We start from the raw sequence: 115343 nt of genomic DNA, 5'->3' as shown, positions 1-115343 counted from the left end.
TGCCAGCGGTGCAAAAATCTCCAGTGTCTCATCGGAAATTTCCCGCTGTTTCTCCTCCGACATATGCCGCAACGTCCGCATATTGTGCAGACGGTCTGCAAGCTTGATCATAATGACCCGGATATCCTGAGCCATAGCAATTAGCATCTTGCGGTGGTTTTCCGCGAGCTGCTCTTCTTTGGATTTGTATTTAATTTTTTCCAGCTTGGTAACGCCATCTACCAGAAGCGCCACATCCGGTCCGAACTGCTCCCGGAGGTAATCAAGCGTGATCTCCGTGTCTTCCACCACATCGTGCAAGAAGCCTGCTGCAATCGTAACCGCATCCATGTGCAAGTTTGCCAGGATGCCTGCGACCGCAATCGGGTGCATGATGTAAGGAACACCTGATTTTCGCACCTGACCTTCATGGGCTTTCTCGGCCAGCTGATAGGCTCTGGTTATCAGATCTAAATCCGCTTGAGATAAATATGTGCTCGCTTTTTTTACTACCTCATCAATGCCGGTAATCATAGTTCCCTTCCCTTATCCTCTCATTAGAAAACTTGGCTATGCCAAGCCTCCGGCGTAGCCTTAGTTGCACTTATACTGGATAGGAAACTTATCCATCCCTATCTATACAAGAAATCCTCTAGTAAGGCCTCCACAAGGATGAATGACCACGTTGTAGAGGAAGGATATACCGCAGCCATGCCTGAAGCGAATGCTGAGGTACGAAAATCAGGCAGTTGGTACCACTACTAGTATTAGCCTGCCAGACAAGCATCGCCAGGAAACGATAGTATAAAAAAAAAGTCCTGCGAAGCCGGTTCACAAAATCGGTCATGCGTTAGGATGGAAAATGAGAATCATGTCTATTTCATACTATTATCTTGTAAGTCGTTCGTATTGTAAAGCCGTATTCCCCTGTAAAGTATGAACAGTATTAGAAAATTAGAAAACTTGGCTGTGCGAGGCTTTTTTGGCACAGGCTTAGTTGCACGTATACTGGATAAGAAACCCTTCCTTCTTAGGCACGCTTTCCTTTTGAGGATATTCTAAATCCTTCTCTATAAAACAAAAAACGGGCAATTTGCCCGTTCTTGCTTGCTCCTCCTTAGTATTGCACCAAGGATTTCACAGGGATATCTCCGATTTTTTTGCGTCCATCCAAGTAGGACAGCTCGATAAAGAATGCAGCACCTACGACTTTTCCGCCCAGCTGTTCCACCAGCTTGATAGTCGATTCGATCGTACCGCCAGTCGCCAAAAGGTCGTCAGCGATCAGCACGCGTTGGCCAGGCTGGATGGCATCCACGTGAACAGCCAATGCGTCTTTCCCGTATTCCAGGTCATACTCTGCCTTGATGGACTCGTATGGCAGCTTGCCGGATTTGCGGATCGGCACAAAACCGATGCTCATTTCATAGGAGAGCGGTGCACCCACGACGAAGCCACGCGCTTCCGGTCCTGCAATGACCTCAGCATCCACTTCACGAGCAAATTCCGCCAGATCCTGGATGGCAGAGCGATAAGCCGGGCCGTCTTTCAGCAAGGTAGTAATATCTTTAAAACGGATCCCGGGCTGGGGAAAATCGGGAATAACGCGAATGTACTGTTTATAATCCATGAAAAATTCCTCCTAAACGGTGGCTGTTTCCACCAACTGATGAAACGTTCGAATCAAATCCTCGGAAGAAGAGAGCAGCAGCTCAGTTGCCAGCTCCGCTTCTTCCTTCCAAGCCTGATAAAGCAAAGAGCTTTCCAGCGGTCGTTTTTCTCCCGGGTTTTGCAGCCTGTACTGTCCGGGCTCTTCTGCCAAGAAACCGAGCTCCATAAAAATGGCGACCATACCGTCCAGCAAGCTGCGCTTCCATTTCAGTCTTTTCGCCAGGGCATCCAGATGAATGTGAGGGACGACAGGCACTTGGACCAAAAACTGGTACAGCTGTTTAAAATGCTCCCTCCCCGGGCAGGAAAGCCTTTCCATTCCGAGATCAGGATCACCAAACAAGCAGTAAATGCGCTCCGCATCTCTCACCTGAGCCAATATGGCGGTAAGCTCGGAACGTCGTTTGGGCAAATCGTAAAGGATGACGGTTTGCAGGGCGGGGAATGGATCCTTCATGCCTCCTGCTCCCACATAGAACACGGAATGAGAATGCTCCGGTAATGCCTTTGTCGTGAAGCTCGCATAGCTTTCTTCTCGAAAGACAACGGTCCAGGAAGCAGGTTCCTCCACCAGCTGGAGCCATTTCTCCCACTTGTCCCGGCTTCCCCGCCAATCGAATACTTGCTGATGGGGTACGGACATGTCTCGAATGGTCAGCTGCGGCTTGCGATTCCCATTCCATTCGTTTACCGAGAGCTCGCCTAGCACACGGAATTTCGCTTTTGGCGTTACCTTTTTCGTGACATGCGCCCAGTTGAAGCCGATCGCATCCACCGTCGTTCCCTGCTTTTGCAAGGAACATTTCAGATGATTGTCATCGCGGCCAATCGTCCGCATGCCCACGCTCTCCACGTCCTCTAGCATAATGAGCGGCGTCGGGTTTCCCATTCCGTACGGTGCTAGCTGTTCCAGCTGCTCTGCCGCGTCGAGACTGACTTCCTGTATGTCCATGGCGACATCCACCTTGGTCAGCGGAGTAAAGTCATCGGCCGTCAACCACTCCTTTGCCAGCTCATTTAAGCGCTGGCGCAAAGGGTCGAGATTCTCCGTAGGCAGCGTCATGCCTGCTGCCATCGTGTGGCCCCCGTAATGCGGCAGCCACTCTTTGCATTCGGTCAGTGCCTCGTACAGATCAAAGCCAGCGATGCTGCGGGCAGAGCCTTTTGCCGTGCCTTTGACCGGATCGATTCCTAAAACAATCGTCGGTCGGTAGAACTGTTCGACCAACCGCGATGCGACAATCCCGACGACACCGACATTCCAGCCTTCTTTTGCTACGACAAGAACAGAATGCTCATCGGGCGGGTAATGCTCGCGGACCATCTGGATGGCTTCCTCCGTCATCGTCTGAACCAGTTCCTGACGCTCACGGTTGAGATCATCCAATGCCTGTGCACACTGTTCTGCCTCGTCCAGATCCTCGGTAGTCAAGAGCTTCACAGCAGATTCTGCGGTCTCCAAACGTCCACTCGCATTTAATCGCGGTCCCAGAGCGAATCCTACATGCCCTGCTGACAGCTCACTGTCTGCAAGCCCGCATACGCGGATCAATGCCTGAAGTCCGACATTGCGCGTCTGATTCAGCCTCTTCAGACCGGCTCGCGCCAAAATGCGGTTCTCGTCAACCAGCGGAACGAGGTCTGCAATCGTTCCTACTGCCGCTAGATCCGCCAAGTGAAGCGGAGCCTCTCCGAGCAGGGCATGACCCAGCTTGAAAGCTACGCCCACACCCGCTAGCATATCAAATGGATAGGAGCAGCTCGGCTTTTTCGGATTAATCACAGCAAATGCCTCCGGAATCACAGCCGGAGGTTCATGGTGGTCGGTTACAATGATCTCAAGACCCAGCTGGTTGGCGTATTCCACCTGCTCTACCGCACTAATCCCGGTATCGACTGTCACGACCAGCTTGTAACCCTTCTCGTGCAAGTGAGCCAACGCGTCTTTATGTAACCCATATCCTTCCGTAAAACGGTTAGGGATGTAGTAATCAAATACCGCGCCCATTTGGCGCAACAGATGTACCATGAACGATGTCGAGCTGACACCATCCGCATCGTAGTCTCCGTATATACAGATCGGTTCCTTCTTCTCGATGGCTTGCCGGATTCGGTGCACACTCTGTTCCATACCGTCCAGCAGGAACGGGTCGTAAAACAGCTCCGGGCCAGCCTGAAGAAAATCACGAGCCTTCTGTGGTGAGTCAATGCCGCGAATCACCAGCAGCTTGGAAACGAGCGGAGTCAACCCACACTCGACAGCAAGGGCTGCCGCCAATTGTTCGTCGTAAGCAGCCAGTTGCCAGCGTGTTTTCGCTTTCAACAATGGGCACACCTCCAATCCTCATTCATTATAGAGGATGGAGCAGGAGACTGACAACTGCGTAAAAAGCCATCCGCAGTAGCTGTTCCATGGATGGGGGGCACCTGTTTCCTACGCTTGCCGATCCGAGCCTTTGTCAAAGGGATTGATGTGGACAAATACGTCACGCACCTGTGAAAACATTTCCAGCAGCGCATGCTTGACCTGCTTGCCTATACGATGGCCTTCTTCCACCGTCATATGCGGATCTACCCCGATCTTCACATCAATAATGAGATAATGGCCGTGTTCCCTGGCTCGCAGCGAATCGACTCGCAAAACACCCGTCACGCCCTCTATGCACTCGCGAAAAGGCAATGCATCATCCTCGTGAAGCACATGGTCCAGTGTACTGTGAATGGATTCCATCAAGATATTGTACGACATTTTTAGGACAAGAGCGGAGACGAAAATGCCAGCAGCCGGATCCAAGTACAGCATCCACGATACGCCTGCCCGATCCCCTAAGATGGCTCCCCCAATCCCTACGAGCGCCGCAAAAGACGAATACACATCCGAGCGATGCTCCCATGCATTCGCGATCAAAGATTGGCTGTTCAGCTTTTTACCGAGGTTGTACTTGTAACGAAACATCCACTCTTTGACGATCATGGAACCGATCGCAGCCCATACAGCCAAAAAGCCAGGAGCTTCTACAGGAGCAAAGAACGACTTGATCGACGACATCCCAATCTCAAATCCGACGATGGCCAGCAGCACAGACACGATGATCGCAGAGACAGACTCTGCCTTCCCGTGTCCATAGGGATGATCTTCATCCGGAGGACGTTCCGCTGCACGCAAGCCAATCAAGACAGCCACCGATCCAACCACATCTGAAGCCGAATGAACAGAATCCGCAATGAGCGCTTGTGACTTGGCAGCGAGTCCAATGACGAGCTTTACGGCCGCCAATGCGAGATTCCCCACGATCCCGACCCACGCCCCAAACTGCGCTTTCGCCAACCGATCATCCACGATCGCGATGCCCCCTTTGTCGAAAACCCTCATGAGAGTAGAAAACCGCGGGGAGATTCCCCGCGGCACTTCGGTTACGCTGATAGAAAGCTGTTCTCTTACGAGTTTGCTTTCTTCTTTAGCATATTCCGTTCTTTTAAGTTTACCCAAATTTGCGCTGCAATAAAGATCGAAGAATAGGTACCGCTCACCAGACCGAACAACAGAGCCAGGGAGAAGTTGCGAATGCTTTCGCTACCCAATACTGCAATCGCCAAAACGGTAAAGAATACTGTCGCTACCGTGTAAACGGAACGACGCATGGTTTGCCAAAGGGAAACGTTGACCAGATGCTCCAGATCTTCGACGCTTTTGGACTTCATGGTTCTCAGATTTTCCCGAATCCGGTCAAAAATAACGATTTTATCGTTGATCGAGTAACCGAGAATGGTCAGCAATGCTGCGATAAAGGTCAAGTCGACCTCAAGTCCCAATACCGAGAAGATGGCAATCGGAATGAACACGTCATGCAGGAGCCCGGCAACCGTTGCGATCCCGAACAGCCACTGGAATCGGATCGCGATGTAAATGACAATCCCGATGGCAGCAATCGCAACGGCAATCGCTGCCTTTTTCACCATTTCCTGTGCAATACTCGGGTCAACCGTGGAAACCTGCTTGTTGACCTGATCCCCGTACTTTGTCTTCAACGCCTGCTCTACCGTACTCATCGTATCGGAGGAAACGGTTTGATCAAACCGCGTGAAGGCTTGGTACGTACCGTAAGTCGTCACCGGAGAGAATGCCACATTCGGGATTTTCTCCTTGATAACCGCCTCTACATCAGCCGTCTTGAACTCTTTCCCGATGTACAGGTCAAGACGTGTACCTGCCTTGAAATCTACGCCCAAGTGAAGTCCTTGGATCAAGATGAATAGCAAGCCTAAAATGATAATCGCGGAAGATCCGATAAAAAACTTCCGTCGGTTTTTTACGATGTCAAATCGGACAACCGTGTCTTGATTATTAAAGCTCACCGATCTCACTCTCCTTTACTCCGAACCAGAACGGCTTTTTAAACATGTTGGAGCGGACTACCAGCCAGAGGAGGAATCGAGACCCGAACACGTTGGTGATGATACTCACAACAATCGTCATGGCAAGAACAACCGCGAAGCCTTGGATGGAGCTTGTCCCGAAGTAGAACAGCACCCCAGTCGCAATCAAGGTCGTGATATGCGCGTCCAAAATCGTAATCAAGGAGCGGCGTTCACCTGCACGGAAAGCCGACAGGATTGTTTTGCCAGAACGGATTTCTTCTTGAATACGCTCGTACGTAATGATGTTCGCGTCCACTGCGATACCGATCGAGAGAATGAAACCAGCGATACCTGGCAGCGTCAATGTAGCATCCATCCAGTCCAGAACAACCAAACAGAAGTACGTGAAGCCCGCCAAAGTAATGTTCGCGATCATACCTGGCATACGGTACACGAGCACCATAAACAGGAAGATCAAAGCGGCACCGATATAACCGGCATAAATCGTTTTTTGCAGAGCAAGAGCACCCAAGGAAGCTCCCACAGAGGTTACCTGCTTCTCAACCAGCTTGGCAGGCATCGCCCCGGAGTTCAGCAGGTCAGCCAGCTCTTGTGCGGATTCCTGTGTGTAGTCCCCCGTGATTTGTGCACTGCCACCCGTGATGACCGACTGAATGGTCGGGTTGGTTTGCAGATTTTCATCCAGGAAGATCGCCATGCGTTTATGCAAATTTGCGCGCGTAACATCTTCCAGTTTTTTCGAATCAGAGAATTTCACTGTTACCAATGGGCGTTTCAAATCATCGTAGCCGACAGCCGCACCATTTGGAGCCAGATCGCTACCGCGGAGAATGACTTTACCCGATTCGTCACGGAAAGTCAGTACAGCAGGTTTACCGATCAGCTCGCGAAGCTTGTCCTGGTCGGCGGATTGTGAAGCGATCTTCACACGGATACGGTTCGGCAATTCTGTATCGATAACAGGCTCCACCACGCCGCCAATGTTAATCCGTTTCTCAATCATGTGTGCGGTTGATTTGAGCAATTCAATATCAACCTGGTGTCCAGCTTCTAGCGGCTCTACTTCATACAGAATTTCAAAACCGCCTTGAAGGTCCAGACCGAGTGTGATCTTGCCTGCCACCTGCGTGGTCGTCGTTGCTACCAATGTACCTAGCAAGGCTACAACAACCAGGAACAGGAGGAATCTTCCCCATTTTATCATCGCAGTAATACCCCTCTTTCGTAACAGGGTCCCGTCCCTTGACGAGAAACCAGTATGCCCATTATAGCGAAGTATGAAAAAACGTGTCAATTATTGCTGGAAAAGCGAACCATGGTAACCAACCCCTTGCCGTTGCATGCACATTTCCTTTCATACGAATGTGCGACAAAGAAGTTTCACTATGAGTTTTTATACATTTGAATCATGAGGTAATTCATGTACTTGTTGGGTTTTAGGGACAGAACATCGTTGACCAGACGGTGCATCGGCGGGATCTCCTTGTACGCATGGCTGACGCACTCCCATATGTCTTTTGCTGTCACATTTTCATAGCCAAGAAAGGAAAATTCTTCTGCTTTACTCTGGCAAATCTCTGAAACATGCCGAAACCAACCATCTTTTTCCGCTTGGTCCATCTTTTGTTTCCCTCCCCAAAGTAGTCATGCCGACTGTGGCACGTCCATATTCTTTAATAAGTGAATTTCCTTTGCAAAGGAGCCCTCCATGAGACAGTCATTCTTTTACGGGACGGTTATCCTCATCATCGCTGGCGGCATCACGAAAGTATTTGGCTTTGCTCACCGTATCGTTCTCTCCCGCATCATTGGTGCAGAAGGAATGGGGCTCTATCAGATGGTCGTGCCCCTCTTGTACTTTCTGATCACATTGACCACATTTGGACTGCCGGTTGCAATCGCCAAGCAAGTCGCAGAAACGGAAGCGGCCAACAACCCCCGACTGACGCGCCGCTTTCTCCTGCTGGCGTTGTCCGTCGCAGGTGGCATCAGTCTCGTCATCTGCTCCGTTTTGCTGCTGTTTTCCACGTGGATCGCGGGCGGCCTGTTTGCCGACCCTCGGGCTCACATCGTGATGCTGGCCGCCATCCCAGTGATCCCTATCTCCAGCATTTCCCTGGTTCTTCGCGGCTACTTCCAAGGCAAACAGAACATGATACCTACCGCGGTTTCACAGCTGATCGAGCAAATCGTTCGAATGGCGCTCGTCGTCGTGATGACGATCTCCTTTATGTCGCATGGCGTCGAGTATGCAACAGCAGGGGCGGTAGCCAGTATCATTTTCGGGGAAGCAGCTGGCCTGCTCTACATCCTGTGGCAATACCGAAAAGGCAGCAAGAAGACGGCTGCGCTGCTCCTGAGAAAGCCTTTCCTACAAGGAGTCTCCGCACATAGTGCCAGCCTGCGCCAACTGATTCATGTCGCACTTCCTGTAACGATGAGCCGGATTATTGGCTCGATTGCCTACGTCCTAGAGCCAATGCTTGTACCTCTCGCTCTGGTCATGGCCGGTTTTACGACTGCAAATGCCACCGGCCTGTACGGGCAGTTTGCAGGAATGGCCGTACCACTCTTGACGTTCCCGACTTTTCTTACGTATTCCTTATCCGTTTCCCTCGTTCCTGCCGTTGCGGAAGCCGCCTTTCAAAATAATGCTCCCCTCGTGCATCGACGCATCTATCAATCAATGCGGATTACACTCGTGATAGGAGCTCCGTGCACGGTATTGCTGACCGTTTTTGCGGAGCCGCTCTGCGGCCTGATTTACGGTGAACAGTTTCATGAAGTCGGATATTTGCTAAAACAGATGGCGCCTTTTTCTGTCTTCCTCTTTTTTCAAGCACCGCTGGCTGCCGCTCTGCAAGGCCTTGATTACGCCCAGGTCGTCTTTCGCAACACCCTGATCGGCGCCATCGTCAAAACGGCTGCCATGTTTCTCTTTACCGCCCAGCCGAGCTTTGGAATTTACGGTACGGTCATCGCGCTGAACATCGGGATCACCCTCGTGACCCTACTCCACTTTGCGAGTCTGATCAAAAAAATTGGATTTACGATCGATGTCAAAGAGTTTGGAAAAATCGGTGCAGCCATGCTCGCCATGGGTTACTCCGGATCCTACATGGCGAAGCACTGGTTTACGGATGTTACGGTGGGACAGCTTCTGCTTGCCTGCACAATGGCAAGCACGGTGCTCTACGTCGTACTCCTCGTTGCGATGAAAGTTCTGGGAAAACAAGACGTTCGCCGAATCCCCTGGATTGGCGAGCAGCTGTCCATCTTTTTCCCCCGCCGCTAGAGCTATTGCAGCGGCGGTTTGTCTTTTTTGTCGAGATAGATGATCCCGCGTTCATCGATACTGCAGAAAGACACTTCCCGGATATCCCGAATGCCGTACTTCCGTATCTCCCGTTTGAGCCACAGCTCGTTCTGTCCGATTTTGTTCAGAGCTTCCGCGCGAATCCGGCCGTCGAGGATCAAGGGAATGGGCAGTCCTTTATAAGACATGGGCCCATTCGGATCCCGTTCAAATAATCCCAGATCCTCTCGAGTGACGGGATCCTTGCGCTCTTTTAAAAAGACGCTCATTTGGCCGGTTGGTTCCAGCAAGGCAAATTCGACGTCTGCAATGTTCTTGACGTTTTTTTGGCGCAGATGGACCATGAGATCGTCCATGTTCAGCCGATTACGCTTCATCGCTGCTTCCCGAATTTCCCCATTCTCGATGATGAGATCCGCCGATCCGTCTACCACATCCCGGACTTTTTTGCTTTTCAGCGAGATGTACGCCATGAGAATCTCCAGAAGTCCAATCAGCAGCATCGGTATGTAGAACAGTATCGCTGGCTTCTCGATTTCCTCGATAGCCAGAACTGCCATTTCCGCTAGCATAATGGAAATGACAACATCAAATACAGACAGCTTCCCCAGCTCCCGTTTTCCCATCACGCGCAGCATCAACAGGAGAAAAAAGTACGAAAACAGGGTGCGTAGTAATGCTGTTGTCATGTCTTCCATGCGAAACGCCCCCCACAGAACATTTGATACTATTCTTTAGCAGGGGGCGCACAACTATTACCGCCAATTACAGCCACTTGCGCTTGCGGAAAATATGGAGCATGGCAAAGGTCATCCCTAGCATGATGACTAGGGCAACGACTAACATGTAAGGCTCTGCTTCTTCACCCAGCCACGCGAACGTATTCATCCCGAACAAGCCGGTAATAAACGTCAACGGGAGGATAATCGTGGAGATAATGGTGAGGACGCGCATCGTCTCCGTCGTCTTTGCGCTAATGATGGTGTAATACGTGTCAAGTGCACCGTTCACCAAATCCCGGAAGGTCTCCGTCGAATCGGAAATCCTCTCCAAGTGGTCTGTCAGGTCACTGTAGAACGGAACGTTTTCCTCGGATATGTCGAAGGAATAGCGGCCATTTACGTTTGCGAAGATCCTTTTTTGCGGCATAATCACGCGACGAATCAAAATAATCGTTCGCTTCAATGCCAGGAACTCTTCCGTAATTTCCTCCATTTGGTGCTCGTAAATCTCGTCCTCCAGCTCGTCAATCCGCACACTGATTCGGTCAATGATCGGAAAGTATTCATCCGTGATGCCGTCTACAATGGCATAGAGCAGATAATCCGGGCCCCGATTCAAGTACGAGATGTTGCGGTGACACATCGCTGCGATCCTGCCGATGGTGTTCATCGGGGACTTGTGGATGGTCACGATGTAGTTCGGACCGAGAAACACGTTCAGTTCTACCGTAGTAATTTCATCGTCGCTCTCCTCGTTGTAGCGCAGGGCGTGGAAGACGAAGAAGTAGTAGTCGTCGTATTTGTCTACCTTGGCACGTGGACTGACGTGCAGACAGTCCTCAATTGCCAGCGGGTGGAAGTCGAATATCTTGGCAATATAGGGAAGTTCGTTATTTCCCACATCATACAGATCGATCCAGAGCAGATCCTCCGGAGACTTCAGCCATTGATCTTTGGTGGCCAGATCTACATCATGGAACATCTTCTGTTCTGAGTGGTTGTAAAAGTACGTTTTAATCATTCTTCTTCACCCCCGTCTCATTCCCCATCCATCATACGAAAATTCCTTTCAATGTTCAACGCGAAGATGAATACGTAAGCCAAGCTTCTCATATAGATGGTACAAACAGTTGACCAGTGAGGGGGTAATACCGTGCGGAGTGCTTCCACCTCTGTACTAACAGGTCTTTTGTATACGCTCGGTCTCGTCTTGATCGGAGCGCTGCTCGCTACCTTTCTCCTTAGCTTCACCAATCTGCGCGAAAGCTCACTCCCCTACTTTACGTACTTCATCAATGCGATCGGACTTCTGATCGGCGGCTATGTCACCGGACGTCGCTGCGGGGGAAAAGGCTGGTACTACGGCGGATTGACTGGACTCACTTATTTCATCGTCGTTCTGCTCATCGGCTTCCTCGGCTTTGATGCACCCATGCAATGGGGAACCATTCTTTATTTGGCTGCTGCTTTTGTCCTTGCGGGGCTCGGCGGTATCCTGGGGGTAAACTCCATCAATTCCGGCCATAAGCCAAAAGGAATCAAGACCAGACGCTGATACTCTCCCTTCTCAAACAGATGCAAAAAAGCAGGCGGGCTACCCCACCTGCTTTTTTCATTCTTATTTTGCTTCTTCTGTTGCTTCTTCCGCTTTCGCAGGCTCAGCTTTCGCTGGTTCTGTTTTTGCAGGAGCAGCTGCACTTGCAGACGTCACGCTGTTGATTGCACCACGGTCAAACGTGATGTTTACATTGTGAGCTACACGAAGGGTAACGGTGTCATCTGACAGCTCTTGAATCGTTCCGTGCATACCGCCGATCGTAACGATCTTGTCGCCTTTTTTCACAGCTGCCAGCATGGCATTACGCTGTTTGGCTTTCTTTTGCTGAGGACGAATCAGCAAGAAGTAGAAAATCGCGAACATGATGATAATCGGTAAAAAATTAGTTAAGCCCTCCATGTAAATCCCCCTCGATTAAAAAGATCTATCTTCACCCAATCCATATTGAGCGAAAAACTGGTCGCGGAAATCTTGCAAACGGTCTTCGGCAATTGCCTTGCGTACATTTTCCATCAGCTTCACGAGGAAGTGCAGATTATGATACGTGGTCAAGCGTATGCCAAAGGTTTCCTCCGACTTGACCAGATGTCGGATGTAAGCACGGGTGTAATTCTTGCAGGTATAGCAATCACAGTTTGGATCAAGCGGAGTGAAATCGCGCGCGTACTTCGCATTGCGAATCACCAAGCGTCCTTGGCTCGTCATGCATGTCCCATTACGGGCAATACGTGTCGGCAACACGCAGTCAAACATGTCGATGCCGCGAATCGCACCGTCAATCAATGCATCTGGCGACCCTACCCCCATCAAGTAGCGAGGCTTGTTCGTAGGCAGCAGTGGAACTGTGCTTTCCAGTACCTCGTACATCAAAGAGAACGGCTCTCCTACACTCAATCCACCGATCGCATAACCTGGGAAATCCATGGAAACGAGATCACGTGCGCTTTGTGCGCGCAAATCGTGGTACATCCCGCCTTGAACAATACCGAATAAGGCCTGCTCATTTGGACGGGTATGTGCTTTCAAGCAACGCTCTGCCCAGCGAGTCGTACGCTCCATCGATTTCTGAACGTAATCGTACTCCGCAGGATAGGGTGCGCATTCATCAAACGCCATAAAAATATCGGCACCTAATGCATTTTGAATGTGAGTCGCTTCTTCCGGACCGATGAACAGCTTTTCCCCATTGAGATGGGACCGGAAAGAAACACCCTCTTCTGTTATTTTGCGCAAATTGCTCAAACTAAAGACCTGGAATCCCCCAGAATCTGTGAGGATAGCACGGTCCCAGTTCATGAATCCATGCAGTCCTCCAGCCTCTCGGACAATTTCGTGTCCAGGACGTAGGAACAGATGATACGTATTGCTGAGAATAATCCCTGCTCCCATGGCTTTGAGTTCTTCTGGGCTCATCGTTTTTACCGTTGCCTGGGTGCCGACTGGCATAAAGACAGGGGTGTCAATCGTCCCATGTGGCGTATGCAGTTTGCCGAGACGTGCACCGGTTTGCTTGCATGTTTTGATCAATTCGTAGCGTACAGCCAACTCTTTGCACTCCTCAAGCTATGTATGTAAGTCTTTCCTATTATAAAAAAATCTCACAATGAAGTAAACCCACATAACCCGCCGGATATATAATCAATTACGAATGTGCTTGCTTTGTTACAAAATCAGCATCGCATCCCCGAAGCTGAAGAAGCGGTATTCCTCTTCCACCGCAGTCTGATAAGCGCGCAGGACATTCTCTTTTCCTGCCAAAGCACTCACGAGCATGACCAGTGTTGACTTCGGCAAATGAAAGTTCGTCAGTAACCCATCCAATATGGAGAACGTATAGCCCGGATAAATAAAGATGTCCGTCCACCCCGATGTCGGCGTGAGCTTCCCGCTGTTTGCCTTGCCGACTGTCTCCAGTGTTCGGCAGGAGGTCGTTCCGACAGCGATCACGCGTCTTCCCTCTGCTTTGGCACGGTTGACGATCTCTGCTGTTTCTTCTGGGATCTCGTAATACTCGGCATGCATAATGTGCTCTTCGACGGAATCCGCCGAGACCGGCCGAAATGTCCCTAGACCTACATGCAGGGTGACGTAAGCGAGCTGAACTCCTTTAGCCGCGATTTGCTCCAGATAAGGCTTGGTAAAGTGCAGACCTGCCGTGGGGGCTGCGGCTGAACCGCGCTCACGGGCGTAGACGGTCTGATAGCGCTCCTGATCATCCAGCTGCTCATGAATATAGGGAGGCAGCGGCATCGAGCCCAGCTGATCCAGTATCTCGTAAAAGATACCGTCATAGTGGAATCGGATGATGCGTCCTCCTGTCTCCGTCACCTCTTCGCAGGTGCAGCGCAAAAGTCCGTTTCCAAACACGACCTGGGTCCCTGGCTTCATCCGTTTTCCCGGCTTGACGAGTGTCTCCCAGCGATCATCCCCCAGCGACTTCAGCAGGAGGACCTCAATTTTTGCTCCCGTATCTGTTTTTTCGCCGATCAGCCTAGCGGGAAGGACCCGGCTATCGTTCATCACCAGTACATCGCCAGGAACCAAATGTTCGATCAGGTCAGTAAAGCGCTGATGCAGGATATCTCCCGTCTTTTTGTTTAGCACCAGCAAACGGGAAGAAGTACGCTCCTGCAGCGGATGCTGGGCTATCAAATGCTCAGGCAGTTCAAAATCAAATTGTTGTACATCCACGAGTCCTTGCTCCTTTTAAAACAGTTCATGTGCTCCCTCGATGTTACTCTTCGATTGTCACATCCTGGTAATAGTGTTGCAAGATCTCCTTGTAGTCATACCCGCTCTGCGCCATCCCTTTTGCTCCGTACTGGGAGACGCCGAGACCGTGACCGTAGCCCGTCCCTTTGAAAAGAAACTTTTGAGTCTTGCTGGCTACACACCAATCATCTGTTCCGCGATAGATCAGAAATTCGTCGTTGTAGCCATTCGCTGAATCCGCGTAGCCATCCGCACCGACTGCCTGTAGGCTGCGGCCGCCTGCAGGGTACGTCGTGCGTTTGCCGCCCGCTCCCAAAATCGTGTACGTCCCCATTTCCTCCACGTCGAAAAGAGTGCTGCGCAGGGAGCTTGCCCCTTGTGTAAAAATGGAGCGATGCGCATCTGGCGAGGAGGCTGCAATCCGTGTACCGTCCGCCTCCATTTCCACGACTCGTCCGGATGGGCCTCGTTCGGTGACCCGCAAGCTTTCCAGAGAAGCGGAGACGCGCGGTGCATTGCTCTTCGTTTGGTTTGCGTTAATCATACCCGCTACCTCAGCAGGAGTATAGGGTCCTCTGGTCCAAGAATACGCATTTTCCTCCGGCGCATCGGTTACGATCGTCACCTCGGCACCCGTCGGCAGGGTGGACAGCACTCGGTGATAAGCTGTACTTGGCCCTGAACGCAAATTGGTGCTTGACGTGCTCACGACTGCCTGGCGAAGGCCCATCGCGTTCTTGCCGCCAGTCATTTTTACGAGATCACTGCGAATGTAGCCTAGTGTCCCATCGTTCAAGGATACCTGGTACCAGATGTTTGCCTTTTCCAATGGCTCTGTATCATCACTCATGACTGGTCGCAAATAAGGGACTGGGTTGCCCCATACTTCCGTCCCATCTGCAGTCATCCCGCCCGCGTTGGAATAAAACAAGGATTCCGCAATCTTCCCTTTGTAGTAGATGACTTCCCCTTCTGTCTCATCGACAGCTTCGCGAATATCTTTGGATTCTTTTGTATATCCGTAATAGGCTTGTTCATACACCGTATCCGAAACATTGGCTACCCCGTATTTATTACCAGCACCTGCGGCTCGCGTACGTGCAAGCACCGCTTGTGCCTTTAACGCCTCGATGGGCCAGCCTGGAGCCATTTCCGATCCAACAACGCCGTACAGATATTCTTCCATGGACACCTCATTGACGAGCGTAAGGTTTCCTTTGTATTCAGAAAGCTCCATTTCCCCGCGATAGGTGCGCTGTTCCCTTTCGAAGACGCCAATCACCGTAGTCGAACCCGCTTTTTTCGGCTCCACTGTCAATTTTACTTGCGGAGAAAAGACGTACTTCCATATCGTATCATTTTTGGCGCCGTATGCGTCCTGTTTTAGCACCACATAGGACTGCGCTGACGCTTGTTTATACGAAAACCCAGGAACTTCAGCGGAGGCCCTTTTCGCGAGTGCATTCAAAGCATCCTGGCTGACTTCGTCTCCAACCCAAACCGCATAGGCGATTTTACCGTTATCTGCTACGAGAACCGGATAAGCAGCAATCCCGGATGAAGCGAAGACTTCCTGCCAGCTTTGGGCTTCCTTCAGGCTGCCATACCGACCTGCCTCCAGTCTGAGTGGACCTTTCACAGCAGGTTGCTGCCCCGTTGCCTGCGCGATGGTTTTCGCCGCATTCGCAGCAATTTGGTAGGAGCCATACGTGCCGCTTACGACCTGGTACACAGTTTGACCGCCTCGTTTGGCCACCTGAATGCTGCCCTCGTATTTGCGCTGGCTCATTTGCTGCGCTACCCGCTGCGCTTGATTCCAGTCACTCGATTCCGCCACGATCAGATGATATTCATCGACGCGAAAGCGAGCGTCTTCTCCTCCCAAGCTCGGGAGCTTTTCTTTCCCTTGTGGGCCTGACAGCGTGACTTCCATTCCTTTTTCTGTCGTTAGCGTGACAGCTGGCACGACGCCACGATAGCCTTGCCCTGTATCTACAAAAAGAGCAACCCGAATGTTCTTCCCTGCTGCGTCAGCAGGCGTGTATCCCCCGAGTAGCACAGCTGACACCAGCCCCGCTGAAAGGACTTTTCCCATCCATTTCTTCCACATGTCGTCCATTGTCCTTCCTTTCCTTAGGTTAGGTTTCGTCGAAAATTGGCATGAACTCCCATGTTTTTCGACAAACCGGGCGGGTTCTCCTTCCCTTTTTCTTAATTTGGGACCTGGCTGATTCCTCATTTCCTCTAAATCAACGCAAAAAAACCATTGGGAACAAGCCCCAATGGTTTTTATTTGAACAGCCGAAACAAATAAGTCGCCAGGGAAAGCACGATGCTGATGACGATGCAAGTGACCACCGGAAAGTAGAACCTCACGTTTTCCTTTTCGACCACGATGTCACCAGGCAAGCGGCCAAGGGGGAAAAACCGTCCACCTATCTGCCACAAGAGCCCGATCACAATCAAAACGGCACCCCCGATAATCAAAAGCTTGGCTATCGGATTCACGCTTTCATCTCCCGACCAAAATGTTGATATGCGCTAGGGGTCAGGACCCTTCCGCGCGGTGTACGCTGCATAAAGCCAATCTGCATCAGGTACGGCTCGCAAACGTCTTCGATCGTTTGTGATTCCTCGCCAATGGTTGCCGCGATCGTATCCAGCCCGACTGGCCCGCCGTCAAAACGCTCGATGATGGCCAAAAGCAGCTTGTGGTCGATATGATCCAGTCCGCAAGCGTCGACTTGCAGACGCTCCAGTGCTTCCTTGGCAATTTCCGTCGTGATGACGCCTTCCCCTTTTACCTGCGCGAAATCTCTGACGCGCTTCAGCAACCGGTTCGCTACCCGCGGTGTGCCTCTGGACCGTTTCGCGATCTCTTCCGCGCCGCCTTCGCGGATCACTACCTGTAGGATATCCGAAGCGCGTGAGACGATAAACGCCAGCTCGGGAACCGTGTAGAACTCCAAGCGATTCACCACGCCAAAACGGTCGCGCAGCGGCGCAGACAGCATACCAGCACGTGTCGTAGCACCTACCAGTGTAAACGGCGGCAGATCCAGGCGAACACTGCGTGCGCTCGGCCCTTTCCCGATGATGATGTCCAGGGCAAAATCCTCCATGGCCGGATACAGGACTTCCTCAACGCTGCGGTTCAGCCTGTGGATCTCGTCGATGAACAAAACGTCCCCTTCTTGCAGGTTCGTCAAAATCGCTGCCAGGTCACCCGGTCTTTCAATGGCGGGCCCCGAAGTCGTGCGGATGTTTACGCCCAGTTCGTTGGCGATGATCTGCGACAGAGTCGTTTTCCCCAAGCCAGGCGGGCCGTACAGCAGCACATGATCCAACGATTCCTTGCGCATTTTGGCAGCCTCGATAAAGATCTTCAGATTTTCCTTTACGTGCTGCTGACCGATGTATTCGTTTAAATAGCGCGGGCGCAGGCTAAGCTCCGCCGCATCCTCTTCCCAATCCATTTGCGTCGTAATAATTCGCTGGTCCAAGATCCTACCCCCTCATGAGCAAAGCAAGCCCTTGCTTGATGAGCTTTTCCACACCATCGCCTTCTTTGGACTTTTCGGAAAGCGCATTTCTGATTTTTTGCAGCTCGCCATCCGAATAGCCGAGGGCGGTCAAGGCATCTAAAGCTTCGTTTAAAGCGGACACAGCAGACTCTCCTGCCGTCAAATCCCCTGCCGCTACAGTCAAAATCGCAGATGGTGTATAACCGACCAGCTTATCCTTCAAATCCAAAATAATCCGTTGCGCCGTCTTTTTCCCGATACCCGGGAATTTCGTCAAATACGTCACGTTTTCCTGTTGGACAGCCATGACGATTTGCTCCGGTGTCGCAGCGGCGAGAATCGCCAGCGCACCTTTTGGGCCGATCCCGTTCACATCGAGCAGCTTGCGGAACAAGTCGCGATCGTCGCGCGTAGCAAACCCGTAAAGCAAGATCGCATCCTCGCGTACATGATGATGGGTGTACAGCTTTGTCCTGCTTCCTTCATAGCGGACAAACTGATACGGATTCGGACAGAACAGACGATAGCCGATCCCTCCCGTCTCAAGCACTATGTATTCAGAATCCAGGTAACACAATGTACCTTCGACAAAATCAATCATTTCTGAACTCCCTCCGAAATGGAAATAAACGCGCGGAACTGAGCGTGCGTAATGGCAATTCCCAGCGCATCCGCCACATCGTCAGGCTTGGGCACTTCCTTTAAGCGCAAGAGCAGCTTCGTCATTTCCTGAATCTGTTTTTTCTCTGCTCCCCCGTAGCCGGTCACAGCCTGTTTTACCTGCATAGGGGTGTACTCGTATACCGGGACACCTGCCAGCTCCGCTGCGAGCAAGATCACGCCACGTGCTTGGCCTACTGTGAAGGCAGTCGTTACGTTCTTGTTGAAGAAGAGCTTCTCTACGGACATTTCATCTGGCTGATAGGTGCTAATCAAGCTTTGCATCGCTTCGAAAATCTGTTTCAGGCGCAGTGGAACAGGCAATCCTGCCTCGGTCTGAATGCTTCCGTACTGTACAGGACGAAGCTGGCTTCCCTGTTTATCCAACACCCCAAAACCTACAATAGCAATGCCGGGGTCAATTCCTAAGATGCGCATGGCCCACACTCCGGGTACAAAGATTCTACCTTCTACTGTAACACAAAGCACCCAAAAAGCGAACGTGCATTTCCATTCCATCGAAGAAAACTTGGCAACGACCAGCAACGAATCCAGTTTATCTGGACAAGGAAAAACCCGCCTCCTGTACGGAGACGGGCCTCATACGGTGTCTTTTTGTTAGTGTTTGTTCAGTCCCTCCAAATCTGACACATCATGCTGCATGTGAGCGTAGTCGTCGACGCCGCTCTGCATCTGCTCCTGGATCATGTTGATCTGCCGGTAGTTTAGCTTGTTGTGTCCTTGATTTAATTGAACGTACAAACGCTGATGGAACTGGTCTTTGTAGCTACCTCTGGGCATAGAAGACATGCTAAAAGACTCCTCCTTAGGATCACCGTATGAGAACAGTATGGCGCCTTCCCCCATGAGTTATGATGGCAAGATTTTCTCGTCATTCGCTCGTTCAAGTGGAGACACTACCTTAGGTGGAGGTGATCTGTGTGCGGCTAGTCAAGCTGCTTCTGATTCAGAGCCTGTGGTTCGCTGGCTTATGGATGACCATACCGGCCGAGGCTCAAGCGGGTTCCGCAAACGAGATCGTCATTTCTGTCTCCGTTTCGCCAGACTCGCCCTTTGTTTCTACCCTGGTCTTTGAAAAATCGCACCCGCTCATTCGCGAGCTAAAACGCACTCCTACTATCCCTGCCAAGATTTCTCCCGATTGGATCCGCGCCAGGATGAAAATAAACGGCCGCGACCTGATCTACGATTATCATGGTCAGCTGTTTGACGTCAAAGTGTCACGACAATACCTTTTGTCCGAAGAAATGAAAAGAAGCCTGGAATTTCTCGTGCAAACGGTTGAAAAGGCTCATTTCGGGCAACCCGTACCCTGGGATAAAGTAAAGCATTCCTTTGGCCGAATGAAATACGCAACCGTCATCGACCTGGAGACAGGAGAGCGCTTTTCCGTCCAGCGCAGGGCAGGGAGCCGGCACGCTGACGTTCAACCACTCACGCGCTCCGATACCCACATCATGAAGCATATCTATCAAGGAAAATGGAGCTGGAAACGACGTGCTATCCTGGTCGAGGTCAACGGGATTTTCTATGCTGCTTCCATGCACGGAATGCCTCATGGGGCTGGTGCTATTCAAGGCAACGACTTCCCTGGACATTTTTGCATTCATTTTTCCGGAAGCTCTACTCATCGACGTATCGAGCCCGATCCCAGCCATAGCCTGATGATTCTCAAAGCCTCCGGTGCCCTGCCACAGGCGATCCTGGAGGCCGGGCCAGAAGAGCTGGTCGGGTATTTCCTCACTTCGCTGAACGAACACGACGCTCACACGTTGCGGATGACCACAGCGGGCACTCCTTTGCCTCCCTTTTTGCGTGACATTGATTCTGTACGCAAGCCCGAGGAGATTCAGCCTTCTGATCCCGCCGCTCCCATGATCGTTGGCATTCCGGTTCGAGTCGAATACTCCCTGCGTTCAGGCAAAACAGGCGCAGGACTTTGGCACTTCCTTCTCATGCGCTCTGCCCCTTGGGAAAGATGGCAGATCATCGATGTTTCCACCTAATCGCCCTGCTTACGCAATAAGGCTGCCCCACAGGGCAGCCCTTTTTATTCCGCGCTCAGCTGAAATTCGCCATAGGTGGACAGAACGCTGTTGTACTCAGCCAGATCGCGCACGCGGATTCCTCGCTTTAAGCTCTCCACTTCCTCTTTCGGAAGGCTTGCTTCCATTTTCTCCGTATTGATCCGGTAAAAGGTCTGTACAACCTCCTGATCGGCAGGCAGGCCGTGAAACAGCGTCAGCATTCCGTCTGTAGACAATCCAAAATGCCCATTCTCTTTGCACTCGGGTGAAATATCATGCTCTCGCTTCAGCAGAATCATCTTGGAAGCATCCGCCGCTACGATCTCCCACCCTTTGTAATCTGCCATCGAATCCGCGATGTGATGGAGTGCCACTGGTTTGTGCTCCTCGTCTCGAACACCGCATAAATAGCTGCGCGTGAGAACCAAATTATAGGAATTCCCAGCCGCTTCTAAGGATCTGCCTTTGCCGACTGCAAGCAATTGAGTCAGGGATGCTGATTCCTTGCCACCGCTTTGTGAAAGGACAACTCCCAGTATCAGCCCTGTAAAAAGGGCAATACCCCACGATGCATACATCATCCACTTTTTGATCATGATTCGATTGAACCCCTTTATACGCCTTTTCTCCCTATTCTCGCCAGTAAAAAGGGCCTGCATACCCGATACTCTCAAGATTCGTAATTTACAACAAATTCATGAGTAATATCTACCAATCCTATAATTCTAGTGATAAACTTATTTTGCTTGGTATTATTGTAAAGTTATGGAGGTCAATCCAAAAATGAAAAAAGCGAACAAACACATGCTGACTGCATGTCTCCTCAGCACATCTTTGATCGTAAGCGCACTGACGTTCTCCCAAACCCCTGTCAGCGCTCAAACCAGCTCCACCCTCAAGCTCCGCCTGTTGGAAACGACAGACATCCACACCAACATCGTCAACTATGACTACTACCAAGATAAGTCTACTGACGAGTTTGGCCTTGCCAAAACAGCAACGCTGATCAAAAAAGCCCGTGAAGAAGCAAAAAACAGCATCCTGATCGACAACGGTGACTTGCTCCAAGGAAACCCGCTTGGCGATTATGTTGCCAAAATTGATCCGCTGAAAGATGGCGAGACCCACCCTGTTTACAAAGCGATGAACCTCCTGGACTACGACTTGGGCAACATCGGCAACCATGAGTTCAACTTCGGTTTGGAGCATCTGGAGCGCAGCATCAAAGGGGCTGACTTCCCGTACATCAACTCCAACGTGTATGTAGATGACAAAGACAACAACCCAGCTAACGACAAAAACCTGTTTACGCCATACCAAATCCTCGACCGCAAGTTCAAGGATGAAAGCGGCAAAGAAGTAACCTTGAAGGTCGGCGTGATCGGGTTTGTTCCTCCGCAAATCATGCAATGGGACAAGGCAAACCTCGAGGGAAAAGTCGTTGCCAAGGACATCCTAGAATCGGCAAACAAATACGTGCCGGAAATGAAGCAAAAAGGCGCTGACATCATCGTAGCCGTAGCTCACTCCGGGCTCGGACCTGTAGAAGCAGCGGCTAACTTGGAAAACGCAAGCTACCAGCTGAGCAAAATCGAAGGCATCGATGCCATCCTCTTCGGCCACTCTCACCTCGTGTTCCCAGGTCCTGGCTTTGAGAACATCGAAGGCGTGGACGGAACCAAAGGGATCATCAATGGCAAACCAGCTGTTATGCCTGGCTACTGGGGGAACAACCTGGGTGTGATCGACCTGACACTCACCCAAGAAAACGGCAAATGGAAAGTGGCGGATTCCACCTCCAAAGCGGTTCCAATCTATGACAAAACAAACAAAGCTTCCTTGGCTGACGCTGACCAGGCGATCCTCGATGCCGTGAAGGAAGATCACGATCACACAGTGGAGTGGGTACGTTCCGCTGTAGGTACGACCACTTCCCCAATCTTCAGCTATTTTGCACTGGTTCAGGATGACCCATCGATCCAAATCGTAACCAATGCACAAAAATGGTATGTTGAGAAAAACATCAAAGGTACCGAATACGATGGCATTCCTGTCTTGTCCGCAGGTGCTCCGTTTAAAGCAGGCGGCCGCAACGGCGCAAGCTACTACACCAACATCCCTGCTGGAACCATCGCGATCAAAAACGTATCTGACCTGTACATCTATCCAAACACGCTGAAGGCTGTCATGATCAACGGGTCTCAGCTGCAAGAGTGGCTGGAGCGCTCCGCTGGCCAGTACAACCAAATCGATGTCAAGAAAACCGAAGAACAGCCTTTGGTCAACGAAGCTTTCCCTACTTACAACTTTGACGTAATCGATGGCGTAACCTACCAAGTAGATGTTACGCAGCCATCCAAATACGCAATCGACGGCAAGCTGGCTGACGAAAAAGCAAACCGTATCAAAAACCTGTCTTACAACGGAAAACCAGTGAAGGCGGAAGACAAGTTCATCGTGGTAACCAACAACTACCGTGCTGGCGGTGGCGGTAACTTCCCAGGTCTGGATGGCACAAACATCGTGATCGATTCTCCGGATGAAAACCGTCAAGTCGTAATCGACTATATCCTGAGCGAAAAAACGATCAACCCTGCTGCAGACCAAAACTGGACATTCGCTCCTGTAAACGGAAAAGTGAATGTAACGTTTACAACGGCTCCAGAGGCAAAACCATTTGCAGAAAAAATGTCCAACCTGAAATACATCAACACCCTTGAGTCGGGCTTTGCGAAATACAGCATTGACCTGTCCAAACCAGCCTCCAAATAAGGCAAAGAAGCTGATGGCAGCAACGCCGTCAGCTTCTTTTTTTCACCCCACGAAATGGTACTGTCCCCAGGGTGATCGTTGAAAGATTTGCTCTCCTGAATGCAAGAACGCTTGACGCTCTCGCAGAAGCTTTCCTTCCATTTGAACGAGCTGCAGAACTCCCCGCATGTGATAGCCAGGGCGATTGCTGTACAACCCTGTGACCTCACGCAGAAAGTTATCGGGATAGCGCAGCAACTGGTGCACTGTCCAGATTTGCGTGTCACTCAAATAGTTCACTTTGCTGTAGGCTTCGATCGCTTCGACAAACGAGCCGATCTGATACTCCTGGAGCAGCAGCATTCTAGACATCAATTGAACCAGATCGACCAGCTGCACGTCATGTCCTACAGTATCCAGATCGATAAGATAACAGTTGCTCCGGGGCGTCAGCAAAAAGTTATGGCTCGCTACATCCCGGTGAGCCAACGTCCCTCTCTCCACAGCAGAAAACATCTCAGGCGTCAAAGGCAGCTTGTATGCGGATTGCAGCATGTCTTGACCATCCTGGATGATGGCATGCGTCATCTGTTGGATGACCTGCTCCAGCTTGTTTTGCGGGCCATTTTGCTCAATGCCCCACGTAATTCGCTCGAACTGCTCGAGTCTGCTTTCCCACTTGTCGAGCAGCGCAGACTTGCCTTCATACGCATAAGTATGCGAGACGGGGAACCCTTGGGCGGCTACATGAAAGCGTGCAAGGGTCTCAGCCGTCTTTTTTACATCAAAGAGGGATGCGTTATCTGCTTCTCGTCCGTCAATCATTTTCATGATCGTATAATATCGATCCTCATACGGAAAAATCGTCGATCCCCCTGCATCCGGTACATATTGCACCGTATGCATAAACCCTTTCTCCCGCAATGCTTCGGCGAGCTGCGTGACCCATACTGCTTTATCCAGTTGCTTATAGCCCTTGATGATCCAGTGACCCCGGTCGGTCTTCAGCAAATTCACATTTCGTTTTGGCTTAACGGCGTGAACTTGACAGCGAAACGCTTTTTCAAGAGATGCTATTAGCCCTTTGTTCATACTGGAACCGTTCAGTATGACGAAGATTCTTCGTGCCCATCGCCCCAATGCGGCCATAGCCCTGTGTCAGGCATGGAAGCAAGCCGAGGAGGTGGTGGGAACATCATGTTGTTCGGGTTCACTTGCCCGCGGTCTCTCTTATAACCGCGACTAGGCTTTCGCTGTGGGGTATCCGGGGAACACTCACAAGATGAAGATGAGCAAGAAGACTCCACCACTACTTTTGGACGCCTTGGCGGGCACGGATACGGCTGTGGCGGGAATGGCATTGGCATTGGCATTGGCATGGGCATTGGCCGAGGTGGAACTGGCGGGAAGAATGGCATGATCGGCGGAGGCCCCATTGGTGGACCAAACGGTGGTCTAAACGGCCCTGGCCCCATGCTTTCAGGCGATACTTGACCCGGTCTTGGAAACGGCATCGGCATCGGCGGGAACGGTGAAATAGGCGGCATCGGTGGGAAAATAGGCCTCATCCATGGTGTTGGGAATGGCGGACACGGCGGAATGGGGACCGGCACATACTGGCGCACGGGTGCCTGCGGTCTCACTGTCGTTTGTGGCCGCACCTGTGGTTTAGTCGTTGTCTGTGGACGAACTTGTGTAGGCTGTCTCGTAGGCTGTACCTGTGGATATGGCGGGCACGGCGGGCAATAGTTCGGCGATACTGTTGGCCGTATGGGAAGTACAGGCGCTGGCGCCACTGGCGGCCGATAAATATACGGGCTCACCTGGGTCGGCCCTACGTTAGGGCGTAGCGGGCTGAGCTGGGATGGTGGCACATTGGGCTGATGCATATACGGACTTACCATGGTCGGCGGAACTGGCGGTGGTGCCGGACGTGTCTGCATCGGCGGCATAGGTGGCATCGGCGGCGGCATTGGCGGCATCATCTGCTGTTTCGGAATGTTTGGCATATATGGCTTGGTCGGCGGAGGTGCAATAGGACGCGTAGGCTGCGGCAATGCCGGTGTCAGCATTTCAGGCATGACACTTGGTGTAGGAGGAATCGTCGGCGCTTCCTTGATCGACTCCGTTGGGACCGGCCGTGGAGCCCTTTCTGTTTCAGCTTCAATTCTTACTTCTTCTTCCTCTTCCACCTCGATTGGCCTGCGCTCAATCTCTTGAGGAACCTCCTGGCTCTGCTCTTCTTCGCGAATAGGTCTTTCTTTTACATAGGGGGATTCGCTCGATTGCCGTTGTGGTTGTCTCGGTTGTGGGCGAACAGCCACACCTTTCGACGGAATCTTGATCCTCGCCCCTGGATAGATGGTATCGGGAGTCTTGATCTGACTGTTCAGTCGTAATAGCTCCTTGTAATCGACGCCATATCTCTTGGCGATCTTCCACATGGTGTCGCCTTTTTGGACTACGTGGATTCTCACTATTTCTCCTCCCTCGCGGAAACTCCCTATCATGGTATGCACCCATGGGCGTTTTGCTCCTGGGTGTGCCCCTTTCTTAGAGGGAATCTGAAAAAGAAAAAAGCCAACTCTAGGAGTTGACTTTTTGCATGTAAAACGGATAGGTCCCCAATTGCCGTACCCCACAGCCGATGGCTTCAATCTCCGCAAACGCACCTGGAAGCAGCACATCGTCCATTTTTTGTTCAATGTCGATCACAAAGAAATAGCTGCCCAGCCCTTTTTTGGTAGGACGGGATTCCAGTCGGGACAGGTTGATCTTTCGCCAAGCAAAAGCGGCGAGCACCTGATAGAGCGCACCCGGAAAATCCTCAGGGAGGATCACCTGGATCGTCGTCTTCTCCCGATTGGAAACTGGCAGCTCAATCGGCTCTTTTCCGACCAAGACAAAGCGGGTATAGTTGTTTGAAAAGTCTTGAATATGTGACTGTGCCACTTCCAGAGGATAAATATCCGCATTGAGGCGAGTCCCGATGGCTGCCCACGGCTCATCCGGATGTTCACTCACTGTCTGGGCTGCCAGAGCCGTACTGTTTACATTCTCCACTACAGCCTGCGGCAGGTTTTCTCGAATGAAATGAAAGCTTTGGGCAATCGCCTGAGGATGGGACATCACCCGGGTAATAGCCGACAGCGGCAACGGCTGATCGCGCTTCGCTACCAGCAGATTCTGGGTAATCGGCAGAGCCAATTCAGCCAGGATCGGCAAATCAACCTCATGAATCAACCAATCCAATGTGGAGTTCACAGTGCCTTCAATCGAGTTTTCGATGGGTACAATTCCGTAATTCACTTCATCTTTGGCTACTGCATTCAACACTTCAATAATGCTCGGGTACGGCACGTAATCCATCGGGGTCTCGATCGGAATCGAACGAGCAGCCTCTTCAGAAAACGTCCCTCTTGGCCCGAGAAATGCAAGTTTGTTCAGCATGGCGTTTCTCCTATCCACTTTATCTACGTCTGATGGATTTCGACCTGCACGCCATGTTCATCCGGTTGCAATATCATCACACGATACGAGATGCCGTGACTGTTCATCACATTGTCTACAAACCCTTGTAATTTTTCCCGCTGTTCGTCCGTCGAGAAAAAACAAAGGATTGTCGGACCAGCACCACTCAACGCCGCCCCTAATGCTCCGTGGGCTGTTGCTCCATCCAGGATGTCTTTTAGGCCAGGAACAAGCTCTGCGCGGTACGGCTGATGCAGCCGATCCCCCATTGCTTGTCCTAACAGGTCCAGCCTGCCTTGCGCCAATGCGGCCGTAAGCAGGCTGCTATGACCAACATTATATACAACATCCTGCTTGCTGTACACCTGTGGCAATACGTTTCGCGCTTTTTCTGTCGACAGAGGGAACTCGGGTATGACTACGAGTGCCTGCAAACCAGCAGGAGGTGCGATGCGAATATAAGGGATGGGTGAACCAGCCTTCTCGGGCATAGTAGCTACGATAATGCCACCGAACATGGAGGCTCCTGCATTGTCCGGATGGCCTTCCATCTCCGTAGCAAACTGGAAGAGTTCTTCTCGGGTGAACGGCTCCCCAGCTAAGTGATTGGCAGCAACCAAAGCCCCAACAATCGCTGAGGCGCTGCTTCCCAAGCCTCTTGTCAGGGGGGCGTCACTAGAAGCGCGAATCGAGAGCTCCGGGGCTGGCAAGCCTGCTTTTTCAAAAAGCGTGCAGGCAACCTGATAAAGCAAGTTGCTTTTGTCTGTCGGAGCGCCTTGCAGCTCCTTGCCCACGATTTCAATCGTTGTTTTCTCGCTAAGCTTCATCTCCACGACGGAATACAACTGGAAAGCCAGGCCCAGGGCATCAAACCCTGGACCCAGATTCGCCGTACTCGCTGGAATGGTGACCTTTACGAGGCTGCCATTCATGACCGAACTTCACTCCCTCTTTGGCTTACCAAAGCCATAACGGCTTCACGCGTGGCAGGAACGGAGCGTGGCTCTTCCCCAACCAGCCCCAGTGCGATATTCGGGTCCTTCAGACCATTTCCGGTAAGCACGCAAGCCACTTTCGCACCCTCAGGAAGCTTACCTGCCGCCTTCAGCTTCAAAATACCGGCAAGAGATGCTGCAGAAGCGGGCTCGCAAAATACGCCTTCGCTTTTGGCAAGCAATTGATACGCATGAAGAATTTCTTCGTCTGTTACGCTGTCAACCAGACCGTTTGATTCGCTGATGGCGTTCAGGGCGCCATCCTTGCTGGCAGGATTACCGATGCGGATCGCAGTCGCGATCGTTTCCGGATTCGGTACGGGCTGCCCATGAACCAGTGGAGCAGCTCCTGCTGCCTGGAAGCCAAACATGCGCGGCAGGCTTTGCGACTTTCCTGCTGCCTTGTATTCTTTAAACCCTTTCCAGTAAGCAGTGATGTTGCCCGCATTCCCTACTGGAATGGCGAGAATGTCAGGAGCATCTCCCAATGCGTCACATACCTCAAAAGCCGCTGACTTCTGGCCCTCAATGCGGTATGGATTTACCGAGTTGACAAGGGTGATCGGCTCATTCGCCGTTATTTCCCGAACAATATTTAAGGCTTCATCAAAATTGCCATCGATAGCAATGACTTCTGCACCGTACGCAATCGCCTGGGCGAGCTTGCCCAGTGCGATGTTTCCGCTAGGGATCAAAACGATGCAACGGAGCCCGCAACGAGCTGCATACGCGGCTGCAGCGGCTGAAGTATTCCCGGTGGAAGCACACATGATGGTCGTGCTTCCTTCCTCCACCGCTTTGGCTACCGCCATCACCATACCGCGGTCCTTAAAGGATCCGGTTGGATTCAAACCCTCATACTTCACATACAGCTCGACACCCAGCTGCTTTGACAAATTTGCTGCATGGATCAGAGGGGTATTCCCTTCATGCAGGCTAACTAGTGGTGTTTTATCTGTGACCGGGAGAAATTCCCGATAACGTGCGATAATCCCTGATTGACGATCTTGACTCATTTTTGTTCTCCCCCTTCCACGCGGTAACAGCTTTTGACTTTGGTGACGATGTCCATTTGTTCCATGTAGGCGAGCACGCCATCCATGTCACTCTTCGAAGACAAGTGAGTGATCATGATGATCTCTGCTTCTTTGTCGTTGTTATACGGCTGTTGAATGACCTGCTCCAAGGAAATGTTTTTGTCAGCCAACAGCTGGGTAATTTGTGCAAGCACGCCACGCTTGTCGGCCACGACGATGCGCAGGAAATATTTCGAAAGCTTTTGGCTGTCATCTTTGAGGATTTTCTCTTTGTACGGAGCCACCATGCCCCGTCCATTTACGCCGAGCTTTCGATTTTTCACTACGGTCACCAGGTCAGAGACAACAGCTGTCGCGGTGGGCAGCTCCCCCGCACCCGGCCCGTAGAACATAGTCTCTCCTACCGCTTCTCCGTGAACGTATACGGCATTAAATACGCCGTTCACAGACGCCAGAGGATGGGATTTTGGAATCATCGTCGGCTGTACACTGACTTCGATCGCTTCTGCATCCCGACGAGCCAAGCCCAGCAGCTTGACTTCATAACCGAGCTGCTTGCCGTACGCAATATCTTCCTTGCTTACGCCGCTGATTCCTTTGACGTCGACATCCTCGAGCTTCATCGGGACACGGAAGCCCAGCGTTGCCAGGATCGCCATTTTACGAGCCGCATCATAGCCTTCCACATCAGAGGTCGGATTGGCTTCCGCATATCCAAGCGCCTGTGCTTCTTTCAGTACGTCAGCATATTCGGCGCCTTCCTGACTCATTTTGGACAGGATGTAGTTCGTGGTTCCATTGACAATCCCCATCATTTTTGTGATGCGATCGGACGAGAAGCCCTCCACCAGTGCGCGCAAAATCGGGATTCCCCCGGCAACGCTCGCCTCGTAGAACACGTCACAGCCCTTCTCCTGCGCTTTTTTCAAAATCTCGGCGCCGTGCAGCGCCATCAGATCCTTGTTAGCTGTGACAACGTGCTTGCCGCGCTCCAGTGCGCCCAAGATAAAATCCTTCGCCGGGTGAATGCCCCCGATTACTTCCACGACCACTTCAATTTCCGGATCTTCCAGAATATCTGCCGGATTCGTCGTCAACTTGCCTTCCATCGCCACAATATTGCGGGACTTTTCTGCGTCCTGCACGAGAATTTTAGTGATCTCGATTCCCAGTCCGGTTTGTTTTTGCAGATCCTCTTGATGTGCCTGAATGATTCGAACGACTCCGGTACCGACCGTTCCGAACCCCAACAGCCCTAGTTTTATCGTTTGCTTCTCCATGTTCTCTCCCCCTACCCTTTTTCTACCCTCTACCTACGATCATTGCTTTGCGTACGCCGGGTAATTGTTGTAAGCCATCCAAGAATTCTGTGCTGGAAACCCTCATATGCGCCATATCCACGGACATGGAAATCGAAGCAATTCCCTGCAACGGTATCGTTTGATTGATGGTTAATACGTTTCCGCCCTGATCCGCCATGTAGGTCAGCACTTTAGACAGTAAGCCAGACGTATGCTCCAGCGAAAATGTGATGGTCATAATCGTCTCGTTCATCATGGAGTTGAAAGGGAAGATGCCATCCTTGTACTTATAAAAGGCACTCCGACTCAATCCCACCCGTTCCACAGCTTCATTCACCGTATCCACTTCGCCTGATTCGAGCATTTTTTTGGCCTCGATCGTTTTGACGATGGATTCTGGCAGGATGTCGGATCGAATTAAATAAAACTTTTCATCCCGTTTCATCCGTTGTGTCCTCCTGAGAAAAACAGTTGTTTCTTCATAGAGGACATTATAACCTTTTCAACTTGCTGTGACAATCCTTGTTAGCCAATTTTTTTCATGGAATGATATTCAGTTCACTTGTGCTTACATGACGATGGCCCGCTTCGTACAGAATAGAAACGATTGATTCCACAGGAGGTGACTTTTACATGGCAGGAAGAGGTAAGACAGACAAGTCCGAGCGTCGCAACAATCATCCTCCTGGAAAGCCGAGCGATCTTGACCAATTTGGCACGCAGACCCAGGGCAAAAAGATGGCGCAATCCCCGAACATTGTTGAGGATCCAAGCGGTAACGGATAAACGACTGAATGAAAAAAACCCGGGAGTAAGATCCCGGGTTTTGCCTTGTTGTCTGTTCTTCTACATGAAGAGATTAATATGCCAAAGAGGACAAACCATTGATGTGTGACAGGTAACGAACGTTACTTGCTTCCTTCATCAAGGAAGCTGGCAAGCCTTTCAGCTTGATTTGGCTAGCGCCGATGGTACCGATTGCATCTTTGCGTCCCAAGCTGCCCAGTGTACCGGAGAATACAGGTACGAACGTTTCCATTTTGGTACCGTTGAAATAAGCGAAGAGGTTGTAGCCTACTACTTCCCCCATTTGCCATGCCAGCTGAGCTGTTGGCGGATATGGACGACCTTCTGGACTCATCACCACTGCGCTGTCTCCAGCCAGGAATACTTCAGGGTGAGAAGTGGATTGCAGGTTTTCTGTGACAGTCGCGCGTCCACGGTTTACTTCGATGCCGGATTCCGCTACAACGTGATTTCCTTGTACGCCACCCGTCCAAACCATGGTTTTCGTTTCGATGGTGTTGCCGTCTTTCAGGAATACAGTGGTTTCTTTCATTTCCGTTACAGGTACTCCTGTCAGGAAGGTCACGCCGCGTTTTTCCAGGCTTGTTTTTGCTCGTTCAACCAGCTCAGGAGCAAAACCAGCCAGGATGGACGGACCCGCTTCCACACAGTACAAGGATACGTCTGCGAAGTCTACGCCATGCTTGTGGCACAGGGTAGGCAGCATATCTGCGAATTCCCCTACCAGCTCGATCCCCGTCAGACCGCCACCACCGACAACGAATGTAGCATCTGCTTTGTCCTTGCTTTCTTTGTAAGCCACGATGCGTCCTTCTACGTGTGCACGCAGGCGGTTTGCTTCTTCTACAGACTTCAGCGTAAAGCTGTACTCTTGCAGTCCTGGAATGCCGAAGAAAGCTGTTTCGCTGCCCAGTGCGACAACAAGTGCATCGTATTTAATGGACTCGCCACTCGCCAAAGTGACACGCTGCGAATCCAGGCCGATTTTTTCAACCGAGTCGATAACCAGGTGAATGTCTTTGCCACGCAGCAATCTTTCCAAAGGCAATGCCACGTTTTGCTCAGACAGGTTGCCTACTGCCAAACGGTGCAATTCGGTGATGATTTGGTGAGTAGGAAAACGGTTTACAACCGTGATAGTAGCTTCTTCAGCTGTCATGTATTTGCGGGCAGTCAATGCGCTCAACAATCCGCCGTAACCGCCGCCCAGAATCAAAATATGCTTCGACATGCGTTGGTCCTCCCGTCCTTGTCTTTCGTTCGTTATGTGTGGTTAGCGCTTTTGTTGCTCGCGCTCAGCGAGTACTTCCAGGAATGCTTGAGCAAAACGCAAGGTTTTTTGTACTTGCGGATCCTTCAGCATTTTGAGCATACCAAACAAACCGATCGTAGACGACTCGACGTGAGAACGATCGTTAGCTTCGATTGCTGCTTGGGCGATCCCTTTTGCTTTGTCTTGGATCGGTTTGACGAACTCTTCCATTCCGCCTTTGAGGTCCTGGATCAGTACTTGGTCATTTGCCACTGTCTGTACCAGATCGTACGTCTTGGTCAGGATCGTTGTCATCTCTGCCAATTTAGGCAAATTCGCCACCAAAACAGTTAACGATTCTTGGATTTCCGGTTTCATCAACTGATCGAGCACATCCATTTGCTCGGGTGCCAGAGCCGCTGTAGCAGCTGCTTCAGCTTGTTGCGTAGTTGTTTGTGACATAAGAAAACGTCCTCCTTTGCTTTGGAATAGAGGCCTGGTATTCTCGTTGCCTGTTCATCCGAGTGACGGCCGAAATTCACCCTGTATCCGATAGTCTAACCTATTTGTTCTATTTTTCACAAAGTGCAGTATGCAAACGGATGGAAATATCAATGTGCAATATTTCACAAGTTGATATAACAGGCTAGTCGCTCTTCCAGATCAATTCTAGGGAACAGGCACGAATAAGAACTCTATGCCTATACTATATACCTTCTTCACAGGAACAGCAAAGGAAAAAAACCGCTTCTTCAGTAAGAAGCGGCGGTCGACAGTTTTTTATAATAATCTTTGATGACTTGATGATGTTTGTCATGAATATCCGTAAAGATCAATTCAATCACTGTCTGCGTGTCCTGAAACGTCTTTTCTACCACTTTTGCCATTCCGACAATCTCCATCTGCTGGTTCGGTACTGTAAACGACAAATGGATGAAGTCACCCTTTGACACGTAGGAGTCGGTACGAAGCACCAACCGAGTCGGAGAAAATTTGAGCAGGTCCGCTTCTCCTTTTTCCTCGATCGGTCTTGCTCCCATCACCTTGAACGGAACGTGAATCGGCCTGTCTGGTGAGACTAGTCCGCTTTTTCCCATCGCCACGATTTCTACGCCTATCGCGATCGGGATCAATGCCAACAGCTTGATCGGCCATATCGTTTGCTCTTGTACGACTTCCAGATCAACGGTGTTGACAGACGCATCCGTCTCCCACCGCAAACGCACGGTTGAACCAATCAGTGCTGTCTTGGCTTCCGCGTTCATCTCGGTGGAAACTACGAGATACCCACCTTTTACATGCTCCACCATGACTTGCAATGGTGTCTTGACTTGCCTGGAGATCATCATCGGTAAAATGGATCCGCGCTGGAACCGTTTGTCAGATAGAAATGGGCTAAGAGATGGGACATCCGTCATGGTTTTCGTCACTCCACGAAATCAAACTCAAGCTTACCGATGCGTACGGTATCTCCATCACGGGCACCGTGCTTGCGCAGGGCTTCGTCCACTCCCATGCTGCGCATGATTTTGGCAAAGCGCTGAGCGGCATCGTAGCTGTTCAGGTTGGTCATTCTAACCAGCTTTTCAATTCTATCCCCACTGACTACGAACACGTCGTTGTCACGTGTGATTTCAAATGGATCCGGCTCTTTCTCAGCCTTGAACACGACGCGTTCTTCGACTTCAGCCACTTCTTCGACAGCTGGCTTGTCCGGAATCGTCGCCAAGAGATCACCGACGGCATACATCAGTTCCTGAACGCCTTCCTGAGTAGCCGCAGAAATTTCGTAAACCGTCACACCCGGGACTTTTTCCTTGAAGCGTGCCAGGTTCTCTTGGGCATCGGGAATGTCCATTTTGTTGGCAGCCACGATTTGCGGCCTGTCTTCCAGCTTCAGGTTGTAAAGCTTCAGCTCGCGGTTGATCTGCAAATAATCCTCGTACGGGTCACGCCCGTCGACGCCTGCCATGTCAATCACGTGCACGATCAAACGCGTACGCTCGACGTGACGCAGGAACTGATGACCCAGTCCAACGCCTTCATGCGCCCCTTCGATCAAACCTGGCAGGTCGGCCATGACAAAGCTGTTCTCCCCCACTTCCACCACACCGAGGTTTGGTGTCAGCGTCGTGAAGTGATAAGCGGCAATTTTCGGCTTGGCTGCAGTCACGCTGGACAACAGAGTAGACTTCCCTACACTCGGATAGCCAACCAATCCTACATCTGCAATCAGCTTCAGCTCCATCACGATGTAGCGTTCCTGACCCGGTTCCCCGTTTTCAGAGATGTGCGGAGCTGGGTTGGAGGAGTTGGCAAAACGCATGTTTCCTCTACCGCCGCGCCCGCCTTTTGCAATGACCGCTTTCTGGCCATGCTCGACCAGATCCGCGATCACTTCTTTGGTATCATCATCGATGACGGTTGTTCCCGGTGGCACGCGCACCAGCATGTCTTCCGCGCCTGCGCCGTGCTGACCTTTATTGCGGCCATGCTCCCCACGCGGTCCTTTGAAGTGCTTCTGGTAGCGGAAATCAACCAGCGTTCGCAGTCCTTCATCTACTACAAACACAACATCTCCGCCGCGACCTCCGTCACCACCGGCTGGTCCACCTAATGGAACGTATTTCTCCCGGCGAAAGGAGACGGCTCCGTTTCCCCCGTCCCCGCCTTTCACATAAATCTTTACCTGATCGACAAACATGGTGTCACCTCTTTCATTACGCGAATGGAATCCGCAAATCCAAAATCCATTCCTCTTCCGTATGTATCCACTCGGTGACCTCCACCGTACTCTGTTCATTTTTACGTATCAGTTTTTCCAGTTCTTCCAATCCGGATGCACATAGCTTTCCGGCCAGGTCAAAACGAAAATGAACGCCGCATGCGTCCGCTACCAAGGAAAGCTGCATGCTCGCAGGTTCATAGCTGTTAGGATCTACATGATCGTTCACTGTGCATAATATCTCTGACATCAGCTGAAACAATTGCTGCTCACTCAGTGCGACCCTCATCAGGTCCACTTCGTTGCACACTTCTACTTCCAAAAGCATTTCCTTGTTCAGCGCATTAAATGTCAAGAAAAAGACAGACAACAGAGAGCTGTTCAAACGGGCGATCATGCTTTCTTGCATAGCCAGCTCCGCAATGCGTTTTAAATGCGCTTCTCCCTGTTCAGTACGGTTCAAATGCAAATAGCCGAGCAGAACCTGAACGTGGTTCAACCAGTCATGCCGCTGCCGGTTCAGTACGGTTAGCAGCTGGTCAGTTTGCTGCGTAAACAGCCTCCGCTCGTCCCTCATCACATTCACCCAAGTCGATAAGATTTCTTTCTGTCCTATTGTACCACAAAAAATTCCCGTATAAATAAGAAAACCTCTACTGAATCAAACAGATCGCTATCCTTTATTTTCCCCTTTTCTCCAAAGAGAAAACACCCATTAGAAAAAGAAAAACCCAGCAACAAGGCTGGGTTTCCTTTCATCCACTATTTACGCTTCAGAAGCAACTGGTTCGATCACAACTTGTTTGCGATCGCGGCCCAGACGTTTGAAACGAACAACGCCGTCTGCTGTTGCAAACAGAGTGTCGTCTCCGCCCTTCATTACGTTAGTACCTGGGTAAATCTTCGTACCGCGTTGGCGAACGAGGATGTTTCCAGCTGTAACGAATTGACCGTCACCACGTTTCACTCCCAGACGTTTGGAAATGGAATCGCGACCGTTCTTTGTGGAACCTACCCCTTTCTTCGAAGCGAAGAACTGTAGGTCTACAGGAAAACGAAAGTTCATGTCAGACACCTCCTTGCCATTTTGTATCATGAACCGTAACGTATTTTCCGTATGATTCAGCAATCATAAACAGAGAGACAACCATGCCCTCAGCTAAAAGCTGCTGCTTTTCGCTGACCAGCGGGTCTTCTACAGGACGCACGTTCCATTTCAGGAAGCCGCCATCCTTCTCTGCGAGCTGAACATCCGGATCACTATTGAGCAAAAGATCTACGGCATTAATCGTTCCCATACTCACCGCTGATACAGCAGAGCAGACGATGTCTGAACCATGCTTAGCAGCGTTGGCATGTCCCGAAACGGTAATGGCTTCAATCTCATTTTGCTCATTTCTCTGCACTTTTACGGTAATCATCGGATTCGCCCAAAATTAAGCGTTGATTTTTTCAATCACAACTTTGGTGAATGGTTGACGATGACCTTGCTTGCGACGGTAGTTTTTCTTGGCTTTGTATTTGTACACGATAATTTTAGATTGTTTACCGTGTTTTTCTACTTTACCAGTTACCGTAGCACCAGCAACAGTAGGAGCACCTGCAGTTACTTGACCGTCCTTGTTTACCAACAGAACTTTGTCAAAAGTAACAGCTTCACCTTCGTTGCCAGCCAGTTTCTCGATGAAGAGAACAGAACCCTCTTCAACTTTGTATTGCTTTCCACCGGTTTCGATAATTGCGTACACTGTGTGCACCTCCTATACTCAGACTCGCCCCAGCAGGTGCGTCGCAAGCGACGGCTTATGTACCTGATTCGTGCGGTTACAGTATGCACGAGACATAGCTGCATGACAAACCTTAGGTTATCACAGCAAAGAGCGCCCAGTCAAGTCATTTACGATTGTTTTCCGTACAATCGCTTGGCTTCTTCTGTGCGACCTGCGTACACGATCCGATACTCGTCCGGCTTTAACGCAGGAGCTTCAATCAGGAACAAGTGCACAGGCCACAGCTTCAGTTGCTCGCTGCCCAGCTCAGACAAAGGTTGATACAGCCGTTTCGGCAGTTCAATTACCGCTGCCTCTGCCTCTTGGCCTTTCGCAAGAGACGTCAGCTCACTGCATAGACGGCGCTTCATTTCATCGACCGACCATACTCGGCCACGGCCTTCGCACGCAGCACAAGGTTCCGTCAATCTCTCCGACAAGCTCGCACGCACGCGCTTCCTGGTCATTTCCACAAGTCCAAGAGCAGTCATGCCTAAAACGGTGGACGGCACAGGATCACGGGCGAGCTCCCGTTTCAGCACCGCCAATACCTTCTCCTTGTTCGCCGCTTCCTTCATGTCGATGAAATCGATGATAATAATCCCGCCAATATCTCGAAGCCTAAGCTGTGCTGCCATTTCTACAGCAGCTTCCACATTCGCGGCAGTAATCGCCTGTTCCCTTTGCTGGCCGCCTTTCCCTGTGAATGCGCCCGTATTGACATCGACAACCGTCATCGCTTCTGTTCGATCGATGACCAGATGCCCCCCGCTTTGCAGCGGTACCTGCCGATTCAATCCCCGCTGAAGCTGCGCATCGATTCCCAGCTGCGTAAATAACGGCTCTCTTCCCTGGTACGCGCGCAGCTTGTTCAAGTCTTCCTCGGCAAACACCCGCATCACTTCTTTTACCTGCTGAAGCGTAGGACCGTGCTCCACCAGCACTTCCTCCACACCCCAAGCAGCCAAGTCTCTGATGATCGACTCTAGCAGCGCCATTTCTCTCGTCACAAGTCCAGGACCCTTTACCTGGTCTGCATGAGCCATGATTTCGCGCCAACGCTTCTTCAAATAAGCCAGTTCTTCGCGGAGCCTATCTTCTGGCGCGTCTTTCGCCTCCGTCCTTACGATGATGCCTTCTTCAGGTGCGAGATGCGCTGAAAGCTTCTCAGTGAGCTGCTGTCTGACTGCCGGATCGGTAATCTTGCGGGAAAGGGATACACCTGCTTCTACCGGGAGATACACGAGGAACCTGCCCTGCAAGCTAATCCGCGCCGTCACTTTCGGCGCCTTCAGCTCCGTGCCTTCCTTGCTCACCTGTACGATCACCTTTTCACCGACCTGCACACGCTCGCTGATATTCGCTTTGCCAGGTGCAGAACCTCTCCTCGGCAAGGTGTCATCCACATACAGATAAGCATTTTGCCCAACGCCAATATCGACAAACGCGGACGAAATCCCTGGCAAGACATCCGCGACCCGACCGCGATACACATCTCCTGCCAAAACTCCCTGCCCTTCGTTCTCCTCACGCCACTCAAGCAACCGCCCGTTTTCGAGCAATGCGGCTCGCAGCACACCACCGCTCCCGCTGATCGCTACTTGTTTCAACACAACCACACTCCCATTTCCTGCTTGTCCCGTACTCATTAGCCCGAAAAAAAGGACTTTCGGACTTCCAGGAAGTAATCCTATCACAGGTATTTGGAAAAGAAAAGGCAAGCTGCCAAAGGAGAAATGACGATGAGAGCTGCCTTGTTGAAAATGCGTCCCCTGCTTTTGCAGGATGCTCCTTTCTTGGTTACGTGGCTTTCGGACGAGCGCGTGCTTCACTATTACGAAGGACGTGATCGCCCTCATGATCTACAGCTTGTTCATGAGCATTTCTACCCGAAAGATGACGATACGTCCCGCTGCCTGTTTCTCTATGACGGACATCCTATCGGGTACGGCCAGTATTACCCGCTGGATCAGGAGAGCAAGCAGGCGTACGGATATGATCCTTCTAGCATCATCTACGGCATAGATCAATTCATCGGGGAACCGTCGTACTGGGACAGAGGCCTTGGGACCTTCCTCGTTCAAACCCTTCTCGTTCACCTGTCTACGCATTTTGGCGCTCAGAAGGTTGTTCTCGATCCGCAGGCTTCCAATGCTCGGGCGATACGCTGCTACGAAAAATGCGGCTTCCAGAAAGTAAAATGGCATCCTCGTCACGAATGGCACGAAGGAAGCTTGCGAGACTGCTGGCTTATGGAGTGGAATTCCCTTTCTTAGACAAGCTGACCGATCTTGGCATCGTGTTTCTGCTCAAAAAGTAAAGCATGCAAAAGCTGTTCCTCTGGAAGCAGCCCGGCTCCCTGAACGTAAAACAGATGGGAGCACCCTCGCCTCAGCTTGTGCGCAACCTCCAGAACCGTCTCTCCCGGCTCGACACTGAGTGCCTGAACGGCGTATTCATCCGGCTGCCGAACGTATTTTTCCATGAGAAAACGAAAGAATTGATAGGGAAAACGAAGAAACGCTTGAATATTGACCGCAAGCAGGTATACCCCGATCACAAGCACGTTGATCTTAAGCTCCCATGCCGACAAGCCTACCAAGAGACCCGCCAGGAGCGTACTGCCTGTCAACGAAATGATCGCTGCTTGGCGGTAAGGCATAAACCAGCACAGGATCGCCTGGACAATTCGCCCGCCATCGAGCGGCCAAATGGGAAGCAAATTAAACAAAGCGATCGTCACGTTGCTGATCAGAAAGAAGTACGCCCATTCCTCTGTCCATATGCCCGTGTACCAGAACAAGTAGGAGACAGCCATCATTACAACATTCAAGAATGGTCCAGCCAGCGCTACCACGATTTCATCCAGCGGGTCGGTCGCATAGGCATCCTCCATCGTTGCGACTCCGCCGAAGGGCAGCAGCTGTACCTCCGTCACGGTCCAGCCCAGCTCACGCGCCATCGCTACATGGCCAATCTCGTGGATGAGCACAATGACGAACAGCGTAAGGACCTCTAAAAAATGGCCCGTCATGATCGACAGGCCAATAACCGCCCAGAACAGCAAGTGAATGCGAATGCGAACCCCAAAGAAAGCTCTACTCAAATGGGATCACATCCAGCGGATTCACGAATTGATCCTCCTGCTTGACCCCCAGATAAAGATGCCTGGAGCTGTTGTTCACCGCCCTTGCCACTCCGATTTCCTGCCCTGCCTGCAAAACATCATCTTTTGCTACAGCGACTCGCTCCAGATTTCCAAACCACACTTCGCGATCTTTCGTTAAACGGACAACCACGGTCGTACCGTATCCTTGCTTTTCCCCCACATATGTGACCCAACCCGTTTCACCAATCGTTACCTGATCATCCAAAGCCGTGGTCAGTACGACTTTTGCACTTTTCGGTTCAAAGAACTTGACTACCTTCCAGTTCGCCGGCAGTTTCCAAGCATCCACCTGTTTTGTCGTCGTACCCGCTGCAGGTACAGCATTCGGACCATGTAGAGAAGGAAGCAGAGTAGGCAACGAGCCAAACCGTGCTTCATACCAATCGGCCACACCCGAAAAATTAAAGTCGCGGGTCATGACTTCACGTGCCGAGTTTTTCCACGTTGCGGGAATGAGCGACGTCTGAAAGAGCAAGTAAGCTGCGCCGACTAACAGTACCGATGCAAGAATTTGCAGCCCCCACGTCTCATGTGAATGGCGGTGATTCACCGGATCTTCCTCTTTGAGGGAAAAGGCGAACGGCTCCGCAGTAGGCTCAATAGGATCCTTCCAATCATCCACAAAAGGCGAAAAGCTGTCCCGCGGCTGCATGCGGATCCGCTCTAACCTCTCCCGTCTTCTCTCTTTCACCCGATCGACTTCACGAAACATCCTCATCCCTCCGCAGGCCAAGCCTTTGTACCATCTTATGACTTGTCTACCTGCTTTATGACCCGTGTCCAGGTGGGCATTTCGTATCAATAGGTTCTTGAAAAACAAAAAAGACAGTCTCCCCATTGAGAGACTGCCTCTGAATCTGCCGAAGTTAAATTACAGTTTAGTTACGCTAGCAGCTTGAGGTCCACGGCTACCTTGAACGATTTCGAACTCAACCTTTTGACCTTCGTCCAGAGATTTGAAACCTTCTGACTGGATCGCGCTGTAGTGTACGAATACGTCGTCTCCACCTTCAACTTGGATGAAGCCGTATCCTTTTTCCGCATTGAACCATTTTACGATACCTTGTTGCATGAAACAAAACCTCCCTGAACATTACGCCCCACGAGGCGAAAAAGTGTAGCGTCAACCCTTTTTTACAGAAAGCTTTTTGCGTCAAGGAAAAAAGTCGTACATAGCTGAGATTGACAAATGGTTCGTCACACTCAACCGGTACGACTCCATAACCAATCCATCAAACACTATTACTTGTAAAAATGGTTAACTTAGGATGATTTTATCACAGCGCCTTCCATTTGTCACGCTTTTTAGTCAAAACGCAGCTTGTCCTTGCGCATGCCGACATTCAAAACTACACCGATAATCAGGAAGTTCGTAATCAGCGAGCTCCCCCCGTAGCTAATAAAGGGAAGCGGAATCCCGGTGATCGGCATCAACTGGATCGTCATGCCGATGTTCTCAAAGATTTGGAAGGTCAGCATGCCGACCACACCCGCTACTACATAGGAGCCAAATGGATCTTTGGCTTCCATCGCGATACGGATCATGCGATAAATCAAAAAGAAGAACAGGATCATTAGAAGCCCTGCACCCATAAACCCAAGCTTTTCTGCAATGACCGTGAAGATAAAGTCGCTCTCCCCGACCGGAACCCAACCGAAGCTCGCTTGCGTCGGTGTATCGATTCCTTTTCCAAAGAGCTGGCCAGAGCCAATCGCGATCAAAGCCTGCTTTAGCTGAAAGCCTCTTCCCATCGCCTCCAGATCCGGATCCATCCAGAAGATGATCCGATCCCATTGGTACGGCTTGATGATCTTAAAGAAAATCTCCTGCTTGTATTGATAAAGCAGCGTCATACCAGCAAAAAAGCTGCCTACAAGAGCTCCCACGTAGACGACATGCTTCAAGCGGATCCCACCGACAATCAGCATTGTTGCAAGCATACCGGTATAGACAAGGGCCGTCCCCAAGTCAGGCTGTATCAGAATTAACAGCAGCGGAACGCCTACGAGCGAGGCCACCGGGATGAGCTTGTAAAAATAGTAAAACCGATCCGGATCCTCGGCCCGCTTTGCCATGAACCGGGCTACCGTCAAAATGGTGAACAGCTTCATCGGCTCTGACGGCTGCAGCAGCACAGGTCCCAGATCATACCAGCTTGTTGTATTGTTGATCGGCTTTGTCTGAAAAACCCCGATCAAGAGGATCAGCCCGATCGCGTACAAAACATACGACATGTTGTAGAACAGGCGGTAGTCAAACAACAAGGTACCCACTAGTACGGCAAATCCAACGATGTACCAGACGACCTGCTGATGAGCTTTATCGACACCTGCGGCAGAACCGGAGATTCCCAGGTAACTGAAGATCCCGAGCCCCACCAAAATCATGATGATGGTCCAGTCGACAGTTTTCAAATGTCGTTTTTCCAGGTCCATGCTCGTCCTCCTAGAAAACGTGGCTCCCACCTTTTTCAGACGGGAGCCATGCCTAACCTATTTCAAGCCAAAAAACTTGCGCATTTTATGGAACATCCCTGCTTTTTCTTCTAATGGCTGCAGGGGTACAGCTTCACCCAAAAGTCTGCGGGCAATATTGCGATACGCGATGGAAGCGCGAGACTCGTGGTTCATCACAGCTGGCTCGCCTTGGTTTGCTGATTTGATGACATGATCATCATCCGGTACCACACCGATCAAGTCAATGGCGAGCAAATCCAGAATGTCCTCTACATCCAGCATATCACCATTTTTCACCATATGCGAACGCACACGGTTGATAACCAGCTTCGGCATGCCGACCTTTTCGCGCTCCAAGAGTCCGATAATCCTGTCAGCGTCACGTACTGCCGCTTTTTCCGGTGTCGTAACGACTATCGCCTGATCAGCACCAGCCACTGCATTGCGGAAGCCTTGCTCAATTCCGGCAGGGCAGTCGATGATGACATAATCGAATTCTCGTTTCAATTGCGTAACGATTTCTTCCATTTGTTCAGGTGTAACTGCAGACTTGTCTTTCGTCTGGGCAGCCGGCAAAAGCGACAGATTTTCAAATCGCTTGTCCTTAATCAATGCCTGCTGCAATCGGCATGCGCCTTCTGCAACGTCGACCAGATCGTAAATGATCCGATTCTCCAAGCCCATGACTACATCCAGGTTGCGCAGACCGATATCCGTATCGACCATGCACACCTTTTGTCCCAGCAAAGCAAGCGCAGTACCTAAATTCGCGGAGGTGGTCGTCTTACCCACGCCGCCTTTCCCCGAAGTTACGACTATTCCTATCCCCACGTCCGTTCCCCCTCTTCACTCTACCCACAAAGCCTCAAGCCTTCTTTTCTCCCAGTTCTGGTCGGATCCGCGCCAGATAGTTCATTTTCGCCACCAGCATCGTTCCATTTTCCAGGTACGCAAACTCTGTACCCCCGGAATGATTGGTCCACTCTTCCCCCGGCTTGCTGATTACATCGGCAATCCTCAGCTGGGTAGGACTCATCACCGCTGCGGCAATAATGACCTGACTGTCACCATCGATCCCTGCATGCGCATAGCCTCGCAGATGACCCAGAACATAGATATTTCCCGTACTGCGAACGATTCCTCCCGGGTTGACATCCCCCAAAAGGAGCAAGTCTCCGTCGTACTCGAGTACTTGACCAGAGCGAACCGTGTGTACCTGGACGGAAAAATGTGTTTTCAGGCGTTCGGCAAAAGCTTCCTCTTTTGTGATCACATCCGCCTCGACGGTATGAATGACCAGATTCCCCTTTTGCCGGATAATTTGAGTCAACTGCTCCTGTTGCTCTGGTGAGCAGTATCTTTTCCCCAATTTAATGGAAACCCGAATCAGCGGTCCTGACAAAATCTGTTGATGGCTATGCTCTATTTTTTCACGCACATCGGTCAGCAGTTCTTCGAAGGAACAGGTATCGTCCATGAAGAAGACGAGCCCCTCTTTTGTTCCTTTGATTGTGACCTTGCTTTTCACAGTCGTCACCTGTTTCACCTCGACCGATACCATTCGCCATACAGAAACTTTTTTCCTGCTCTACTTGAAAAATTTGCCGAATCGGGTCACATCACGCCATTTGAACCTTTAAGGCTTGGTTGTGGATGAAGAAGTGGGCGATGCTGGGTGCAGCACACCCGGGTTTAATTCGTCATACGCCTCCAGCAAACGACGAGAAATGGGACCGGTTGCATCCGAACTGGAGGTTCCGTCCTTCAAACTGTTAGGTGCCACGACAACAAACACGATTTGCGGATTTTCGTAAGGAGCAAACCCTACGACCAGCGCGTTCTCTGCCCGACGCCCAGTCTGAGCGGTACCAGACTTGGCAGCGACATTGTACGGCAAGCCAGTAAAGGCACGGGAAACGGTACCACCTGGTTGCGTAACCAAGTGCATCCCTTCTTTTACGACCTGAATGTACTTCGGATCGATGTTTACCCGATTCAAGACTTGCGGCTCAATCAAAGTCAGCGTCTGTCCCGGTTTTTTCGGATCTGTCGTCCCTCTGCGGATTTCTTTGACGAGATGCGGACGAATCCGGTAGCCACCGTTGGCAATCGTCGATATATACTGCGCGATCTGAATGGGGGTAAACAGATCGTACTGCCCGATCATCGCATCCGCCAGGTTACCGTAGTACAAGTTGGGGTTTTCCCAGCCTGTTTTTTCTCCCGGCAAGTCAATACCGGTTTTTACCCCGAGACCAAACTGCGCATTGTAAAAGTCGAGTACGGAAAACTGTTTCTCCCAGCCTTGTGTGCCTTTCTTTGCCAGACGAATCGCCATTTCGTACATGTACGTGTTATTGGATACTTGCAGGGCACGTCTCGCATTGACCGGACCGTGTCCTCCCGCTTTCCAGTTCCGCTTGTACGAAGTCCCTACCTCCAAGCCTCCGCGGTCATAGATAGTTTCATTCGGAGTGGTTAACCCTTCCTGCAAGGCAATCATGACAGACAGCGGCTTATATGTGGAAGCCGGCGGGTAAGGCGTGTAAATAAAACGGTTGGATTCGTTCGGGAGAATCAACGAGGAGTATACCTTGTTAAACTCTTTCCGGTCGTAGTACAGATTTAGATTGTAGTCAGGGTAGCTCGCCATCGCCAGAATTTCCCCCGTATTCGGGTTCATGGCCATTACGTGAGCATCCTTAAATTCCTTTGGCGTGGTTGGCTTCTTTTTATAGGCTTCGACTTCTTCCTTTAAAATAGCCTCTACCTTGCTCTGGAAGCGCCAATCCAGGGCAAGCACGAGATCATTACCCGGTTCCGGTGCCTGACGCATGGTCTTCTCAACCGTCTCCGAGTTTTTGTTGACGTGGACATCCATGATCCCGTCTTTTCCACGCAGGTATCGCTCGTAGTAGGCTTCAAGCCCGGTTACCCCTACACGGTCGATGGCATTATACCCTTGTGCCTCGTATTCCTTTAAGCTCTCCGGGCGAATCGCATTGATGTACCCGAGGAAGTGCGTGCCAAAGGCTGTACCATCGGGGTCGGGCATGATTTGTCTGACCGGCTCCAGCTCTACGCTGATCCCCGGCAGCTCTGTCCGTCTCTCCTCGATCTGGAACATTTCCTGCTGTGTGATGTTTACCTTCACACGACGCGGGATGTAGCTCGCCATTTGCGGAGAGCGCATTTCCTGAAGCAGGGACAGCTTATGCCACTGGAACTGGCGCTGTTGATCCGTCAAAGGCAGAGGTACGTCCAGTTCGAACAAGGAGGCGTAACGGAGCAAATCCATGTCAGACTTGTCCGAGAGCTGAGCAGGTGTCGGCAGCTGCCTGATTTGTGCCTTTACTTCCTTGATCAAATCATCGCGGTCTTCTTTATCCAGTGTAAGGGAGAACTGGACATTTGCATTGAACGCCGTCTTTAGCAGCTCCAGGTCGGACAGTCCATCCAGTGCCGTAGCATTGCCGTTCTTCATGCTCGTTTTCAATTTGTTGATGACGGTCTCTCTCTCTTTATCATCAAAAGGAGAGCGTACGCGCAGCCCCACGTACAGAGCCGTCTTCACCAGGTTGTAGTCGGACATCGAATCGACCTGCTCCTGCTTTGGAACCAGCTGGAGCTTCGGCGTGATCAGCGCCTTCAGCTCATTCGTTTTCTTCTCATCAAAAGCTACCGGCAATGTAGACCGCAGCTCAATGGTTTTTTTCAGCAGCTCTTTGTCCGTCCCCAATTTCCCTCCATCGGGAATCAGGATTTTGGCCAGGCGATCTGCTACTTTTTCTTCATCAATATCCTGTCCTTGCTCTTCCACATACTGCACCGTATAAACCGGCTTGTTGGAGACGAGCACCGCTCCATTCTTGTCGAGAATCCTGCCCCGCGGAGCTGAAATCGGCAGCTCGCGAATACTGAATTTCTCCAGCTCATGTCGGTACTGCTCTCCTTCTACCAGCTGCACGAAAGCGAGACGCAAAATGATAGCGGCAAAAAACAGGAACACGATCAGGAACAAAATGTTCAGCCGAATCGGTATATGCGATTTCGGTTCTTTCGTTTCCTCCACGAGTTCTCCCCTCCTTACAGATACGCCGTAATCATGGTTATTCTGCGTGCAAATCTCGCTTCTTCGCCTGAATCTTGTTGCACATTCTCATGATCGGGACATAAATCAGCAGTGTCACAACGAGGTTGAGTATGACACTTGGCAAAATTTGGCGGTTCAGCATCCATTGGACGTCATAGGGCGCAGCCGAAAACAGTCGGAACAAACTGTAGAGCAGCCACTCATGACCAAACAGGATCAGGGCGCTTGTTACGAATACCATGCCAAATCCACGCTGGAACAGCAAAACAATCAAGCCTGCAAAATAGCTCGCTACCATCATGGACATCGTGTAAATGCCGATGACCTGTCCGAAAAGTACATCCTGCAAAAAGCCGAACGCGAGTCCGTAGTAGAGACCTTCCCGCCTGCCCATGAACATGGAAATGAGGATGCAGCATACTAGCGCAAAGCGGGGTACTGTCATCCACGACAGACCCCATGTAGCTGTTGCAATCACTTGAACGACAGTTCCTTCTAGAAGGAACAGGACCAGTACTGTTAGCGTCAAAATAAAGCGTTGCATTACTGCCCACCCCCAACCTGTGAGGTCGAGGTCCCTTGATTCGGTACATTCGTTGCCTGGCCGGCATTTTGCTGAGGGATCAGCTCTCCGGTCGGGGAGATGGAAAAGTTTCTTTCCACGATCATGACTTCATTTAATTGTGAGAAGTCGGCACTCGGTTGAATGTACGCCGTCTGGGTCAAACCGTAATCGTCAGGTTCTACCCGCACGATGTAACCGATGGGCAGGTTTCGCGGAACTACTCCGCCTAGACCCGAAGTGATGACTTGCTGCTTTGCTTCAATTTTCTGTCCCCAAGGAATCTTCCGCATGATGAGCAAACGCTCCTGTGGATCGTATTCCTCAACGACCCCGCTCACAGGGTGCACCGTCGTTTGACCGTTCACGACCTGTGTCGTTTGGATAACAGCCGAAATATGGTCGCGTCGTTCATAACTGGTCAAGAGTTCAACCGAAGATGAAAAGTTGGCTACACTCTGCACTCGCCCGATCAAGCCCTTGGACGTAATTACCGCCATGTCTTTTCGGATCCCCTGCTTCAGTCCCTTATCGATTGTTATGACGTTGTTCCAGGTATCCGGGTTACGGGCAACGACCTCTGCAAAACGGAGCTGGTAGGATTTGAGTGATTCTTTTGCCTGAAGCGCTTCTCTCAAACGCGTATTCTCCGCTTGCAAATCAAGCAATTCGGCAGACATACGGGCGTATTGATCGAGCCCAGCCTTCAGTGCCTTGTTTTCCTCGTAGACATTGTACGCATCGTCTACTTCCTGAAAAAAGCCAGAAACAGCCTGGGCAGGGCGATAAAAAAAGCCCTGCACCACGCTGAAGGTATCTTTAAAAAACATCTCGGGCCAGGTCAGCTTCACTCGTTCACGGGAAGTAAAACCCACGACAGAGATGAGCAGAACCAAGCCGACGAGCACAATAATCAGCCGCTTGTTCCCGAAAAACGACATGCCCTAACCTCCGTTTATTTACCCCGTTTTTGTCGGGAAGAGGTGATGCCGTGCTTTGACTTGAACAGGTGAATGTTCTCCAATGCACGTCCTGTTCCGATCGCAACGCAGTCCAGTGCATTTTCTGCCACGTGCACAGGCATGCCTGTTTCTTTGCTCAGCAAGCGATCCAGATTTCGCAGCAATGCTCCGCCACCAGTCAGTACAATGCCTCGATCCATGATGTCGGCAGCCAGCTCTGGCGGACTTTTCTCCAGAGTCACCTTCACTGCTTCCACGATAGCAGATACGGTTTCTGCCAAGGCGTCTGCAATTTCCGAGCTGCTGACGGACAACGTTTTCGGCAGACCTGTCACCAGATCGCGACCGCGGATTTCTACATTTTCTGGCTCGTCCGGTGCGATCGCAGAACCGATTTCCAGCTTCAGCGTCTCAGCTGTGCGCTCCCCGATCATCAGATTGTATCTGCGTTTGATGTACTGAATAATCGCTTCGTCCATCTCATCGCCTGCTACGCGAATGGAACGGGAGGTAACGATCCCACCCAAGGAAATGATCGCGACTTCAGTCGTACCGCCACCGATATCGACAACCATGCTCCCTGTCGGCTCCCAAACAGGAAGATCCGCACCGATTGCCGCTGCGAATGGTTCTTCAATCGTGTGCGCTTCCTTCGCTCCCGCTTGCTTCGTCGCATCTTCCACCGCACGTTTTTCTACTGCAGTAATACCGGATGGCACACATACCATGACATTCGGACGGCGGCTGAACAGGCCTTGATTTTTTTGGGCCTGGTTAATAAAGTAGCGCATCATGGTTGCGGTCGTATCAAAATCCGCAATGACCCCATCCTTCATCGGGCGAACGGCCACGATATTGCCTGGAGTACGTCCGATCATGCTTTTCGCCGCATTCCCTACCGCTTCAATCGAATTGTTGTTGGTGCGAATCGCCACAACGGACGGCTCCCTTACCACAATTCCTTTTCCTTTTACAAACACCAGTGTATTGGCAGTGCCGAGGTCAATCCCCAAGTCACGTGTAAATCCACCAAACATAAAAAAACTCCTTCCGATATTTACAGTTGCAAGCAAATTGTCTTTTAGAAGTACCCCTGCTCTTTCAAGCTGACATACTTTCCATCCCCAATGATTACATGATCCAAGAGTGCAATTCCCACCAGCTCACCTGCATCTCGCAGCGTTTGCGTAATCGCAATATCTTCCCGGCTGGGTGTAGGATCGCCGCTTGGATGGTTATGTAGGCAAATCACCGATGCACTGCTGCGACGTATAGCTTCCTTGAAAACCTCTCTAGGGTGCACGATCGAAGCGTCCAAACTGCCTACAAAAATCGTCTGCTTGCCAATAACCCGGTTCTTGGTATTGAGGAAGAGACAAACAAAGTGTTCCTGTGTCAAATGAGCCAACTCAGGTATCATCAAATCAGCCACATCACGGGGCAATCGAATAGCTGCACGGCTCTGCCGCGGCACACCCGTGAGCCTTCTTCCCAGCTCAAACGCGGCGTGCATTTCGATCGCCTTGACCTGACCAATTCCCTTTTGTTCGATTAACTCAGCGTGAGAGGCCTGGGCCAATTCCCTCAAGTCGCCGAACCTGGCCAACAGATTCTGTGCCAGCTCATATGCCGTCTCTTTCTCTGTGCCTGTCCGCAATAAAATAGCCAGCAGTTCTGTATCAGACAGTTGGTCCGCTCCCACGCGAAGCAGTCTTTCGCGTGGACGGTCATAGTAAGGGACGTTTTTGAGCACGGTTTTGTTACAGGTATTTGTTGGCATTTGAACCGACCTCCAGCCATTCGATAATTCGGAAACGGCTGGCTCGGAGATGAACATGTGATGGAACGCCGTTGCCGCTTGAAACCAGGCAATATATTGCTTACAAAACAGTGATTCCAAAGCGGGAAAGCATCTTGGCTGTGAGACAGAGAGGAAGTCCGACCACGGTAAAATAATCACCGGTGATGCCTTCCACAATCGTCGCACCGATTCCTTGGATCGCATACGAGCCAGCTTTATCCATCGGCTCTCGCGTCGCAATGTAAGCTTTTATTTCGGATTCTGAGAGAGAGCGAATCCGCACCAGTGTGTGACTGTGCGCAACCTCTGCTCGTCCTGTAGCTGCATCAATCAGTGCCACTCCGCTGTATACAGTATGCTCGCGGCCTTGCAGCATGGACAGCATGTGAAACGCATCAGCCTCATCCAACGGCTTGCCTAAAATCTGATCGTCGAGAACGACAATCGTATCCGACCCCACTACTACCCCTTCCCTGCAGGTAGAAGCGACCGTCTGCGCCTTTCGAACCGCCAATTCTTCCACTACTTCTTTTGGGGACATGCCAGGCGCAGTCGTCTCGTCCACGTCACTCGTCTGCACGGTAAAAGTGAGACCCAAGGTGTGCAGCAATTCTCTGCGACGCGGCGAGGATGAGGCAAGAATAAGAGATGTTTGTGTTTTCATCGTTTTTCAACCTACTTCATTCGTCGATGTATCCAAAAAGCGAGGGCTAACCCTCCTACACTGGCTAGATTTAGTTTTACCTGAAAGTTCAGGTCGTACTTCAAAATTTCTAAATCCGCCGAGGGTGACCATCTTAATTCTTTGCTCTTCATGAGGAAAGGGATCCAGGGCTCCAAAATCTCCCCGATAATGCTGCCACACAATAGTCCACAAGCCAGAAGAAGCAATAGTATTAGTGTATCTTTCCCCATAACCTTCCCACTCCCTGTTTACTAGGGATTCTCTTTTTGCCATCAATAAGTGTAGCAAATGGGAGGGTACGAAACAATCCCCGAATACTCCTGGTAGTTACTGTAAATAAAGAAAAGACCTCCTGCAAGAAAACCTTTGCGGAAGTCTGTTCCATGGCTGATTATTCGGTTTTTTGCGCCTGTTTGACCCAGGCCGCATAATTCTCCAAATACTTCAACACGCCTGCCTGAACCTGCCAGGCATACGATTCAGCACTTTGCGCCTTCTTGCCCGCATTTGCCTCCGCCATTTTGTCGCGTGCATCCATCGCCTGATTGATGCCATTCACCATTTCACTAAAGTATGGCGTTGTGCCTGCCTGCGCCGAAACGAGACGGCTTTCCTCCAGGAATTGGCGATGCTGCTCCTTCATCGCGGCTGCCTCTTCCGTAGAAAGAACGGGCTGGGCGTTGGTAATCACTTGCCCGGAGTGAGCGGAAAGTGTCTGTGCAAGCTTTATTCCGTTGGCAAAAAATACGTTCAAATCTGGAGCGGCGGAAGAATTGGCTGAGGCCACACCCACTGTCCCTTGATAGGTCGGAAAGGAGAATTCCTTTACATACACATCCACGCCCTTGCTCTTCAGGTTCGTCGCAAATCCGAGCACAGCATCTCTCGTCGGGGCTGCTGCCGCAAACATGTACTGATTAGCCGTGTCCTTGTAGAGCAGGTGCGGAACACCCAGCTTATCGAGCGGCTCGACGGCAGCTTGCGCCGAGGCATCTGGCGAAAATACCCCTGCTTGGGCAACAAACATCTTCAAATCGGGTAGCTGCACTTTGACATCTGTCGGTACCCCTGAGGCTGGTGATGCAGGCGCATCTGTCATTGGCCGATCCATTCCTGGCAAAACGGGACCCGCGATAGGCAGCTGTCCCTCGGGAGACCCTGCTGCCGGATTTGCTGTCAGCGTTTGGACCGTGTCGCTCAGGACATTCCGATACGACTGGGACAGCTCCTTTTCCGAAAAGACGGTGAGGACGAGGAAGCCGAACAAGAGGCCGATCGCAATACCGCCACCCGTTGTCAGCACCGTCCGAAAAATGGGTCTCTTCGTCCATGAAGAAAACAAACGTGTCGCCGGCCTTTTGCTCAGCACACTCTCCTCTTGATCGTCTTCAAAGCGAGCTTCTGTGGATTCTTCCAAAACGATTCCCGTCTCTCTGCTAGGCTCCCGCTCTGCGCGGCTTCGCAGCTGCATCATGCGTTCCCAGGCTTCGTTTCCCTTTTCAACGATCGGCTGAGTAGGAAAAGGGATCGTCCGTTTCCCCGTTCCTTTTTCTGTGTTCACCGTTTTCACCGTTTCAGCCGGCTTGGCACTTTCTCTTTTTTCATCCCAGAACTTTCCGTTCATTTTGACAGTGACATTGCTTCTTTTTTCTCCGCTCACAACCATGCCCCCCTGCAACAGGCTCTTTCTACTAGCTTACGTTGTCCAAGGACAGGTTATGACAACGAGATGCCAAGCCCATACACGAGCAGTCCAACAGTCAGAAACGGAGCAAAAGGAATGGGGGTACGGCTGTCGATTCGTTTTAGCAGCAGCAAGAGCAGGGATACCAGAAACGCCATCGCACAAGCCCATGTCATGGTGAGGACAAACCCTCTCATACCTAGCGCAAACCCTAGAAGTCCTAGCAGTTTTACGTCTCCCATGCCGATGAGTGCCGGTCGATGCCAAGCAATCAGGCCAAATGCGAGCAGGATTCCTCCTGTGAGGAAAAGATGCTCCATCCACTGCTCCCATCCCCAAAGAAAAATCCCGAAAAGACCCGTGAAAATGCCGCTTACCAAAAGCACGATGTTCGGTATCCGTCTTTGTCGCATATCTGTCCAGGAAAGATAGAAACAAATCCCCACAAGTAGCAGCCAATGCATGTGCACGGTCTCCCTCATTTCCGAAAAAATCCTCCCCGCATCGTACGAAGAGATTCATGTTTGACGAACCTGCATGTCCATTTTCCGCTTGCTCACTGGCACAAAAAAAGTCGCCCTGCGAGGTTGATTGACCCGCGGACGACTTCAAGGTATTCAGGAGCGATTGGAAGGATTCCAGGTTATGAGCATGCCGGCGTGGACGAGGCCACCCCCAAATCCGTACAGCAAGAGGGTGTCTCCCTCTTTAACCGATCCTTCCCGAATGCCTTTGTCCAAAGCGAGGGGAATCGTCGCTGCCGAGGTATTGCCGTAATACTCCAGGCTATAAAGCGTCTTCTCGATGGGAAATTCACTCTTTTCACAAACGGATTCAATCATGCGCAGGTTGGCACTATGCGGGATGAACCAATCTACTTCCTCCAGCGTCGCGTCTGCTCGGTGAACGACCTCCTTCATCCCACGGGGAATGGTTGTCGCCACCCATTTGTACACTTCTCTGCCGTTTTGGACGATGCACCCGTCGCCCGTAAGCTCACGATCAGCCATCGTTTTGGCAAGCCCCGATCGATATACGTGTATACCCCCGTCCCCTTTTGTCCCCAAGTAAACAGAACGAAAGCTTGGATTGGCTTCGTCATACTCCACCAGTACCGCACCAGCACCGTCTCCGAATAAGATGCAGGTCGTCCGGTCCGTATAGTCTGTCACCTTCGAAAGCGTCTCCGCACCGACAACCAGCACTTTTCGATGCATCCCGGAGCTGACTAATGCGTTTGCTGTATGCAGTGCGTACGTAAAGCCCGCACAGGTGGCACTCAGATCCATGGCTCCGGTTTGCTCGATGCCAAAGTGCGCCTGTAATTGACTGGCGACGCTCGGAAACGGATAGTCAGGGGTCGAGGTCGCCACGAGAATCATATCGACATCTTCGACTGACTTGTCGTATTGCTTGATCATATTTTCTACAGCAGCTATGGCAAGATGGCTGGTGAATTGCTTTTCGCTGGCGATTCGGCGTTCATGAATCCCGGTTCTTTGCAAAATCCATTCATCGGATGTATCCACCATTTTTTCCAGATCAGCATTCGTCAGTCTGCGGTCCGGAACATAAGTGCCGATTGCCGTAATTCTAGCTTGGGAGCGAAGCGTCATGATTCATCACCTCTTCTTTTTATAACCTCATTATAACACCAACTATTAGTATCTGGTACTAAAATATAATTTGTCTTAAGAAATAAGAAAAAGGCTTGAACCGAATGGGTCCAAACCTTTTTCTGCACGAGCGTCTTCTTTATTTACCGAGCTTTTCTGCAAGCCAGAAAGCTGACTTCCAAATGTCGCCCGCCCCCATGGTCAGCACCAGGTCGCCAGGCTTCAGATCGTGAAACAGCTGTTCCTGCAGCTGTTCTTTCGTCGGGATGTACTGCGCCCGTTCATGGCTGTTCACCCGAATTTTTTGCACCAGTACCTCAGAGGATACGCCTTCGATCTTGGCTTCCCCTGCAGGTGAGTAAATATCCGTGATGATGACCTCATCTGCGTCCGCGAACGCACGGCTGAACTCATCCATCAGGAAAAAAGTTCTCGTATAGCGCTGCGGCTGGAATACCGCGATCACACGTCGCCCAGATGCCTTGGCACCTTTCAGCGTCGCTATGATTTCCGTCGGATGGTGCGCATAATCGTCTACCACGAGAATGTCACGCGCCTCTCCGATGATTTGGAAACGACGCTTCGCACCCCGGAACGAAGTTAAGGCGTTTGCAATTTGTTCAAACGACAAGCCTGTATCCAGGCAGACGATGATCGCAGCCAGCGCGTTCGCAATATTGTGCTTGCCCGGAACTGTCAGGATCAGCTCTCCCAGCAGCTGCTCGCGATGGTAGACTTGGCAGCGGCTGCGCCGATCTCCACACTCGATGGAAACTGCCCGAAAATCGGCCGTGTCCACGAACGGCTTTTCGATGGCATACGTGACAACTGTTTCGGTAACAGACGGCAGCACTTCCCTTACATGCTGGTCGTCGATACACAGGACCGCTTTTCCGCCTGGCTTTAGGTGACTCAGAAATTTCACGTACGCTTGTTTCAGGTTATTAAAGTCACCATCGAAATGCTCCAGGTGATCGGGTTCGATACTGGTAACGATCTCATATACAGGACGATACTCGAGGAAGGAACCATCGCTCTCGTCCGCTTCCGCAATCACATAGTCACTGCTGCCTGCTTTTGCATTCGTTCCTGCGTTCATCAGCTCTCCGCCGATGATAAAGGTCGGATCGACTCCACACTCCTCTAAAACATGGGAGATCATGGAAGTCGTCGTCGTTTTCCCGTGCGCTCCTGCAACCGCAACACCGGTACGCTCGTTCAGAATTTGGGCAAGCATTTGCGAACGATGCAGGACGGGAATGCCTTTTGCTTCTGCCGCTACGACCTCAGGGTTATCTTTTGGAATACTGGTGGAGTATACAATGATGTCTGCTCCCTCCACATGGCTTGCAGAATGGCCTATATGTACGGCCGCCCCTCTTGCTTCCAGCTTCTTCGCCAAATCGTTCATGGCGACATCGGAACCGGTTACCTTGTATCCAAGGTCAATCAAGACGCGGGCAATAGCACTCATACCATATCCGCCTATACCCACAAAGTGGACGTGCTCTGCCTGATCCACCCTATTCACCTGCCTCTTCTACTGTAGTGGGAAAGAATGCGCGCACTTGGGCGATGAAGTAGAGCGATCCGCAGACGACTAACCAGTCATCCGCCTTCGCTGATTGCTTCTCACGCATCCAAGAAAGGAGAAATGCTCGCCAGTCAGGGACGGCCTCCAGTTTTTCCGCTTCCCATCCTCCTGTGTGGAAGGCATCGTGCAGCATTTCGCTTTCTGCAGCACGAGGGAAGTCGAAAGTCGTTACATAGAGGGACTCTATCCGCGACTGTAGCGGCAAAAGCGTCTCAGCCATATGGGAGAGCGGCTTATCCGCCAAGCCGGAAAACAGCAGATGCAAACGGGCACCCTCTGGCAACAGCCTCTCCAGACTGCCTGCGAGCGCCTCCATTCCTTCCTGGTTGTGTGCCCCATCCAAGATCACCAACGGTCTCGGGGAGACGATTTCTAGACGACCAGGCCAACGCGTTTGTTGCAAACCGCGAAATATTTCTTCGTCCTCCAGCAGGAATGAGAAGTAGTTCCGTAGGATATCGATCGTCATCAACGCGACCGATGCGTTGTCCGTCTGATGGATGCCATTCATGGTCAAACGATAGGTTTCCTCGTTGCGGCGGAGCCTACTTCTGTAACGGAACTGCTGTTCACCCAGCTTCTCCTCGACTTGCTCACCGGCAAAATGGGTCCCGATCTCGTAGACCGTGCTTCTTGTCTGCTTGGCTTTTTCATGGAAAACGGCGAGCACTTCAGATCGACGCTCTCCCGTGACTACAGGCACACCTGGTTTGATGATACCGGCTTTTTCCCCTGCGATATCGACCAGATTGTCGCCTAACACACTTGTATGATCCAGCCCGATGTTCGTGATGACGGAAACCAGTGGAATCACCACATTTGTGGAATCCAATCGACCACCAAGCCCTGTTTCCCATACAACTACCGCAGGAAGCTTTACTCTCGCGAAATAGAGAATAGCGATGAGCGTGATCACTTCGAACTCGGTTGGAGAACCGAATTCCGTCTCTTTTTCACAGCGATCTACCAGCACACGCACTTCGTTTGCCAGCTGCAGCAGATCTTCTTCTTCAATCATGCTGCCATTGTAACGAATACGCTCGCGAAAATCGATCAAATACGGGGAGGTAAACGTTCCTACGCTATACCCTGCCTCCATGAGCATTTGGGTCAGGAATGCGCAGGTCGATCCCTTTCCATTCGTACCTGCAACGTGAATAAAAGGAACTCTGCGCTCCGGATTGCCCAGCTCACCGAGCACCCACTGCATCCTCTCCAGCCCCGGCCGTTGGCCGAAGCGGAGAAGTCCATGCAGCCAGTCAAGGGCTTGCTTGTATTCCACAAATCGTTCTTCTGCATGCATACTACCATGCTCCATTCTCAAAAATATGCGCTGGATCAGCGGATCATTCGCTCTTCAATTCAGCCAGTCGAGCAACGACCTTATCCCGCTTTTCCATGTAATCCGCCATTTTCGCTCTTTCTTCAGCTACTACTTTTTCCGGTGCTTTTGCCATGAAGCCGGCGTTGTTCAATTTCTTTTCAATCCGGTCCACTTCATTGTGCAGCGTTGCCAGTTCTTTTTCCAGACGCTTGAGCTCTTGCTCCAAATCGATCAAGCCTGCCAAAGGCAGGAACAGCTCTGCTCCTGTAATCACAGCGGACATCGCTTTGTCTGGAGTCGTCAGCTGCTCGCTAATTTCGAGGCGCTCCGGATTGCAGAAACGAGTGAGGTAGTCTTCCCCACGCTTGAGACGCTCATTAGCGAGAGCATCGCTTGGCTTGATCAGCAGCTCGATTTTTTTGGACATCGGCACATTCACTTCCGCACGGATGTTGCGGACACTGCGAATGACTTCCATCAAAAGACCCATTTCCGCTTCTGCATCAGCAAAGATCCACTGCTCGTTGTCAGTTGGCCATGCAGCGACCGTAATGCTCTCCCCTTGGTGCGGAAGTGCCTGCCAAATTTCTTCCGTGATGAACGGCATGAATGGATGCAGCAAACGCAGCGTTTGGTCGAGTACTGTTACAAGTACCGATTGCGTCGTCTTCTTCGCAGCCTCATCGGTACCGTAGAGCGGCAGCTTTGCCATTTCGATGTACCAGTCGCAAAGATCATCCCAAATGAAGTTGTAGAGGACACGGCCAACTTCGCCGAACTCAAATGCATCTGTCAAGCGGGTCGCATCGGCAATCGTAGCTTGCAGTCGAGACAAAATCCATTTATCCGGTGTAGAGAGCTCGCCGCTAAGGTCGATATCTTCATAGCGGAAGCCTTCCAGATTCATCAGAGCGAAACGAGAAGCATTCCAGATCTTGTTGGCGAAGTTGCGGTTCGCCTCCACCTTTTCCCAGTAGAAGCGTTGGTCGTTCCCTGGAGAGTTGCCTGTTGCCAATGTATAGCGCAGCGCATCTGCCCCATATTTCTCAATCACTTCCATCGGATCGACACCATTTCCAAGCGACTTGGACATTTTGCGTCCTTCCGAGTCACGGATGATTCCGTGGATCAGCACGGTTTCAAACGGATTTTGTCCGGTGAACTCCAAGCCGTTGAAAATCATGCGGGCAACCCAGAAGAAGATGATGTCGTAGCCTGTTACCAGAACGTTTGTCGGATAGAAATACTTCATGTCCTCGCTATCCTCTGGCCAGCCCAGCGTGGAGAACGGCCACAGACCGGAAGAGAACCAGGTATCGAGAACATCGTTGTCTTGCGCAAGCTCATGGCTGTGACAGCTCGGGCACTCCGTCACGTCTTCACGGGAAACGATCGTCTCGCCGCAATCGCCGCAGTACCAAGCCGGAATGCGGTGACCCCACCAGAGCTGACGGGAGATGCACCAGTCGCGGATGTTTTCGATCCAGCGCAGGTAGTTATTTTTAAAGCGCTCCGGTACGAATTTGACGCTCTCCTCGCTCGCTGCATTCGCCAGTGCCGCATCAGCGAGTGGCTGCATGCTCACGAACCATTGCGTGGACAGATACGGCTCTACTACAGCATCGCTGCGCTCGCTGTGTCCTACCTGGTGGATATGCTCTTCGACTTTGAACATTACGCCTTGCTCGGTCAGATCCTTGATGATCTGCTTGCGGCAGGCAAAACGATCCATGCCTTTGTAAATGCTCGCCTGCTCATTCATCGTGCCCGATTCATCCATGACCACGATTTGCGGCAGGTTGTGGCGCAATCCCAATTCAAAGTCGTTCGGGTCATGCGCTGGCGTAATTTTTACCGCCCCTGAACCAAACTCAGGATCAACATAGTCATCTGCCACGATCGGAATTTCACGTCCTACGATTGGCAAAATAACGGTTTTTCCAACCAGGTGCTTGTAGCGTTCGTCCTCTGGATGAACCGCAACAGCTGTATCCCCCAGCATGGTTTCCGGACGGGTAGTTGCAACCTCGATGTAGCCCGTGCCATCTGTGAGCGGGTAGCGCATGTGGTGCAGAGCGCCTTTTACTTCCTTGTAGATTACTTCAATATCGGAAATGGCAGTGCGAGCCGCCGGGTCCCAGTTGATGATGCGGTTGCCGCGGTAAATCAGGCCTTTTTCATACAGGCGAACAAAAACCTCGCGAACGGCACGGGACAATCCCTCATCCATCGTGAAGCGCTCGCGGGAGTAATCCAGTCCCAAGCCAAGCTTTTCCCACTGTTCACGAATGTGCGTAGCGTAAATATGCTTCCATTCCCAAACCTTTTCTACAAACTTTTCACGGCCGAGGTCGTGACGGGACACGCCTTCCTCGCGCAGGGTAGCTTCTACACGGGCTTGTGTCGCGATTCCCGCGTGGTCCATCCCTGGCAAGAACAGGGCGCTGTACCCTTGCATCCGCTTGGTACGAATGATGATGTCCTGCAGTGTCGTATCCAGCGCATGCCCCAAATGCAGCTTACCTGTTACGTTCGGAGGGGGAATCACGATCGTAAACGGTTTTTTGTTTGGGTCGCGCTCCGCCTTGAAAAATTGTTTGTCTATCCAGTATGGATACCACTTGGCTTCAGCTGCTTTCGGATCGTAATTCTTGGGCAGCAGCTGATCGATGTCTTGTGTCGGTTGAGATGACATACGTGACTCCTCCTAAAAAAGCATGTATTGAAGCACTCTCGAAGAAGGTGGTTCTTCGGTAGAGGAAGCTTTTTTGCGTTCCGGAAAGGCAAATGCAGCTTTCCTGCACGTAAAAAAAATAAAAAAACCCTTCATCCAAAGGACGAAAGGATATTTTCGCGGTACCACCTTTGTTAACACGCACGATAAGTAAACACCATGCGTATTCCCTCAAACACGATAACGGCTGCGAACCGTTTCCGGCTGAACGAACATACGTCTCACCGGAACAACTCCTGGGCGACCTTCAGTCATCATATTCCTTAGAGAATCTCGCAGCTGGTGATTCTCCTCTCTGCCAAGGCATCATGACCTACTCTTCCCACTCAACGTTGATTACATATGGAATTATCATTGACAGTTCATTGCTATTATATACAATCACTCGCTTACGCGTCAAACCCAGTTTCAGCAGCCTTTGCCACGGAAATACCCAATGCCTCTGTGAAGCCAAGCACACTCAAAATATCTAGTATTTCCTCTCGCACATTCACAATCTCTACCTTTTTGCCCAATGCCAGCAATTCTTTCGTCGTAAAAAACAGACTGCCTATTCCCGAAGAATCAACAAAAGAGACGCCCTGGAAATCTACAGTAACGGATTCATTGCGCGTCCCGTACTGCTGGAGCAATTCGCCTACTCGGTCCCCCACCGCCATGTCCAGTTCACCGTCAAAAAACAGCGTGGCTTGTCCATTTGTTTCTGTTGCTCGATAGTCCATGCACAAACTCCTCTCCTTGATGATAGGTTCCTTCAGGTTCACCCTCTATCCTTGTACCCCCTTTTTTTGTCTAGCAAACATTTGTTTATTCCTCTCTCATTCTTCCACGGGGGATACGCATTCCAGAATGAGTTTGGTCCCTGCAAACGAGCTGCCGAGGTACACCCTGTCACAATACTGCAGCATCACCGAAAAGCCAGCCCCGAGGGATTCACGCGTGGAATACCCCTGCTGCAGAGTAGCGCGCGGCAATTCCTCGAGCAAAATGCCCTGGCCTTGATCGTGAATCACCACCCTGCACATGTGCTGCTCGAAAGATGTGTAGACCGTGATCATGCCGCCATCGCCATGCTTCAGCGTATTCGACGCGGCTTCACTGACGGCGACCAGGAACTGCAGGATCCGCTTGTCCGACAATCCAAGCGGTTCCAGTGAACGCTTGCAGGCCCTGCGCAGATCTGCCAGATGCTCGGGTGCGCGCAAGTCCATGGCAAACGATTTTCGGCCGTTTCGCAACAGAAAAAACAGCTCTTCATCACTGAGCAAGAGCAGCTTGTTTTGCGTAACCACCCCGAGAATGTCCCGGTAAATTTCCCACTCGCGCCGCTGCCGGCGACGCTCTTCTGTGATCGCCTCTGTCACGTCGATCAAGGCGATTCCACAAGTTTGATCAGGCAGTGGCGAGGCATACATCTCGTAGAGCTTCCTGCCATCCTCAGATACGAGCTGCTCCCGTATCGATGCGCCTGTACTCACATCATTCTGGATCAATCGAAACATTTCCTGCTCGATTTCCCGCTCTGCACGCGTTGTCCCAAGCGGTCGAAGCTTGCCTTCATCGAACAGATAGAGAAAAATGGTCCCGATTTGACGCAAGATGGACAGCTTTTGCAGCTCTTGCTTAATCAGGCGCTCTCTTTCCCCATCCCGCTTTTTCACATCGTTCAAAAGCGCTGACGGGTCCAGCTCTCCACTCATGTGCCAATTGTGAAATTCTTCGAGCAGCAGCCGTCCTAATACCTCATCGCGGCGCAAAACCTTTTCGATATCAATCACGTAGTACGGTACGCCCTCAATACCGTGCAGTCCGTTCCCAATAATCCGAAAATCTCCGGCCAGCTCTACCTCCAAACGTCCATGCAATGGTTTATCCCGACTGATTATGCCAATCGCCGTTCGGCTGACTGCAATCAACTGCGCGTAACAAACTTTCGCTGTTGACAGGTTCGTAACTCGTACCGTCCGAGCCGGGATCACCTTTTGAGCCGATCCTCCCATACCGAGTTGATCAAGGCAATTGTGGCAACCGGGATTGTCGGGACATCCCTCACACAAAATCACAGGTTACCCTCCTTTCATGAGCAGTAGTGAGGTCAAGATACATCCGCGTCCGCGAAGAGCTGTTCTTCGGCAGACTGGAATTGAATAATCAACACAGACATATCATCTGTCTGCTGTCCTTCTCTCGTCTTTTCCCAAATATATGTCTCCACATGATCCATCGTAGCTTCTTCTTCTTTTCCATACCTGTCCAATATTTGGGTCAGGTCATGCTGCCACGTATGCAAGCAGCGGTATAATTCTTTTCTCCCTGATTCCACGAGCCCATCCGTATACATGAGCAGGAAGCCCGCTTCTTTTAATGGTACTTTTTCCAGCTTGTAAGTGCTATCAGGCGAAAGCCCTAGGCCTATCCCCCCTGCCAATGGTAGCACAGTTCTCTGTGTTGCGGTCAAATAGAGCGGCTGCGGGTGTCCGGCGCGGCTGAGGAGCAGGGCATGCTCGTGCGCATCATACAAGCACACCAGCATCGTAATATACGTTCTCGTCTTTGACAAATCCTCAAAGAGCAGCTGATTCAACCGCTCCAGCACTTCATCAGGCGAGATGCTTTTTTGCAGCACGGCGCGAACCGCAGTACGAATCCCTGCGGCAAGCAGACTGGCTGGCAATCCATGTCCGGAAACGTCCGCGACGATAAAGCAAGTATACCGCTCATCCACGCGTATGTAATCAATATAATCTCCACCAACATAAGTAAAAGGAGCATATACCGATCGTGCCCGCAGGCTGTTTAGCGTCAGCTGCTCTTTTGGAACAAGCATGGATTGGATTCGCTTGGCAAGCTCCATCTCGGACTCCATGAAACGCAGCTCAAGCTCCTGATGCTGCTGCCGACAGCGCAAAGCCAGGTCGCGAACATTCACTAACAGCAATTGAAAGAAGGACTGCTCCAGCTCTTTTTTCAGGTAATCATTTTCTTTTACGAAGGCTTCAAGGGTGACAAAGCGGGGAGTCAAGCCGGAATCCAGCGTTTCGTGGACCACGATCTGCTCCTGGAACTGATGAATCCCTGCCCACTCCCTTCTCTTCCCTCTCTCCGCCTGAAAGTAGACGCGACGATCGGAGGACTCCAGCGAGAGCCGTAAATAGACGAGATCATCTAGCTTGGAGTACCACGTCTCAACAAGCTCTTCGATTACCTGCTGCATCGTTTCATACGTAACCTTTTTCAACCTCTGTTGATTGCTTGCCACCAGCAAATGCTCATAGTTTTGCTTCAGCCCCAGTACCTGTGTCAGCTGCTGGTTCGATTGCTGGGTCAATGCGAGCTGTTCAATCAGCTGATGCTCCAATCGAGTGGCGGACATCAACGTCTGGTTGACCAGCAGCTGGTGGTCGCGAATCGTCAGATACACGCGAATGCTGCTAAACAAGATGGCGACCCACAGCCCAAACTGGCCGTCTTCGGGAATCGCCGGAACTCCAAGCAGCATGGCTCCCGATAGGATCAGCAAGACTTGGACCATAAAGGCATCCCGCTTGACAAAGTTCAGCTTTTGAAACAGGTAGCGATACTCAGGCTGTTCCGTTTGAGCCTGTGATATTCCAGGAGCTCGGTAATGGGCCAGTATGAGAAAGGCGATGCTGATAACGCCTGCGGCAATGCGGGCCACAGACGGAACAAACGGGATGATCATCGTATAGACGATAAACACGCTCGTAGCCAAGATCAATGTCCGATGCTGTTTTCTCTCCATCGCTTGTCCAGATGCTTGTCCTATCTCTGCAAACGTGGTGATGGCGGGGATCAACAAAAAGACGCCTCCCAGGATATGCATCATAACGGGCAAGTGGCCGCTTGAGGTGTAAGCGAGTTCATGGGCAACGACAATGGCTGCAAACGTTACGATCAAGGTGACGCTATCCCAGACTGTCTTCCAGGATTCATACGCTAACGTCGCATGCTGAAGGGCATGCAGGGACAACAGAAAGAACGTATACGTTAAAAAACAGGCAGGCATACAAATTTTTTGCACCCAGGCAACCGAAGATTGCGCCAGCAGATTGCCAAGCCCCCATGTAAGCAATCCGATTCCCTGTAAGAACGAAACATGATACCACCGTCTCACCGAGGCACGGCCATGTATGCGTGTCATTATCCAAATCCCTACGAGCATTTCCAGCCCGTACAGAAAGGCTTCCCAAATCATGTCAATCACCTTCGTTTACGTCCTATTGGTACCTGCCCATTTACGTTCCCGTTTGGTTCCCATTTGAAACCTGCTTCTGCCAGCCCTCGCTTCCCGATCAGCCTGCTCCTCATCTTTTTGCCTATCTAGCACTGTCCCTTCCATTGGCGCATAGGATAGTAATGAGGTGATTGTGATGAATTTTCGCTGGAAGTACAATCCTACCTACCTGCGTATCAAATACGGATTAAAGCAAGTGTTGATTCCCCTGATTATCTTTCAATTCGTGCGCACGATCATTTTGCCAACCTCCTTTGACGTCGTCATCCTGGGAATCCTGGCGTTGACCTATGTAGCAATAGCGCTGGATTGGTGCTAACACAAAGAAAAACAACGCCCCACACGTGAGACGCTGCTCCCTAAAACGCTTGCTGGACCCAACGATGCAGCCGCATCAAGCGGTCCATATCTTTTTCCAGCCGTTTGACGGCATACAACTCGCTCCATTCCTGACGGCCATTGTAGTAGATATCGACATCCCGCATGATGCGCTCCGGATACGAAAGAAATGCAGCCAACAGCTCGATCTCTTCGGGCCGCAGCGGGAAGATGGCGGAGTAATGACGGAAAAGCTGCGAAGCGCCGGTTTCATCTCCAGCCATTTGAAAGTACGTCCGATAAAACAAGGTCAAATCCCTGATTGGCGTATCGAATGTCGCACGATCGAAATTCAGCAGCTTGCCTTTTCCAAAGCGGTCCAATATGACGTGGGCAGGATGCGGGGAGCCATGGATCAACGACAGTCGAAAATGCGCGTGCGTCTCGTGTCGCTCCCTCCAGTCAAGTAACAGATCCGCAGCTGACTTGGCCAGCTCTGCGATGAACGCTCGATTTGCTAGAAAGACCAAATCAAACGGAGACTGATAGGGACGCTCGCTTGCAATTTGTGCCGCCTTATCCACTTGCTTTTGCCAATAGTGCCAGCGATTGAGCAAGGAATCAATCAACGGCTCCACCTGCCGCGGATCGTCGAAGCGGTAATTTTGCGTCAAGTGGTGAAGCTCTGCCAAACGCTCCAAGGTAGGGGTAGCCCAAGCAAGCGGTTGATCCTCTCCCGGCTCACTGTTCGGCTGCCAGGAGGTCAGGTAGTAGGTTGCATCCTGGTATTGGACGAACGGATCGTCATATTTGGTGTGCAAAAAAGGGACAGCCCCATCCCATCCCCTTCGTTTCAGCTGACGCAATACATCACTCACATAGAGAAGGCGCTGTCCAGGAGCCTGTGTTCGTTTGCAGACGTACGAGCCATACGGAGTGATCGCCTTGAAGACGTTTGGCTCCTTCAGGACATCGATGTTCTGGGCAAACATGTCATACTCCTGAAACAGTGGGAAGATGTCTTCAAAGCGGCTCATTGGCGCTCTCACTCCTTGGTCGCTCGGCCCGGTCAGCAATGTGCCGCAGCAAAACATCCACGGACTGCTGGCTTTTAATGGCCTGCTCGATTCCGGTTATCGGCATTTCCTTGCTTTTCGAAACGCGATTGACGTAGGCTTCCACACTCCGCCAAATCTCCCTTGGACGTGCCATAAATGCGAGCATCAAGGTGTAATCTTCACGGGTGAGGGGCTTCACTTCCTCATAGCCATCCAGAAAAGCATCGACTTGATTCAGATCGAGCTGCGTCAAATACAGGTGGCGTAAATATCCCGCTACGTCACGCTGCTGGACGGAGAGAGCCGGTCGGAAGAAACCGCGCAAATGCAGCCTTCCGTTGGCAAGTCCCCAGTTGTCAGGCATCAGATCTTTATGAGAAACACTGAGCACATCCGCTGCGATCCGGTCATCTCCGAGCATCGTGACCGAGCGTTCCATTCGCTGCAGCAATGGCTGCATCAAGCTGCCTACCCAGCGCTTTTCTCCTTTTTCCTTGGCGAATTTGGCACGATAGGATTCGAACAGGGACTTGGCCCGCGTCCACTCCGTCTCTGCCTTCATCTGCTCCTGCCGTAAATAATCAGCACCCGCCAGCAAATTGCTTTCCTGTTGGGAGAGATGCATCATGGCGACGACACGCCCACTTTGATAGGCCGTATCCCGCTCAGGATGAAACACCTCCAGCTTCCTAACGTGATCGGTCATCGTGACACCCTGCTTGCCTACGAGGACGTACGGTTTGGACTCGCGTGTGCGGATAAAGCGCTCCACCTCACGAAAACCTTGACGCGCCAGTCGTTCGCGCCAGGCAAACGACCAGCGCATCACGTCGATACGCGGCCAGACATGCAGTTCTTTGGGGCCCCGGTTTGTCTCCAGCAAATAGCAATCATCGAGTGGCGTGACACGGATTACGCGTGCTCGATAGTTTTGACAAACCTCGGATAAATCGATCTTGTCCACGGTCCCCCACTCCTCACTGTGGAATGTACAGGATTTGTCCGGCGACAAGCTGCTCCGATGCGAGTCGATTCACTTCCACAATTTTGGAAACGGGCAGGGAATAGCGCTGGGAGATCAGCTCCAAAGTCTCGTCTCGCTGAATAATGCACATCTTCAAACGACTGGAGCGCTCCTCTTTATGGCGAATAAAGGAGGTCAGGTTTTGCATCGCTTCCACAGTGGACGGAGTGGCATTGGCTGTCGAGCCTCCCCTGCGTGAGGAGCTGGAGGATTCTGCTGCCTCCTGGGCCAATGCTTCCTGTTTTGCACGACTGGCTTGCGAAAAGATGGAAGTAATATTGACATTTCCCGTCTCTTCACGCGAAGGCTTGCCTGAAATCGCTACACGCAGTTCAATTTCTTCACTGGCTTCTGGCTCTGCCATTACCGGAGCAGCTTCCTCTGCCTGCTCTTCTGCCTCCGCCGTCTCTTCCGTAGCTACCGGCGTAAAATCCGGATCGTGATGGTCGTGAATAGCCAGTGTCGCTTCTTCCGGCTCCTCTCTCTGCAGGGGAGCATCGCCCCATTGATTATCTACCTGATCCGCATTCGTTACTTGTGGTTCATAAACAGGAGACTCCTCATATCCCGCTGATTCGATAGCGGGTGTATCTGCTCCCCAGGCTATCGACGTATCGGTATACGCCTCTTGCGGATAATAGGTAGGCTGCTCCTCTGTCGATTCGGTTACTTCCCCATAGCTTTGAGGCTGGTAGTAGTCATGTGTTGAAACCTCGACAGCCGGTGCATTGTATAACGAGGTCGAGTCTTCTTCCTCGTAAGCGATTGGTTCTGCCTGCCTCTCCATCTGCTGCTCAAGCTCAACCAGCTTTTGCTCGATTTCCTCGAGTGAAGCGGGCTCCACAACGTTGTCTGGTTGATCGGATGCCACATGGGCAAACTCCCATGCCTCCTCTTCCTGACGGGCAGACTCTGGCTGAGCAGGCGATTCTGCCGTCTGATCCGAAAGCACGATGCCAACAATCTTCAGCTCTGCTTCGATCAGCAGTTGATGCGGGGATTCCATGCTGTAGTCAAAGCTGTCCACGATCGCGTAGATATCGCCGATCTCCGCAATACGCTCTAGTGGAATCGTGATGTTGAGCGGAACGCGATGACTGATCTGCTCCTCCCAGCCATAATACGGCCCCTCCGAACCTTCTGGCCGAAACGGCGCGAAAGTCATTGCCTCAACCAGAGTTTCCGTTCCACCGCCGTTCGCCGCAGCGGTATCCCTGATCGGCTCGTACTTCCCGAACAACTGCAAGCAGCCTGTGATGGAGATGTAGGATTCATTCTCCAATACCTCTACATCCGGTACCAGTTCCAGCTCTTGCAACTCGCCTATTCCAGCTCTATCGGATGAGAGGAAAATGGTCTCCTTGATGGCAAACGAGAGCAATCCATCCTGTAATGCCATTCATGCTCCTCCTTTCAGGTGCAGGACATTTCCCTATACTATATGGACAGGACAAGTCGTTTAGCACCGGAAATTCCAGAAACGCTGAAAGGCATGCAGGATGGGAAAATGCTGGCTTAGGTTCGAGCTTTGGCGGAGGGGAGGAAAATTTTCTCCCTTTTCCTCGGCCAGCTTTTCCTTTCTGCGGCAGCTGCGGAACTTCACGATGATCCGGGTTCGAAAGCATAAAAAAGAAGCCCGCTCCACAAGCGAGGCTTCTTTGCACTGATCATCATTTTCTCAATCTCTGAGCAGTTTCTAGCAAATGGGGTACAGCCTTTTTCCCCTGATCGATGCAATCCGGCACACCTACACCGTTGTACGATGCTCCTGCCAGCATGACTCCCGGGAGGCTGTTTGCCACTTTTTCGGAAACGTCCCTGGCCCATGCCTGATGGCCCACGACGTACGGAATGGCGTTCTGCAATCGCGTCACGCGGTAGAAGTCTGGTTTCTGGCGGATCGTCATGGTTTTGTGCAAATCGCGCAGCGCAAGCTCCATGACTTCTTCATCGGTCAGCTCCATGAACGATTGCTCCTTGGCTTTCCCTACGAAACAGCGCAGCAGTGCCGCTCCTGCGGGAGTCGTATGCGGCCATTTGCGATGCGCCCATGTACACGCTGTTATTTTCGCACCAGCGTTGCGAGGAACGATAAAGCCCGTTCCCTCCAAGCCTAAATCAACAGCTGATTCCGGAAACGCCATGCTGATCGTAGCCACCATATGGGGCTTTGCCTGTGGCAAGGAAGGTACAGACATATAAGGACGTAATAACGGTTCGGCAACAGCATGAGGAACGGTGAACAAAACAGCATCTGTTTCCATCCGCTCCCCGTCTTTCATGACGAGCGTATATTTTCCGGATTCCTGCTTCAGCAGCTCTTTGACCCCTGTATTTTTACGGATGGCACTGGCAGGCAGCTCCTTCTCAATCCCCTCAACCAACGATTCCAAACCGTTTTTCAGGGTGAGAAAAATTCCTTTGGGCTTTCCTTGCACCTTCACCTGCGGCCTAGACTTTTTCATAGCCAGGATGAGGCTGCGGTGCTGCTTCTCCATCTGGGCGAATTGCGGGAAGCTGGCGAGGAGACTCAGGTTGTCAATATCGCCCGAGTAGACGCCAGACAGCAACGGCTGAATCAGATTTTCAATGACCTCATCACCCAAGCGGCGGCGGAAAAATTCTCCGACTGAGATGTCCCCGTCACCACTTGATGCAGGCAAGATCAAGTCAGCAGCGGCACGAATTTTCCCTGACCAGGAAATCAGATCGGTCGTGACAAACGGCATGAGCTTCGTGGGAACACCCATGACGGCCCCTTCTGGAATCGGGGTCAGCCGTTCGTTGTGCCAGATGTAGGCCTGTCCCGTGCTGTTTCGAACGAGCTCCTGCGCAAGCCCGAGATCCGTCGCTAGCTGCGCCGCGCTTGTTTTTCGCTCCAGGAAGGAATCTGGCCCTTGCTCGATGACAAAGCCTTCATGCCGCCATGTCTGAATCTTGCCTCCGAGTCGTCCATTTTCCTCAAGAAGCTGGAACTGAATCGGCAAGCCTTTTGCTTCAATTTCCTTCTGCAAATAAAAGGCGGCGGTCAAACCTGTGATGCCGCCACCTACAATCGTAATATGATACGTTTTGTCACTCATCCCAATCGATCCCCTAGTCCGCCAGCTTTTTCCCGACGGCATCGGCCAGACAGGAGATAAAAGCAGGTCTGGCATTCGGCATCGGCGGGCGGTAATATTGGACGCCCAGTTCTTCCGTGACCGTCTTGCATTCATAATCGTTGTCGTACAACACTTCCAGATGCTCGGCAACGAAACCAACTGGACAGTATACGTAAGTGGTAAAGCCGTATTTCGAATAGAGCTCGCGTGTCAGATCCTGAACGTCGGGACCCAGCCATGGCTCAGGCGTGTTGCCCGCACTTTGCCAGCCGATCGCAAAATCAGGAATCCCCGACTTTTCCGCAATCAGCTTGGCGGTTTCCTCCAGCTGGCGCGGATACGGATCTCCCGCTTTCAAGATTTTTTCCGGCAAGCTATGGGCAGAAAAAATAACGACTGCCTTTTCCCGATGCTCAGCCGGCATTTGGGCAAACGTATCGATGATCGCTTTGACCCAGTAGTCGATAAAGCCTGGCTCGAGATACCAGCTCTCGATGCTGTGAATCTCTGGGCCATTGATCGCCTCGGCATGCTCCTTGGCCCGGCCGTTGTACTCTTTTACGCTGTAGCTGGAGTAGTGCGGCGCGAGGACCAGGCTGACCGCTTCCGTGATTCCGTCCTGCTTCATCTGTTCCACGGCATCCTCGATAAAAGGTGCGATGTGCTTCAGGCCGAGGTATCCGACAAACTCCCGATCCGGATATCGCGCGTTCATTTCCTTCACCAATGCCGCTACTTGCTCGTCTGTAATCTCAGCGAAACGGTTCAGCCCTCCGACTGCCTCATAGCGTGCCTTCAGATCGTCCAGCTGCTCCTGTGGAGGTCTTCTTCCGCGTCGGATATGTGTGTAGTACGGTTCAATATCCTCGCTGCTGCGCGGTGTGCCATAGGCCATCAGCAGCAGCCCGGTCTTTCTTTTTGCCATCGTCCATACGCCTCCTGGCTTACACGTTGCGTTTGTAGCTGTGAATGAACTGGGTCAGCTTTTGCAAAGTCTCTACCTTCGCATCAGGGAAGACACCGTGGCCCAGATTGAAAATGAATCCTGGCTGACGGGTTCCCTCATCCAAAATTTCCTTTGCCTTGAATTCGAGCTTTTCCCATGGCGCCAAGAGCAAGGTTGGATCCAGATTGCCCTGCAGCGTCTTGGTTACACCCATTTCTCTCGCCGTGGTGATCGACGTGCGCCAATCCAGACCCACGACGTCCACCGGAAGAGCATTCCAGTCCATCAAGAGATGTCCCGCACCGATTCCGAAGTAAATGGTAGGAACGCCCGTGTCCTTCAATGCATGGAAAATGCGGGTCATCACTGGAGTAATATATTCGCGGTAATCCTCGTCGTTCAATGCGCCTACCCACGAGTCAAACACCTGAACAGCCTGTGCGCCTGCTGCGACCTGTGCTTTGAGGTACGTAATCGTCAAGTCGCCCAGTCGGTCCATCAGCGCTTGCCATGCTTGTGGCTCGGTATACATGAATGCTTTGGTTTTATGGTAATGCTTGGAGGGACCGCCCTCGATCATATAACTGGCAAGCGTAAACGGCGCACCCGCGAAACCGATCAGTGGCACAGACAGCTGCTGGCGCAAAATCTTGATCGACTCCAAGATGTACGGAACATGCGTTTCTGGTTCCAGCTCATGCAGTCGCTGTACATCTGCAAGCGACTGAATCGGATTGGCAATCACCGGACCAATTCCCGATTCAATGTTCACATCGACCCCAATCGGCTTGAGTGGCGTCATAATATCGGCAAACAGGATAGCTGCATCCACGCCCAGCTGCTCCACTGGCAAACGCGTTACTTCCGCACAGACTTCCGGTATGTAATTCATTTCAAAAAAGCTATGCTTCGCCCGGATCGCACGGTATTCAGGCTGGTAACGTCCAGCTTGCCGCATGTACCAAACTGGTACATGGTCCGTCGCTTCCTTTCGACATGCTTTCAAAAACGTATCGTTAAATGGTTTTGCGGTCATGAATAAACCTCTCTTTACACAAGAATCTTCCCCTACACTATGATACCATTGGGCATTCGACAATGTAGGGACCTTTTGTGTCAAAATCTTTTCGTTTCTCGTTTTGCCAAGCTATTCCATCAGTCTTTCCAATCTTCCCCTATTGAATGCGAATATCGCCTGTCGATGTTTTTACGGAAAGAATGGAGCCACCCGAACCAGCGGATGCTTTCACGTAATGCTCTTCTTTTTGCTCGTAATTCAACCCTGGCCAATCCACTTGAATATCGCCTGTATCCGTTTGCAGCTCCAATTTGGCTTCTTGTGGCTTTTTCTCAGTGAGGAGGCGTATGTCTCCCGTATCCGTACGAATATCCACATCGTGCGCAAGCTCAGGCAGCGCTAATTTGGACACGTCTCCTGTACTGCTTTCGATCGTCAGAGCCGAGCGAATGTTCAAAAGCTTCATATCCCCGGTATCCGTTTCGAGAGTAAGCCTGTCTCCCGTAAATCCTGCGATGTCGATATCCCCCGTGCTCGAGGTCACATTTGCTTCCTTGGCTGCGATCGCTTCGCTCTTGATATCGCCCGTAGCCGTTTCCAGGGAAATGGAATCGTAGACCGCTTCCGGCAGCATGACCTCTACCCGCAAATGGCCATTCCCCATGAAAAACGGCTTGAACTGCATGGGCTTGCGCACACTCACGCGCAGCATTCCCTCTGCGTCCACATTGCTCTCGAATTGAATTCTGCCCACATCGTCTTCTGCCGTTTCCCCTACGAGCCGGACCGTGGTCGAACCCGTATCGCTCTTTTGGATCAGGACATCCGTCGTGTCGACCGACAAATCCAGAGCTTTGACCTTCTGTTCTATGGATCGAGCCTCATCGACTGTCTTTAAGGAAAATGCGAACTGCTCCTGCTTGGAAAATAGCCAACCAAGTCCGGCTACCCCAATGATAAAGAGCAGCAAGCAGAGACCGAACAGCTTCTTTGCTACGTTTCTCATTTTATTTCCCCCTGATCATTTGCACGTTGAACTGGAGATACCGCAAAAATTGCCGATACATCCATCTGGTCAGACGCAGCAGGCCGATGATCAGCATGCCGCCCAATCCAACAGAGGCCAGACTGCCGAACAGCAAAAAGAGCCTTTCCTGGGATACCGTTGGGATACCGTACTGTACCACCATCCCCAGCGGCGCCGCCAGTAGAGTCACAGCTACACAATAACAGGAGATCAGCACCCCGATCAAAGCCAAGAACGGCCCAAGTACGAAGATCAAATTAAAAAATCCGAGACTGACAGTGGCCACGATGGCACGCGTCATATTTCCCACGGAAGCGTTGGACTGCGCCTGATTGATCCGGTACCCTGCAAGCAGCTCACGAGCCAGCAGCTTGGGACTTCCCAATGCCTCTGCGATCTCATGCTCATTTTTCCCTTCCTGTATCCCCATTAAAAAATGCTCGGTATAGTCTGCCAAAATATCGAGCCGTTCCTTGTCTGGCAATTCACTTAGCAACGAGCCCATTTCATCCATGAACTCACGTCTCGTCATAACCGAGTCCCTCCCCTATGATCTGGTTGACACCGCGGTCAAAAATGCGCCACTCCAAAACAAGATCGTTCATATACTCACGCCCTTGCTTTGTCAACCGGTAGTATTTGCGCGGCGGCCCTTCCTGTGATTCCATCAGATACGTGGTAAAGTAACCATCCTGAGTCAACCGACGCAGCAAGGGATAGACCGTACCTTCGGCGATGTGAAACTTTTCCGAGATGCTCGCAACAAGCTCGTAGCCGTACCTGTCACGCTTGGCCGTCAAAACCAAGACACAAAGCTCCAAAACGCCTTTTTTAAATTGCACATTCAATGTCCATCACCCATGTCAAAGTTTACCAAACAGGTACTGTATATTGCAAGGTACTTTACGAAGAAAAGGACAGGGTGCCTTGCAGCGCCCTGCCCTTGCTTACCGTCCTTATTTTACCTCTACAATGCGGCCTTCCACTTTTGGATTGACCACTTGGCGCTTGATCAGTGCTTCTTCTACGACACTGTACATCGACAAGCCTGTGTTGAAGAATGGCTTTTTGAAGGACTCATAGCCATCTCCGCCAGCTGCCAGGAAGTCAATAGTAGCGACTTTATACGTTTTGGTCAGGTCAAGCGGCTTGTCGCCAACCTTTACCTCGATCACACGCTCGCCAGCCGGTTTGGTCGGGTTGTACGTGAAGCTCATGCCGCTGATTTGCGGGAAGCGCCCAGCACCCGTTTCCACTTGGCTTACCCCGTTTTCCAACGCTGCTCTCAGCTCTTCGCCGGTTACTTCTACGATGGACAAGGTATTGTTTTCAAACGGCAGGAGCGTGTACAGGTTTTTCTTGGTGATGTCGCCTGCGTTCAGCTGGGTACGGATTCCTCCGCCATTTGCCAGTGCTACATCTGCTTCATGGCCTTTGATGGACTGCGTGCGCTCCAGCATGATGTCCGCGATCAGGTTTCCGACGTTGGTTTCTTTCGCACGAACCAGTGCGCGGTCGCCATCCAAAGGTACTTCGGACTTCGCGATCACTACGTTCATTACGCTGTCAATCTGAGACACGATGTCTTTTACCATTTTGTCCACTTCTGGATCCGCTTGGACGGTTTCATCGTACTCTTTCAATCCGCCGGAGAAGGCAACGAGCTCTTCGCCCAGATAGTACAGGTCAGCACGTCCGAGAGACTTGCCGTACTCCCAGTCTTGTACGATGTAGGTGCCGTTTACTACTTCTGGTGCTTTCAGTGGCGTATGGGAGTGACCGCCTACAATCAGATCGATTCCCGGTACGTTTTTCGCGATTTCACGGTCTACGTCCACACCGATATGGGAGACTACCACTACGTGATCGGCTTCCTTTTTCAGCTCAGGCACGATTGTTTTCGCCACTTCTACCGGGCTTTTGAACGTCAGGCCTTTTACGTTGTTCGGGTGAGTCAGAACAGGCGTATCTTCTGCTACAAAGCCCACAAACGCAAACTTCTTGCCGCCGATCTCCGCTTTGTACGTCGGTACCAGCAGGTTTTTGCCATCTGCGGTAAATACGTTTGCATTGATCACGGGATGATCCAGGGAATCGCGCAGCTTCAGCAACTGCTCGTAGCCAAAGTCAAACTCGTGGTTACCAGCCGTCATCAGCGTGTAGTCCAGGCTGTTGAGGATAGGCAGGATGGACTCCCCTTTGAACTGGTTCACAAATACCGTTCCTTGGAAGGTGTCACCTGCATCCAGCAGCAAGAAGTTTGGATTTTCTGCGCGCCACTCTTTAATGAGCGTAGCGATTTTTGCATAGCCGAATTCTTTTTGTGCGGTGTCTTCTTGGATATGTCCGTGTGTATCGTTGGTATGAGCAAGCGTGATATGCGTAGTAGCAGCTTCACCCAAGGCGTTGAAGAAATCGCCGCGCGTTACTGTCGCTTTGTTTTCCAATGCGAGCTTGTAGCCCAGCTTGCTTGCTACTTCTGCCAGCTTGGTGGAAGTGAGAACTTGCGCTGCTTTTCCCGCATCCTCTGCAGAGACAGCGCCTTGTGCTTTTGCCCAAGCCAGGTAAGGAGCAGACCAGCTTTCGCCTTTTGCAGGTGCAGCGATTTGTGCGCCTTTCAGTTTTGCAAAGACAACCGTTGCTTCTGCAAGTGTTACGCTGCGATCCAGAGCCAGATCGCCGTTTTGACCAGCGGAGATGATGGATTTTTTGACCATCCAGTCAGCGTGCTGTACAGGATGAAGCGGTGCAGCAAATGCAGAGGTAGCCATCATGGAAGCAAAGACCACCGATGCAAAAGCTGTCATCGTAATACGACGTGCCTTTTTCATTTGGGAATTCCCCTCTCTCATATGTATCTATATTGATAGAATTTCCTTGTCCATTATAGCAAAATTTACTAGGTCATTGGTGAGAATTATCTAATTTTTCGACACGAAACGGACGATTGCTTCTGTCAGCTGTTCCGGAGCCTCCAGCATCCCCATATGACCAACACCCTGCAGTTTCACTTGCTCGATGTTTTCCCCATTTGCAGTGAACGTTTTTTCAGCAGGAATGATCTGATCCTCTTCACCCGCGACTAAAAGCACAGGTAGCTTGGTTTGCTGCAGCACTTCGGTACGATCTCTCCGATCGCGCATCCCTTTTAATGTCTGAATGGCTCCGACTGGCTTCGTGAACAGTCCGATCTCCTTTGCCAGCTGCACGTTTTCAGGCATCGTCGCCACATGACCAGGCGCAAACAGTTTCGGGATCAGTGCCTTGATAAATGGCTCCATGCCGTTTTCCCGAATGTTTTCAGCCCCTTTGTCCCGATTTGCCTTCGCTGCCTCATCGTCTGGATAGCCTGTCGAATGGATCAGCCCAAAGCTGGCCAGCTTGTCCGGATACTTCTGCGCGAAAGCGAGGGTCACATATCCGCCCAGCGAATGCCCAAACAAATGAATGGGTCCCAGCCCCAGCTTGTCCGCAAATTGGGCGAGATCTTCTGCAAATGTTTCCATCGTATACGTCTCTTCTGGAGCAGAGCTGCCCCCATGACCCCTCAGGTCAACCGCGATGACGCGAAAGGATTGAGAAAGCGCAGGGAGAACCTTCTGCCAATAACCAGAGCTGCCGCAAAAACCGTGCAGCAAAACCACCGTTTTCGGACCGCTGCCTTCCTCCTGATAGACGACATGCACATCATTTTCGAGCTGTATCTGTTTTTCCAAATGTGATCTTCCTTTCCAGGCTTTTTTCAATAGAGCTTTCCAAGGATAGTATTCCCTCTTTTGGTGAGGCTCGTACACGAGTGATCGAACAGCCGGCGGTCAGTCCCGGACTAGGAAATCAGGGGCAGGTAGATTTCGTACGCATTTTCTTTGCGCTCGGAAGCATGCACCGAGGGGACGAACCGATCGTCGTACCGCTCCATACGCAGCGCTTGCTCATCTACCAGATGCCCATTGTCTTTTACCCATTGGAACGCACCGAGATATGTTTGCTGCACCTGCTCCATGGAGCCTTCATGCCTAAAACGGGCATAGGTTTTCTCGGGCAGCGTCAAACCGACCATACCTGCGGGAATCTGGGCAAAGGCTTCCACTTCGACAGCGATGTACTCCGTAAAGAATTGGTACTTCTGATTTTCGCTGCTAATGTCGTAACGGACATGCGGGTCGATCACGTGGGCAATTTCTGGCTGTCTTTGCAAAAACAATTCCCATACTTTTGGCATTTCTGCAACCAGGGCTGGGAAAGTCCCTGAAAAGCTCACTCCAATCAGCAACTTCTGTGGTACGACCACGATGCTCCCTTCCACCTGCTTCACGCCCCTATTTCCATTTTTTTCTTCTATTTTACCATAATCCCAAGGACTGCTTGCCAAAAAAGAAAGCCCCTCCTGATCCGTTCAGGAGAAGCTCTCAGTATACTTCCTACAGTTTTTTCATCGCTTGATAGCTTGCTTCGATCGTTCTCTCGATATCCGCTTCCGTGTGCGCCAGGGAGACAAACATGCCTTCAAACTGGGACGGCGGGATCATGATGCCTTCCTCCAGCAGATGGCTGAAGTAGGCAGAGAAACGCTCCAGATCGGAGGTTTTGGCTGTTTCGTAGTTGATGACCGGTGTATCGGTAAAGAACAGACAGACCATGGAGCCAACGCGATTGAGCGTATGCGGGATGCCGAGCTTCGCTGCATTGTCCGCCAAGCCTTCTGCCAGACGCGCAGACAGCTTTTCCAGATACTCGTAAGCGCCAGGTTTGCTGAGCTCTTGCAGCGTTGTCAGACCTGCAGCCATCGCCAGCGGGTTGCCGGAGAGTGTCCCTGCCTGATAGATAGGACCCGCCGGTGCGATTTGCTGCATGATTTCCCGTTTGCCGCCGTATGCCCCGACTGGCAGTCCGCCACCGATCACTTTCCCCATCGTGGTCAGATCAGGTGTGATACCAAACAGCTCCTGTGCTCCACCGCGAGCGACACGGAAGCCTGTCATCACTTCATCGAAAATGAGCAGTGCTCCGTATTGCTGTGTGATTTCACGCAAGCCTTCCAGGAAGCCTGCAACCGGAGGAACTACCCCCATGTTGCCGCCGATCGGCTCGACGATCACTGCAGCGATATCGTCTCCATACGAGGAGAAAGCAAGCTTTACGCTTTCCAGATCGTTGTACGGAACGGTAATGGTATTGATCGCGGTTCCTTCAGGTACACCTGGGCTGTCAGGCAGTCCGAGCGTCGCGACACCGGAACCGGCCTTGATCAGAAGGCTGTCGGCATGGCCGTGATAGCAGCCTTCGAATTTCATGATTTTATTGCGCTTGGTGTAGCCGCGAGCGAGGCGCAATGCGCTCATTGTCGCTTCGGTACCGGAGTTTACCATCCGTACGACCTCTACCGATGGCACCAGCTCGCATACGAGCTTTGCCATTTCTGTTTCGCGCTCTGTCGGTGCGCCAAAGCTGGTTCCAAGTGCTGCGACTTCCGTAATCGCTGACAGCACGCGTGGATGCGCATGGCCGAGAATCAGCGGACCCCAGGATCCGATGTAATCAATATAGCTGTTGCCGTCTACATCAAAGATATGGGAGCCTTCTCCTTTTTCGATGTAAACCGGGTTGCCGCCTACACTTTTGAAAGCACGTACCGGGCTGTTAACCCCTCCTGGAATGTAGTGCTGTGCTTCCGCAAAGAGCTGTGTCGATTTTTCTCTCTTCATGCTCTCGTCACCCTTTCAGCCATTTGGAAACGTCTTTGGCGTGATATGTAATAATCAGATCGGCACCCGCACGCTTGAAGCCGACCAATGTCTCCATCACGATACGCTCTTCATCGATCCAGCCATTGGCAGCTGCTGCCTTCACCATGGAGTACTCGCCGCTCACGTTGTAAGCCACGATAGGCTGGTTGAAGTTTTCACGCAGACGCACCACCATGTCCATGAAAGCCAAGCCTGGCTTGACGATCAGGAAGTCCGCGCCCTCTTTTACGTCTGAGGCAGCTTCACGCAAGCCCTCCCGCGAGTTGGACGGATCCATTTGATACGTTTTGCGGTCGCCGAACTGCGGAGCAGAATTCGCTGCATCGCGGAAAGGACCGTAGAAGGCAGAAGCGTATTTAACCGCATAGGACATGATCGGAATATGCGTAAAGCCAGCTTCGTCGAGCGCTTCACGAATGGCAATCACAAAGCCGTCCATCATGTTGGAAGGCGCGATGATGTCAGCTCCTGCCCTCGCCTGGGAAACAGCCGTTTGCGCCAAAAGCTTGAGCGACTCGTCGTTGTCCACATCTCCATCGTGGATGACGCCACAGTGTCCGTGATCGGTATACTCACACAGGCAGGTGTCCGCGATCACGATCATTTCTGGGTAAGCTTCTTTAATCAGACGAATCGCCTGCTGGGTAATCGCACTGTCATCGTATGCGCCGGTACCGCACGCATCTTTCTCTTCCGGTACACCAAACATGATGACCGATTCAATACCTGCTGCAACCACTTCCTTCATCTCGATCGCCAGTTGATCCAGGGAAAAGTGATACACGCCTGGCATGGAAGGAATCTCTTTTTTCACATTGTTTCCTTCTACCACGAACAACGGGTAGATCAGGTCCTCCATCCGTACGTGGTTTTCCCGAACCAGATTGCGCATGGCCGCACTACTACGCAGGCGGCGATGACGGTCAAATGTTTGTGCCATGTCCATTCCCTCCCAGATTCTCTATCAAAGCTGTAAGCAAGCCCTCCACGGTAAACTCCGTTGCGACCACCTGAACCTTCAGCCCGTTTTTCTGTGCCGTTTCCGCTGTGATGGGACCGATACAGGCGATTGTCACCTGATCGAGCCATCCTTCCTGGGCAAAAGGAGCCATGGCCTGCACAAAATGAGTCACGGTGGAAGAGCTGGTAAACAGGATTCCATCAATATCGTGGTTTTGAATACGCCGAGCCGCTTCAGGTGCCAGCTCAGCATCGATGACGGTATGATACACATCTACTTCCGTCACTTCCAATCCTAGTCGAACCAATTCTTGCGGCAAAGCTTTGCGAGCAATGTCCGCCCTCGGGAGCAGCACGCGCTGACCGGGAACAAGCCGATCATGCAAGCTCGAAAGCAGCCCTTCCGCTACATAATCCGACGGGATGACAGCAACGGTCAGCCCCTCTTTTTGCAAAGCTGCGGCTGTTTTCGGGCCAACGGCTGCCACCTCGGCGCGGATCGTTTCGATTCCTGCTCCGACGGCTCGCATCCGCTCCAAAAAGAACTGAACGCCATTCACACTGGTAAAGATCAGCCAGTCAAAGGTCTCGAGCTGAGCAATCGCTTCATCCACCTGACTTGGATCATCGGGCGCAACCATTTTCAGAAGAGGAAAAGCATAAGCCTCTCCTCCCAGAGCTTCTATCTTTCCTACGAGCTCCCGCACCTGGCTGCGAGCCCGCGTGACCATGATGCGCTTGCCTGCCAGCGGTCCAGCAGATTCGAGCTGCGCATCCGTCATACTCATTGCTCATTCTCCCGCAGCACTTGTGCCAGCACCTCTCCGGCGCCTTGGGCAAGCAGTGCCTCCGCTACTTGTATGCCCAGAGCAACAGGATCCGTACCGCTCGCGGTATTTTTAAACATTTGCTTGCCATCTGGGGAACCGACCATTCCTGTCATCGTGATCAAGTCGCCCTCTCCGATCGTCGCATACGCACCGATCGGCACCTGGCAGCCGCCCTGCAGCTTGTGCAGGAAGCTGCGTTCAGCTGTTACCGCCAATCTCGTCGGTTGGTGATCCAGCTGACGCAGCAGCTCCAGCGTCTCTGTATCATCAGCACGGCATTCGATTGCGAGTGCACCCTGCCCTACTGCAGGCAAAGAGATTTCGACCGGCAGGTACTGCGAGATCGTTCCATCGAAGCTCGCGCGCTCCAATCCAGCTGCGGCCAGGATGATCCCGTCGAAGTTTCCTTCCGCAAGCTTGCGCATACGCGTGTCAATGTTTCCGCGCAAGGACTCGATCTGGATGTCAGGACGATACGCCATCAGCTGTGCGGCACGGCGCAGACTGCTCGTACCCACTATTGCTCCTTCGGGGAGTGCATCCAGCGTTTTTCCGTCCTTCGAGAGCAGTACATCTCGCGGATCCACTCGTTTGGGAATCGCGCCAATGACCAGCCCCTCCGGAAGCTCAGCAGGCATGTCCTTCAAGCTGTGTACGGCAAAATCCGTTTCTTTATCATACAGAGACTGTTCAATCTCTTTTACAAACAAGCCCTTTCCCCCGACCTTGGACAAGGTCACATCGAGGATGCGGTCTCCCTTGGTCACGATCTCGTGCAGAGCAAAATCCGCTTCCGGCGCCATCTCCTTGAGACGGTCTACCACCCAATTCGTCTGAATCAGCGCCAATCTGCTACGCCGCGTACCCACGTTCCATTTTTTCATGACTGCCTCCTAGAACAGCTTTACCACCAGCTGTGAAATGTTGAAGAGTTCGCTCCAAAAAAGTTGATCAAAAGCAAGGCGAATGCAAGGATGTTCCAAATCTGCATTTTGCGAATCGGCATCGTATCCCTGTATCTTTTATAAACCCAGAAGGAATAGCTGGCTAGCACGATGAGAGAAAGAACCACCTTGGCATCCAGCATGAATTTATCCGGCAGTACCATTTTCGCCCAAATAATCCCCAATACAATCGAAAGCAATAGCATAGGCACACCGAGCATGTTCATCCGGTACGCGTAGCTCTCCAGCTGATCGAGGCTCGGGAGCCTCCGCAGCAGCGGTGTCCACCTGCGTTCCTTGAGCATTTTATGCTGCAGCAGGTACATGCCGGAAAAAATCAGGGACAAGGAAAATGCGCCGTAGCTGAACATCGCCAGCGTTACATGTGTCAACAGCAGCTCGGACTGCAAAACGCTTGATACAGCAACGATCGGTGTCTCCGGTAAAAACATGGACATGACCAGAACGACAAACCCGATAATATTCGTAAAAAACACCAGTAAGTCTATTCGAAAAAAATAGTGAATGGCAAGTGAGAGACTTACCAGTACCCATGAATAAAAAAAGAGCGTTTCAAACAAAGTGATGACAGGAAAATACGTCTTCATGATTGTCTGTGAAACAAAAAAAGCAGTTTGCAAGGCCCAAACGACAACAAGCAACCCGAAAGCCAAACGATTGACTTTCCGGTTGCTTTGCAAGAAGTCGTTAAAATAGAAGAGAACACTTGCAGCGTAGAGAAAGATCGTCAGGTCGTAGATCCATCTCACCTCGGCCATGCACTCTCTCCCCTCTTTCCCATCGGTTTCTATCGGTTTGCTCTAATCGCGGGCGCGGGAGCAGCTACTTGTTTGGTTTTCTCGTCTGCCCACTTGGCTTCCTTTTCGGTACGCTCCAAAATATCCTCCAAGGCAAACATCTTGGCGAACATCTCCAGAACTTCCTCGCCATCTTTTGAAGCCGCCATCTCTTTCAAGCGCACCACCGGATCGTGCATGAGCTGATTCACGATCCCTTTTGTCGTCTTGCGAATGATATGTAGGTCGCGCTCTGTCAGGTTAGGCAGCTTGTTTTCGATCTTGCGCATCGCTTCCGCCTGGACACCCAGCGTCTTTTCGCGCAGAGCGGCAATCAAAGGTGCCACGCCAAGCGTCTGATACCAGTTGGAAAAAGCGAGGATCTCGTCCTGAATCATGGCATCGATGCGATCTGCTTCACGGGAACGCTCAGCCACGTTGCTCGCCACGATGCCTTCCAGATCGTCGATATCATAGAGAAATACATTGTCCAGATCGTGCAAATCAGGGTTTAAATCACGCGGTACCGCGATATCGACCATGAACAATGGACGATGCTTGCGCTTTTTCATGATCGGAGCAAGTTCGTTTTTCCCCAGGACGTAGCCGTTTGCCCCAGTCGAGCTGATGACGATGTCTGCTTCGAGCAGCGCCGCTGGCAGCTGCTCCATCGTACAGGAATCCCCTTTGAATTTCTCTGCCAGCAGCTGCGCTCTTTCCAGTGTGCGATTGGCCACAATCACTTTTTCCGAACCGTTCGCATGCAAATGCTTGGCTGTCAGCTCACTCATCTTGCCTGCCCCTACGATCAGCACCGATTTCCCTGCAAAGGAACCGAAAATCTTCTTCCCGAGCTCTACAGCCGCGTAGCTGACGGATACGGCATTTTGACCGATCGCTGTCTCGGTATGCGCACGCTTGGCAAACGTAATCGCTTGCTTGAACAGCATATTAAACACAGTGCCCGTCGTCGCATGCTCCTGCGCCAGCAAGAAAGCGTCACGCACCTGTCCCAAAATCTGCGTCTCTCCTACGACCATGGAATCCAGTCCAGAGGATACACGGAACAGATGGTCAATCGCCTCTTCGTTTTCCTTTATATACAAATGATCCTTAAATTGCTCTTTCTCCACACCAAACCATTCCGCTAAGAAGCGGCGTGTATAGTCACGGCCGATGTTGGCCTGATCACATACGACATAAATCTCCGTGCGATTGCACGTACCGAGAATGATACATTCCGCAATACTCTTCGTCTGGGAGAGTAGATGAAGAGCACGGGCGGTCCCATCGTCACTAAACGTAAATTTTTCGCGTATTTCGACAGGCGCCGTTTTATAATTGAGGCCCAGCAAAAGAATATCCATAATGTCCTCCCAGCATGACGTGCTTACATACACCATGTGTAAAATGCACTATTATTATAACATTATGTCCAGAATCGACCACGAGTAATTGTGAAAAATTTATTAACGGCGTGCACTTTCCATTCGGCGGAGTCGGTTTTCATGTCGAAACTCATGGTTCCATTCCCTTGCTTTCCCCTGTAGAATGGCTTAAGATGCAGGCTAGATAAAAAGAAAAACCATAACATTTCGAATGTTGGTGGAGGGGAGATTAGAAGCATTGAAAAAACCATGGGTGGCAGATTTCACATTGCTATTAATCGCTTTTATCTGGGGGTCTACTTTCCTGGTCGTCCAACAGGCGATCGAGTTGCTTCCTCCAAACACGTTTAATGCGGTTCGCTTTACCATCGCTGCACTCTTTTTGCTCATCATACAAGTCTTCTTGTACCGTCATCGTTGGAAGGATTGGAGCCGCCAGCTGGTCAAATCCGGCGTGATCCTCGGGTTTTGGCTTTGCCTCGGCTACGCTCTGCAAACCGTGGGGCTTCTCTACACGACGCCATCGAAAGCAGGCTTCATCACAGGTCTGTCTGTCGTTCTAGTACCGCTGTTCTCCGTGCTTCTATTAAAAGAGCGTGCCAAACCCGCAGCAGTCGTCGGGGTTATCCTTGCAGCATTTGGTCTATACCTTCTGACACAAAATCAAGAGTTCTCTTTCAATCTGGGTGACATTCTCGTCTTTGGCTGTGCGATCTGCTTTGCGATGCAAATCGTCTTTACCGGAAAGTACGCGCCGCACTTTTCCGCCCTGCCGCTAGCCATCACCCAGCTCGGAACCGTAGCGATCATGAGCTGGATCTACGCGTTCTTCTTTGAGGATTACAGCCGTGCCTTTGATCCGCACATTTTGTTCCAGACAGAAGTTGCTTTCGGGCTCATCATCACTTCCATCTTTGCAACAGCCTTGGCTTTTCTGGCACAAACGGCCCTGCAAAAGCAGACCAGCTCGACCAGGGTCGCGCTTATCTTTGCACTGGAGCCCGTATTCGCCGCACTGACCTCCTACATCTTCATCCATGAAGTGTTGAACGGACGACAGCTCGTCGGCTGTCTGCTCATCTTCATCGGAATGATACTGGCAGAGCTGCCCATTCAGGAATGGATCCGCAGCAGCCGGGTACAAAAGAACAAGCCAAACGATGGCAGCGAATCTGCATAAGTCCCCTCTGATACAAAAAGGTTCCCTTCTCCTAAATCGAGAGGGGAACCTTTTTTGTGTACGGGCAATCAGGTAGCTTTCCGAACTTCCTGCATGACCGCCTCTACAAACAGATTCATGACTTGCCCGCATACTTTTTGCGGCAGCTTCTCCGTCCGCTTCAACCATTGCTTCAGCTTCAGCAGGTGAAAGGCAGCCTGCGTCAGCCTTCCACTCGTCCCTGCCTCGACCAGACCGACAGCCGATTGGCCGACTTTCGCCCAGTGGCGGTACTTTTCAAGCCATGGCCTGCATTCGAGTGCGAGCTTTTGGTTGGTCATTCCCTGTAGCAGCTGCTCTGCGGCTTCCTCCATCTCGACAAACAGAGACTGCAGCTGCGCTACCGCCTCCTGTCGATCTCCCTGAAGAAATTGAAAGCGAAACTTGAGCAGGGCTTCCATCATCCGCGGAGATTCGATTTCGTTCAGAAAGGAGCTCTGCACGTTATCAGCGAAGCGCATAAAGGCAGCTGCGTCCTTTTCACCGACGACCTCATTTACAGCTTCTTCCCACGCCGTCTGCGGATCGTAGCCCAGCGGATCGCGCAGGTAAGCCGCCGTCGTAATCAAAGGAATCTTCGAGCATTCCGGCCTGGACATCGCATTCGCCACGTAGCCTTCCGAATGACTCCACAGATCGGGGTCCCGGTGACGCAGCGGACCGATATGCAGCTCGTTTGCCATCGCCAAATCATTCACAGGATAATTGTCCCAGTACAAAGGCTTGTGATTCGTATAGTTCTGAAATCGCTGTGCGTCGCCATCCGTTAAAAACGGGGAGCAGACAAAACGACCTGTCCAGAAAAGATCAATCCCCGCTGGCAGATGCATGCCCAAATACTGGACGTACGGTTCTTTTCCAAGTCCGTTGTACTGGGTTGGACAGATTGCCAGTTTGATCGACTGCGACCAGCTTTTCAGCTCGCTCCACACACGCATTGTGACATCGACATGGGCTGCCGCCAAATGATCGTATCGCGCTGTATCCGCCGCGTGCAGGAGGTGCATCGGAATATCATCAAACAGCAGAGCAAAAAACCGAACCCCTTTGTCGTACATCGTGCGGTATTTCCTCAAAAGCAAGTGGGTATGCTCCTGATTGCTGTACTCCATACTCAATCCCGGACTGAGGCAGTAGACGAATTGGACCTTGTCTTTTACGGTCTGCCGGATCAGCTCATCAATTTCACGCTCAGCCGCTTCTGGATGCTTCTCCATCCATTTCTCCCGCAAGTACAAATCATCTTTGGGGGAATAAAAGTAGGTGTTGTAGGCATGTCTGCCCAGGAAATGGATCATGTCCAGCCGCTCTGCATGCGTCCAGGGCGTTCCGTAAAAACCTTCGATTACGCCGCGTATGGCAAAGCGTGCAACCTCGCTCACGAATGCTGCCTCCCCTTCCCCTCCGGAAATAGCGTCAGTCGTTTTTACCTGCTACAGGCGCAGGAGTTTCCACGGATGTCTCCGCCACTTCTGCCGTCTGATCGCCACCACGCAAGCGGCGGAGAATTTCTCCCCATAGCTCATCTTTTCCCTGTCCTGTCTCCGAGGAGAAGACGATGATTGTGTCATCCCCGCGCAAACGCAGACTTTGACGGATTACTTTTGTATGCTGCAGCCAGCGTCCACGTGCAATCTTATCGCCTTTGGTCGCAACCACCACAGTCGGAATCCCGATTTGCTTGCACCAGTCGTACATGGCGATATCGTCCTTGCTCGGTGCATGGCGAATATCGACCAGCTGAATCACAAAGCGCAGCTCCTGGCGATTTTTCAAATAGCCTTCAATCATCTTGCCCCATTGCTCTTTGATGGTCTTCGCTACTTTCGCGTAGCCGTAGCCAGGAAAGTCTACGAAATAGAGCATGTTGTTGACGCGGAAGTAGTTCAAGGTTTGCGTTTTCCCTGGACGGGAGCTGATACGCGCCAGACCTTTGCGATTCATCATTTTGTTCAAAAGGGATGACTTACCGACGTTGGAACGGCCCACGAGAGCGATCTCATGCAGGCCGTCCTCCGGGTATTGCTTGGGTCCAACAGCGCTTATGATAAACTCGGATGATGTTACTTTCATTTCTTGTCACCTACCGGTTGTTTCGTTAGAGCATGCCGCAGCACTTCGTCCAAATGCTCAACCGGATAGAAAGTTAGGGCTTCGCGAACGCTTTCTGGAATGTCCTCGATGTCTTTTTCGTTGTCCTTTGGCAAAATGATCGTCGTCAAGCCTGCGCGGTGTGCAGACATGCATTTTTCTTTCAAGCCACCAATTGGGAGCACTCGTCCACGCAGGGTGATTTCGCCCGTCATTCCGACTTCCTTTTTCACTGGAATTCCTGTCAGAGCAGACACCAATGCAGTCGCCATCGTAATCCCTGCAGATGGACCGTCTTTTGGAATCGCTCCTTCTGGTACGTGGATGTGGATGTCGTTCTTCTCATGGAAGTCCGGGTCGATTCCCCATTCGTTGGCACGGGAGCGGATGTAGCTGAATGCAGCTTGCGCCGACTCTTTCATTACGTCGCCCAATTGTCCGGTCAGGGTCAGCTTGCCTTTCCCCGCCAAAATGCTCACTTCCACATTCAGCGTGTCGCCGCCAGCCTGTGTCCATGCCAATCCTGTGACGGAACCCACCTGATCCTGTTTCTCAGCCAGGCCGTAGCGATAGCGAGGTTTTCCGAGCAAAGCTTCCAGCGTTTTGGCCGTAACCACTACGCGCTTTTTCTCTCCGCTCACGATGATCTTGGCCGCTTTTCGGCATACGTTTGCCGCTTCGCGATTCAGATTGCGCACCCCGGCTTCGCGCGTGTACAAACGCACCAGCTTTAGCATCGCATCTTCATTCATTTGCAGCTTATCTTTACCGAGACCATGGTCTTCCATTTGCTTCGGCAGCAGGTAGCCACGCAGGATGTTCAGCTTCTCCAGCTCGGTATAGCCGGAGATCGAGATGACCTCCATCCGGTCGAGCAGCGGACGCGGAATGGTGTCGAGGCTGTTCGCCGTCGTAATGAACATCACGTTCGTCAGGTCGTACGTTTCTTCTATATAATGGTCGCTAAACTTGTCATTCTGGTTCGGGTCGAGCACTTCCAGCAGAGCGGATGCAGGATCGCCGCGGAAGTCAGAGGCGAGCTTGTCGATCTCATCCAGCAAAAATACTGGATTAATCGTGCCAGCCTGCTTCATCCCCTGGATAATCCGTCCTGGCAAGGCCCCTACGTATGTGCGGCGATGACCACGAATCTCTGCTTCGTCCCGCACGCCACCGAGGGAAATACGGACAAACTCACGGCCCAATGCACGAGCAACGGAGCGAGCGAGTGACGTTTTCCCTACCCCTGGAGGGCCGACCAGACAAAGAATCGGGCCACGCATGGAATTGACGAGCTTTTGGACAGCCAAGTACTCCAGCACGCGCTCTTTTGGCTTTTCCAGACCGTAGTGATCTTCGTCCAGCACTTCCTCTGCATGCTTGATATCGAGGTTATCCTCGGTCGTCTTTGTCCACGGCAGCGCAAACAGCGTATCGATATACGTACGAATGACAGAGCCCTCCGCAGAGGTCGACGGCATTTTTTCCAGGCGCTCCAGCTCTTTTTCGATCTTGGTTTTGATTCGCTCAGGTGCATCGGACTTTTCCAGCTGAGCACGCAACTCATCTACTTCGCTCTGGCGACCGTCCTTGTCGCCCAGCTCTTTCTGGATCGCTTTCATTTGCTCACGGAGGTAGTATTCCTTTTGCGTGCGCTCCATCTGCTTCTTCACGCGGTTGCCGATCTTGCGCTCGAGCTCCAGCACCTCGCGCTCGTTGTTCAGGATCGTGAGCAGGATCTCCAGACGCTCCTGGATGTTAATCGTCTCGAGAATTTCCTGTTTGTCCTTCATTTTCAAAGGCAAATGAGAAGCAATCACGTCAGCAAGTCTGCCCGGCTCCTCGATGTCCTGTACGGATGTGAGCGTCTCCGGGGAAACCTTTTTCGACAGCTTGATGTATTGCTCAAAGTGGTTGAGCAGCGAACGCATCAACGCTTCCACTTCGTTTTCTTCCGCTTTTTCTTCCTGCAAATATGTAATGGACACGACGAAATAATCTTCCTGTTGAAGATATTCCTCGATTTTGGCACGCTGCAAGCCTTCTACCAATACACGGATTGTACCGTTTGGCAGCTTCAGCATCTGTTTTACGCGCGCAACAGTTCCGATGCTGTAGATTTGCTCAGCATCTGGTTCCTCTATGTGTACTTCTTCCTGTGTCGCAAGCAAGATCTTGTTGTCGTCCACCATCGCTTGCTCCAAGGCACGAATAGACTTTTCACGTCCCACGTCCAAATGGAGCACCATAGTCGGATACACAAGCAAGCCACGCAGCGGGAGAAGCGGTAATTCTCGTTTACCGGAACGTTCGCCCAAGCGGATGCACCTCTCCTTGTTGAATCTATCCCTCTTGCAATGAGTCAGCTTAAGAGTTTTCAGTCTTTTGGTCGTACATGCAAAAACGGCTGAAATAGCCGTTTTCGCTCCCGTACGGCGCCCCCAAAAGCAAAGCGGGCCAAGGAATAGCGGCCCCCTACTCTTTGCAAGCAGAAGCTTTTTTCCATTGTAGCGCAAACGCCATGCGATGTCTAATTTGCATGCGCTCCCGAGTGTTACAAGGAAAATGGCGAAGATGCCAGATCCTCAGCAGGAAGCTGCAGCGTAAAGCCCGTCGTTTCCGCCTCGGGCTCGGCCTGTTCAGGTACCGCGAGCTCCATCACTTGGGCAACCGTCGATACCGGGATAATCTCAATGCCTTTCATCTCCGCAAAAATGCTTTGCCAGTTCTCCTCAGGAATGAGGACGCGGGTCGCCCCTGCTTGCCTGGCTGCCTCGACCTTGGCAACGACCCCACCCACTGGCTTCACTTTCCCGTGGATGCTGACTTCGCCGGTCATCGCCAAACGGTTGTCAACCGGAATGCCGCGGATTGCAGAGTAAATCGCTGTTGCAATCGTAATTCCTGCTGATGGTCCATCTACAGGAATCCCACCTGGAAAATTGATGTGCAGATCGTAATCGTACGGACGTATGCCCATGCGATGCAAAACGGTCAACACGTTTTCCACAGAACCTCTCGCCATTGATTTTCTGCGAATCGTCCTGCTGCGACTGCCCATTTCCTCTTCCTCTGCCATTCCCGTAATCGCCATTTTCCCTTGGCCGTTGACCATGGCTGGCGATGCCGTTACCTCGAGTTCCATGACACTGCCCATATTGGGGCCATAGACGGCAAGGCCGTTAACCAAGCCGATTTGCGGGGTTTCATGCACCTGTTTTTCCGGGCGCGGCGATTTCTGACTGCTGTGCATCACCCACTCGACATCTGCAGCGATGATATTTTTCCGTTCCTCCGTCAAAGCGATCCCGGCGGAGATTTGCAGCGTATTAATCGCTTCCCGCCCGTTTGTCGCATAGCGCTCAATGACAGAAACTGCCGCATCCTCAATATCCAATTCCATCTTGGCAACTGCCGTACGCACGATGCTGCCAATCTCACCTGGCTTCAACGGACGGAAAAAGATCTCCAGACAACGGGAGCGCAGCGCGGCAGGCAGTTCCTCCGGCAATCGCGTCGTTGCTCCCACCAAACGAAAGTCAGCAGGCAGCCCATACTTGAACACATCGTGAATATGCGAGGGAATTTGGCTGTTTTCCTCACTGTAATAAGCGCTTTCCAGCATGACTTTACGGTCTTCCAGCACCTTCAGCAGTTTGTTCATTTGCACAGGATGCAGCTCGCCAATTTCGTCGAGGAACAGCATTCCTCCGTGTGCTTTGGTAACCGCTCCTGGCTTCGGCTGGGGAATCCCTGCCTGACCGAGGGAGCCTGCCCCTTGGTAGATCGGATCATGGACGGAGCCAATCAACGGATCCGCTATCCCTCGTTCGTCAAATCGCGCAATCGTCGCATCAATCTCAATGAATTTGGCATCCGCAGTAAAGGGGGAAAGCTGATTTTTCTTCGCTTCCTCCAGAACGACCCTGGCTGCTGCCGTTTTGCCTACTCCCGGCGGTCCATATACGATGACATGCTGCGGGTTTGGTCCGCACAGCGCTGCCCGCAATGCACGCAGCCCATCCTCTTGTCCGACGATCTCCTCCAGCGTGGACGGTCTCGTCTTCTCGGATAACGGCTCCGTCAAAGCCACCATTCTCATCCGCCGAATCGAATCCAGATCCTTTCTCGACTCTTTCTCCGTGGACGTCTTGGTATTCCGTTGTGCTCGCAGCAAATTCCAAAAGTAGGTCCCGATTACGATCCCAACGACTACTTCAATGACGGCAATGACCAATGTCGTATAGTCCATTTGAATCCCTCCCACTGCACCTATGTAAAAGCGTCTCTTGAACTATATCTTGTAGTATTGCCCCGCAATCGTAGACGTAAACCAAGAACCCGCGTCGCCAAAAGGCATTCGGAAACGTTAGAAAACTTGGCTTCGCCAAGCCTTTCGGCGGAGCCTTAGTTGCACTTATACTGGCTAAGAATCTTATAAATTCTTACTGTACAAAAAACCGCCCCGAATACACGGAGCGGCTTTTTTTCCAGCAAGTAGCTTATGCAGTTTCTCCACGAACTTCATGACCTTCTTTGTTCATGAGCTGCGGCTTCACTTTATCACGTACGGTTTCTTCCGTAATGACGCACTTGTCGACGTCTTCACGAGAAGGCAGTTCGTACATCATATCGAGCATGATTTGCTCGATGATCGCACGAAGTCCGCGTGCACCTGTATTGCGTTTGATCGCTTCTTTCGCGATTTGCAAGAGGGCACCCGCATCGAACTCGAGCTCGACTCCGTCCAGGCTCAGCAGTTTTTGATACTGCTTCACGAGGGAGTTTTTCGGCTCCGTCAAAATGCGTACGAGCGTCTCTTCATCCAATGGCTCGAGCGTCGCCAGTACTGGCAAACGACCGACGAACTCTGGAATCAGACCGAATTTCAAAAGGTCTTCTGGAAGTACGTGTTTCAGATACTCTCCAGCTTTCAGGTCGCCTTTTACGCCTTCCGTAAAGTCGGCACCGAAACCAATGACCTTTTTGCCCAAACGGCGTTTGATGATTTGCTCCACCCCGTCAAATGCACCACCGCAAATGAACAGGATGTTGGAGGTATCAATCTGGATGAACTCCTGATGCGGATGCTTGCGGCCGCCTTGCGGAGGAACACTCGCAACGGTACCTTCCAAAATTTTGAGCAAAGCTTGCTGTACGCCTTCACCGGAAACATCCCGTGTGATCGATGGGTTTTCCGATTTGCGGGCGACCTTGTCGATCTCATCGATGTAGATAATGCCTTTTTCTGCTTTCTCTACATCGTAATCAGCTGCCTGGATCAGCTTCAGCAAGATATTTTCCACGTCTTCGCCCACATAGCCGGCTTCTGTCAGGGAAGTGGCATCAGCGATTGCGAACGGAACATTCAAGATGCGAGCCAGCGTTTGCGCCAGCAAGGTTTTCCCGCTACCAGTCGGCCCGATCAGCATGATGTTGGATTTTTGCAGCTCCACATCCTCGATCTTGGCGCCGGAGTTGATCCGTTTGTAGTGGTTGTATACCGCGACAGACAGCGATTTTTTCGCCAGATCCTGACCGATGACATAGTCGTCCAGGATTTTGCGGATTTCCACTGGCTTCGGAATTTCCTTCATATCGATTTCTTCTTCCGTGCCCAGCTCTTCCTGTACAATCTCATTGCACAGTTCGATACACTCGTCACAGATGTATACACCAGGACCAGCTACCAGCTTGCGCACCTGTTCCTGGGACTTGCCGCAGAAGGAGCACTTCAGTTGGCCTTTGTCGTCGTTAAACTTAAACATGCGCTTCACCTCACAACGGGTCAGTTTTTGCGTTCAATAATAGCATCGATCAAGCCATAGGCCTTTGCGTCCTCTGCGCTCATGAAATTGTCGCGATCCGTATCTGCCTCTACTCGTTCGATAGGCTGACCTGTCCGCTCTGACAAAATTTCATTCAGCTGGCGTTTGGTTTTGAGGATCCAATCTGCATGAATGCGGATATCCTCTGCTTGCCCGCGCACGCCGCCGAGCGGTTGGTGAATCATGACTTCACTGTTCGGCAGAGCGAAACGCTTGCCCTTTGCACCCGCCGCCAAGAGGAACGCTCCCATGCTTGCTGCCATACCTACACAGATCGTAGAAACGTCAGGCTTGATGTACTGCATCGTGTCGTAGATAGCCATGCCTGCGGTTACAGAACCGCCAGGAGAGTTTATGTATAGCGAAATATCTTTGTCCGGATCTTCTGCCTGCAAAAACAGCAGTTGGGCGACGATCAGATTGGCGACTTCATCATCAATCTCTGTGCCCAAAAGGATAATCCGGTCTTTCAAGAGGCGCGAGTAGATATCATAGGAGCGTTCGCCTCTGCTCGTTTGTTCAATGACCATAGGGATCAGCATATGTATGTTCCTCCTTTGCCGAAAAGCATGCGGCTATGCGACCTCGAAATGCAGTGAGAAGGACCTCAAAAAAATATCCTTTGGTGGAAAAACAAGGCACGAGCGTATCGTGCCTTGTGTTTTCCAAAAGCAGCAAACGGTTGCCCGCCTACTGGTCAATCATTCGTTCTTCCTAAGCTTATGCACTTACTTTGCTTTCTGCAACCAGGAAATCTACTGTTTTGCGAGTTTGAACATCGCGGTACAGGGCTGCCATACCATCTTGAGCGGAGAAGATTTTACGCAGCTCGTCTGCAGGGCGGCCATAAACTCCAGCCAGCTTGTTCAGCTCTTCGTTTACATCTTCTTCTGTTGCTTCGATGTTTTCAGCTTTTCCGATTGCTTCCAGTGTCAGGGATGTACGAACACGGGAAGTTGCATCTGCGCGCAGTTGGTCACGCAGTTGGCTTTCGTCCATTCCGGAGAACTGGAAGTACAGCTCCAATGTCATACCTTGGTATTGGAGGCGTTGGCCAAACTCGTTTACCATTTGATCCAGTTCGTGTTCTACCATAACTGCTGGCAGATCGATCTCAGCGTTTTCAGCTGCTTTCAGAACGAGTTGCTCACGAACATATTGATCTTTGTCTTGCGCGGATTTTTCTTCGAGTTTTTTCTTGGTGTCAGCTTTCAGCTCTTCCAGCGTGTCGAACTCGCTCACGTCTTTTGCGAACTCGTCGTCCAAAACTGGCAGGTTTTTGCGCTTCAAGCTAGTCAGCTTCACTTTGAATACCGCTTCTTTACCTGCGAGGTTTGGAGAGTGGTATTCTTCTGGGAATGTTACGGTAATGTCTTTTTCTTCGCCAACATTCAAGCCTACTACTTGCTCTTCAAAGCCAGCGATGAAAGTACCGGAACCCAGTTCCAAAGAGTAGTCTTCTGCTTTTCCGCCTTCAAATGCTACACCGTCTTGGAAGCCTTCGAAGTCGATTACTGCCAGGTCGCCGTTTTGTGCAGCGCCCTCTTCAACTGCTACCAGTTCAGCATGACGCTCTTGCATACGCTTCAGCTCAGCATCAACGCTTTCTTCGGTTACAGAGAAGTCTTTTTCTTCGATGCTCAGGTTTTTGTAGTCGCCGAGTTTCACTTCAGGCTTCACAGTTACAGTCGCTTTGAAGATGAGGTTTTTTCCTTGCTCCATTTGTGCTACGTCAACTTCTGGACGGTCAACTGGCTCGATGCCAGCTTCTTTCACAGCTTGTCCGTATGCAGTTGGAAGCAGAATGTCGAGTGCATCCTGATACAAAGATTCTACACCAAAACGCGCTTCAAACATTTTGCGCGGAACTTTCCCTTTACGGAATCCAGGAACCTGAACTTTTTGTACCACTTTTTTAAACGCTTGGTCCAATGCTGCGTCTACTTCCGAAGCATCTACTTCAACCGTCAGGACTCCCTGGTTATTCTCTACCTTTTCCCAATTTGCTGCCACGTAAACTTCCCCTCCTAGATTGGATCAAAGAACACCGCCAGCCATAAAGGCTCGGACGATAATATTCTAGCCATTATAACCATTCTAGTATAGCACAAAACTTTTCATTTTCAACAAGACCCTGTTTTAGCGTCTAAGAGAGTATTTTCCTCCCAGACTTTTCACCGGGTTGCCCAGATGATCGTAGAAAGAAACCGAGACTTGCACGGCAGTGGATGTCACTCCTGTCTGCTCCAAAATCGCATAGGTCGGGACATCAAAACCGCGCGGCATCTGGAGGCTTCCGGGGTTGAGGAACAGGACATCCCGCTCCACACCACAGACGGGAACATGGGAGTGGCCAAAAATGACGACGTTTGCACCCGTCTCCTCTGCACGGTAATGGAGACGCAGCAGCGAGCTTTTCACGCCGAACAGATGGCCGTGGGTTTGCAGGATATGTAAATCATTCCATTTCGTCTGCTGCTCCGTCGGGACCGCCTTTGTGGTATCGCAGTTGCCCCGGACGAGCGTCATTTTGGAAAAGGGCTCTCGCGTATGATCCACACAGAAATCCCCGCAATGCAAGATTTTCTCTACTTTATGTCTGCCCACAGCTTGCGCAACTTCCCTCACCAGACCATGGCTGTCGCTCATCACCAGAATCCCCACCTGCGACCTCACTCTCCCGTTCTCTCTTTTAGCTGGCGCCGCTTGCTTACTTTTGCTCGCGCAGGACTTGCAGCAATTTTTGCATGGCGCGCGCTCTATGGCTAATCTGGTTTTTCTCCTCCGGCGCCAGCTGTGCCATCCTTTTATTTTGCTCGGGCAAATAAAAGACGGGGTCATAGCCGAAGCCGTTCGTCCCGGCCGGTTCACGTGCGATCACACCTTCGCAGGAACCACTCGTGATGACAGGCTCCCCACCTGGCACAACAAAAGCCAGTGTGCAGCGGAAGCGCGCCGTACGAGCCGCATCCGGTACAGCTTCCATTTCCTGCAGGAGCTTGCGCCAATTCTCTTCGTCGGTAGCGTCCTCGCCTGCATAGCGTGCCGAGTAAACGCCAGGTCTACCCTCCAGGGCATCGACCTCCAAGCCCGAATCATCGCCGATCGCAGGCATTCCCAAGTATGTAGAAATCGTCACTGCCTTTTTTATCGCGTTCGCTTCGAATGTTTCGCCATCCTCGACTACTTCAGGCACGTTTTCAAAATTCGCCAGGCTAACACCTTCCCAGCCTGCTTCCGCAAAGAGTCTGTTAAACTCTTTGACTTTTCCCTGGTTGCGCGTGGCGAGCACCACTTGTCTGCGTTCAGACATGGCTTTCCTCCGCTACATGGTCTGCAAACGTCAAAGGTACGTCAGCCAGGGCCTCTTTCTGTGCGGCAACCAGCTGGTTGATCCCTGCTTTCGCAAGTGCGATCATATCCTGCAGCTGTTCAGGCGAGAATGGAGCATCCTCCCCGGTACCTTGCAGCTCAACAAATTTGCCTTTGCCTGTCATGACGACGTTCATGTCTACGGTAGCTGTCGAATCTTCTTTGTAATTCAAGTCCAGCAGCGTTTCTTCCCCGATGACACCTACCGAGGTTGCTGCCAGAAAATCGTGCAGGGGCAGCTGCTTCCAGGTACCGCTCTCCACCAGCTTTTGCATCGCGTCAACCAAAGCGACGAATGCACCTGTAATGGAGGCTGTTCGCGTACCGCCATCCGCCTGAATCACGTCACAATCAATCCAGATCGTCTTCTCGCCCATCGCTTCCAGATGAACGACTGAACGCAGGGCACGCCCAATCAAACGTTGGATCTCCATCGTGCGCCCGCCTACTTTCCCTTTGGACGACTCCCGAGCATTGCGCGTTGCTGTCGCTCGCGGGAGCATGGAGTACTCGGCTGTGATCCATCCCTTTCCGCCACCACGCATAAACGGAGGTACTCGATCCTCCAGAGTTGCCGTACAAATCACCTTTGTATCTCCGACTTCGATCAAGCAAGATCCTTCTGCGTGTTTAATGTAATTGCGCGTAATCGTAACTGGACGCAATTGGTCATGGGCACGGCCATCCACTCTCATTCCAAGTTCCTCCTAAATCGCTTTGATACACTCCGCTCATTATACCAGAGGCAGGATTTGGTCTGCCACTGAACAAACGCCCAACGGCTATTTGCCTCAATTGCAAATATTCGCATGAATAGGATGATTCCTCCTTCGGGCGAGAAAAAGGGTTGCGATCGGTACACGTTTTACGCCATCCCCACCTGCGCCGGATGCTCACGGCGAATCGGCTTAGCGGCATCGGGGATTGGTTCAACAGCGTCGCCGTGCTCAGCCTGCTCATGGAATTGACGTCAGGCGCCATGGCTGACGAAAAAGCGTACAAAAAAACCACGCTCGCAGCACCGAACGTGGTCATTTGCCTCATGCAGATTAGAATTGCAGCGGATTTAGCTGAACGGGACGGCTCACCGGTTTGGTGTAGTCGCCATTCGCCAAGGGCTTGCCCTCCACCAATAGCTGCACTTTTGGTGCACCCGTGCTCTCCGTCAGTGACAAAACGAGCGACTCCAGTGCATCCGGACTTGCTTCCTTGCCTTCGTCATACTTGAGGATGTCGTTGCTCAGGTTGACAGTGAGCACGTCTTTCTCCTGTTTGACATCCAGGACGCGGGTCGTACGGAGCAGGGAGCTGAACAGCTGCGAGCCTTCTTTCGGCCCTTTGATCAGCTCTTCTACTGTCGCCTTCGCGATGTCTGCCGTAGCAGGAACCAAACGAGTCACAGGTACAAAATACGTACGGGAGTCATCCAGCTGCCCTTGGAAAAATACGGTCACGGACGATGTGTTGCCCGGAATGGCGCCATCCGCCAGCTCGAGGTTGACTCCATGACCGCGGTCGAGCTGCGTAATCGGCGTGCTGGCTGCCGGCATCTCCGTCAACGGCGTTCCATTCACCCAGATCTGCACCGTTTTGACGTTGCTGAACTCTGTCATGGCGCGAGTCACCGCATCCAGAATCCGCTTTTCGTCTTTTTCCTCATACGTCTTGAACTCTTTGGAAAAGTCGACGGTCGCTACTCCGTTTTTGATGACGAGGCCCTTCACTTCTGTCCCTTGCGGCAGTATGGCAGTGAATCCACCTTGGAGCAGGCTTTCTACCGGCCCACCTTTGACCATGTAGCTCAGAATCTGCTTGGCAACCCCTTCTTCTTTTGGAAGAGTCAAGGATACAGGCACGACGTACCCGTTCGGATCCTGCAAGTACACGGTACGCTCAGCCGTTCCCTGCACGACTGTCTCTGTTCCCTCTGTCGCTGCACCGTTGTCAGGCGACGTCAGATCCGGCACATCCACTGCCACCTGTGACTGCGGAGGTGCATCGATACTGGTCGCTTCCTTTTCCGGGCCAAAGAGACCGCAGCCTGATAGCAGCAAAGCGCTGACCCCTAGCACAGCTGTCGCTTGGCTAATGCTTCGAATCTTCATTTCCCAGCCCTCCTCGAGACACTTTGTACTACCATGTATACGAGCAGGGCTTGGGTTTATGCGTTCAAAGTCGACAATTACGACTGAAAAGACTTTTCCAGGGAGTGGTGTTCGACTTGCACCGGGCATTTCAGCCACTCTTCTGCGATGGAGCGGAAACGCGATGTTTCCCCGCTCGTCACAAACAAATGCTGTGGCACTTCCCGCGTCTGAATACTCTTGATCGCCGCAATCTGATTCGCGAGCTCACTGGCCGTTTCTTCGGCAGAATTGATCAAAGTCACCTGTTCCCCCATCACTTCCTGAATGATCGGTGCCAGCAGCGGATAATGCGTGCAACCCAGGATAAGGGTGTCCAGCTCTTGGCCGACGAGAGGTGCCAGTGTTTCCCGCACCACGCGGCGTGCCTCATCTGTGTCAGCCATATGGTTCTCCACCAACGGAACAAACGGCGGACAAGCCATGCCCGACACGATTAAATCGGGTTGAACACGCAGCAATGCGCGCTCATATGCTTTCGTACGGATCGTCGTCTCAGTGCCGATGACCCCGATATGACCCGTTTTCGTCGCTTTGACCGCAGCACGTGCTCCCGGATCGATCACGCCGATGACCGGCAGCGGCAAATCCGCCTTCGCTTCTTCCAGAACAACTGCAGTCGCAGTGTTGCATGCAATGACCAACGCTTTTAGCGGAGTCTTCATCACAAAATCAATCATCTGAAAACTGTAGGCACGAATTTCTTCCGGTGATTTGGAGCCGTACGGACAACGGGCATTATCTCCCACGTATACGATCCGTTCCTCGGGCAGCTGACGCATGACTTCCTTGGCTACGGTTAATCCTCCCACTCCTGAATCAATGACGGCTATAGCTCGCTCTCTACTCATGCAATTGTGTCTCCCCTGTTGTGATGAATATAGTACAGCATACCACTCTGACATGTGTGCTACTACCATATGCGTAGTTTAAATTTCTTGTACTCCGCGAATGCCGCACACACACTGGGCCCTTTTCATACGTTGGGAATGAGAATTGCCTAAGGCAGGAGGAATTCCCTTGGAAGAGCAAACCAAGCAGCTGCTGGACTGGAGTCAGTGGGGCCGTCAATGGATTGAACGCATGAGAGACCAGAAAAAATGGAATCGCGAGCTAGAGCATCACCTGCATAAATTCGAAGAAACCTTTATCCAATTGGGCAGAAAAGCAGCACGGCTGAATGCTGACACCCAATCCGAGGAGCTGCCTGTCCTATTGGCGCGCGCGGAAGAAGTACAGGAGCAGTTTCACCGTTTCCTGCGTCTGGTGCAGTTAAACGAGCCTGAGAAGGTTGATGCAGTCGTCACTCCCGTTTCCTACCCTTCCCAGCGCGAGCCTGTTCCTGTCGCCCGTCCGCTCTCCGCCGGCCGCCATACACTCCCCCCGCTCCCCTACAGCTACGATGCGCTGGAACCGCATATCGACGCGGAAACGATGCGGATCCATCATGACAAGCTGCATAAAAAATACGTAGACGACTTGAATACAGCCGAGCTGAAGCTGGCCGAAGCACGCGCCAACGGAAACTTTGATCTGATTCGGCATTGGGAGCGCGAACTGGCATTCAACGGCGCTGGACACTACCTCCATACGATTTTCTGGCCATCGATGAGCCCAAATGGGGGCGGGGAACCAAGCGGAGATTTGGCGGAAGCAATCCGGCGCTACTTTGGCTCGTACTCCTCGTTTCAAGCACAGTTCACCCAGGCGGCAAACAAAGTGGAAGGTCCGGGTTGGGCGATCCTCGTCTGGTCACCTCGCGCCCAGCATCTGGAGATTTTAATGGCGGAAAAGCATCAGAATCTGTCTCAATGGGATACGGTCCCGCTGCTCGCCCTCGATGTCTGGGAGCATTCGTATTTTCTGCATTACCAAAACGAACGGGACCGCTACGTAAACGCCTGGTGGAACGTCGTCAACTGGCGGTACGTCGAGGAGCGCTTTGCCCAAGCCCGCAAGCTGCGCTGGCAGCCATACTGATTTCAAGCAAAAAGTCCCCCTCACTCTCAGGACTGACCCTCGTCCGCAGGACAGATTCGTCTCACATTACGGGGTCAGTCCCTTTCGCCATAGGCAAATGAAGGGGACTTTCTTTTTGAAGTTATGACTCCGCTTTCAGGCGAAGCTGACCCGCAATCGTGACATGGGCAGCGCCACCGACGCGAATGACCGGCGTTTCCCCTGTCATTTCTACCGTTACATACAAGGTACCCGGGCGTTGGATCGCATGCCCTTGCCCCACGACGAGGTGATGTACGCTTCCTTTTTCCAAAATGCCTTCCAATGCAAAGTAACCTGCCAGAGCCCCATTGGCTGCACCTGTTACGGGATCTTCAGGGATGCCAATCGCCGGAGCAAAATCGCGCGTGTACACATCGTAGCCTTGTGGTCCATTCCATGTGAACAAATGCGTGGTAGTAATTTTGTGTTTCCGATTCAATGCTTCCAGCTCTGGAAACAGCGGCACAGCCCGGTCAATCGCCTCATGTGTGCGTACCGGAACCAGCAAATGCAATCCACCCGTGGAAGCCAGCTTCATCGGGTAGTGATCGTCCAGATCTTCCGGGCGAATGCCTACCATACGTGCTACCTCTGCTTGATCCAGCTCGATCTCACGCACAGATGGCGCAATCTGGGTCATTGTCACCTTTTTTAGCTGCCCCGCTTCGACGTCAAGTGTCACCGGAATCAGCCCGACATTGGTCTCGAATACAATCGGACGTCCCTTTTCCAGCCATCCTCTTTCAGTTGCCAAAAGCCAGGTCGACCCGACTGTGGCATGGCCGCAAAAATTGATTTCGGTCGTAGGGGTAAAGTAGCGGATACGAAAATCGGCTTCCGGGTGATCGCTTGCCATCAAAAAAGCCGATTCAGGAAGGTTTAGCTCGTTGGCAATCTGCTGCATTTGCTGTACAGTCAACGTATCAGCATCAGGAACAACGCCAGCGGGGTTTCCTGCGAAAGAATCTTGCGTAAACGCGTCCACGTGATAGACATTTACCAATTTCATTTTGCTCTCTCCTTTAGAAGTCTCGGGTCTGCTTCCTTGTTTATTATCATAATTCTGCCACGATTCTGTGTAAAATGAGAGTTTCCCATGCTAGACATGACATTTCCTTCATGAAAGGACGAGAAGCATGACCTTGTTTCAAATCGAAGTGCTGGTAGCGGTTGCAAGCATTGGTAACTTCACACGGGCAGGTGAGGAGATCGGACTGAGCCAATCAGGGGTGAGTCATACGATCGGTACCTTGGAAAAGGAGCTGGGCGTCTCCCTGTTTGTGAGGAATCGCACGGGCGTACAGCTTACCGCAGCCGGTGAAGAAATCGTTGCCTCTGCCCGATTGATTTTGCAGCATTCATCACGCATCAAAGAAATTGCAGCGAAGTCATCCGGCCTTTTACATACGACGATTCGCATCGGTTCTTTCCCCAGTGCCACCGAGCATTTCGCGCATCCGCTCATCCGGGAGCTGGGCAGCCTGTATCCCCACCTGGAAACGCGTCTTTTTGAGGGGACGTATCCTGAGATCAAAGAGTGGATTCACTCTGGCGTCATCGATGTGGGATTTCACATCCTGCCGGAAGAAGGGCTGGAAGGGATTTTACTCAGGAAGGATCCGCTAAAGGCCGTCCTGTCCTCAGAGCATCCGCTGGCAAATGAAAGAGCGCTCACCTTTGAGCAGCTCGCCTCTGAGCCGTTTATCATGCCCATGGCCGGCTGCGAGGTTCTGCTGCATCAGGAATTTGCCAAAAGAAGCCTAACACCACAGATTAAATACGAGGTCGTCGACAACACGACGATTCTGGCTATGGCAGAAGCCGGCATTGGCGTGACCGTCGTCCCTGAGCTCACGCTGCCCTCTTCGTTGCCAAACGTGAAAGTGATCGAGCTCTCACCGCCTGTCTATCGGCAAATTGGGCTCGTCGTCCGCTCTCTTGCGGCCTGCTCGCCATCCACACTGGCCTTTATGCGGGAGGCAGAGCGGTTGCTCACTACCCCTACATTGAAGTAAAGGACGTGCACCCGCCATGAAAAAATGGACGTACCCGCTACTCGCGCTCATGATCGCGAGCGGCGTCGTGCTAGGATTCATCACCCAGACATCGAGCCTCTTGCCGCTGATTAATAACAGCTTTCTCTACGGACTCTTTTTCGTCATCTTCGGCTGTATCATCCTGGTCATTCGCTCAGGGTTCTTCACCGCTTTCGCACGCGGCTTCCAGCAGTTAAAAGACATGATCTTCCGCAAGCCACGCGTCCTGGAAAGCGATCTTTATTCGGTAGAGGATGCTTCTTTTCGGCGAAAAAAGGAGGCGATCATGCGAGGCGGAACGTCGCTATTGCTCGTATCCGGTTTCGGGATGATCCTGTTTTCCCTGGTCCTCACCTGCTTCTACTACGTGTAACGAAATGGCAGGGCAAGAATTCTTCTATCGAAAGCATGACCATGCACATGTAGAATAGGTCATGCTTTTTTAAGTTCAAAGGATGTTGCCTCTAATACCAAGATAACCCTATCATTATTAACAATAAAAAAACTTAGAGGTATGCCAAGTTTTGTAGAAGAGTCATTGATTACTATGTATTTTACTTTATCATTGATATTTATATTTAAAGGATCGGGATCTGTTTTAAATAAACGATAAAAAGAGTCTGAGTTATAGCATATAAATTCTAGCCTATATATTGGGTTTTTCAGTTCATGTTGATAATCCTTATAGTTTTTAAGTCCTTTTGATGAAAAGAAGTCTTTTTTGATTATAAATTCATCACCAATCATTTTTTGCCCTGTTGGATATTCAGAAGCATCATTGTATGAATTTGCAAACCCCAAAAGTTTCTCAACTTTCCAAGTTCCATAGAAAAGCTTTTCAGTTTCACTATCCAAATTTGTCCATACCCCATCACAATATTCAGCGGTATTTTCTGGAATATTGGGCTCATCCGTTTCAGATTCATGCTCACGGGTAGTATTTGTTTGAGAAATATTTGCAGTTGATGTTGTTTCAACATTTTCACAAGCCGACGATAGCATCAACATGATCGTAATACAAAGCATTAATCCTTTTTTCATATTGGACACCCTTTTTTTATTTTTTTACTAACCTGCCTCGATAATAAAGGGCTACTACAGCATTTTGACAAACGCAAACTTCTAACAAGTTGTCATCTGTAAGGAACCAACACTCTTTCGCCTGTAACAATTGCCCACTGATATAGTAACAAAAAATAGGGCACGGGAACCATTGCGATTCCGTACCCTATTTGTGTTGCGAATTTCATATTTGTGATTCAAAAGGGAACGTCTTAGCAAAATCGGAACGTCTCTTTTTTCGTTGTATCCTTACCCCTCAAACAAATGACAAGCGACCCAGTGACCCGCCTCCGCTTCCTTCCAAATCGGCTCCGCCTGTGCGCATCGCTCCATCGCTGCCGGGCATCTCGTCCGAAATCCGCATCCGCTCGGTTTGTTGGCAGGGCTCGGCAAATCCCCATGCAAAACGATTCGCTCCCTTTTGATCGTGGGATCAGGCACGGGTACAGAGGAAAGCAGGGCTTGGGTATACGGATGCAGCGGTCGCGCGTACAAGGCATCGCTTGCGGCGAGCTCTACCATTTTCCCCAGGTACATGACTCCGATGCGGTCCGAGATATGCTTCACCATCGACAAATCATGGGCGATGAACAAATAGGTCAAGCCCCGGTCACGCTGCAAATCCTCCAGCAAATTGACGACCTGTGCCTGAATGGATACATCGAGCGCCGAGATCGGCTCGTCCGCAATGATGAATTCCGGTTCCACCGCGAGCGCTCTCGCAATGCCGATACGCTGCCGCTGTCCGCCGCTGAATTCATGAGGAAACCGCTGCGCATGCTCCTTGTGCAAGCCTACGAGAGACAACAGCTCGGCTACCCGCTCCCGGCGCATCCCTTTGGATAGTCTGTGGATATCCAGCCCTTCCGCAATGATGTCTTCCACAGTCATACGTGGATTCAAGCTGGCCTGCGGGTCCTGAAAAATCATTTGAACGTCGCGGTTGAACTGTCCGACTTCCTTCCCGCGAAGCTGATGTACGTCTTTTCCTTTGAAAAGCACTTCTCCGCCCGTATTTTCATAGAGCCGGATAATCGTGCGGCCAAGCGTCGATTTGCCGCAGCCACTCTCGCCTACCAGCCCTAAGGTCTCTCCCTTTTGAATCGTAAAGGAGACACCATCTACGGCTTTCAGCTCAAAATCGCCACCGATGGAAAAATACTTTTTCAAATCGCGAACTTCAACCAATGCGTCCGTCATACTCCTTGCCTCCCTGCTGCAACCAGCTCATCGATGCGCGGCGCTCGTGAATCATGCAGCCAGCATGCTGCTCTGTGATTTCCGCCAAAATCCGTCGCTGCCGGCATCTGCTGATCGCAAATTTCCATCGCAAAGTCACAGCGAGCTGCAAACGGACAGCCCTTTGGCGGATTGAACAGGTCTGGCGGGGTGCCATCGATCGGAACCAACCGCTGTTTCTCCCCTTCATCCAGTCGGGGCAGCGACCTCATCAATCCCCATGTATACGGATGGCGCGGATTGGCGAAAACATCTTCCACAGAGCCCGTCTCCACCACGATTCCTGCGTACATGACAACCATCCGATGCGCAATTTCTGCGACAACACCCAGGTCGTGCGTGATGATGACGACGGACAGCTTCTGCTCTTCCTGCAATCTGTGCAGCAGATCCAGAATCTGCGCCTGAATGGTCACGTCCAAAGCAGTGGTCGGCTCATCGGCGATCACGAGCTTTGGCTGACACGCGAGCGCAATGGCGATGACGACCCGCTGGCGCATCCCTCCACTAAACTGATGCGGGTACTGGTCTACTCGATCCTCAGGGTCGGGAATGCCGACAAGCCGCAGCATTTCAATCGCCCGCTTTCGTGCTTCCTCTCGCGTTACCTTTTGGCTGCGAACGAAGCCCTCTACAATCTGCGCGCCTACTTTCATCGTCGGATTCAGCGCAGTCATCGGGTCCTGAAACACCATGCCGATCTCGGAGCCGCGAATTTTGAGGAGTTCGCTTTTCGGAAGCTGGCTGATTTCCCGGCCCTCAAAGACGACCTTTCCACCAACGATCTTGCCTGGCGGATTTGGAATCAGGCCCATGATGGCCTGCGCGGTCACGCTTTTGCCGCAGCCGCTCTCCCCTACGATCGCAACGGTTTCCCCTTTATCCACGTGGAAGCTGACGCCGCGAACCGCCTGCACTTCTCCGCCGTACGTTTTAAAATTCACTTTTAGATCATCTATCTCAAGCAAATGCTTGGTCATCGCAAAGGCCCCCCATTCCTAATCGCGCAAACGTGGATCGAGCGCGTCCTGCAAGCCGTCCCCAAATACGTTGAAAGCGAACATCGTCAGCGAGATCATCAACGCCGGGAAAAACAGCCGCCACCAGTCTCCAGTCAAAATAACGCCCAAGCCGTCGTTTGTCATCGTCCCCCAGCTGGCTACCGGAGCCTGTACACCCAATCCCAAAAAGCTCAGGAACGATTCGGCAAAGATCGCAGAAGGAATGGTAAAGGTCAGATTGACAATGATGACGCCGAATGTGTTCGGAATCAGGTGCTTCAAAAGGATACGGGAAAATTTGGCGCCCAATACCTGTGCTGCCAGGATGAACTCTTGGTTCTTCAGCTGCAGAATTTGCCCGCGCACGAGCCTCGCCATGCCTACCCAGCCCGTCGCAGAGAGCGCGATGATAATCGTCAGGAGCCCCGGCTCCATCACGACCATGAGCAGGATCACGACAAGCAAATACGGCAAGCCATACAAGATCTCAATGACCCGCATGATGATGGTATCGATCCGCTCTCCACGCTTGCCGCGTCCAGCCATGTAGCCGGCAATGCCTCCGACGGCCACTCCGATGATCAAGTCGATGAGGGCTGCGACTACACCAATGGTCAGCGAGATGCGCGCTCCGTACCAGGTACGCGCAAACATATCACGGCCGAGCTCGTCTGTACCAAACCAATGCTCTGCGGATAGCTCCTGATTTTTCATCAGAAGACTTTGATCCGAATAGCTGTACGGCACTAGATTGGGGCCGATGATCGCCATCGCAATGAGCACCACGATGATGACAAGCCCCAGCATCGCCAGCTTGTTTTTCACCAGCTTGCGGATGACTTGCTGCCCAAATGAAAGACTCGGCCTCGAAATCGCTTGGGCCTGTGCGTTCTTGGACAACGGGCGAAATAAAGGGTCTATTCTTTGTTCCATCGCCACTGTTTATCTCTCCTTGTTGGTCAACTTGATCCGCGGGTCAATCAGCGTATACGCGATATCGATGAGGAAGATGGTCACGATCAGGATCGCGCTGTAAAAAATCGTCGTGCCCAAAATGACGGGATAATCCCGGTTGAAAATACCGTCTACGAAATACTTTCCGATGCCCGGAATCGCAAAAATCTTCTCTACCACAAACGTCCCGGTAATCAAGGAAGCGATCAGCGGTCCCAGAAACGTGACGACAGGTAGAATCGCGTTGCGGATGCCGTGCCGGATGACGATGAGGAACGTAGGGATCCCTTTTGCCTCTGCGGTCCGGATGTAGTTCTGGTTCATCACTTCAATCATGCTGGCACGCATATAGCGAGTGATGACCGCAACGGGTCCAAATGCGAGAGCCAGGGAGGGTAGCACCGTATGCATCCACGTACCCCAGGTTGCGACCGGAAAGATCGTCAGCTTGATTGCGAAAAAATTGATCAAAAGAGGCGCCATGATGAAGCTGGGAACGGCTACCCCCAGAACGGCCAATGCCATCGCGATGTAATCAAGCGGCTTGTTGCGGTTTAGGGCAGCGATGATTCCAAATGTGATGCCCAGGATTAGCGCAATCACAATAGCTTGGGCTCCCAGCCAAGCGGAGGCACCGAAACCATCTGCGATCATATCATTCACACCGCGTGAATCGGATTTGATCGATGGCCCCAAATCGAGCATGACCAGGTTTTTTAAATACAGCACATACTGTACGGGCAAGGGTTCATCCAGATGGTATTTCGCCCGTAAATTGGCGAGAATTTGCTCCGGCAGCTGATCGGACTCGGAGGCAAACGGATTGCCCGGGATGGCATGCATCAGAGAAAATGTCAGCGTCACGATGATCCACAGGGTGACCAGCATCATCAGCACGCGTTTGACCAGAAAGTTGGACACAGGTAGCGCCTCCTTGTTTATTTGGCAAGCTCTGCGATGGCATGTGCGTAAATCCCCATCGCACGCAGCAAATCGTTGATGTCGGCATATTCGTCCGTGAGGTGTGCCATGGATTCCTTGCCAGGGAAAAGCGGTCCGAATGCGACGCCTTCGCTCATAATCTTGGCGTAGGTGGCTCCTCCCGAAGACAGCAGATGGGCCGGCAAGCCTGTATGCTCCTCGTAGACGCGTGACAGCGTCTGGATGACAGGACGATCCTTTGGCACATAGTGCGATTTGGAGGTACGCAGGTTGGAAATCGTCCAGCCGAGCTCATCCACTCTTTGCGTCAGCTTTTCCACGTACTCTTCACAGGAGACGGTAGCGGGATAACGGATATTGAGCCGCACACTCCCTCCCTCCAAGCGATCGTACCTCAAGATACCTGCATTGACCGTCAGCTTCCCTGACACTTCATCCTCACAGGCCACATGCAGCCGCTCGCCATAAAAATCTTCGTGCAGTACTTCGCCAAGCAGCGATAAGAACGAATAATCGGAAGCTTCAAAATTCAAAGTAAGCAAAAACGCAGCAAGCAATGTGCCAGCATTCACCCCATTTTGCGGGACCATGCCATGTGCAGGTTTGCCGTGGATCACAAATGTGAGATCGCCAGCCTCCGTGATCTCAAGCTCCCCTGTCGTTGCCCGCGCCGCCAAAAACGCTTCCCAGCCGCTCTTCACTTCTCGCTGCCATTCTGGGCTTGTCTTCTGCGGTGCTTTTACAGCTGCCCGCGCCGATTCCGGTACGCTGTTTCCTTGATCGCCCGATTGAAAGGACAGCAGCTGAAAGCATGCATCCGTGTCAGAGCTCACTTGGGCTGGAAGCGCCAAGGTTGGATTGATCTGACCTTTTTCCGCATGCGTCATGGGAAAGGATGAATCCGGCGAAAACCCGATTTGCGGGACTTTATCGTGCAGAGCGAAGTGCTTCATGCACAGCCAGCCGCTCTCTTCGTCCCCTCCGATGATCAGCCGGACTTTTTTGGTTAGCGCGATGCCTGAGTCCTTCACCATTTTCAAGGCGTAGTAAGCGGCTAGTGCTGGCCCTTTGTCATCGATCGCGCCTCGTGCGTATATTCTGCCAGCTCGAACAGTCGGTTTGAAGGGAGGAGTCGTCCAGCCCTCGCCAACCGTGACCACATCGACATGGACGAGCACCCCAATTTCTTCTTCTCCTTCTCCGTATTCAATGACACCGGCATAACCGTCAACATTCCTCGTATGAAAGCCATCGGACTCGCCGCGGGCAAGCATATATTCCAGCGCCGCAGCGACTCCTTCTCCAAATGGCTTGCCCTCGGCGGCTGTGCTCATGTCCTCGATGCTGTTAATGGACAAAAACGAGTGCAACTCTTTTACGAAACCATCCCGATGAAGCAGTGCCTGCTGTTGCCAATAATCCTTCATATCGTAGCCTCCATTCACTCAAGATCTCGACGACTTCAGATAAGCAAGCAACGCTTCTCCTTTGGAGGATATTTGACTGCCCTGTCTGCCTTTGCCGACATGGATCAGCTCATCCTGCTGGAGCAGCTTCAAACGATAGCGCAGCTGCTGCGACGATACCTGAAGCCCACTCTCCTGCAGTTGCTCTACGAGGTTGTAACGCCCTTGCCCGCCTTGACTGAGCTGCTGCAAAATCGCCGTCATTTCCTCCAGAAAGCCGCGCTTCCCGTATTCCGCGATCATCGCTTCGCATTCCCGATCCATCGCGACAGAAGGCAAAGGAGTGTGCGTGACCTCGCGCAAAAACGGGAGGTGACAGCTGTATGCCTCGTCGTCTACGATGTGGGCCAAATACTCCACGACATTCTCCAGCTCACGAATGTTGCCCGGCCAATCGTAATCAAGCAGGGCTTTCATCGCTTCTGCTGAAAGAGTGAAGGGAGGTCGTCGCAGATCAAACGAGTACTTTTTCACGAAATGCTCGACTAGCCAAGGGATATCCTCCCGCCGCTTGCGCAGAGGCGGTAGATGGATCGGCAAAATGTTCAGGCGGTAGTAGAGATCCGCACGAAAAGTTCCTTCCTGCACCATCTGCTGCAAGTCCTGATTGGTCGCTGCAATGACGCGTATATCTGTGGGAATGACCTTACTCCCTCCGACGCGCATGATCTGGCGCTCTTGGAGGACACGCAAGAGCCTATTTTGTATCGCGCCGCTGGCATCCCCGATCTCGTCCAGGAAAATGGTTCCTTTATGGGCCAGCTCGAACCAGCCGATATGTCCGCCTTTCCGCGCCCCCGTAAAAGCGCCTTCCTCGTAACCGAACAGCTCGCTCTCCAGCAAGGATTCGGAAATAGCAGCGAAGTTCACCCCTACAAACGGCTCTCTGCGCCGAGGCGAAGCGTTGTGGATAGCCTGGGCGAGCAATTCCTTTCCTGTCCCCGTTTCTCCCAGAAGCAAGACGGTGGAATTGCTCCTAGCAATCTTTTTAGCAATCTGAATCACCTGCGAAAACGTGGCACTCGCACCGTAGATATCGTCAAACTGGTATTTCGCTACGAGACCTTTGCTGTAAAGACGAAGCCGGTATTCGTGCTCCATTTTTTCAATGTCGGCCGCCTTGCGAAACAGGATCAGACTCCCTAGAAAGCTTCCTTCCATCACGATGTGCATCTTGCGAAAAAAGTAGGTTTTGTTCGCCCAATCTACCAATACATCCTCATTTTCCTCACATTGCTGGATGGCTTCATAAAAATCAGGCGGCAGGCAGACCGCTGACTTTTCTCCCACCACATGGACGCCATGCAGATTAAGCGAGTCCACTGCCTTTTGATTGACGAACCGGACGATCTCGCTTTCATCAAACGCGATAACAGCATCCTCGATTCGGTTCACGATGGCTTCCAAATATTCACTCAACAAATGAGCATGCTGAATTTCCTTGTTCAGTTCCTTCGTGATGTAAATTAAGGACTGCATGGCTCGTGCCGTCACTTTTTGAAAATTGTCGCTGTTGAAGTGGGCGTAGATCGCGAGCAGCGTAGACAAATCGATGACGCGAAACCCGATGTCCACCACCTTGCGGATATGGGGAGGGACATGCTCTGCTTCTCCTGGCGTCACGGCGATCTCGACGTCAGGCGGGTAATCGGCTCCCGGGTAGTACGGATACACTTCAAAGTCCATACCTGATGCGCGTAATAGCTCTACATTTTCCTGCGCCGTTTCCGCTGTATCGCTCACCAGCAGCACCTTGACACCCTTGGGAATTTCCAGCATCTCGCGCAGGTTGTGATAGGGCAGCATTCGCTTGGCAACGATCAGCTTGGATCCAGGTGGCACATACGACTCTACCTGGGGAACTATGCTTTTGGTAGAGAGCACGACCAGCGATCCTGGCGTAATCGGACGAAACGGCAGCTGGTCTACCCGAATCGCCTCGATGTGGATGTCCTCCGAGATTCCAAGCTCATGGCACTGACTGACAACTGACTGCAAAAACTCATCCATTTTGGCTACAAACGTGACTGTTCTCTTCTCCATAACATTCGCTCCATACTCTTCTTCGGTGATCGAAAGCGCCAAAACGTGTAAGACGTCGATGAAAACGGGAAAGCGAAGACCAGAGCCGAAAAGCAGGCGGCTCCAGTCTTCCTTCTACCTTACTTCTTCCCAATTTCCACCCATTTGTAATCAATGGTTCCTACCGGGTGGCGGATGATACCTTTAATATTTGACTGATCCATATACACTTTTGTTCCGAAGTAGATAGGCACCAGTGGCATATCATCCATGAAAATCTTCTCCGCGTCATGCATCAGCTTGAATCGTTCCGTCTCATTTGCCGTATTGCGGATTTTTTCTACGAGTGCGTCATAATCTTTGTTGCTGTAATTGATGCGGTTGCCCGGGTGGTCTGTCACGAACAGCTCCAGATAGTTCACAGGATCGCCGTAGTCCGCCGGGATCGTGGAACGGGAGAACTGCAGCTTGCGGGCACGCTGATCTGCCAGGAATACGTTCCATTCCTTGTTTTCCAGCTTTACATCAACACCGAGGTTTTTCTTGTACATTTCCTGGAGTACCTGGGCGACCGCTTTGTGCGTATCGCTCGTGTTAAAGGTAAGGGTTACTGGCGGCAGTGTCGTCCAGCCCTCTTCCTCCATTCCTTTTTTCAGCAGCTCTTTCGCTTGCTCGACATCATTGTCTTTGAAGAAGTCTCCACCCTTTTCGCGGAAATCTCCGCCCTCCGGCTCAGGGAATCCGAGCGGCACGTGTGCGAGCGCAGCTGGCTGTTTGCCTTGTACGACATTTTCGATCAAGGTCTTGCGGTCGATGGCCAGGGCAAACGCCTTGCGCACATTGACGTTGGTAAACGGCGGCATGGTTGTGTTCATGCGGTAGTAGTAGATGGATGCTTCCGGCTCTACCTTTGCCTCACCCGAGTCGATCAATTCCTTTTTCATATCGATCGGAACGGTCTGCACCATGTCCAATTGACTGGTTTTGTACATCTGATATTGCGTGTTTTCATCGTTGACCATGACCCAATCGATTCCTGCGAATTTGACGGAGTCCTTGTCCCAGTAGCCGTCGTTCTTCACTACCTTCACGGATTGGTCATGCACCCAATCTTCCATTTTGAACGGCCCGTTCGTCACGAGAGAGGACGCGTTCTCTGCCCATTTCGGATTGCTCTCGACTACCTTCTTGTTGACAGGGAAGAAAGTCGGCTGGGTGATAATGTGCAGGAAGTAGGCCGCAGGTGCGTTGAGATGGACTTCAAAAGTCTTGTCGTCCAAGGCTTTCACTTTCACCCCGTCCGCTGTTCCCTCTCCTTTGTTGAATTCTTCGCCGCCCTCGATGTAGTACGCCAGGAAGGCCGACGGAAATGCGTTGTTCGGGTCGAGAATCCGCTTGAAGGCAAATTCAAAGTCTTGGGCCGTCACTGGATCGCCATTGGACCATTTGCTGTCGCGCAGTGTGAAGGTATACGTCTTTCCATCTTCGCTGACGGTCCATTTCTCTGCCATCGCCGGTTGAGGCTTGTGATCTTTGTCCAGTCGGACCAAGCCCTCCATGGTAGCATTCAACACCTCATTGGACGTGCTGTCAAAACCTTTCGGCGGATCGAGTGAAGGCGGCTCCGTTTTCAGATTCAGCCGGAGCTTGGCTGTCATGTCAGCTTGTCCGCCAGCATCCTGAGTCGCTTGCCCTGGTGTTGATCCCCCTTGCGCACCTTGCTGTGGCGGCGCTGCCGATTGGCTACAGCCAGTGACTGCGAGTACAGCCAGAAGAGCAGCTGTGCTGAGAACCTTCCATGCTTTTTGCCTTTTCATTTGTGTAAGACCCCCTTATTCTTTGCCACATGAGTATATGGATAAACAGCCCCCGAAGAGAGAAGCCATTTATGCACGAAGAGATTGCTTGACTGCCTCGAGCGTAAACGCGGTTTCAATGCGACCCACTGTCGACCCGCTCATGTTTTTGATCAACGGGTTGGTGTAGGCACCGAGCTCTTCCAAAGGACCATCCGTGCCTATTCCGAGCTGACGAAGCACTTCATTGACCACCGGATTGATCGCTCTGGCGCCTCCGTCCTCGATTTTCACCGCAACGCCCAAGCCCGTTTTGCGGTCTCCCAGGCAATAGACGGATTCGGCACCTGCCTTGCCAACGATTCTTCCTTTAAAAGCGGTCATCAGGTCCGTGCAGTATCGGTTGTTGCCGCCTACCATCTCGGGATGGGCTGTCATGGCATCGGTGATTCGCTGGATCGCCTTCTGACGTTCAGGACTTTTGACGACTTCCGGCTTCGCCAGTTTGGCAAATGCCCAGGCGTAGTTGGCCAAAGGCAGCTCGTGGACCGGCACTCCACAGCCGTCCGTTCCCATGTAAATCTTTTCTTTGGGATAGCCCGTGATGTCTTCCACGACGTCGAGAATGCGCTGCTGCACCGGGTGGTCTGGCAAGTGATAGGTGCTGACATCCTCTCCCATATGCGTCGCTGTGGCGATCATACCGGAATGCTTGCCTGAGCAGTTGCTAAATACAGGTGTCAGAGACTTCCCTTCGCGGATCAGCTGTTTGTAGCTCTCCTCATCACGCGGCACATGTGTTCCGCATTGCAGCACGGCTTCCGGCTGACCTGCGCGCGTAAGGATTCCCATCGCTCGAGAGCGATGACGCTGTTCCCCACTGTGAGACGCGCAGCAGAGTGACAGATCGGCAGGCTCCAGTCCGAATCGATCGGCAGCTCCCGTCTCCACGATCGGAATCGCCTGCAGCGGCTTCATGCTGGACCTTGCGTACGTGAGTCGAAATGGATCGCCATAGGAGTAGAGCAGAGTACCATCAGGATGTACGACAGCAATATGGCCGAGATGGGAGCTTTCTACCTTCTCGCCCCGGTATACGTTTGCTACCACGTTCATAACAAGTCTCCTTTGACTGCGTTAGTTTGAATGTTTGTACTTTTCTTACTAAGCAAGTCACGTGCCAACGCTAAAAAATGTACCGCAACCATCGTTTCTTTCCCATTTTTCCAATAAAAAGGGGACAACCCGTTCCAAGCTGCCAACAAAATAGGTTAACCTATTTCATACAATAGGTTCATTCATTCCGGTAACAGGTTAACCGCTCCTGGTTTCCACAAAAAAACACCCTACATTCCCGTACTTTCCGGAAATAGGGTGCTGAGTTCTTTCTATCTATATGCCATGCGTACGTTAGGGAGCAAACCCGTTTTGACTCACGTAGATCTGATCAGCAGAGAATACTTGTCTCATTCGCTCCAGGACGATTTTGTACGCATCAGGATGATACCATTCCAACAGTCCCAGCTCCTCGTACCTTTTGGAAATACCGAGACTTCGCGTCCTTTTGCCACCGCTGCCATCTCCCATAAAATAGTCGTCCACGCAGACACGATTAACAAGAGGAACTAGCCTATCTGGAAAGGCTTCACTGCTCGGCAATAACGGAGCAATCGTCGCTTGCGTAGGCACTCCCGCTTCTTTTAACCGCTCCAAGGCCTTGAGCCTTGCTTGGATCGGAGGAGCCACGGGCGAAAACGCTTTGCGGATGTCATCGCAGTCTGTCTCTATCGTCATGCTGACCCGGACTTTGTCTTCGAGTTTTTGCAGCAAGTCGATATCGCGGGTGACGAGAGGGCTCCGTGTTTGTACGAACAGAAAATCGGGAGGATCCTCTACCATCACGGCCAGCAGCGAACGCGTAACCTCTTCTTTAAATTCGATAGGCTGGTAAGGGTCCGTGCTCGATGACATGAAAATGGTGACCTTCCCTTTGGCTTTGGCTCGGGACAGCTCTTTGCGCAACAGCTTTGCCGCTTCTTTCTTGATATCCACCCATGTGCCCCACTGCTGCGATCGAAAGAGGGATACGGGCATCTGCCTTACATAGCAGTACGAGCAGCCAAAGGAACAACCGGTATAAGGATTCAATGAATGACTGTAGTCTACTAGAAAGCCCGTTCCTTTATTCAAGAGCGTCTTCGGGTGCTTCTCTCCTATTTCCACATGCATGCCAAACCGTTCCCTTCCAGACGCGAGCCTACTTGGCGTCGTGAAAAATAATCCCCAGACTATACCTTGTCCCAGACGCAATCGTACTGACGCCATGGCGAAGGGTCGTCCTGTAGTAACCGCGCGTCCCTGCCACCGGTCGATGCTGCGTCGGGAAAATCAGGCCGGCTCCCTGTTCAAGCGCGATGACATGACCTCTGCTCTGAGCACGTGGTCTCTGTTCGACGAGCAAAAACTCGCCGCCCTTGTAATCCTGCTCCTTTTGGTTTAACACGAACACGACCTGAAACGGAAAGAACTCCTCTCCGTACAAATCCTGATGCAGACAGTTGTAGCCGCCTGCTTCGTACTTTAGGATCAGCGGAGTCGGCCGCGTTTGCCCTAGCTGGTGGCAATGATCGAGATATTCAGGCAGAGCAGCAGGATAATAGGGTTCGCGGCCAAGCTGCCCGAGCCAGCGATTTGCCGCTTTGGCAAGCTCTGGGTAGAACCCTTCGCGCAGCTGCAGCAGCAAGTTCGGCAGAGGAAACTGATAGTATTTATATTCACCGATCCCGAAGCGATAACGCGCCATGTCGATCGTATTGCGAAAAAGCGCGGGGTTCTGATAGGTCTCTATCATTTTGTGGCATTCCCTTTCGTTTAGCAAGGGCGGCAGGACCGCATAGCCTTGTTCGTCCAATGATTGCTGCAAGCTCTCCCAATCGAGGGCAGCAATCCTCTCTCGCATCGACTTAGACACGCAGCGCACTCCCCTCGTGAGACAGGAGGACTTCCTTCATCTCCATCCCGCCCCGATACCCCGTCAGCGTCCCGTTCTTTCCGATCACGCGATGGCAGGGAACACAGATCAGCACCGGATTCGCTCCAATCGCGGCTCCTACCGCCCGCACCGCAGCAGGCTTTTGAATCTGCGCGGCGATGTCCGAGTACGTCCTCGTCTGTCCAAACGGAATCTGGCAAAGGGCCTCCCAGACCGCTCGTTGAAAGGGAGTGCCGCGCACATCGAGAGGGATCGAAAAGCGATCTTTTTCCCCGTCGAGGTACGCGATCAATTCCGTGACATACGGCTGCAATCTCGCATCATCCTGTGTAAGCTTGCTGCCCGGAAAACGCTGGCTAACCCATGCGGACAATTCGTCCCACGGATGGTCCTGTGATCCAAC

111 protein-coding genes and 2 other annotated features (2 of these 113 cut by a window edge) are annotated in these 115343 nt (G+C 51.7%); of the genes, 11 read left to right on the top strand and 100 right to left on the bottom strand.

Going from position 1 to position 115343, the window contains the following annotated elements:
- The 7 genes from EDM59_RS17940 to EDM59_RS17910 all read right to left on the bottom strand — a co-directional run.
- Positions 1-513 carry the 5' end (the start) of a RelA/SpoT family protein gene (locus EDM59_RS17940; RefSeq protein ID WP_122924831.1) on the bottom strand. The gene continues 1653 nt to the left of window position 1, outside the view, so the window shows 513 of its 2166 coding nt (coding positions 1-513); it begins with the start codon at positions 511-513; the stop codon falls past the left edge of the window.
- Positions 514-1096: 583 nt separating this feature from the next.
- Entirely contained in the window at positions 1097-1609 is a 513-nt protein-coding gene (locus EDM59_RS17935) for an adenine phosphoribosyltransferase (protein ID WP_092269448.1), read from the bottom strand.
- A gap of 12 nt (positions 1610-1621) precedes the next feature.
- On the bottom strand, positions 1622-3976 hold the full coding sequence (gene recJ, locus EDM59_RS17930) for a single-stranded-DNA-specific exonuclease RecJ (RefSeq protein ID WP_122924830.1): 2355 nt from the start codon (positions 3974-3976) through the stop codon (positions 1622-1624).
- 108 nt (positions 3977-4084) lie between these two features.
- A complete protein-coding gene (locus tag EDM59_RS17925; protein WP_246011101.1) occupies positions 4085-4990 on the bottom strand; it encodes a cation diffusion facilitator family transporter in 906 nt (301 codons plus the stop codon).
- A 98-nt stretch (positions 4991-5088) separates the two neighbouring features.
- Positions 5089-6006, bottom strand: a complete 918-nt coding sequence (gene secF, locus EDM59_RS17920) for a protein translocase subunit SecF (RefSeq protein WP_122924829.1) — start codon at positions 6004-6006, stop codon at positions 5089-5091.
- Positions 5996-7234: a protein translocase subunit SecD gene (gene secD / locus EDM59_RS17915; protein ID WP_092269458.1), complete on the bottom strand. Its 1239-nt coding sequence runs from the start codon at positions 7232-7234 to the stop codon at positions 5996-5998. Before secD ends, secF begins: the two co-directional genes overlap by 11 nt.
- 179 nt (positions 7235-7413) lie before the next feature.
- Entirely contained in the window at positions 7414-7650 is a 237-nt protein-coding gene (locus EDM59_RS17910; protein WP_122924828.1) for a post-transcriptional regulator, read from the bottom strand.
- 88 nt (positions 7651-7738) lie between these two features.
- Between EDM59_RS17910 and spoVB the strand changes: the two genes are divergently transcribed.
- Complete coding sequence (gene spoVB, locus EDM59_RS17905; RefSeq protein ID WP_122924827.1) at positions 7739-9325, top strand: stage V sporulation protein B; 1587 nt, start codon at positions 7739-7741, stop codon at positions 9323-9325.
- A 2-nt stretch (positions 9326-9327) separates the two neighbouring features.
- Here spoVB and EDM59_RS17900 read toward each other — a convergent pair whose 3' ends face one another.
- Entirely contained in the window at positions 9328-10044 is a 717-nt protein-coding gene (locus EDM59_RS17900; RefSeq protein WP_122924826.1) for a DUF421 domain-containing protein, read from the bottom strand.
- A 67-nt stretch (positions 10045-10111) separates the two neighbouring features.
- Positions 10112-11089 carry a magnesium/cobalt transporter CorA gene (gene corA / locus EDM59_RS17895; protein ID WP_055743137.1) on the bottom strand — a complete coding sequence of 326 codons (978 nt, stop codon included), beginning with the start codon at positions 11087-11089 and terminating at the stop codon, positions 10112-10114.
- Between the two features lie 132 nt (positions 11090-11221).
- On the opposite strand from corA, the gene EDM59_RS17890 reads away from it, so the two are divergent.
- Complete coding sequence (locus tag EDM59_RS17890; protein ID WP_122924825.1) at positions 11222-11623, top strand: TIGR04086 family membrane protein; 402 nt, start codon at positions 11222-11224, stop codon at positions 11621-11623.
- A gap of 63 nt (positions 11624-11686) precedes the next feature.
- Here the strand turns inward: EDM59_RS17890 and yajC are convergent, their stop codons facing one another.
- The 9 genes from yajC to EDM59_RS17845 all read right to left on the bottom strand — a co-directional run bounded on the left by yajC (position 11687) and on the right by EDM59_RS17845 (position 19332).
- Positions 11687-12025, bottom strand: coding sequence for a preprotein translocase subunit YajC (yajC, locus tag EDM59_RS17885; protein ID WP_122924824.1), 339 nt, complete (start codon positions 12023-12025; stop codon positions 11687-11689).
- A 15-nt stretch (positions 12026-12040) separates the two neighbouring features.
- Entirely contained in the window at positions 12041-13171 is a 1131-nt protein-coding gene (gene tgt / locus EDM59_RS17880; RefSeq protein WP_122924823.1) for a tRNA guanosine(34) transglycosylase Tgt, read from the bottom strand.
- Between the two features lie 117 nt (positions 13172-13288).
- Positions 13289-14317, bottom strand: a complete 1029-nt coding sequence (gene queA, locus EDM59_RS17875; protein ID WP_122924822.1) for a tRNA preQ1(34) S-adenosylmethionine ribosyltransferase-isomerase QueA — start codon at positions 14315-14317, stop codon at positions 13289-13291.
- A 43-nt stretch (positions 14318-14360) separates the two neighbouring features.
- Positions 14361-16457 carry a SpoIID/LytB domain-containing protein gene (locus EDM59_RS17870; protein WP_122924821.1) on the bottom strand — a complete coding sequence of 699 codons (2097 nt, stop codon included), beginning with the start codon at positions 16455-16457 and terminating at the stop codon, positions 14361-14363.
- Positions 16458-16627: 170 nt separating this feature from the next.
- Positions 16628-16846: a DUF2905 domain-containing protein gene (locus tag EDM59_RS17865; RefSeq protein WP_122924820.1), complete on the bottom strand. Its 219-nt coding sequence runs from the start codon at positions 16844-16846 to the stop codon at positions 16628-16630.
- Positions 16843-17841, bottom strand: a complete 999-nt coding sequence (gene ruvB, locus EDM59_RS17860; RefSeq protein ID WP_092269493.1) for a Holliday junction branch migration DNA helicase RuvB — start codon at positions 17839-17841, stop codon at positions 16843-16845. Before ruvB ends, EDM59_RS17865 begins: the two co-directional genes overlap by 4 nt.
- A 4-nt stretch (positions 17842-17845) precedes the next feature.
- Positions 17846-18463: a Holliday junction branch migration protein RuvA gene (ruvA, locus tag EDM59_RS17855; protein ID WP_122924819.1), complete on the bottom strand. Its 618-nt coding sequence runs from the start codon at positions 18461-18463 to the stop codon at positions 17846-17848.
- Entirely contained in the window at positions 18460-18960 is a 501-nt protein-coding gene (gene ruvC / locus EDM59_RS17850; protein ID WP_092269729.1) for a crossover junction endodeoxyribonuclease RuvC, read from the bottom strand. Before ruvC ends, ruvA begins: the two co-directional genes overlap by 4 nt.
- A gap of 180 nt (positions 18961-19140) precedes the next feature.
- Positions 19141-19332, bottom strand: a complete 192-nt coding sequence (locus EDM59_RS17845) for a hypothetical protein (protein WP_092269499.1) — start codon at positions 19330-19332, stop codon at positions 19141-19143.
- 131 nt (positions 19333-19463) lie between these two features.
- Between EDM59_RS17845 and EDM59_RS17840 the strand changes: the two genes are divergently transcribed.
- Positions 19464-20549 carry a hypothetical protein gene (locus EDM59_RS17840; RefSeq protein WP_246011099.1) on the top strand — a complete coding sequence of 362 codons (1086 nt, stop codon included), beginning with the start codon at positions 19464-19466 and terminating at the stop codon, positions 20547-20549.
- Positions 20550-20593: 44 nt separating this feature from the next.
- Here EDM59_RS17840 and EDM59_RS17835 read toward each other — a convergent pair whose 3' ends face one another.
- Positions 20594-21166 carry a BofC C-terminal domain-containing protein gene (locus EDM59_RS17835; RefSeq protein WP_122924818.1) on the bottom strand — a complete coding sequence of 191 codons (573 nt, stop codon included), beginning with the start codon at positions 21164-21166 and terminating at the stop codon, positions 20594-20596.
- Positions 21167-21353: 187 nt separating this feature from the next.
- On the opposite strand from EDM59_RS17835, the gene EDM59_RS17830 reads away from it, so the two are divergent.
- A complete protein-coding gene (locus EDM59_RS17830; protein ID WP_122924817.1) occupies positions 21354-23342 on the top strand; it encodes a bifunctional 2',3'-cyclic-nucleotide 2'-phosphodiesterase/3'-nucleotidase in 1989 nt (662 codons plus the stop codon).
- 42 nt (positions 23343-23384) lie between these two features.
- On the opposite strand, the gene EDM59_RS17825 is transcribed toward EDM59_RS17830, so the two are convergent.
- The 7 genes from EDM59_RS17825 to EDM59_RS17795 all read right to left on the bottom strand — a co-directional run bounded on the left by EDM59_RS17825 (position 23385) and on the right by EDM59_RS17795 (position 30570).
- The gene (locus EDM59_RS17825; RefSeq protein WP_122924816.1) at positions 23385-24413 is read right to left on the bottom strand and encodes a phosphotransferase; all 1029 of its coding nucleotides are present in this window, start codon (positions 24411-24413) and stop codon (positions 23385-23387) included.
- A gap of 11 nt (positions 24414-24424) precedes the next feature.
- Complete coding sequence (gene safA / locus EDM59_RS17820) at positions 24425-25798, bottom strand: SafA/ExsA family spore coat assembly protein (RefSeq protein WP_122924815.1); 1374 nt, start codon at positions 25796-25798, stop codon at positions 24425-24427.
- Between the two features lie 109 nt (positions 25799-25907).
- Positions 25908-26771, bottom strand: coding sequence for a prephenate dehydratase (gene pheA, locus EDM59_RS17815; RefSeq protein ID WP_122924814.1), 864 nt, complete (start codon positions 26769-26771; stop codon positions 25908-25910).
- Positions 26772-26794: 23 nt separating this feature from the next.
- Positions 26795-27724 (bottom strand): homoserine kinase, encoded by a 930-nt coding sequence (gene thrB, locus EDM59_RS17810; RefSeq protein WP_122924813.1) that lies wholly within the window; start codon positions 27722-27724, stop codon positions 26795-26797.
- Positions 27721-28803 carry a threonine synthase gene (gene thrC, locus EDM59_RS17805; protein ID WP_122924812.1) on the bottom strand — a complete coding sequence of 361 codons (1083 nt, stop codon included), beginning with the start codon at positions 28801-28803 and terminating at the stop codon, positions 27721-27723. Before thrC ends, thrB begins: the two co-directional genes overlap by 4 nt.
- Positions 28800-30104, bottom strand: coding sequence for a homoserine dehydrogenase (locus tag EDM59_RS17800; RefSeq protein ID WP_122924811.1), 1305 nt, complete (start codon positions 30102-30104; stop codon positions 28800-28802). Before EDM59_RS17800 ends, thrC begins: the two co-directional genes overlap by 4 nt.
- A 22-nt stretch (positions 30105-30126) precedes the next feature.
- A complete protein-coding gene (locus EDM59_RS17795; protein WP_122924810.1) occupies positions 30127-30570 on the bottom strand; it encodes an ACT domain-containing protein in 444 nt (147 codons plus the stop codon).
- Between the two features lie 188 nt (positions 30571-30758).
- On the opposite strand from EDM59_RS17795, the gene EDM59_RS31095 reads away from it, so the two are divergent.
- Positions 30759-30911, top strand: a complete 153-nt coding sequence (locus tag EDM59_RS31095; RefSeq protein ID WP_183192942.1) for a hypothetical protein — start codon at positions 30759-30761, stop codon at positions 30909-30911.
- Positions 30912-30984: 73 nt separating this feature from the next.
- Here EDM59_RS31095 and EDM59_RS17790 read toward each other — a convergent pair whose 3' ends face one another.
- The 9 genes from EDM59_RS17790 to EDM59_RS17750 form a co-directional block, all read right to left on the bottom strand.
- Positions 30985-32163, bottom strand: a complete 1179-nt coding sequence (locus EDM59_RS17790; protein WP_122924809.1) for an NAD(P)/FAD-dependent oxidoreductase — start codon at positions 32161-32163, stop codon at positions 30985-30987.
- A 42-nt stretch (positions 32164-32205) separates the two neighbouring features.
- A complete protein-coding gene (locus tag EDM59_RS17785) occupies positions 32206-32646 on the bottom strand; it encodes a helical membrane plugin domain-containing protein (protein WP_122924808.1) in 441 nt (146 codons plus the stop codon).
- A gap of 290 nt (positions 32647-32936) precedes the next feature.
- Positions 32937-33602, bottom strand: a complete 666-nt coding sequence (locus EDM59_RS17780; protein WP_122924807.1) for a PilZ domain-containing protein — start codon at positions 33600-33602, stop codon at positions 32937-32939.
- 8 nt (positions 33603-33610) lie between these two features.
- Complete coding sequence (gene obgE, locus EDM59_RS17775) at positions 33611-34888, bottom strand: GTPase ObgE (protein WP_122924806.1); 1278 nt, start codon at positions 34886-34888, stop codon at positions 33611-33613.
- Positions 34889-34904: 16 nt separating this feature from the next.
- Positions 34905-35486, bottom strand: a complete 582-nt coding sequence (locus EDM59_RS17770; RefSeq protein ID WP_092269543.1) for a Spo0B C-terminal domain-containing protein — start codon at positions 35484-35486, stop codon at positions 34905-34907.
- A gap of 189 nt (positions 35487-35675) precedes the next feature.
- Positions 35676-35975, bottom strand: coding sequence for a 50S ribosomal protein L27 (gene rpmA / locus EDM59_RS17765; protein WP_122924805.1), 300 nt, complete (start codon positions 35973-35975; stop codon positions 35676-35678).
- A 1-nt stretch (position 35976) separates the two neighbouring features.
- Positions 35977-36330, bottom strand: coding sequence for a ribosomal-processing cysteine protease Prp (locus EDM59_RS17760; protein ID WP_092269546.1), 354 nt, complete (start codon positions 36328-36330; stop codon positions 35977-35979).
- 15 nt (positions 36331-36345) lie between these two features.
- Entirely contained in the window at positions 36346-36657 is a 312-nt protein-coding gene (gene rplU, locus EDM59_RS17755) for a 50S ribosomal protein L21 (protein WP_122924804.1), read from the bottom strand.
- Positions 36658-36667: 10 nt separating this feature from the next.
- Positions 36668-36745, bottom strand: a sequence feature (ribosomal protein L21 leader region).
- 61 nt (positions 36746-36806) lie between these two features.
- Positions 36807-38291: an Rne/Rng family ribonuclease gene (locus tag EDM59_RS17750; RefSeq protein WP_246011097.1), complete on the bottom strand. Its 1485-nt coding sequence runs from the start codon at positions 38289-38291 to the stop codon at positions 36807-36809.
- 123 nt (positions 38292-38414) lie between these two features.
- Between EDM59_RS17750 and EDM59_RS17745 the strand changes: the two genes are divergently transcribed.
- Positions 38415-38954, top strand: a complete 540-nt coding sequence (locus tag EDM59_RS17745) for a GNAT family N-acetyltransferase (protein ID WP_425455989.1) — start codon at positions 38415-38417, stop codon at positions 38952-38954.
- Here EDM59_RS17745 and EDM59_RS17740 read toward each other — a convergent pair.
- The 22 genes from EDM59_RS17740 to EDM59_RS31435 form a co-directional block, all read right to left on the bottom strand.
- On the bottom strand, positions 38951-39712 hold the full coding sequence (locus tag EDM59_RS17740) for a M50 family metallopeptidase (RefSeq protein ID WP_425455995.1): 762 nt from the start codon (positions 39710-39712) through the stop codon (positions 38951-38953). The two genes, EDM59_RS17745 and EDM59_RS17740, sit on opposite strands and share 4 nt — an antisense overlap.
- Before the next feature lie 64 nt (positions 39713-39776).
- The gene (locus EDM59_RS17735; RefSeq protein WP_122924801.1) at positions 39777-40559 is read right to left on the bottom strand and encodes a M23 family metallopeptidase; all 783 of its coding nucleotides are present in this window, start codon (positions 40557-40559) and stop codon (positions 39777-39779) included.
- Positions 40560-40718: 159 nt separating this feature from the next.
- On the bottom strand, positions 40719-40919 hold the full coding sequence (locus EDM59_RS17730; RefSeq protein WP_005832370.1) for a cold-shock protein: 201 nt from the start codon (positions 40917-40919) through the stop codon (positions 40719-40721).
- A gap of 233 nt (positions 40920-41152) precedes the next feature.
- Positions 41153-42283: an FtsW/RodA/SpoVE family cell cycle protein gene (locus tag EDM59_RS17725; protein ID WP_122924800.1), complete on the bottom strand. Its 1131-nt coding sequence runs from the start codon at positions 42281-42283 to the stop codon at positions 41153-41155.
- A 57-nt stretch (positions 42284-42340) separates the two neighbouring features.
- On the bottom strand, positions 42341-43135 hold the full coding sequence (minD, locus tag EDM59_RS17720) for a septum site-determining protein MinD (protein WP_122924799.1): 795 nt from the start codon (positions 43133-43135) through the stop codon (positions 42341-42343).
- A gap of 34 nt (positions 43136-43169) precedes the next feature.
- A complete protein-coding gene (gene minC, locus EDM59_RS17715; RefSeq protein ID WP_122924888.1) occupies positions 43170-43841 on the bottom strand; it encodes a septum site-determining protein MinC in 672 nt (223 codons plus the stop codon).
- A 99-nt stretch (positions 43842-43940) separates the two neighbouring features.
- Positions 43941-46376 (bottom strand): peptidoglycan D,D-transpeptidase FtsI family protein, encoded by a 2436-nt coding sequence (locus EDM59_RS17710; protein ID WP_122924798.1) that lies wholly within the window; start codon positions 46374-46376, stop codon positions 43941-43943.
- A 37-nt stretch (positions 46377-46413) separates the two neighbouring features.
- Positions 46414-46941, bottom strand: coding sequence for a rod shape-determining protein MreD (gene mreD, locus EDM59_RS17705; protein WP_092269577.1), 528 nt, complete (start codon positions 46939-46941; stop codon positions 46414-46416).
- The gene (mreC, locus tag EDM59_RS17700) at positions 46941-47900 is read right to left on the bottom strand and encodes a rod shape-determining protein MreC (protein ID WP_122924797.1); all 960 of its coding nucleotides are present in this window, start codon (positions 47898-47900) and stop codon (positions 46941-46943) included. Before mreC ends, mreD begins: the two co-directional genes overlap by 1 nt.
- Positions 47901-47914: 14 nt before the next feature.
- Complete coding sequence (locus EDM59_RS17695) at positions 47915-48958, bottom strand: rod shape-determining protein (protein WP_122924796.1); 1044 nt, start codon at positions 48956-48958, stop codon at positions 47915-47917.
- Between the two features lie 44 nt (positions 48959-49002).
- Entirely contained in the window at positions 49003-49701 is a 699-nt protein-coding gene (gene radC, locus EDM59_RS17690; protein ID WP_122924795.1) for a RadC family protein, read from the bottom strand.
- 100 nt (positions 49702-49801) lie between these two features.
- Positions 49802-50386: a Maf family protein gene (locus EDM59_RS17685; protein ID WP_122924794.1), complete on the bottom strand. Its 585-nt coding sequence runs from the start codon at positions 50384-50386 to the stop codon at positions 49802-49804.
- An 11-nt stretch (positions 50387-50397) separates the two neighbouring features.
- A complete protein-coding gene (locus EDM59_RS31440) occupies positions 50398-50538 on the bottom strand; it encodes a DUF4321 domain-containing protein (RefSeq protein ID WP_246011114.1) in 141 nt (46 codons plus the stop codon).
- A 260-nt stretch (positions 50539-50798) separates the two neighbouring features.
- Positions 50799-52073 carry a hypothetical protein gene (locus EDM59_RS17675; protein ID WP_246011095.1) on the bottom strand — a complete coding sequence of 425 codons (1275 nt, stop codon included), beginning with the start codon at positions 52071-52073 and terminating at the stop codon, positions 50799-50801.
- 50 nt (positions 52074-52123) lie between these two features.
- Complete coding sequence (locus EDM59_RS17670) at positions 52124-52555, bottom strand: prepilin peptidase (protein WP_183192940.1); 432 nt, start codon at positions 52553-52555, stop codon at positions 52124-52126.
- A 153-nt stretch (positions 52556-52708) separates the two neighbouring features.
- Positions 52709-53707, bottom strand: a complete 999-nt coding sequence (locus EDM59_RS17665) for a ketoacyl-ACP synthase III (protein ID WP_183192939.1) — start codon at positions 53705-53707, stop codon at positions 52709-52711.
- 139 nt (positions 53708-53846) lie between these two features.
- Positions 53847-55229 (bottom strand): UDP-N-acetylmuramate--L-alanine ligase, encoded by a 1383-nt coding sequence (gene murC / locus EDM59_RS17660; protein WP_122924790.1) that lies wholly within the window; start codon positions 55227-55229, stop codon positions 53847-53849.
- Position 55230: 1 nt separating this feature from the next.
- On the bottom strand, positions 55231-56604 hold the full coding sequence (locus tag EDM59_RS17655) for a bifunctional folylpolyglutamate synthase/dihydrofolate synthase (RefSeq protein ID WP_122924789.1): 1374 nt from the start codon (positions 56602-56604) through the stop codon (positions 55231-55233).
- Between the two features lie 43 nt (positions 56605-56647).
- Positions 56648-59320, bottom strand: a complete 2673-nt coding sequence (locus tag EDM59_RS17650) for a valine--tRNA ligase (RefSeq protein ID WP_122924788.1) — start codon at positions 59318-59320, stop codon at positions 56648-56650.
- Positions 59321-59455: 135 nt separating this feature from the next.
- Positions 59456-59698 (bottom strand) — a binding site (T-box leader).
- Between the two features lie 50 nt (positions 59699-59748).
- Positions 59749-60081 (bottom strand): STAS domain-containing protein, encoded by a 333-nt coding sequence (locus EDM59_RS17645; RefSeq protein WP_122924787.1) that lies wholly within the window; start codon positions 60079-60081, stop codon positions 59749-59751.
- 96 nt (positions 60082-60177) lie between these two features.
- Positions 60178-61422 carry an ATP-binding protein gene (locus tag EDM59_RS17640; protein WP_122924786.1) on the bottom strand — a complete coding sequence of 415 codons (1245 nt, stop codon included), beginning with the start codon at positions 61420-61422 and terminating at the stop codon, positions 60178-60180.
- 32 nt (positions 61423-61454) lie between these two features.
- Complete coding sequence (locus tag EDM59_RS31435; protein ID WP_246011113.1) at positions 61455-63575, bottom strand: PP2C family protein-serine/threonine phosphatase; 2121 nt, start codon at positions 63573-63575, stop codon at positions 61455-61457.
- A 175-nt stretch (positions 63576-63750) separates the two neighbouring features.
- Here EDM59_RS31435 and EDM59_RS17630 point away from each other — a divergent pair, with 175 nt between their 5' ends.
- The gene (locus tag EDM59_RS17630) at positions 63751-63933 is read left to right on the top strand and encodes a hypothetical protein (protein ID WP_174769294.1); all 183 of its coding nucleotides are present in this window, start codon (positions 63751-63753) and stop codon (positions 63931-63933) included.
- A gap of 40 nt (positions 63934-63973) precedes the next feature.
- On the opposite strand, the gene EDM59_RS17625 is transcribed toward EDM59_RS17630, so the two are convergent.
- From EDM59_RS17625 to hemA, 18 genes are all read right to left on the bottom strand, one after another.
- Positions 63974-64969 carry a protein kinase family protein gene (locus EDM59_RS17625; RefSeq protein WP_122924785.1) on the bottom strand — a complete coding sequence of 332 codons (996 nt, stop codon included), beginning with the start codon at positions 64967-64969 and terminating at the stop codon, positions 63974-63976.
- Positions 64956-65954 carry a phosphotransferase gene (locus tag EDM59_RS17620; protein ID WP_122924784.1) on the bottom strand — a complete coding sequence of 333 codons (999 nt, stop codon included), beginning with the start codon at positions 65952-65954 and terminating at the stop codon, positions 64956-64958. Before EDM59_RS17620 ends, EDM59_RS17625 begins: the two co-directional genes overlap by 14 nt.
- Positions 65955-65967: 13 nt before the next feature.
- Positions 65968-67413, bottom strand: coding sequence for a LysM peptidoglycan-binding domain-containing protein (locus tag EDM59_RS17615; protein ID WP_122924783.1), 1446 nt, complete (start codon positions 67411-67413; stop codon positions 65968-65970).
- A gap of 271 nt (positions 67414-67684) precedes the next feature.
- Positions 67685-69097, bottom strand: a complete 1413-nt coding sequence (hemY, locus tag EDM59_RS17605; protein WP_122924781.1) for a protoporphyrinogen oxidase — start codon at positions 69095-69097, stop codon at positions 67685-67687.
- Positions 69098-69110: 13 nt separating this feature from the next.
- A complete protein-coding gene (gene hemH / locus EDM59_RS17600; protein ID WP_122924780.1) occupies positions 69111-70043 on the bottom strand; it encodes a ferrochelatase in 933 nt (310 codons plus the stop codon).
- A 19-nt stretch (positions 70044-70062) separates the two neighbouring features.
- A complete protein-coding gene (gene hemE, locus EDM59_RS17595; protein WP_122924779.1) occupies positions 70063-71100 on the bottom strand; it encodes a uroporphyrinogen decarboxylase in 1038 nt (345 codons plus the stop codon).
- Between the two features lie 139 nt (positions 71101-71239).
- Positions 71240-72088, bottom strand: coding sequence for a DUF4097 family beta strand repeat-containing protein (locus tag EDM59_RS17590; protein WP_122924778.1), 849 nt, complete (start codon positions 72086-72088; stop codon positions 71240-71242).
- A gap of 1 nt (position 72089) precedes the next feature.
- Entirely contained in the window at positions 72090-72641 is a 552-nt protein-coding gene (locus EDM59_RS17585) for an HAAS signaling domain-containing protein (protein ID WP_122924777.1), read from the bottom strand.
- Positions 72628-72957, bottom strand: a complete 330-nt coding sequence (locus tag EDM59_RS17580; protein ID WP_092269654.1) for a PadR family transcriptional regulator — start codon at positions 72955-72957, stop codon at positions 72628-72630. The genes EDM59_RS17585 and EDM59_RS17580 overlap by 14 nt, the downstream gene beginning before the upstream one ends.
- Positions 72958-73065: 108 nt before the next feature.
- Positions 73066-74940 carry a bifunctional metallophosphatase/5'-nucleotidase gene (locus EDM59_RS17575; RefSeq protein ID WP_122924776.1) on the bottom strand — a complete coding sequence of 625 codons (1875 nt, stop codon included), beginning with the start codon at positions 74938-74940 and terminating at the stop codon, positions 73066-73068.
- Between the two features lie 90 nt (positions 74941-75030).
- Positions 75031-75825 (bottom strand): alpha/beta fold hydrolase, encoded by a 795-nt coding sequence (locus EDM59_RS17570; protein WP_122924775.1) that lies wholly within the window; start codon positions 75823-75825, stop codon positions 75031-75033.
- A 110-nt stretch (positions 75826-75935) separates the two neighbouring features.
- Positions 75936-76481 (bottom strand): GyrI-like domain-containing protein, encoded by a 546-nt coding sequence (locus EDM59_RS17565; protein WP_246011094.1) that lies wholly within the window; start codon positions 76479-76481, stop codon positions 75936-75938.
- Between the two features lie 49 nt (positions 76482-76530).
- Entirely contained in the window at positions 76531-77814 is a 1284-nt protein-coding gene (gene hemL / locus EDM59_RS17560; protein WP_122924774.1) for a glutamate-1-semialdehyde 2,1-aminomutase, read from the bottom strand.
- Positions 77815-77821: 7 nt separating this feature from the next.
- Positions 77822-78796 (bottom strand): porphobilinogen synthase, encoded by a 975-nt coding sequence (hemB, locus tag EDM59_RS17555; RefSeq protein ID WP_122924773.1) that lies wholly within the window; start codon positions 78794-78796, stop codon positions 77822-77824.
- On the bottom strand, positions 78780-79604 hold the full coding sequence (locus EDM59_RS17550) for a uroporphyrinogen-III synthase (protein ID WP_246011093.1): 825 nt from the start codon (positions 79602-79604) through the stop codon (positions 78780-78782). The genes hemB and EDM59_RS17550 overlap by 17 nt, the downstream gene beginning before the upstream one ends.
- On the bottom strand, positions 79601-80530 hold the full coding sequence (gene hemC, locus EDM59_RS17545) for a hydroxymethylbilane synthase (RefSeq protein WP_122924772.1): 930 nt from the start codon (positions 80528-80530) through the stop codon (positions 79601-79603). The genes EDM59_RS17550 and hemC overlap by 4 nt, the downstream gene beginning before the upstream one ends.
- 20 nt (positions 80531-80550) lie before the next feature.
- Entirely contained in the window at positions 80551-81369 is an 819-nt protein-coding gene (locus EDM59_RS17540; protein ID WP_122924771.1) for a cytochrome C assembly family protein, read from the bottom strand.
- Between the two features lie 29 nt (positions 81370-81398).
- Positions 81399-82754, bottom strand: coding sequence for a glutamyl-tRNA reductase (gene hemA / locus EDM59_RS17535; protein ID WP_122924770.1), 1356 nt, complete (start codon positions 82752-82754; stop codon positions 81399-81401).
- Between the two features lie 259 nt (positions 82755-83013).
- Here hemA and EDM59_RS17530 point away from each other — a divergent pair, with 259 nt between their 5' ends.
- The gene (locus tag EDM59_RS17530; protein WP_246011092.1) at positions 83014-83955 is read left to right on the top strand and encodes a DMT family transporter; all 942 of its coding nucleotides are present in this window, start codon (positions 83014-83016) and stop codon (positions 83953-83955) included.
- 68 nt (positions 83956-84023) lie between these two features.
- On the opposite strand, the gene EDM59_RS17525 is transcribed toward EDM59_RS17530, so the two are convergent.
- From EDM59_RS17525 to racE, 12 genes are all read right to left on the bottom strand, one after another.
- Positions 84024-85376: a protein O-GlcNAcase gene (locus EDM59_RS17525; RefSeq protein ID WP_122924769.1), complete on the bottom strand. Its 1353-nt coding sequence runs from the start codon at positions 85374-85376 to the stop codon at positions 84024-84026.
- A gap of 34 nt (positions 85377-85410) precedes the next feature.
- Positions 85411-86067 carry a ribosome biogenesis GTP-binding protein YihA/YsxC gene (gene yihA, locus EDM59_RS17520; RefSeq protein WP_122924768.1) on the bottom strand — a complete coding sequence of 219 codons (657 nt, stop codon included), beginning with the start codon at positions 86065-86067 and terminating at the stop codon, positions 85411-85413.
- Positions 86064-88403, bottom strand: coding sequence for an endopeptidase La (gene lon, locus EDM59_RS17515; RefSeq protein ID WP_122924767.1), 2340 nt, complete (start codon positions 88401-88403; stop codon positions 86064-86066). Before lon ends, yihA begins: the two co-directional genes overlap by 4 nt.
- Before the next feature lie 236 nt (positions 88404-88639).
- Positions 88640-90337 carry an ATP-dependent protease LonB gene (gene lonB / locus EDM59_RS17510; RefSeq protein WP_122924766.1) on the bottom strand — a complete coding sequence of 566 codons (1698 nt, stop codon included), beginning with the start codon at positions 90335-90337 and terminating at the stop codon, positions 88640-88642.
- 250 nt (positions 90338-90587) lie between these two features.
- Positions 90588-91853, bottom strand: coding sequence for an ATP-dependent protease ATP-binding subunit ClpX (clpX, locus tag EDM59_RS17505; RefSeq protein ID WP_122924765.1), 1266 nt, complete (start codon positions 91851-91853; stop codon positions 90588-90590).
- Positions 91854-91873: 20 nt separating this feature from the next.
- Positions 91874-92455, bottom strand: coding sequence for an ATP-dependent Clp endopeptidase proteolytic subunit ClpP (gene clpP / locus EDM59_RS17500; RefSeq protein ID WP_092273954.1), 582 nt, complete (start codon positions 92453-92455; stop codon positions 91874-91876).
- Positions 92456-92633: 178 nt separating this feature from the next.
- Positions 92634-93926 carry a trigger factor gene (gene tig, locus EDM59_RS17495; protein ID WP_122924764.1) on the bottom strand — a complete coding sequence of 431 codons (1293 nt, stop codon included), beginning with the start codon at positions 93924-93926 and terminating at the stop codon, positions 92634-92636.
- Positions 93927-94052: 126 nt separating this feature from the next.
- The gene (locus tag EDM59_RS17490; protein ID WP_122924763.1) at positions 94053-94577 is read right to left on the bottom strand and encodes a metallophosphoesterase family protein; all 525 of its coding nucleotides are present in this window, start codon (positions 94575-94577) and stop codon (positions 94053-94055) included.
- A gap of 46 nt (positions 94578-94623) precedes the next feature.
- Positions 94624-95226, bottom strand: coding sequence for an XTP/dITP diphosphatase (locus EDM59_RS17485; RefSeq protein ID WP_122924762.1), 603 nt, complete (start codon positions 95224-95226; stop codon positions 94624-94626).
- Positions 95219-95980: a ribonuclease PH gene (gene rph / locus EDM59_RS17480; protein WP_122924761.1), complete on the bottom strand. Its 762-nt coding sequence runs from the start codon at positions 95978-95980 to the stop codon at positions 95219-95221. The genes EDM59_RS17485 and rph overlap by 8 nt, the downstream gene beginning before the upstream one ends.
- Positions 95981-96334: 354 nt before the next feature.
- A complete protein-coding gene (locus tag EDM59_RS17475) occupies positions 96335-97390 on the bottom strand; it encodes a GerMN domain-containing protein (protein ID WP_122924760.1) in 1056 nt (351 codons plus the stop codon).
- Between the two features lie 77 nt (positions 97391-97467).
- On the bottom strand, positions 97468-98280 hold the full coding sequence (gene racE, locus EDM59_RS17470; RefSeq protein ID WP_122924759.1) for a glutamate racemase: 813 nt from the start codon (positions 98278-98280) through the stop codon (positions 97468-97470).
- Between the two features lie 169 nt (positions 98281-98449).
- Here racE and EDM59_RS17465 point away from each other — a divergent pair, with 169 nt between their 5' ends.
- Positions 98450-99409 (top strand): superoxide dismutase, encoded by a 960-nt coding sequence (locus tag EDM59_RS17465; RefSeq protein ID WP_122924758.1) that lies wholly within the window; start codon positions 98450-98452, stop codon positions 99407-99409.
- A 121-nt stretch (positions 99410-99530) separates the two neighbouring features.
- Here EDM59_RS17465 and EDM59_RS17460 read toward each other — a convergent pair whose 3' ends face one another.
- Positions 99531-100439, bottom strand: coding sequence for a PhzF family phenazine biosynthesis protein (locus EDM59_RS17460; protein ID WP_122924757.1), 909 nt, complete (start codon positions 100437-100439; stop codon positions 99531-99533).
- Between the two features lie 127 nt (positions 100440-100566).
- On the opposite strand from EDM59_RS17460, the gene EDM59_RS17455 reads away from it, so the two are divergent.
- Both EDM59_RS17455 and EDM59_RS17450 read left to right on the top strand, forming a co-directional pair.
- Positions 100567-101445, top strand: coding sequence for a LysR family transcriptional regulator (locus EDM59_RS17455; protein WP_122924756.1), 879 nt, complete (start codon positions 100567-100569; stop codon positions 101443-101445).
- Positions 101446-101461: 16 nt separating this feature from the next.
- A complete protein-coding gene (locus tag EDM59_RS17450; protein WP_122924755.1) occupies positions 101462-101839 on the top strand; it encodes a DUF3899 domain-containing protein in 378 nt (125 codons plus the stop codon).
- Positions 101840-101898: 59 nt separating this feature from the next.
- Here EDM59_RS17450 and EDM59_RS17445 read toward each other — a convergent pair whose 3' ends face one another.
- The 12 genes from EDM59_RS17445 to EDM59_RS17390 all read right to left on the bottom strand — a co-directional run.
- A complete protein-coding gene (locus EDM59_RS17445; RefSeq protein ID WP_122924754.1) occupies positions 101899-102507 on the bottom strand; it encodes a hypothetical protein in 609 nt (202 codons plus the stop codon).
- Between the two features lie 270 nt (positions 102508-102777).
- On the bottom strand, positions 102778-103728 hold the full coding sequence (locus EDM59_RS17440) for an ABC transporter ATP-binding protein (protein ID WP_122924753.1): 951 nt from the start codon (positions 103726-103728) through the stop codon (positions 102778-102780).
- Positions 103725-104747: an ABC transporter ATP-binding protein gene (locus tag EDM59_RS17435; protein ID WP_122924752.1), complete on the bottom strand. Its 1023-nt coding sequence runs from the start codon at positions 104745-104747 to the stop codon at positions 103725-103727. The genes EDM59_RS17440 and EDM59_RS17435 overlap by 4 nt, the downstream gene beginning before the upstream one ends.
- Before the next feature lie 18 nt (positions 104748-104765).
- Positions 104766-105701 carry an ABC transporter permease gene (locus EDM59_RS17430; RefSeq protein ID WP_183192946.1) on the bottom strand — a complete coding sequence of 312 codons (936 nt, stop codon included), beginning with the start codon at positions 105699-105701 and terminating at the stop codon, positions 104766-104768.
- A 9-nt stretch (positions 105702-105710) separates the two neighbouring features.
- Positions 105711-106643, bottom strand: a complete 933-nt coding sequence (locus EDM59_RS17425) for an ABC transporter permease (protein WP_092274001.1) — start codon at positions 106641-106643, stop codon at positions 105711-105713.
- 17 nt (positions 106644-106660) lie between these two features.
- Positions 106661-108091 carry a dipeptidase PepV gene (pepV, locus tag EDM59_RS17420; RefSeq protein WP_122924750.1) on the bottom strand — a complete coding sequence of 477 codons (1431 nt, stop codon included), beginning with the start codon at positions 108089-108091 and terminating at the stop codon, positions 106661-106663.
- A gap of 18 nt (positions 108092-108109) precedes the next feature.
- Positions 108110-110173 (bottom strand): sigma 54-interacting transcriptional regulator, encoded by a 2064-nt coding sequence (locus EDM59_RS17415; protein WP_122924749.1) that lies wholly within the window; start codon positions 110171-110173, stop codon positions 108110-108112.
- Positions 110174-110292: 119 nt separating this feature from the next.
- Positions 110293-111969: a peptide ABC transporter substrate-binding protein gene (locus tag EDM59_RS17410; protein ID WP_122924748.1), complete on the bottom strand. Its 1677-nt coding sequence runs from the start codon at positions 111967-111969 to the stop codon at positions 110293-110295.
- 69 nt (positions 111970-112038) lie between these two features.
- The gene (locus EDM59_RS17405) at positions 112039-113064 is read right to left on the bottom strand and encodes an asparaginase (RefSeq protein ID WP_122924747.1); all 1026 of its coding nucleotides are present in this window, start codon (positions 113062-113064) and stop codon (positions 112039-112041) included.
- Positions 113065-113358: 294 nt separating this feature from the next.
- On the bottom strand, positions 113359-114177 hold the full coding sequence (locus EDM59_RS17400) for an SPL family radical SAM protein (RefSeq protein ID WP_122924746.1): 819 nt from the start codon (positions 114175-114177) through the stop codon (positions 113359-113361).
- A gap of 28 nt (positions 114178-114205) precedes the next feature.
- Complete coding sequence (locus EDM59_RS17395; protein ID WP_425455994.1) at positions 114206-114907, bottom strand: 2OG-Fe(II) oxygenase; 702 nt, start codon at positions 114905-114907, stop codon at positions 114206-114208.
- A gap of 4 nt (positions 114908-114911) precedes the next feature.
- Positions 114912-115343: the 3' portion of a methylated-DNA--[protein]-cysteine S-methyltransferase gene (locus EDM59_RS17390; RefSeq protein ID WP_122924744.1), read on the bottom strand. It continues 96 nt past the right edge of the window; 432 of the gene's 528 nt are visible here — the last part of the coding sequence; its start codon lies beyond the right edge, outside the window — the gene reads right to left on this strand; it ends in the stop codon at positions 114912-114914.

Source organism: Brevibacillus nitrificans, from assembly GCF_003710965.1.
GTDB lineage: Bacteria > Bacillota > Bacilli > Brevibacillales > Brevibacillaceae > Brevibacillus > Brevibacillus centrosporus.
Note: the sequence above shows the minus strand (reverse complement) of the source record. Positions and strands in the feature narration are given on the sequence as shown.

Bases quoted from the DNA above. Each gene is read 5' to 3' on its own strand.
- EDM59_RS17935 (WP_092269448.1), bottom strand. From the start codon at position 1,609: ATGGATTATAAACAGTACATTCGCGTTATTCCCGATTTTCCCCAGCCC.
- secD (WP_092269458.1), bottom strand. From the start codon at position 7,234: ATGATAAAATGGGGAAGATTCCTCCTGTTCCTGGTTGTTGTAGCCTTG.
- EDM59_RS17910 (WP_122924828.1), bottom strand. From the start codon at position 7,650: ATGGACCAAGCGGAAAAAGATGGTTGGTTTCGGCATGTTTCAGAGATT.
- spoVB (WP_122924827.1), top strand. From the start codon at position 7,739: ATGAGACAGTCATTCTTTTACGGGACGGTTATCCTCATCATCGCTGGC.
- EDM59_RS17900 (WP_122924826.1), bottom strand. From the start codon at position 10,044: ATGGAAGACATGACAACAGCATTACTACGCACCCTGTTTTCGTACTTT.
- corA (WP_055743137.1), bottom strand. From the start codon at position 11,089: ATGATTAAAACGTACTTTTACAACCACTCAGAACAGAAGATGTTCCAT.
- yajC (WP_122924824.1), bottom strand. From the start codon at position 12,025: ATGGAGGGCTTAACTAATTTTTTACCGATTATCATCATGTTCGCGATT.
- EDM59_RS17870 (WP_122924821.1), bottom strand. From the start codon at position 16,457: ATGGACGACATGTGGAAGAAATGGATGGGAAAAGTCCTTTCAGCGGGG.
- ruvA (WP_122924819.1), bottom strand. From the start codon at position 18,463: ATGATTGATTTTGTCGAAGGTACATTGTGTTACCTGGATTCTGAATAC.
- ruvC (WP_092269729.1), bottom strand. From the start codon at position 18,960: ATGCGCATCTTAGGAATTGACCCCGGCATTGCTATTGTAGGTTTTGGG.
- EDM59_RS17845 (WP_092269499.1), bottom strand. From the start codon at position 19,332: ATGTCTTCTATGCCCAGAGGTAGCTACAAAGACCAGTTCCATCAGCGT.
- EDM59_RS17835 (WP_122924818.1), bottom strand. From the start codon at position 21,166: ATGATCAAAAAGTGGATGATGTATGCATCGTGGGGTATTGCCCTTTTT.
- EDM59_RS17830 (WP_122924817.1), top strand. From the start codon at position 21,354: ATGAAAAAAGCGAACAAACACATGCTGACTGCATGTCTCCTCAGCACA.
- EDM59_RS17825 (WP_122924816.1), bottom strand. From the start codon at position 24,413: ATGAACAAAGGGCTAATAGCATCTCTTGAAAAAGCGTTTCGCTGTCAA.
- pheA (WP_122924814.1), bottom strand. From the start codon at position 26,771: ATGCTGAACAAACTTGCATTTCTCGGGCCAAGAGGGACGTTTTCTGAA.
- thrB (WP_122924813.1), bottom strand. From the start codon at position 27,724: ATGAATGGCAGCCTCGTAAAGGTCACCATTCCAGCGAGTACGGCGAAT.
- thrC (WP_122924812.1), bottom strand. From the start codon at position 28,803: ATGAGTCAAGATCGTCAATCAGGGATTATCGCACGTTATCGGGAATTT.
- EDM59_RS17800 (WP_122924811.1), bottom strand. From the start codon at position 30,104: ATGGAGAAGCAAACGATAAAACTAGGGCTGTTGGGGTTCGGAACGGTC.
- EDM59_RS17795 (WP_122924810.1), bottom strand. From the start codon at position 30,570: ATGAAACGGGATGAAAAGTTTTATTTAATTCGATCCGACATCCTGCCA.
- EDM59_RS31095 (WP_183192942.1), top strand. From the start codon at position 30,759: ATGGCAGGAAGAGGTAAGACAGACAAGTCCGAGCGTCGCAACAATCAT.
- EDM59_RS17790 (WP_122924809.1), bottom strand. From the start codon at position 32,163: ATGTCGAAGCATATTTTGATTCTGGGCGGCGGTTACGGCGGATTGTTG.
- EDM59_RS17785 (WP_122924808.1), bottom strand. From the start codon at position 32,646: ATGTCACAAACAACTACGCAACAAGCTGAAGCAGCTGCTACAGCGGCT.
- EDM59_RS17780 (WP_122924807.1), bottom strand. From the start codon at position 33,602: ATGACGGATGTCCCATCTCTTAGCCCATTTCTATCTGACAAACGGTTC.
- obgE (WP_122924806.1), bottom strand. From the start codon at position 34,888: ATGTTTGTCGATCAGGTAAAGATTTATGTGAAAGGCGGGGACGGGGGA.
- EDM59_RS17770 (WP_092269543.1), bottom strand. From the start codon at position 35,486: ATGAGGGACGAGCGGAGGCTGTTTACGCAGCAAACTGACCAGCTGCTA.
- rpmA (WP_122924805.1), bottom strand. From the start codon at position 35,975: ATGAACTTTCGTTTTCCTGTAGACCTACAGTTCTTCGCTTCGAAGAAA.
- EDM59_RS17760 (WP_092269546.1), bottom strand. From the start codon at position 36,330: ATGATTACCGTAAAAGTGCAGAGAAATGAGCAAAATGAGATTGAAGCC.
- EDM59_RS17745 (WP_425455989.1), top strand. From the start codon at position 38,415: ATGACGATGAGAGCTGCCTTGTTGAAAATGCGTCCCCTGCTTTTGCAG.
- EDM59_RS17740 (WP_425455995.1), bottom strand. From the start codon at position 39,712: ATGACGGGCCATTTTTTAGAGGTCCTTACGCTGTTCGTCATTGTGCTC.
- EDM59_RS17735 (WP_122924801.1), bottom strand. From the start codon at position 40,559: ATGTTTCGTGAAGTCGATCGGGTGAAAGAGAGAAGACGGGAGAGGTTA.
- EDM59_RS17730 (WP_005832370.1), bottom strand. From the start codon at position 40,919: ATGCAACAAGGTATCGTAAAATGGTTCAATGCGGAAAAAGGATACGGC.
- EDM59_RS17725 (WP_122924800.1), bottom strand. From the start codon at position 42,283: ATGGACCTGGAAAAACGACATTTGAAAACTGTCGACTGGACCATCATC.
- mreD (WP_092269577.1), bottom strand. From the start codon at position 46,941: ATGCAACGCTTTATTTTGACGCTAACAGTACTGGTCCTGTTCCTTCTA.
- mreC (WP_122924797.1), bottom strand. From the start codon at position 47,900: ATGTCGTTTTTCGGGAACAAGCGGCTGATTATTGTGCTCGTCGGCTTG.
- EDM59_RS17695 (WP_122924796.1), bottom strand. From the start codon at position 48,958: ATGTTTGGTGGATTTACACGTGACTTGGGGATTGACCTCGGCACTGCC.
- radC (WP_122924795.1), bottom strand. From the start codon at position 49,701: ATGCCAACAAATACCTGTAACAAAACCGTGCTCAAAAACGTCCCTTAC.
- EDM59_RS17685 (WP_122924794.1), bottom strand. From the start codon at position 50,386: ATGAAAACACAAACATCTCTTATTCTTGCCTCATCCTCGCCGCGTCGC.
- EDM59_RS31440 (WP_246011114.1), bottom strand. From the start codon at position 50,538: ATGAAGAGCAAAGAATTAAGATGGTCACCCTCGGCGGATTTAGAAATT.
- EDM59_RS17675 (WP_246011095.1), bottom strand. From the start codon at position 52,073: ATGGTTGTGAGCGGAGAAAAAAGAAGCAATGTCACTGTCAAAATGAAC.
- EDM59_RS17670 (WP_183192940.1), bottom strand. From the start codon at position 52,555: ATGCATTGGCTGCTACTTGTGGGGATTTGTTTCTATCTTTCCTGGACA.
- EDM59_RS17665 (WP_183192939.1), bottom strand. From the start codon at position 53,707: ATGACGCTTCGCTCCCAAGCTAGAATTACGGCAATCGGCACTTATGTT.
- EDM59_RS17655 (WP_122924789.1), bottom strand. From the start codon at position 56,604: ATGCATGCAGAAGAACGATTTGTGGAATACAAGCAAGCCCTTGACTGG.
- EDM59_RS17650 (WP_122924788.1), bottom strand. From the start codon at position 59,320: ATGTCATCTCAACCGACACAAGACATCGATCAGCTGCTGCCCAAGAAT.
- EDM59_RS17645 (WP_122924787.1), bottom strand. From the start codon at position 60,081: ATGGACTATCGAGCAACAGAAACAAATGGACAAGCCACGCTGTTTTTT.
- EDM59_RS31435 (WP_246011113.1), bottom strand. From the start codon at position 63,575: ATGATTTGGGAAGCCTTTCTGTACGGGCTGGAAATGCTCGTAGGGATT.
- EDM59_RS17630 (WP_174769294.1), top strand. From the start codon at position 63,751: ATGAATTTTCGCTGGAAGTACAATCCTACCTACCTGCGTATCAAATAC.
- EDM59_RS17625 (WP_122924785.1), bottom strand. From the start codon at position 64,969: ATGAGCCGCTTTGAAGACATCTTCCCACTGTTTCAGGAGTATGACATG.
- EDM59_RS17615 (WP_122924783.1), bottom strand. From the start codon at position 67,413: ATGGCATTACAGGATGGATTGCTCTCGTTTGCCATCAAGGAGACCATT.
- hemY (WP_122924781.1), bottom strand. From the start codon at position 69,097: ATGAGTGACAAAACGTATCATATTACGATTGTAGGTGGCGGCATCACA.
- hemH (WP_122924780.1), bottom strand. From the start codon at position 70,043: ATGGCAAAAAGAAAGACCGGGCTGCTGCTGATGGCCTATGGCACACCG.
- hemE (WP_122924779.1), bottom strand. From the start codon at position 71,100: ATGACCGCAAAACCATTTAACGATACGTTTTTGAAAGCATGTCGAAAG.
- EDM59_RS17590 (WP_122924778.1), bottom strand. From the start codon at position 72,088: ATGAGAAACGTAGCAAAGAAGCTGTTCGGTCTCTGCTTGCTGCTCTTT.
- EDM59_RS17585 (WP_122924777.1), bottom strand. From the start codon at position 72,641: ATGACGAGACGTGAGTTCATGGATGAAATGGGCTCGTTGCTAAGTGAA.
- EDM59_RS17575 (WP_122924776.1), bottom strand. From the start codon at position 74,940: ATGAAAAAGGCACGTCGTATTACGATGACAGCTTTTGCATCGGTGGTC.
- hemL (WP_122924774.1), bottom strand. From the start codon at position 77,814: ATGAAGAGAGAAAAATCGACACAGCTCTTTGCGGAAGCACAGCACTAC.
- hemB (WP_122924773.1), bottom strand. From the start codon at position 78,796: ATGGCACAAACATTTGACCGTCATCGCCGCCTGCGTAGTAGTGCGGCC.
- EDM59_RS17550 (WP_246011093.1), bottom strand. From the start codon at position 79,604: ATGAGTATGACGGATGCGCAGCTCGAATCTGCTGGACCGCTGGCAGGC.
- hemC (WP_122924772.1), bottom strand. From the start codon at position 80,530: ATGAAAAAATGGAACGTGGGTACGCGGCGTAGCAGATTGGCGCTGATT.
- EDM59_RS17540 (WP_122924771.1), bottom strand. From the start codon at position 81,369: ATGGCCGAGGTGAGATGGATCTACGACCTGACGATCTTTCTCTACGCT.
- hemA (WP_122924770.1), bottom strand. From the start codon at position 82,754: ATGGATATTCTTTTGCTGGGCCTCAATTATAAAACGGCGCCTGTCGAA.
- yihA (WP_122924768.1), bottom strand. From the start codon at position 86,067: ATGAAAGTAACATCATCCGAGTTTATCATAAGCGCTGTTGGACCCAAG.
- lonB (WP_122924766.1), bottom strand. From the start codon at position 90,337: ATGGACTATACGACATTGGTCATTGCCGTCATTGAAGTAGTCGTTGGG.
- clpX (WP_122924765.1), bottom strand. From the start codon at position 91,853: ATGTTTAAGTTTAACGACGACAAAGGCCAACTGAAGTGCTCCTTCTGC.
- clpP (WP_092273954.1), bottom strand. From the start codon at position 92,455: ATGCTGATCCCTATGGTCATTGAACAAACGAGCAGAGGCGAACGCTCC.
- EDM59_RS17485 (WP_122924762.1), bottom strand. From the start codon at position 95,226: ATGTCTGAACGCAGACAAGTGGTGCTCGCCACGCGCAACCAGGGAAAA.
- rph (WP_122924761.1), bottom strand. From the start codon at position 95,980: ATGAGAGTGGATGGCCGTGCCCATGACCAATTGCGTCCAGTTACGATT.
- EDM59_RS17475 (WP_122924760.1), bottom strand. From the start codon at position 97,390: ATGAAGATTCGAAGCATTAGCCAAGCGACAGCTGTGCTAGGGGTCAGC.
- racE (WP_122924759.1), bottom strand. From the start codon at position 98,280: ATGAGTAGAGAGCGAGCTATAGCCGTCATTGATTCAGGAGTGGGAGGA.
- EDM59_RS17460 (WP_122924757.1), bottom strand. From the start codon at position 100,439: ATGAAATTGGTAAATGTCTATCACGTGGACGCGTTTACGCAAGATTCT.
- EDM59_RS17455 (WP_122924756.1), top strand. From the start codon at position 100,567: ATGACCTTGTTTCAAATCGAAGTGCTGGTAGCGGTTGCAAGCATTGGT.
- EDM59_RS17450 (WP_122924755.1), top strand. From the start codon at position 101,462: ATGAAAAAATGGACGTACCCGCTACTCGCGCTCATGATCGCGAGCGGC.
- EDM59_RS17445 (WP_122924754.1), bottom strand. From the start codon at position 102,507: ATGAAAAAAGGATTAATGCTTTGTATTACGATCATGTTGATGCTATCG.
- EDM59_RS17440 (WP_122924753.1), bottom strand. From the start codon at position 103,728: ATGACGGACGCATTGGTTGAAGTTCGCGATTTGAAAAAGTATTTTTCC.
- EDM59_RS17435 (WP_122924752.1), bottom strand. From the start codon at position 104,747: ATGACCAAGCATTTGCTTGAGATAGATGATCTAAAAGTGAATTTTAAA.
- EDM59_RS17430 (WP_183192946.1), bottom strand. From the start codon at position 105,701: ATGGAACAAAGAATAGACCCTTTATTTCGCCCGTTGTCCAAGAACGCA.
- pepV (WP_122924750.1), bottom strand. From the start codon at position 108,091: ATGAAGGATTATTGGCAACAGCAGGCACTGCTTCATCGGGATGGTTTC.
- EDM59_RS17415 (WP_122924749.1), bottom strand. From the start codon at position 110,173: ATGGAGAAGAGAACAGTCACGTTTGTAGCCAAAATGGATGAGTTTTTG.
- EDM59_RS17410 (WP_122924748.1), bottom strand. From the start codon at position 111,969: ATGAAAAGGCAAAAAGCATGGAAGGTTCTCAGCACAGCTGCTCTTCTG.
- EDM59_RS17405 (WP_122924747.1), bottom strand. From the start codon at position 113,064: ATGAACGTGGTAGCAAACGTATACCGGGGCGAGAAGGTAGAAAGCTCC.
- EDM59_RS17400 (WP_122924746.1), bottom strand. From the start codon at position 114,177: ATGCATGTGGAAATAGGAGAGAAGCACCCGAAGACGCTCTTGAATAAA.
- EDM59_RS17395 (WP_425455994.1), bottom strand. From the start codon at position 114,907: ATGCGAGAGAGGATTGCTGCCCTCGATTGGGAGAGCTTGCAGCAATCA.